This is a genomic window from Pseudomonas sp. D1-36, from assembly GCF_051132205.1.
Taxonomy (GTDB): domain Bacteria; phylum Pseudomonadota; class Gammaproteobacteria; order Pseudomonadales; family Pseudomonadaceae; genus Aquipseudomonas.
Genome location: NZ_CP071674.1, coordinates 4,247,146 through 4,361,498 on the forward strand (window position 1 = coordinate 4,247,146; position 114,353 = coordinate 4,361,498).

Below are 114,353 nucleotides of genomic sequence, written 5' to 3' on the forward strand. Positions count from 1 at the left end.
CGCCAACAAGTGAGCATTCTTGAACGAAGTCGGCAACAGCGTGGCGATGGCATCCACGCCTTCGGCCAGCGAAAAATTCTTGGTGATGTCGCGGGTCTTGTAGCGATAGACAAAGGACAGGCACGGCTGGTCCTTGACGGTCAGTTGCTTGATGATCAGCCGCTGCAGATCGCTTTCGTCACCGACGTACTTGGCCAGCACCAGCTTGATGAACGCGTTTTGTTCGAGACTGGTTTGCAAAAGCTCGATGAACTGAGCGTGGTGATCCGGCCCGGGACGGGTGGGAGTTGCGGTGACGGACATGGAAAAGCGGCCTCGGGGCGGGCGGATCGGGAATGACGGGTATTTTAGGGGGGATCGGATGCGGGGGCACGGGGAATTTCCCCAACGGTGCGAAATGCGCAGCGCAATCTAGGTGGCAGCGCGCTTTTGTGGCGAGGGAGCTTGCTCCCGCTCGGCTGCGAAGCAGTCGTCGATGTGCGAGCCCGTTGCCTGACCCTGGAATCGATGGGGACCGCTTCGCGGTCCAGCGGGAGCAAGCTCCCTTCCCACAAAGGCGCCTTCGCCATGGTGGCCGGCAGCCAATCAGCCCAACACCACCAACCGATTCGGCAGCTCATTACGCGCATGGGTCACCGGCACGTGCTCCTTGAGCAATTCGCCGCAAGCCTCGATGCACGCCACAAAACCTTGCAACGTCTGGCCCTGGCGAACCTGCTGGGTGAACGTACCGACAATGGCATCCCAATGGCTGTTGTCGAGTCGCTTGGAAATACCCTCGTCCACCAGGATTTCCACATACCGCTCGGCCTCGCAGACGAAAATGAGCATGCCGGTGCTGCCTACGGTGTGATGCAGGTTCTGTTCGAGGAATTGCCGGCGCGCCAGGTTGGAAGCCCGCCAGTGGCGTACCGAGCGAGGAATGAGGTGCGTGGTGACGGCAGGAATGCGAAACATCAGGCACAGCACGATGAAACCACCCCATTGCACCCACAACAGGCTATGCACGCTCAGCCATCCCGTCACGTAATGCAGGATGCCCGGCACCACCAGCGCCAGCAGGCTGGCCCAGAGCAAGGGGATATAGGCGTAGTCATCGGCGCGGGCGGCGAGCACCGTGACCAGTTCGGCGTCGGTGTCGCGCTCGACCCGAGCGATCGCCTCGGCCACTTTGCGCTGTTCGTGTTCAGTCAGTAATGCCATGTTTGAAAATGCCCGCTCATTGTTATTGTCACCAGCCGCCGGACGAACCGCCGCCGCCGAAACTGCCGCCACCACCGCTGAAGCCACCGCCACCACCGCCGCCGAAGCCGCCTCCTCCGCCTCTATAACTTGCGCCGGAGCCCCCTCCGCTGGGCAGGATACCGAGCACTTGGCAAACGAAAATCGTCAGGATGAAAAGCATCGCGAGGAAGATGAACAAGCCTGGGTGGCGCTCGACGAAATCGCCCTCGTCCGCACTGCCCGCGCTGTATGCCGCAGCCGGTTCATCGAGGGGGTTGCCACCCAACACCACGAGCATCGCCGCCACACCGTCACTGATGCCCTTGTTGAAGTTGCCCGTCTTGAACGCCGGGGTGATCACCTGGTTGATGATCACCGAACTCTGGGCGTCGGTCAGGCGATCTTCCAGCCCGTAACCCACTTCGATGCGCAGTTTACGGTCATCGCGGGCGACGATCAGCAGCGCGCCGTTGTTTTTATCCTTTTGCCCGATGCCCCAATGGCGCCCCAATTGATAACCGAAGTCTTCGATGCTGGCGCCTTGAAGGTTCGCCAGCGTAACGACAACCACCTGCTCGCCGGTGGCCTGTTCATGGGCCTTGAGTTGCGCATCGAGTTGCGTGCGCACCGATGGGTCGAGCAACTGGGCGGTGTCCACCACCCGCCCGGTCAGCGCCGGGAAGCTCAATTCTGCCTGGGCCGTGGCTGCAAAAGCCCAGAGCAACAGCACGAACAGCTTCAAGCTTCGAGCAGCAAGCCTCAAGCCGAAAGCCGTACGCGTTACCTGAGCTTGCAGCTTGCCGCTCAGAACTTGAGGCTGCTCCATCAGAACTTCACTTCAGGCGCTTTTTCGGCATTCGGGCTGGTGGCCTCGAAAGTCTCGCGAACTGGCAGATCGCTGTACATCACGCTGTGCCACAGGCGACCCGGGAAGGTACGAATCTCTGTGTTGTATTTCTGCACGGCCAGGATGAAATCACGACGCGCCACGGCGATGCGGTTCTCGGTGCCTTCGAGTTGCGATTGCAAGGCCAGGAAGTTCTGGTTGGCCTTCAGGTCCGGGTAGCGCTCGGATACCACCATCAGGCGGCTCAATGCGCCGCTCAACTGGTCCTGGGCCTGCTGGAACTGCTTGAGTTTTTCCGGGTTGTCCAGGGTGCTGGCATCGACCTGAATGGACGTAGCCTTGGCCCGGGCTTCGATCACCGCCGTCAAGGTTTCCTGCTCATGCTGGGCATAACCCTTGACGGTCTCCACCAGGTTGGGAATCAGGTCGGCGCGGCGCTGGTATTGGTTCTGCACCTGGCCCCAGGCCGCCTTTGCCTGCTCGTCCAGGGTCGGGATGTTGTTGATGCCGCAACCGGCCAGCAGCGTGGTGAACAGCATCAGGGCCAGCATTTGCAGCGCGCTGCGGTGGTTCAGTCGTCGAATCATCGGGTGAAGCTCTCCCTTGCATTGCATTAAGAAAACACCGCCACCTATCTTACCGGCGTCTGGGGCATAATCGCCGCCGCACTGGATCGAATCGGGTCTATGGGCTAAAAGATGCGCAGTGCGAAACTAAGTTCATCGGCACAGGTTCGAAAGTGTGCTGCATTTAACTGGATAACACCCGAACAACAATAGCCGTTCCTCACATTTAGGCTGACCGGCGTGTCCTGATCACCGCCCTTTAGGCTTGCGAGAAAACTATTCATGAAGAAGCTGTGTTTGCTGGGCCTGTTTGTCAGTCTGGCCAGTCAATCCGTATTAGCCGACAACCTGCCAGCCCCCATAGAGAACAAGGACGCTTTCATCAGCAGCCTGATGAAGCAAATGACCCTCGAGGAAAAGATCGGCCAGCTGCGCCTGATCAGCATCGGCCCGGAGATGCCCCGGGAGATGATCCGCAAGGAAATCGCCGCCGGCAACATCGGAGGCACATTCAACTCCATTACCCGCGATGAGAACCGTCCGATGCAGGACGCGGCCATGCGCAGCCGGCTGAAGATCCCGATGTTCTTCGCCTATGACGTGATTCATGGCCATCGCACCATTTTCCCGATTCCCCTGGCCCTGGCCTCGAGCTGGGACATGGACGCCATCTACCGCTCCGGCCGCATCGCGGCCAAGGAAGCAGCGGCCGACAGCATCGACATCACCTTCGCGCCCATGGTCGATATCTCCCGCGATCCACGCTGGGGCCGGACCTCCGAAGGCTTCGGCGAAGACACTTATCTGGTGTCGCGCATTGCCGGGGTGATGGTCAAGGCGTTCCAGGGCACCGGCGCCAACGCCGCCGACAGCATCATGGCCAGCGTCAAGCACTTCGCCCTTTACGGCGCCGTGGAAGGCGGCCGGGACTACAACACCGTGGACATGAGCCCGGTGAAAATGTACCAGGACTACCTGCCGCCCTATCGCGCCGCCATCGACGCCGGCGCGGGCGGGGTGATGGTCGCGCTGAATTCCATCAACGGCGTACCGGCCACCGCGAACACATGGCTGATGCACGACCTGCTGCGCAAGGAATGGGGCTTCAAGGGCCTGGCCGTCAGTGACCATGGCGCGATTTTCGAGCTGATCAAGCATGGCGTCGCTCGGGACGGTCGCGAAGCGGCCAGGCTAGCGATCAAGGCCGGCATCGACATGAGCATGAACGACTCGCTCTATGGCAAGGAGCTGCCAGGGCTGCTCAAGGCGGGCGAGATCGAGCAGAGCGACCTCGACAACGCGGTGCGTGAAGTGCTGGCCGCCAAGTACGACATGGGCTTGTTCAAGGATCCGTACCTGCGTATCGGCAAGGCCGAGGACGACCCGGCCGATGTCTATGCCGACAACCGCATGCACCGCGCCGATGCCCGTGACGTGGCGCGCCGCAGCCTGGTGCTGCTGGAAAACCGCAACCAGATCCTGCCCCTGAAGAAAACCGCGAAGATCGCCCTGGTCGGCCCGCTGGCCAAGGCGCCGATCGACATGATGGGCAGTTGGGCCGCCGCCGGGCGCCCGGCGTTGTCGGTCACGGTGTATGACGGCATGGCCCGCGCATTGGGCGGTGAGTCGAAGCTGATCTATGCCCGTGGCGCCAACATCACGGGCGACAAGAAGGTGCTCGACTACCTGAACTTCCTCAACTTCGATGCCCCGGAAGTGGTGGACGATCCGCGTCCGGCCCAAGTGCTGATCGATGAAGCGGTGAAAGCCGCGAAAGAAGCGGACGTAGTCGTCGCCGCCGTGGGCGAGTCCCGTGGCATGTCCCATGAATCGTCGAGCCGTACCGAACTGAACATCCCCGCCAGCCAGCGCGAGCTGATCAAGGCCCTGAAGGCCACCGGCAAGCCGTTGGTGCTGGTGTTGATGAATGGCCGCCCGCTGTCGTTGCTGGAAGAAAAACAGCAGGCCGATGCGATCCTGGAAACCTGGTTCAGCGGTACCGAAGGCGGCAACGCCATCGCGGACGTGCTGTTCGGCGACTACAACCCGTCGGGCAAGCTGCCGATCACGTTCCCACGCTCGGTCGGGCAGATTCCGACCTACTACAACCACCTGAGCATTGGTCGGCCGTTCACGCCGGGCAAGCCAGGCAACTACACCTCGCAGTACTTCGACGACACCACCGGCCCGCTCTACCCGTTCGGCTATGGGCTGAGCTACACGACGTTCAGCCTGTCGGACATGGCCCTGTCGTCCACCACGCTGAACAAGACCGGCAAGCTCGACGCCAGCATCACTCTGGAAAACACCGGCGATCGTGACGGCGAAACCGTGGTGCAGCTGTACATCCAGGACGTTACCGGCTCGATCATCCGTCCGGTGAAGGAGCTGAAAAACTTCCGCAAGGTCATGCTCAAGGCCGGCGAGAAGAAGGTCATCCACTTCGACATCACCGAAGACGACCTGAAGTTCTTCAACGCGCAGCTCAAGTACGCGGCAGAGCCAGGCAAGTTCAACGTGCAGATCGGCCTGGATTCCCAGGACGTGAAGCAGCAGAGTTTTGAGTTGCTCTGATCCAACGACACTGCAATACCTTTGTGGGAGCGAGCTTGCTCGCGAAGGCGATCTTTCAGTCATTGCATCATTGACTGTCAGGCCGCTTTCGCGAGCAGGCTCGCTCCCACAGTTGTATCCAAGGTGTTTGAACTAACCCCGCCGATCCAGCAGATTCACCACCACCCGATCCACCAACCCCCACACCCTTTGCTTGAAGCGCTTCCAAAATGGCCGGCGCTGCCAGGTGTCGAGGCTCACTTGCAGGCTCTGCTCGAAGTCCCGTTCAAAACTGGCGGCCACGGCCTTGCTCAGCCCAGAGTCCAGTGCTTCCAGGTTGGCTTCGAGGTTGAAGCGCAGGTTCCAGTGATCGAAATTGCATGAGCCAATGCTGACCCAATCGTCCACCAGCACCATTTTCAAGTGCAGGAAGCAGGGCTGGTATTCGTAGATTTTCACCCCTGCCTTGAGCAAGCGTGGGTAATAGCGATGGCCTGCGTATCGCACCGATGGATGATCCGTGCGCGGGCCCGTCAGCAGCAGCCGCACGTCGATGCCTCGCGCCGCGGCCTTGCGCAAGGAGCGGCGCACGTTCCAGGTCGGCAAAAAGTATGGCGTGGCCATCCAGATGCGTTTCTGGCCGCTGTTCAATGCCCGGGATAGCGACTGCAGGATGTCGCGGTGCTGGCGGGCGTCGGCATAGGCGACCCGGCCCATGCCTTCGCCCACCGGCGGGACGCGAGGCAGACGGGGCAGGCCGAAATTGGACGCCGGTTTCCAAGCCCGTCGATGGCGGTTGGCAAGCCATTGGCGATCGAACAACAATTGCCAGTCCAGTACCAACGGGCCGACGATTTCCACCATCACCTCATGCCAATCGCTTCGGTCGTCCGAAGGGTTCCAGAATTCGTCGGTGACGCCGGTACCGCCCACCACCGCCAAGCGTTGGTCGACCAACAGCAACTTGCGGTGATCGCGGTAGAGATTGCGCACCCAACGCCGCCAACTCAGGCGATTATAGAACCGCAGCTCCACGCCCGCCTGGATGAGGCGATTGCGCAGGCCCAAGGTAAATGCCAGGCTGCCATAGTCATCGAACAGACAGCGCACGCGCACCCCGCGCTCGGCCGCCTGGACAAGGGCCTGGACCATCGCCTCGGCGCAAGCGCCCGCTTCCACCAGGTACAACTCCAGTTCGACCTGTTCCTGGGCGCGGGCGATTTCCACCAGCATGCGCGGGAAAAATTGCGGGCCGTCGATCAACAGCTCGAAGCGATTGCCTTCACGCCAGGGAAAGACCGGGCCGCTCATGTCAGCGCGCCGTGAAAATCAGCACCGCACTCACCGGCACCGACAGGCTGATGGTCGACAATCCGGCCAGGTCGCGCAGCTTCTCCAACCCCGGCGCCAGGTCGAAATCCGCCGCGTTGAGCACCACCGGTTCCAGAGTCACGACCTGAAAACGCCGCTCATCCAGGCGAGTCGCCAGCAGTTGGACGTTGTACTCATGCTGCTTGCCATGCAGGTCCACGGTCACCGGCAGGCGCAGTTCCAGTTGCGCGCCGTTGGCCAGGTCCTGGATCGGCATCAGGTCGAGCTGCGCGGTGATGGTGGCTTCGGCGAATTGCTTGATATCGAACAACTCGGCGCGCATGCGCTCGTCCCGCAGGGGGATACCGCTGTTGATGGATTCGAGTTCGACCTCCAGCCGTGCCTGGCCCTTGGGCTGGACCTGCCCATGAAGCACCAGGAAACGTTGGACTTCGGAGACATTGCCGTTTTTGCTGCTGATAAAGGACAGTCGCGATGACTCACCATCCAGGTACCAGTCGGCCTGGGCCGGCAGCGTGGCGCAGGCCAGGAGCAAGGTGGTGACAGCGCGAGAAAATAACCGCTTGAACATACAGACTCGGGGGGCAGATAAACCTGTGGCGAACCTTAACCGGGCCGAGGGCGCTTGCAAACTGTCAGTTTCACAACATCGCTGCTGCCAACATAACCCAGTGGTGAGGGAGCTTGCTCCCGCTGGGCTGTGAAGCAGCCCCAAGTCGCGATTGACTGAAGGATTTGCGAGCGCTGCGCACTCGAGCGGGAGCAAGCCCCCTCGCCACAAAAGGCATCGCTGAAACAGCATTCAGGGTTCTAACCGACAGCCTTCCCGCTCCCCCATCCACCGCGCACTGTGGCTACGCCCCAAGCCGCTGACTGTGATGCGTTTTGCTTCGACGGTCTCGAGGAAATCGCTGATCGGCACCGACTGCTTCACATAGCCGCGGCAATAGTCGGCCGGTTGCCGCATTACATAGCGGCACGAGCAGTATTCCTTCGCGGTATAGGCGCTGATGATGTCGGGAAACGCCCGCAAGGCCACCCGCTCCTGCCAGCCCCAACCGAACAGGCCAACAAGCAACATCGACAAAAGAATGAACACTACCCTGCGCTTCATGGCTGCACCGTCCCGGCGAAGGCCGCCATGGCACGCTTGAGCAGCTCGTTGTGGCGATAGGTGCCGTCGCGGTCATCGCCGTAGCGCACGATCACCAGCCTGGCGCTGGGGATGACATACAGCGCCTGGCCCCAATGGCCCAGGGCGGCGAACGTATCCGGCGGCGCGTCGGGCCACGGTCGGATCGACGGGTCGGCGCCGCGATTGAGCCACCAGTGTCCGCCAGGCACGGCTTCGTCCTGGCCCGCCTGAAACCGAGCGAAAGGCTCGCGGTTGAAGGCAATCCAATCCTTGGGAATCAATTGCCGATCGCCCCAACGGCCATCGCGTTGCATCAGCAGGCCGACACGCGCCAGGTCCCGGGCGGTGAGATAGGCATAGGACGAACCGACAAACGTGCCGCTGGCGTCGGTTTCCCAGGTCGCATGGCGGATGCCCAGCGGCTCGAACAAGGCTGTCCAGGGGTAATCGGCATAACGCGCCGGGCCGACGATATTTTTCAGGGCTGCCGCCAGCAGATTGCTGTCGCCGCTGGAATAACGGAACACCTGCCCGGGTGGGCTGAAGCTTTCGTGCCTGGCGGTGAACGCGGCCATGTCGTGGCGCCCACGGGTATAGAGCATCGCCACGACCGAGGAATTGAGTGGCGCGTATTCATAGTCTTCTTGCCAGTCCAGGCCAGACGCCCAATGAAAAAGATCGGCCAGGGTCATGTCCGGATGTCGCTTGAGCGGCGGGTAGTACTGGGCGGCTGGATCATCCAGGGCAAAGCGTTTTTCACCGTAGGCGACGCCGAACACCGTCGCCAGCAGGCTTTTACTGATGGACCAGGTCAGGTGCGGGGTCTGTGCGTCAGTCGGTCCGGCGTAGCGTTCGTAGACCAGTCGACCGTCCTGGATAACCACCAGCGCGTCGGTGCGGATGCCTTGGCGGGTGGCGTCGTCCCTGGGTGCAAAAGCGTAATGCGCCAAGGCTTCGATGGCCGGCCCACTCGAGGCCTGGCCGGTCGGCCATTGTTCGCCAGGCCAGACTTCGGCGCGGGCCGTCAGGGTCAGCAGCAGGAGCGAAAGCAACAACCAGCCTTTGGGCATGCGCGGGGCTCGCAGAGGTGAACTTGCAGAGCCTATTCAGACTTGATGACAGTTTAAGTTTTGGTGTTCGAAAGGACGCCATCGCGAGCAAGCTCGCTCCCACAGCGACCTTATGCGCGACGCAAAGCCCCGAAAGAGCGAGCTTGCTCGCGATGAGGCCCTTCAAATCTACGAAGACCCCAACGCCTTGTCCAACCGCTTGGCCCGCGCCCCCGCCGCGATGTCCATCACCGCCTTGTCACGCCCCCACATCTCACGCCACGCCGCCGGCCCATCGGCCAAGGCATCGTCCAACTCAGCATCGAGCCCTTTGAATTGAGCGAACAGCCCACCCAGCAACACATGCGCGACAGCACTCGAAGGGTTGTGGCGACTCGTCTGCGCGCAACCGGCGAGCAACGCCAACAGACGCAGTTGCAACGGCCGGGGCCAGCCGCATTCTTGCCCTAAGCCGTACAACCAGGCGGTGATCGCACTGAGCACGTAGACATCTTCCAAGGTGCGAAACGGTTTGACGTAGACGTCCCAGCCGTCGCCGGGGAGCAATTGGCACAGCGCACCGTCCAGCAACATCCGGCCATGGCTGATATCCGGCATGAACGGCAACGTCGGCAACTTTTCCAGCGTCACGCCCGGTTCGCCCGCACGCACCACCGCCAGGTTCAATCGCGGCGCCTCGCCGGGCGCCTCGCTTCGGGCCGCGACCAGCAACCACTCGGCGGCATCGCCCGCGGTGACGAAATCCTTGCGCCCGCTCAGCCGCAAGTCGGCGAGTCGGGTCTGCATGTCCGCCGGGCGCAAGCTGCGCTGCTCGGTGGCGCACAACGCACCGAGGCTTTGGGGCGCGCTCGGCCAAAGCGCCCGCAACGCCGCTTGGTAACCCACCAGAAACGCCAACCCGGGCGTGGCCATCGACCGACCGCCGACCACGGCCAACTCGAACGGCGTCACCGACCCCAAGCGATGCAGCAACGCGGCATAACCTTCGGCCAGATCCGCACAGGCGGGCAGCCGCTCGCCGCGTTCGATCAGGGTTTGCCAAGGCATCTGGGCCTCCTTGTGGGCTGTCATATAAGCATCACCAAAGCTTCATGGCGATGACACCGGGGCTACATAGCCTGACTTTGCACAACATGGCTGCATAAAGAAAGTCGACAGGCTGCAACTGAACAGCCCGCACGGAGATTCGCTATGACCCAGATCGCCCGCATCAGCGACACCGGCAATGAACGCCGCCTGCAAGCCGAACGCCTGATCGGCGCCCAGGCCTTGCAAGAAGCACAGGCCCTGCGCTTCAACGTCTTCAGCGGCGAATTCAACGCCAAGCTCAAGGGCGCGGAGATGGGTCTGGACATGGATGACTATGATGTTCACTGCGCTCACATTGGCGTACGCGACCTGAACACTGGCCGCCTCGTGGCCACCACTCGCCTGCTCGACCACCAGGCCGCCAGCAGCCTGGGCCGGTTCTACAGCGAAGAAGAATTCGCCCTACACGGCCTGATTCATCTCCAAGGCCCGATTCTGGAAATAGGCCGTACCTGCGTGGACCCGGCCTACCGCAACGGCGGCACCATCGCGGTGCTCTGGGGCGAGTTGGCCGAAGTCCTCAATCAAGGCGGCTACAGCTACTTGATGGGTTGCGCAAGCATCCCGATGCAGGACGGCGGCATCCAGGCCCAGGCAATCATGCAGCGTCTGCGCGAACGCTACCTGTGCACCGAACACCTGCAAGCGGTGCCGAAAAAGCCGTTGCCGGCCTTGGACGTCCCGTCCAACGTCATCGCCGAAATGCCCCCGCTGCTCAAGGCCTACATGCGCCTGGGGGCGAAAATCTGCGGCGAGCCCTGCTGGGATGAAGACTTCCAGGTGGCCGACGTGTTTATCCTGCTCAAGCGCGACGAGCTCTGCCCGCGTTATGCCCGTCACTTCAAGGCGGCGGTCTGATGAGCCGGTTGCGGGTGTACGCGCGAGTCGCACGAGTATTGCTGGTCGTCACCCTGGGCCTGGCCATGGCCAGTGTGTTCGGGATGCTGGAACGTCTGGGACTCGCTCATTCGATGGTGCGCCGCCAGCGCTGGTCGCGTTTCTTCATGGCGCGGCTGACCAATGCCCTGCCCTTTCGCGTCACCGTCCATGGGCAACTGCCGAAACAGCCGATGCTGTGGGTCAGCAACCACGTGTCCTGGACCGATATCCCACTGCTGGGCATGCTCACGCCCCTGTCGTTCCTGTCCAAGGCCGAAGTGCGTACCTGGCCGGTCGCCGGATGGCTGGCAGCCAAGGCCGGCAGCCTGTTCATCCGTCGTGGTTCGGGCGACAGTCAGTTGATTCGCAAGCAGATGAGCCGTCACCTGGAGCAGGCCTATCCGCTGCTCATGTTCCCCGAAGGCACCACCACCGACGGCCGCACGCTGCGCACTTTCCACGGCCGCCTGTTGTCGGCGGCCATCGATGCCGACGTGGCCTTGCAACCGGTGGCGATCCGTTACCTGCGCAAGGGCGAACCCGATTTGCTGGCGCCGTTCATTGGCGATGACGATCTGCTGTCGCACCTGATGCGATTGTTCGCCAATGATCTTGGCGATGTGGAAATCCATCTCTTGGAACCGATTGCTTGCCACGGCCAGGAACGCGCGGCCCTGGCTTTCCAGGCCCAACAAGCAGTACACAAAGCATTGTTCGGCGAAATGCCCGAGAAGCAGACAATTCCGGTTCGGCCGGCGGCGATTGCGGCTTGATCCAGGATATTGTGCAGTTCCCCCTGTGGGAGCGAGCCTGCTCGCGAAGACGGCGCATCAGTCGATAAATATATTAGCTGACACACCGCTTTCGCGAGCAGGCTCGCTCCCACAGTTAGTTTTGTGGCGTGACTTGGCCCAGCGCAAAATCCTGCAACTGCGGATAGAACAACCGAAAGTCTTCGCTCAACGGCTCATAGAGCCTGACCAGTTCTGACATCGCACCCGCCAGTTCCTCCGGCCGCGATAGCCGCCGGGAAATGCCGCGCAGCACCTGGCCCAGCACCTCGAATTGCGTATACGACCCCAGCCAGTCGTCCGCCGCCATATAAGGTGCGATCTGCGCCAGCCGCCCCGGCAGTTGCGGTTCAGCAGCGAGGACCTGATAGACCCGGGAGGTGAAGTCCATCAGCGGTCCTTCGCTGTACAGCGTCCAATCCCGGGCCAGGCAATGGTCGAAGAATACATCCAGCACGATCCCGGCATAACGCCGCCGCACCGTGGAGAAACGCGACAAGGCGATATCCACCAGCGGATGGCGATCGGTGTACATGTCGATGCGTCGATGCAGGGCTATCGCCGCTTCGATCCGCGGGTTGAATTGGCCCTGCAGCGGCCCTTTGACGAAGTCGCCATAAAGGCTGCCGAGCAGTTGTTCCCGGCCAGGGCCGCCGAGGTGCAGGTGTGCGAGATAGTTCATGGCCCGCAGCTTAGCACCCAGACGCCTATATCGTTATAACCCGATATAGCGATTTGAAAGATCTTCAGATCAAATACATATTGGTATATCGCGAAGCAACGATTTAAGGTTCGCCTCATCGCGATATAGCGTTATTCATGTGAGCTGCCCCAATGACTCTCGACCTCGACGAAATAATAAAAGCCCTGGCACACCCAGTACGGCGAGACATCCTCAACTGGCTCAAGGACCCCAAGGCCCAGTTTCCCGAACAGTTGCACAACCACGAATTCGGCATCTGCGCGGGCCAGATCGACCAGCGCTGCGGCCTGTCGCAGTCCACGGTTTCGGCGCATCTGGCGGTGTTGCAACGGGCCGGGTTGATCACCAGCCAGAAGGTCGGCCAATGGCACTTCTTCAAACGCAACGAGGAAGCGATCCAGCAGTTCCTCAAGCAAATGAGCCAAGAGCTCTAAACCGACAAGGATTCGAAATGCCCCTTTCACTCTTGATTCTGGCGCTTAGCGCCTTCGCCATCGGTACGACGGAATTCGTCATCATGGGCCTGTTGCCCGATGTGGCGGCGGACCTGGGCGTATCGATTCCCGGCGCCGGCTGGTTGGTGACCGGCTACGCCCTGGGCGTGGCCATCGGTGCGCCGTTCATGGCCCTGGCCACCGCGCGACTGCCGCGCAAGGCTGCGTTGGTGGCATTGATGGGGATTTTCATTGTCGGCAACCTGCTCTGCGCAGTAGCCAGCGACTACAACGTGCTGATGTTTGCCCGAGTCGTCACCGCCCTCTGCCACGGTGCGTTCTTTGGCATAGGCTCGGTCGTCGCCGCCGGCCTGGTGGCGCCCAACAAGCGTGCCTCGGCCGTGGCCCTGATGTTCACCGGCCTGACCCTGGCCAATGTGCTTGGCGTACCGCTGGGCACTGCATTGGGCCAGCAAGCCGGCTGGCGCTCGACCTTCTGGGCCGTGACGATCATCGGCGTGATTGCCCTGATCGGCCTGATCCGCTTCCTGCCGGCCAAGCGCGACGAGGAAAAACTCGACATGCGTTCAGAGCTGGTGGCGCTCAAGGGCGCCGGCTTGTGGCTGTCGTTGAGCATGACCGCGCTGTTCTCCGCCTCGGTATTCACCCTGTTCACCTACGTCGCCCCGCTGCTCGGCGAAGTGACCGGCGTGTCGCCCCGTGGCGTGACCTGGACCCTGGTACTGATCGGCCTCGGCCTGACCCTGGGCAACATCATTGGCGGCAAGCTGGCGGACAAGAGCCTGGCGAACACGCTGATGGGCGTATTCCTGACCATGGCCGTCGTGTCCACCGTCCTGAGCTGGACCAGCGTGGCGCTGATCCCGACCGAGATAACGCTGTTCCTGTGGGCCACCGCCTGCTTCGCCGCCGTGCCGGCCCTGCAGGTCAACGTGGTGACCTTCGGCAAAGACGCGCCCAACCTGGTGTCCACCTTGAATATCGGCGCCTTCAATATTGGCAATGCCTTGGGCGCCTGGGTCGGCGGCACTGTCATCGACCATGGCCTGGGCCTGACCACCGTGCCCCTCGCCGCCGGCGCGCTGGCCGTGCTGGCGCTGCTGGTGACCCTGATCACTTTCCGTCAGGGCGGCCATGCCGACCTGGCACCTGCCACTCACTGACTTCTGATCCTTCACTTTGCGAGGTTGTATTTCATGGCAACAATTTTCGACCCCATCAAACTCGGCGATATCGAGCTGAAGAACCGCATCATCATGGCCCCGCTTACCCGCTGCCGCGCCGACGCAGGCCGCGTACCCAACGCCTTGATGGCCGAATACTACGTGCAACGCGCTTCCGCCGGCCTGATCCTCAGCGAAGCCACGTCGGTCACGCCAATGGGCGTGGGTTATCCGGACACCCCTGGCATCTGGTCCAACGACCAGGTACGCGGCTGGGCCAACGTGACCAAAGCCATCCACGGCGCCGGCGGCAAGATCTTCCTGCAGCTCTGGCACGTGGGCCGGATCTCCCACCCTTCCTACCTGGACGGCGAACTTCCAGTGGCACCGAGCGCCATCCAGCCCAAGGGCCACGTAAGCTTGGTTCGCCCGTTGGCTGACTACCCGACACCGCGAGCACTGGAAACCGCTGAAATCGCCGACATCGTCGATGCCTACCGCGTCGGTGCCGAAAACGCCAAGGCCGCCGGTTTCGACGGGGTGGAAATCCATGGTGCCAACGGCTACCTGCTCGACCAGTTCCTGCAAAGCAGCACCAACCAGCGCACCGATCACTACGGCGGCTCCCTGGAAAACCGCGCTCGCCTGCTGCTGGAAGTCACCGATGCGGCCATCGAAGTCTGGGGCGCCGGCCGCGTGGGCGTACACCTGGCGCCGCGCGCCGACTCCCATGACATGGGCGACGAGAACCGTCTGGAAACCTTCAGCTATGTCGCCCGCGAGCTGGGCAAGCGTGGCATCGCCTTTATCTGCTCCCGCGAGAAAGAAGGCGACGACAGCATCGGCCCACAACTCAAGCAAGCCTTCGGCGGCCCGTACATTGCCAACGAGCGCTTCACCAAGGAAAGCGCCAACGCCTGGCTGGCAGCAGGCAAGGCGGACGCCGTGGCGTTTGGCGTGCCATTCATTGCCAACCCGGACCTGCCGGCACGCTTGAAAGCCGACGCGCCATTGAACGAGCCGCATCCGGAAACCTTCTACGGGAAAGGCCCGGTGGGTTATATCGATTACCCTGTACTTTAATCTCCACCTCTATAAAAGCCCTGCCTCGAAAGAGCCAGGGCTTTTTTAATTTCCAATATTCGGTCAAACATAAGAACTTTGTAATCAAGGCAAAGCCGCTCATTATCGGGAACAGTGAGCGCATACGGCGTTCCCCTCTGCCATTGAAAGGCAACATTGAAAAAAGGAATTTGAGAATGAATGACGCGACGGACAGCACGCCACCGGCCAATAACGACCTTATCGAGAGACTCCTTTCACAGTTCCGCTTTTTGCCCTTGTCAGTCTTGTACGAGCAATTCAAGTCACTCGACACGACAGAGTACGCCGAGGCACTTAACGCCTTGATAGAAAAGAATAAAAAGAACGATGAGGTCGACCGGAAGATTCAAGCCTGGGAGCAAGAAAAGATTCGCCAGGATAAAACCCGATTGCTGGTCAAGATATTCAACCACACCGACCAGGCTTTTCAATTTCGCGAAAATAACCTCAACCTGAACGCCATTGATCATGACTTCTTCAATATCCGTCGCGGGGATATCCAGGCGTTGAAATTCGACTTCTCGTACGTCAGGACATTGCGCAGCCGTAGCAAGGATATGTTCCAACACTTCATTGTGTTTGGCGACAAACAATGTGGATTCCGCTTCGATTTCGGCTTACGCGTGGAGACTTCTTTTGGCGTTTTCACCCCCACCCTGACACCGGTACGGACCCTTAACGTGACCTCTATTGGCGCAACGCCCGTCAATTGCACAACTCGCATCACGCACGCGGCGGAGGGAGAACCCTACGGCTTTACCGTAGAAATCGTAATTAGCTGAAGATACTGCCCCGTCAGGCCAACCCGATGGGGCACATATTTCCACTTTGTAAGCGCACCGGGCCACTGCGCTTACAACCGCGAAACAATTTTCCTACAAAATTCGCCACCGATTTTATATACCCTTGGCCGACGTCAGTTTATAAAGCCTTTCTCACGCGCCCGTATTGACACAAACCGATTCAATTACGCATTTTGTTTCATTTGCGCAGGCTAGGGCTCAGGTGCAGCATATCCAGCCCGATGTCCACCCAGCGTTCGGCTTCATTCGCCAGGGCGAAACTGTCTGGAGCCAGCAACCACTGGTAAAGAATGCCGTCGATATAGGCATGGATGGCAACCGCCGCCCTTTCGGGATTGAGGTCATCCGGCAACTGGCCGCGTTTCATTGCATTGCGCAACGACAAGGCGATACGCACGTTGCAGTCGAGGCTGACTTCACGTCGCTGCTGGCGCAAATCGCACATTTCATCGGTGAACTCGCACTTATGGAACAGAATCTCATTGATGCGCCGGGTTTTCGGGTCCAGGGCCACCTGCTGGAACAACCGTACCAACAACTTGCGCACGCACCCCAGGGGATCAAGCTCTTCCTCGTTTTCGCTCGCGCGGGCCAATTCATCGAGCGGTTCATGCAGCGTATCGAGCATGGCCTGGAGCAGATCCGCCTTGTTGCTGAAATGCCAATAGATGGCGCCCCGTGTCACACCGGCGAGCGTCGCGATATCGGCCAGCGTGGTACGCGCAACGCCTCGCTCGAAGAAGGCTTTTTCGGCCGCTTCGAGTATCTGGCTGCGAGTCTCCAAGGCTTCCTCTTTGGTACGACGGACCATGGCAGTAAACACCTCAATCAGGATGCGTAAGCAATGCGTAAGGATCAGCAGGACAATCTATAGGCAACGTCTGCCTGCACGCGTCCCCGGTCCGCATTGGCCTTTGTCAGGCTTTTGTAAATCCGGATGGTACGCAATTTGGCTGTTTACAAACAACCGTGTACGTAAGTATATTTCTTAGCATCCTACTAATTGCTTATCTGGCTCTTTTTTCACCTTTCACTTTCGAGCGCGCCTGTTACGCGCCTGGACCCGAGGATTTCCATGCAATTCAAGCCAGCTGTTACCGCTCTGGTCACTGCCATCGCCCTGGCATCGCTGCTCAGCGGATGCAAAAAGGAAGAGGCTGCACCCGCGCCTCCCCCTCCTCAGGTCGGCGTCGTAACCCTCAAGACCCAGCCTTTTACCCTGACCTCTGAACTGCCGGGCCGCACCAGTGCGTTCCGCGTTGCCGAAGTGCGTCCTCAGGTCAATGGCATCATCCTCAAGCGCCTGTTCAAGGAAGGCGCCGACGTCAAGGCCGGCCAGCAGCTGTACCAGATCGACCCCGCCGTTTACGAAGCGAACCTCAAGAGCGCCGAGGCCAACCTGCGTTCCACCAAGTCGATCGCTGATCGCTACAAGCAATTGGTTGATGAACAAGCCGTGAGCCGCCAGGAATACGACACTGCCGTGGCCAATCGCCTGGAGTCGGAAGCCAGCCTGCAGACCGCGCAGATCAATGTGCGGTACACCAAGGTCTATGCGCCGATTTCAGGTCGCATCGGACGTTCCTCGGTGACCGAAGGCGCGCTGGTCAGCAACGGGCAGACCGATGCCCTGGCGACCATCCAGCAACTCGACCCGATCTATGTCGACGTGACGCAAAGCTCCGTCGAACTCCTGCAACTGCGCCGCGAGCTGGAAAGCGGCCGCCTGCAGAAGGCCGGCGACAACGCCGCCATGGTCAAGCTGACCCTGGAAGACGGCAGCCAGTACCCCCATGAAGGCAAGCTCGAATTCTCCGAAGTCTCGGTCGACCAGACCACCGGCTCCGTGACCTTGCGCGCCGTGTTCCCCAACCCCGACCACACGTTGCTGCCGGGCATGTTTGTCCACGCGCAACTGCAGGCTGGCGTGAACAGCGCGGCGATCCTGGCACCGCAGCAAGGCGTGACCCGCGACCTCAAGGGTACGCCGACCGCCATGGTCGTGGGCGCCGATAACAAGGTCGAACTGCGTCAGCTCAAGGCCAGCCGCACCGTTGGCAACCAATGGCTGATCGAAGACGGCCTCAAGGCCGGTGATCGCCTGATCACCGAAGGGTTGCAGTACGTACGGCCAGGGGTAGAAGTCAAAGCCACCGAAGCCACCAACGTTGGCGCTAAGAACCCGGCCCCCGCTCAGGCAGCTGACAAAGCCGCCGGCGGCAAAGGGGAGTAAACCATGTCGAAATTCTTTATCGACCGTCCGATCTTCGCCTGGGTGATCGCCCTGGTGATCATGCTGGTCGGCGCTTTGTCGATCCTCAAGTTGCCGATCAACCAGTACCCGAGCATCGCGCCGCCGGCCATTGCGATCCAGGTGACCTACCCAGGTGCTTCCGCACAAACCGTGCAAGACACTGTGGTGCAGGTCATCGAGCAGCAGCTCAACGGCATCGACAACCTGCGTTATGTGTCCTCGGAAAGTAACTCCGACGGCAGCATGACCATCACCGCGACCTTCGAGCAGGGCACCAGCTCCGATACCGCCCAGGTCCAGGTCCAGAACAAGCTGAACCTGGCCACCCCGCTGTTGCCGCAAGAAGTGCAGCAGCAAGGCATCCGCGTGACCAAGTCGGTGAAAAACTTCCTGATGGTGATCGGGGTGGTGTCGCGCGACGGCAGCATGACCAAGGACGATCTGTCCAACTACATCGTGTCCAACATGCAGGATCCGATCTCGCGCACTGCCGGTGTCGGCGACTTCCAGGTCTTCGGGGCCCAGTATGCGATGCGGATCTGGCTCGACCCGGCCAAGTTGAACAATTTCAGCCTGACCCCGGTGGACGTCAAAAACGCTATCGCCGCGCAAAACGTCCAGGTCTCGTCCGGCCAACTCGGCGGCTTGCCTGCCCTGCCCGGCCAGCAACTGAACGCGACCATTATCGGCAAGACCCGCTTGCAGACCGCCGAGCAATTCAAGGCGATCCTGCTGAAGGTCAACCCGGACGGCTCCCAAGTGCGCGTTGGCGATGTGGCCGACGTTGGCCTGGGCGGCGAGAACTACAGCATCAGCGCCCAGTTCAATGGCGCACCAGCGTCGGGCCTGGCGGTAAAACTGGCCAACGGTGCCAACGCACTCGACACGGCCAAAGCCCTGCGCAAGACCATTGACGACCTCAAGCCGTTCTTCCCCCAGGGCGTAGAAGTGGTGTTCCCATACGACACCACGCCGGTGGTGAGCGAGTCGATCAAGGGTGTGGTTGAAACCCTGGTCGAGGCGGTCGTGCTGGTGTTCCTGGTGATGTTCCTGTTCCTGCAGAACTTCCGAGCCACCATCATCACCACGATGACGGTGCCGGTGGTGTTGCTGGGTACCTTCGGGATTCTCGCGGCGGCCGGCTTCAGCATCAACACCCTGACCATGTTCGGCATGGTGCTGGCCATCGGCTTGCTGGTGGACGACGCCATCGTCGTGGTGGAAAACGTCGAACGGGTGATGAGCGAAGAAGGCCTGTCGCCCAAGGAAGCCACCAAGAAGTCCATGGGCCAGATCCAGGGCGCCCTGGTGGGTATCGCCCTGGTGCTTTCGGCGGTGCTGCTGCCGATGGCGTTCTTCAGCGGCTCTACCGGCGTGATCTACAAACAGTTCTCCATCACGATCGTCTCCGCGATGGCGCTGTCGGTGTTGGTCGCCCTGATCTTCACCCCGGCCCTGTGCGCCACCATGCTCAAGCCCATTCCGAAAGGCGAGCACGGCACGCCGAAACGCGGTTTCTTCGGCTGGTTCAACCGCACTTTCGACCGTGGCGTCAGGAGCTACGAGCGTGGTGTGGGCAACATGCTCCAGCGCAAGGCTCCGTATCTGCTCGCTTACGTGATCATTGTGGTCGGCATGGTCTGGCTGTTCACCCGCATCCCTACCGCGTTCCTGCCCGAAGAAGACCAGGGCGTGTTGTTTGCCCAAGTACAGACACCGGCCGGCTCCAGTGCCGAGCGCACCCAGGTGGTGGTCGACAAGATGCGCGAGTTCCTGCTGCGTCCAAGCAAGGACGGTGGTGAAGGCGATGCCGTGGCCTCGGTGTTTACCGTGACCGGCTTCAACTTCGCCGGTCGTGGCCAGAGCTCGGGCATGGCGTTCATCATGCTGAAACCGTGGGAGGAGCGTAACGCCGACAACAGCGTGTTCAAGCTCGCCGCTCGCGCCCAGCAGCATTTCTTTACCTTCCGTGACGCAATGGTGTTCGCCTTCGCCCCGCCAGCAGTACTGGAATTGGGTAACGCCACCGGTTTCGACGTGTTCCTGCAGGACCGCGCCGGCATCGGCCACGACAAGCTGATGGAAGCTCGTAACCAGTTCCTGGGCATGGCGTCCCAGAGCAAGGTCTTGACCCAGGTCCGTCCGAACGGCCTGAACGACGAGCCGCAATACCAGCTCGAGATCGACGACGAGAAGGCCAGCGCGCTGGGCATCACCTTGGCCGATATCAACAACACCCTGTCGATCGCCCTGGGCAGTAGCTACGTGAACGACTTCATCGACCGTGGCCGGGTTAAAAAGGTCTACGTGCAAGGCCAGCCGGGCGCTCGCATGAGTCCGGAAGACCTGAAGAAGTGGTACGTGCGCAACAGCGCCGGGACCATGGTACCGTTCAGCGCCTTTGCCAAAGGCGAGTGGACCTATGGTTCGCCGAAACTCGCGCGCTACAACGGCGTGGAAGCGATGGAAGTCTTGGGTGCTCCGGCGCCGGGCTATTCCACCGGTGAAGCCATGGCCGAGGTCGAAGCCATCGCCAAGAAGTTGCCGGCCGGCGTCGGCATCTCCTGGACAGGCCTGTCGTACGAGGAACGCCTGTCGGGTTCCCAGGCCCCAGCCCTGTACGCGCTCTCGCTGCTGATGGTATTCCTCTGTCTGGCGGCACTGTATGAAAGCTGGTCGATTCCGATCGCCGTCATGCTCGTGGTGCCGTTGGGGATTATCGGTGCCCTGCTGGCCACCAGCCTGCGCGGTCTGTCCAATGACGTGTACTTCCAGGTGGGCTTGTTGACAACGATCGGCCTGGCGGCGAAAAACGCCATCCTGATCGTCGAGTTCGCCAAGGAACTCCACGAACAAGGCCGGACCCTGGTGGAAGCCGCCATCGAAGCCTGTAGGATGCGTCTGCGGCCCATCATCATGACGTCCCTGGCGTTCGTCCTCGGCGTCGTCCCGCTGGCGATTTCCACCGGCGCCGGTTCGGGCAGCCAGCACGCCATCGGTACCGGCGTGATCGGCGGTATGCTCACGGCCACCATCCTGGCAATCTTCTGGGTGCCATTGTTCTTCGTGACAGTGTCGTCGTTAGGTCGTCGCAAAAATGCCGACCAGGACAACACTCCTGAAACTTCTAAAGAGGCTGGCCAATGAGCAAGTCGCTACTCTCCCTGACCATCGCCGCGGTCGTGCTCAGCGGTTGCTCGCTGATCCCGGACTATCAGCGGCCCGAAGCTCCGGTCGCGGCGCAGTACCCGCAAGGCCCGGCCTACGAACCGGCCAACGCCCCCGGCCAGGCAGCCGCCGAGCAGGGCTGGAAGCAGTTTTTCCATGACCCTGCGCTGCAACAGCTGATCCAGGTTGCCCTGGAAAACAACCGCGACCTACGGGTCGCTGCGTTGAACATCGACGCCTACGCCGCGCAATACCGCATCCAGCGGGCGGACCTGCTCCCGGCGGTCTCGGCAACCGGCTCCGGCAGCCGCCAGCGCGTGCCGGCACGGGCTTCGCAGACCGGCGAAGCGGCCATCAGCAGTTCCTACTCCGCAACGCTGGGGATCAGCGCCTACGAGTTGGACCTGTTCGGTCGCGTCCGCAGCCTGAGCGAGCAAGCGTTGCAAAGCTACTTCGCCACCGAAGAAGCCCGTCGCAGCACCCAGATCAGCCTGGTGGCCAACGTCGCCAACGCCTATCTGACCTGGCAGGCGGACAAGGAACTGCTCAAGCTGACCCAGGACACCCTGGGCACCTACGAACAGAGCCTGAAGCTGACCTCGCGCAGCGCCGAAGTCGGCGTGGCCTCGGCCCTGGACCTGAGCCAGGCGCGCACCGCAGTGGAAAACGCCCGCGTGCAACTGGCTCGCTACACCCGCCAAGTGGCCCAGGATGAAAACAGCCTGACCCTGCTGCTGGGCACCGGCCTGCCGGCCAACCTGCGCACTCAACCGTTGAGCGATGACCTGCTCAGCGAAGTGCCGGCCGGGCTGCCGTCGGACCTGCTGCAACGTCGTCCGGACATTCTCCAGGCCGAACGCAACCTGCTCGCCGCCAATGCCAACATCGGCGCCGCACGGGCCGCGTTCTTCCCAAGCATCAGCCTTACGGCCAACGCCGGTACCCTGAGCCCTGACCTGTCCGGTCTGTTCAAGGGCGGTTCGGGCACCTGGACCTTCGCGCCGCAGATCAACCTGCCGATCTTCAACGCCGGCAGCCTGCGGGCGAGCCTGGATTACGCCAAGATCCAGAAAGACATCAACGTCGCGCAGTATGAGAAGTCGATTCAGACAGCGTTCCAGGAAGTCTCCGACGGCCTGGCCGCGCGCCAGACCTACAACGAACAGCTGCAGGCCCAGACCGACTTCGTCGCCGCCAACCAGGACTACTACCGCCTGGCCGAGCGTCGCTACCGCATCGGCGTCGACAGCAACCTGACCTTCCTCGACGCCCAACGCCAGTTGTTCAGCGCACAACAATCGCTGATCACCGACCGCCTTGCGCAACTGACCAGCGAGGTCAATTTGTACAAGGCTCTGGGTGGTGGCTGGAATGCCGAGACGGGCAAGCACGAACCGCTGGCGGAAAAAGCGCCGGAGACGAAGTTGTTCTGATTGATGTACTGAAAACAAAAAGCCCACCGAAAGGTGGGCTTTTTGTTGGGGCCTGTTTTTACAACGACAGGGTTAACGCGGGTCGACGATATCCAGCGCTCGACTGGCCAGCAACTCGCTCAAGTCAATCATCTGCGCAACGCCTAGCGCGACATGCCGTCGCGAGCCTCCCAGATCGAACGCCAGGTCGTTGAGCATGGCATTGGCCGAGGCCAGGGTTTCGCTGAGATTTGCCAGTAGACACTCGGTGTCGAGGGTATCGATGACGGTGAACACTTGGGTGGTTGAGGTCTTGGGCTTGGGGTCGGGAGTGGTGCCCAGATGGTAATTGAGTGCTCGGTCTGCGGCTTCTTGGAGTTTTTGTGGATCGGGGTCGTTGTAGGGGAAGGTGGATTCAGGCGTTGGGGGATTTGGTGTTTCTTTGATCATGATGGTGCTCCTAACGAAAATGAGAGCCGCCAGCATCACTTGCAGATGATAGGTGGCAGCTGTATGCGGGTCTGCAAGACCGAGTCGTTAGGCAACCTCGGCAGACTCGAAGGTCTCCCGCACACAGCCACCATAAAACGATGGCACCAAAGCGCCATGGATTATAGGGGCGCGGCTAGGCGCCTAACAAATTCGGCGGGCTTGCAGTCCCGATCGCTGAATTGGCAGCGACACGAAGAACCTAGAGATATCGCTTCCGAGCAGCAACCTTAAAATCTCGTCGGAAAAATCGTTGCGTCTGTCAGACCGGAACAAATCGTGTGGGAACGAGCTTGCTCGCGGGTGGCGGCCTGACGGTCGGCCCTGCTTTTGTTGGCTGGGTACATATCTATTTCTGCGGTAACGGCCGCTGGCGGTTCCGCCAGCGGCCGTTACCGCAGAAATAGATATGTACCTAGACAACAAAATCCCGACCGGCTGTCAGGCCGCCTTCGCGAGCAGGCTCGCTCCCACAGGCCCCTCATCCAGCCAACTAGTGCTTTTGCCGTTCGTTAATCGCCCAAAACCCGCCAATCGCAATTGAATCAATCCCAGCCAGCCCGTCACCATCGCCCACACAAAACCAATAACAACAGGTTCGACGCCATGTTCATGCGCCCCGCTTCTTCCGGCTGATACCCGGGCAATTCCCACAATCCGAACGCACCGTCCCGCCGCAGCCCAAAGGTTGCGGCAACAATTCGCTTCGTCCACAAAAAATAAGAGACAACGCCCATGAAGCCCACACAGCACTTGTTCCCCAGCCTCATTGCCGTCGCCCTGACCAGCACCGCCCTCCCCGTCCTGGCGGCGGAATCGGGGTTCGTCGAAGATGCCAAAGCCACGCTGAACCTGCGCAACTTCTATATCAACCGCAACTTCACCAACCCGGACAATGCCCAGGGCAAAGCCGAGGAATGGACCCAGAGTTTCATCCTCGACGCCAAGTCCGGCTTCACCCAGGGCACCGTCGGTTTCGGCGTTGACGTGCTGGGCCTGTACTCGGTCAAGCTCGACGGCGGTCGTGGCACGGCCGGCACCCAGCTGCTGCCGGTGCACGACGACGGCCGCCCGGCCGATGACTTCGGTCGCCTGGGCGTCGCCCTGAAGGCCAAGGTCTCGAAGACCGAATTGAAAGTCGGCGAGTGGATGCCAGTGTTGCCGATCCTGCGTTCCGACGATGGCCGTTCCCTGCCGCAAACCTTCCGTGGCGGCCAGGTGACCTCCACCGAAATCAACGGCCTGAGTCTCTACGGCGGCCAGTTCCGCGCCAACAGCCCGCGTAACGACGCGAGCATGGAAGACATGTCGATGAACGGCCGCGGTGCATTCACCTCCGACCGTTTCAATTTCGGTGGCGGCGAATACGCCTTCAACGAAAAACGCACCCAGGTCGGCGTCTGGTACGCGGAACTGTCCGACATCTACCACCAGCAGTATTTCAACCTGACCCACAGCCAGCCCATCGGCGACTGGACCCTGGGCGCCAACCTCGGTTACTTCACCGGCAAGGAAGACGGCAGCGCATTGGCCGGCGACCTTGACAACAAAACCGCCTTCGCCATGCTTTCCGCCAAATACGGCGGCAACACCTTCTACGTCGGCCTGCAGAAAGTCGGCGGCGACGATGCCTGGATGCGCGTCAACGGCACCAGCGGCGGCACCCTGGCGAACGACAGCTACAACTCCAGCTACGACAACGCCAGGGAAAAATCCTGGCAACTGCGCCACGACTTCAACTTCGCCGCCGTCGGCGTGCCGGGCCTGACCCTGATGAACCGCTACATCAGCGGTGACAACGTTCACACCGCCACGGTCGACGACGGCAAGGAATGGGGCCGGGAAAGTGAGCTGGCCTACACGGTGCAGAGCGGCGTGTTCAAGAGCCTCAACGTGAAATGGCGTAATTCGACGATGCGTAGGGACTTCAGTACCAATGAGTTCGATGAGAACCGGTTGATTGTCAGCTATCCGATCAGCCTGCTGTAAAAACCAAAGATGGATGGAGGCTGTACCACCGTCATCGCGAGCAGGCTCGCTCCCACAGGGGATTGGCGGTGGACGTAGATTCAATGGCCGCTGGAGATCATTGTGAAAGCGAGCTTGCTCGCGATGGCGTCATCACATCCAACATCGATGCAAGCTGACCCACCGCTTTCGCGAGCAGGCTCGCTCCCACAGGAATCGAGGTATGCCCTAACCCCGCGATTCGACACCCAGTTCATCCCAGACCGATTCGGCCAGATGGAAGGTGGCATTGGCCGCCGGAATGCCGCAATAAATCGCACTTTGCATGATCACTTCCTTGATCTCACTACGGCTGACGCCATTGTTGGCGGCGGCGCGCAGGTGCAGCTTGAGTTCTTCGTTGCGGTTCATGCCGATCAGCATGGCAATGGTGATCAGGCTGCGGGTATGGCGCGGCAGTCCCGGGCGGGTCCAGATGTCGCCCCAGGCGTGACGGGTGATCATCTCCTGGAATTCGCTGTTGAATTCGGTCAGGGCGTTGAGGCTGCGATCCACGTGGGCATCGCCCAGCACGGCGCGGCGCACTTGCATGCCTTCGTCGTAACGTTGTTTCTCGTCCACAAAAAACTCCTCAGGCCCGGCCAGAATCAAGCAGGAAATCCAGCACCCGCGCGCTGAACGCAGCGCCGGCCTGGACGTTGGACAAATGCGCGGCGCGGAACTCGGCATATTCGGCCCCATTGACCCGCTCTTGTATAAAATGCCCACCGGACGGCGGTGTCACCGCATCCTCGGTGCCCGCCACAACCAACAACGGCACGCGGATCGACGCCAACTGCTCGCGGAAATCGGCGTCCCGCACCGCCGCGCAGTTTGCCGCATAACCCTGGGGCGAGGTGGCAGCCAGCATGTCGGTGATTTTCTTTACCGTCGCGGGGTGCGCCTCGGCGAAGTCCGGTGTAAACCAGCGGCCAATCGACGCGTCACGCAAGGCCACCATCGCCGCCTGGCCGTCACGCAGCACGGTTTCGATGCGCGGGTTCCACACCGACGGGTCGCCAATCTTGGCCGCCGTGTTGCAGATGACCAGTTTGAACAACCGCTCGCCCGCGTTGATTCCCAGCCATTGGCCGATCAGCCCGCCCATGGACAATCCGCAGAAATGCACCTTGTCGATGCTCAAGGCATCAAGCATGGCCAGCACATCGCGCCCCAGCTGTTCAATGCTGTAGGGGCCTTCGGTCACCAACGACTGACCATGACCACGCGTGTCGAAACGCAGCACGCGAAAGTGTTCGCTGAAAGCTTGGATCTGCTCGTCCCACATGTGCAGGTCGGTGCCCAGGGAGTTGGAAAGCACCAGAACCGGCGCGTCTTCCGGCCCGTCCAATCGATAATTCAGATCGCCCTCGGCGAGTTTGACGAGTCCCACAACAATCTCCTTTCAGGCTTTCAAGGCAAGGTGTTCGGCCACGGCTCGGGCGACCCAGGTCTGGGCCTGTCCAAGGTAGTGGGCCGGGTCGAGCAGATGATCGAGCTCGGTCGTGGATAGCTGCGCGGTGACCTGAGGTTCGTCCCCCAGCACTTCGCGCAGGTGCCGTTGTTCGGCCACGGCGCGCTTGCAGCATTGTTCGAGCAAATGATGCGCGGTGTCGCGCCCCACACGCTGGGCCAGGACGATGCTCACGGCCTCCGCCAGCAGCAGCCCTTGGGTCAACTCCAGGTTACGGGCCATGCGCGACGGATCCACTTCCAGCCCGTCGACCAGCAGCCGCGCCTGTTGCAGCGCGCCGGATACCAGGCAGCAGATCTCCGGCAGGGTTTCCCATTCGGCGTGCCACAGCCCCAGGCTGCGCTCGTGTTCCTGGGGCATGGCGCTGAACAGCGTCGACAACAAGCCCGGCACGCGCGTCGCCGCGCCGATCAGCACGGCCGCGCCCACCGGGTTGCGTTTGTGGGGCATGGTGGACGAACCGCCCTTGCCCGGCGCCGAGGGTTCGAACGCTTCGCCGGCTTCGGTTTGCATCAACAGACTGATGTCACGCCCCAACTTGCCCAGGCTGCCGGCGATCAGGCCCAGCACCGAACCGAACTCCACCAGGCGATCGCGCTGGGTGTGCCACGGCTGCTCCGGCAGGTTCAATTGCAGCTCGGCGGCCAACGCCTCTGCGACTGGCAGCGCGTGCTCACCCAAGGCAGCGAGCGTCCCGGAAGCGCCGCCGAATTGCAGCACCAGCAGGCGCGGCTTGAGCTCGCGCAAGCGTTGGCGACTGCGGGTGATCGCCCCCAGCCAACCGGCGACCTTCATGCCCAGGGTCACCGGCGTGGCGTGTTGCAACCACGTACGCCCGGCCATTGGCGTCGCGGCGTAGCGTTCGGCTTGTCGGGCCAGGCTGTCGGCCAGTTGCGCCAGTTCGTTTTCGATCAGCCCAAGCGCCTGGCGCAGTTGCACCACCAGACCGCTGTCCATCACGTCCTGGCTGGTGGCACCCAAATGCACGTACCGCTCAGCTTCCAGGCTCTGGGTGGCGATGCGCTTGCCCAACGCCTTGACCAGCGGGATCGCCGAATTGCCGGCACTGGCGATCGCTTCGCTCAACGCGCCGAAATCGTACAGGTGGGCGTGGCAGGCGTTCTCGATCGGCGCCACCGCCTCGTGGGGGATCAGCCCCACTCGCGCCTCGGCCCGGGCCAGTGCCGCTTCGACGTCCAGCATGGCCTGCACCCGCCCCGCATCGCAGAACACGTCGCGCATGTCGCGGGCGGTGAAGTAGGCATCGAAGAGCTGATTGCCCGGTCGTTCGCTCATAAACATTCCTTGAGAAAATAGATGCAGTTATGGCGAGGGAGCTTGCTCCCGCTTGAGTGCGAAGCGCTCACAAGAGAGGGCTGCCGCGCAGCCCAGCGGGGATAAATCCCCTCGCCACAATGAATCAAGCAAGCCTTAAAGATCGTGATGCAAATACGCCGGCTGCTTGGGCAGGCGCAGGCTGAACAGGAACGCCACTACCATCATCACCGTGACATACCAATAAAAGGCGTTCTCCATGCCCTGGGCCTTCAGGCTCAAGGCGACGTATTCGGCCGAACCGCCAAAAATCGCATTCGCCACCGCATACGCCAACCCTACTCCCAGCGCGCGCACTTCCGGTGGAAACATTTCAGCCTTCACCAAACCGCTGATGGAGGTGTAGAAGCTGACGATCGCCAACGCCAACGTGATCAGGACAAATGCCAGGAACGGGCTGCTGATGCTTTTGAGTGTCAGCAGGATCGGCACCGTGCACAGCGCCCCAAGGCCACCGAACCAGAGCATGGAGTTACGCCGGCCAATCTTGTCCGCCAGCATGCCGAACAGCGGTTGCATGCACATGTAAAGGAACAGCGCGCCGGTCATGATGTAGCTGGCGGTCTTGGCGTGCAGCCCGGCGGTGTTCACCAGGTATTTCTGCATATACGTGGTGAAGGTGTAGAAAATCAGCGAACCACCGGCGGTGTAGCCCAGTACGGTAATGAAGGCGGCCTTGTGGCTGCGAAACAGTGCAGCGATGCTGCCGGCGTCCTTGTTTTCGCGCATTTCCTTGCTGCTGGTTTCCTTCAGTGAGCGGCGCAGGAACAGGGAAATCACTGCCGCCACCGCGCCGACCACGAACGGAATCCGCCAGCCCCAGGCGCGCAGTTCATCTTCGTTGAGAAACTGCTGCAGGATCACCACCAGCGACACCGCCAGCAGCTGCCCGCCGATCAGCGTCACGTACTGGAACGACGCAAAGAAGCCGCGCTGGCCTTTCAGGGCGACTTCGCTCATATAGGTGGCAGTGGTGCCGTACTCGCCGCCCACCGACAGGCCTTGCAGCAGACGGGCGAGCAACAGCAGCACCGGCGCCCACACGCCGATGTCCTTGTAGGTTGGCAGGCAGGCGATGAGCAACGAGCCGAAGCACATCATCAGCACCGAGATCATCATCGAATTCTTGCGCCCGTGACGGTCCGCCACCCGGCCGAAAATCCAACCGCCGATAGGTCGCATCAGGAACCCGGCGGCGAATACACCGGCGGTGTTGACCAGTTGCACGGTGGGGTTGTCCGACGGAAAGAATGCCGGCGCGAAGTAAATGGCGCAAAAGGCATAGACATAGAAGTCGAACCATTCGACCAGGTTGCCGGATGAGGCACCGACGATGGCAAAGATACGCTTGCTGCGCTCTTCACCGGTGTAGTGGCTGGTTGGGGTGGTCATGATTTTTCACTCGTTGGGGACTGACGACGTCTAGACACACTTCGTAACAGTCCCGTTCCACAAACAGTCTTTCATGCAGTAGCGCCTGTACCAACGCTATCGCGAGCAAGCTCGCTCCCACAGGGCTTGCATCACACCCGTGGCGAGCAAGCTCGCTCCCGCAGGGCTTGCATCACACCCGTGGCGAGCAAGCTCGCTCCCGCAGGGCTTGCATCACACCCGTGGCGAGGGAGCTTGCTCCCGCTCGGCTGCGAAGCAGTCGCAAACCAGGCAGCGCGATTGGTCTGAAGAAATGCGTCGCAAGCCAGCGGGAGCGAACTCCCTCGCCACCGAGATTTTCACTCAGTAATCGAAGAACACCGTTTCGGCATCCGTGCCCTGCAGGATCACGTTCCACTGGTACACACCTGACGCATCGGGCTTGGCCACGAGGGTGCCGCGTCGTTCCTGCGGCACGCAGGCCAGCAGCGGGTCGGCTTCGTTACCGGGTTCATCGTCAAAATAGATCCGCGTCAGCAGATGCTTGACCAGCCCACGGGCGAACACCAACACCACCAGGTGCGGGGCTTGGGTCGTGCCGCCCAGCCCCGGCACGGTGCCGGGCTTGATGGTGGTGAAACGAAAACGTCCCTCGGCATCCACCGGTACCCGACCAAAACCGTCGAAATGCGGGTCGAGGGGTTTGTCCTGGTCGTCTTCCGGGTGGGCGTACTTGCCGGCCGCGTTGGCCTGCCAGACTTCCAGCATCGCGTCGTTGACGAACTGACCATTGCCATCGACCACCTGCCCGGTGATCGCCACCCTTTGGCCGAGGGTCTGCTCGTCGGTCAGGTCTTCGCGGTTCAGCCAGGTCAGGCCGATGTGGTAGTAAGGCCCGACGGTGTGGGACGTAGTGGCGTTGAGCGTCATCTTATTTCTCCATCGGCGTGGCATCGCGGCCGCGCAAGACGATGTCCCAGCGATAACCGAGGGCGTAGTGAGGGACGGTTTTTTCCAGGTCGAACCGGGCGATCAAGCGTTCCTTGGCACTGGTGTCCGGCACGCAGTTATAGATCGGGTCGTATTCCAGCAACGGGTCGCCGGGGAAATACATCTGCGTCACTAGGCGCGTCAGGATGCTCGGCCCGAACAGTGAGAAGTGGATATGCGCCGGGCGCCAGGCGTTGTGGTGATTGCCCCACGGGTAAGCGCCGGGCTTGATGGTCTGGAATTGATACCAACCGTCGGCGTCGGTGACGGTGCGACCGGTGCCGGTGAAGTTCGGGTCCAGCGGCGCGTCATGGTTGTCACGGTCGTGGTTGTAGCGTCCGGCGGCGTTGGCCTGCCAGATCTCCACGAGAACGCCCGGCACCGGCTCGCCGTGCTCATCCAGCACGCGCCCATGAATGATGATCCGCTCGCCGAGCGGCTCGCCAGTGTGCTGGGCGGTCAGGTCGTGGTCCTTCTCCTGGATGCGATCTGCGCCCACAGTCGGGCCGGTGATTTCCGACAGCGAATGAGGCAGATACACCAAAGGTTTCGACGGCGAACGCAGGTTGGTGGACTGGTACGACGGGTGCAGGTATTCCGGCTGGGTGCCCACTTGAGGGCGGCGGTAACCAGGCTTGTCAGTCATGAAGCATTCCTCGGTTTCTTATTAGTGAAACGACCGTCAGACGCGTTCGATCGCCAGCGCCAGACCTTGGCCGACCCCAACACACATGGTCGCCAGGCCTTTCTTGCCGCCGGTCTTTTCCAGATGATGCAACGCGGTCAGCACCAACCGTGCCCCGCTCATGCCCAGCGGGTGGCCCAGGGCGATGGCGCCACCGTTCGGGTTGACTTGCGGCGCATCGTCCGCCAGCCCCAAGTCCCGCAGTACCGCCAAGCCTTGGCTGGCAAAGGCTTCGTTAAGCTCGATCACGTCAAAATCGGCGACGGCCATTCCCAGGCGCTCGGTGAGCTTGCGCACCGCTGGCACCGGGCCGATGCCCATTACCCGGGGCGCCACCCCGGCACTGGCCATGCCCAGCACTTTGCCCCGAGGCGTCAGGCCATGTTTTTTAACCGCCTCTGCAGACGCCAGGATCATCGCGGCCGCGCCGTCATTCACACCCGAGGCGTTGCCGGCGGTGACGGTTTTGTCCGCGCCGTTGACCGGCTTGAGCTTGCTCAGGGTCTCCAGCGTGGTGTCAGCCCGTGGATGCTCGTCCTGCTCGACCACGGTTTCACCTTTTTTGTGGGCGATGCGCACCGGCACGATTTCCTCGGCAAAAAAACCGGCCGCCTGGGCCGCTGCCGCCCGCTGCTGGCTGCGCACGGCGAAGGCGTCCTGGTCGGCGCGGGACACAACATGGTCGTCGGCCACGTTATCCGCCGTCTGCGGCATCGCGTCCACGCCGTACTGGGCTTTCATCAAAGGGTTGATGAAGCGCCAGCCGATGGTGGTGTCTTCCAGTTTCATGTTGCGGGAAAACGCCGCGTCGGCCTTGCCCATCACGAACGGCGCACGGGACATCGACTCCACGCCGCCAGCAATCGCCAGTTCCATCTCGCCGCTGGCGATGGCGCGGAACGCGGTCCCGATAGCATCCATGCCCGAAGCGCAGAGGCGGTTGAGGGTCACGCCAGGAACACTTTCAGGGAGGCCCGCCAACAGCAGCGCCATGCGCGCGACGTTGCGGTTGTCCTCGCCGGCCTGGTTGGCGCAGCCGAGGAATACCTCGTCCACTGCATTCCAGTCCACGGATGGGTTGCGCTCCATCAATGCCTTGATCGGCACGGCGGCCAGATCATCGGCACGCACGGCGGCCAGGCTGCCGCCGAACCGGCCGATGGGGGTTCGAATCGCATCACAGATAAAAACGTCGCGCATCAGGCTTCTCCCGGTGTCTGCCCGTGGGCCGCCGCGGTGCGGGCCTCAAGGTCACGCAGTGCGCGCAGCTCCACCTCGGTCGGCTCGGCGGTGGTCTGCACCTGGTCGGCGAAGCGGATCGCCCACCCGGTGGCCGCGATCACTTGCTCGCGAGTCACGCCAGGGTGCAGCGAGGTGACCACGAATTCATGACTGCCGGCTTCCGGCTCCATGATGCACAGGTCAGTGATAATCCCCACCGGCCCGGCACCCGGCAAGCCAAGGCGCTTGCGCGAATCGCCACCTTCGCCGTGACCGACCGAGGTGATGAAATCCAGCTTGTCGACAAACGAACGGGCCGACTGCTTGAGGATGATCAGCACACTCTTGGCGGAACCGGCAATTTCCGGCGCGCCACCCGCGCCGGGCAGACGGACTTTCGGCTGATGGTAGTCACCCACCACCGTGGTGTTGATGTTGCCGAAACGGTCGACCTGGGCCGCACCGAGGAAACCGACGTCGATACGCCCCCCTTGCAGCCAGTAGCGGAAAATCTCACCGGTCGGTACGACAGTGTCCGCGGTTTCCGCCAGCTCACCGTCGCCGATGGACAGCGGCAATACGCTGGGCTTGGCACCGATCGGACCGGACTCGTAGATCAGCACTACATCGGGTGACGAAGTCAGCCGTGCCAGATTGGCCGCTTTCGACGGCAAACCGATGCCCACGAAGCACACGGCATTGTTCTTCAACCGCCGCGCCGCCGCGACCGTCATCATCTCATTGGTGGAATAGGTCATGGTTTCACCTGCGAAGCGGCTGCGAGCCGGGCCTGGAATTCACTGAAATCCTGGGTGCCGCGAATGTATTCGTCGATCCAAGCGCTAAACGTATCGCGATCCCGGGCGATGGGGTCCCACGCTTGGTAGAAACGATTATCTCGCTCGGTATAACCGTGGGCGTAGGACGGATGGGCGCCGCCGGGCACATGGCACACGGCGCTCAACGCCCAGGTCGGCAGCACGCAGGCGTTCATCGGCGCATTCAGGTCATCGACGATTTCTTCCACGGTGACGATGCAGCGCTTGGCGGCCAGGGCGGCTTCTTTCTGCACGCCGAGGATGCCCCACAGCAGCACGTTTCCTTTGCGGTCGGCTTTCTGAGCGTGGATCACCGTGACGTCCGGGCGCACCGAAGGCACGGCGGCCAACACCTCACCGGTAAAGGGACAGGTCACGCTCTTGATCAGCGGGTTGACCTTCGGCAGGTCGGAACCCGCGTAGGCCCGCAGCACCGCGAACGGTAGGCCGGAGGCACCGGCAACGTAGGCATTGGCCAGGTCTGCGTGGCTGTGCTCCTCGATTTCCAGCGGATGCGGCCATTGCTTTTCCACTGCGTCACGCAACCGATGCAACGAGCCCACGCCTGGGTTGCCGCCCCAGGAAAAAATCAGCTTGCGGGCACAACCGGCTCCGATCAACTGGTCATAGATCAGGTCGGGCGTCATGCGCACCAGCGTCAGGTCTTTCTTGCCCTGACGGATGATTTCATGACCCGCCGCTGTCGGGATCAAGTGGGTGAAGCCTTCGAGCGCGACGGTATCGCCGTCGTTGACGAACTGCTTCACCGCATCGTGCAGCGAAAGGATTTCAGCCATGGGGCAGGCTCCCGTTTTCCAGTAGACCGACATGAATAAGGCGCGAGGTTAGGCGCCGGAATGACTGAAGATTAAGCTTCGGGATGAAGGCAAAACAATCCGATAATCGACAGAGCGTTCGTTTATCGAACAGATTGTTGCTTGGCTATCTATTTATCAGGACACAGCAAATTCCCTGTGGGAGCGAGCTTGCTCGCGATAGCGCCGTATCAACTTGCATCAATGTTGACTGACCCACCGCCATCGCGAGCAAGCGCGCTCCCACAGGTCTTTTACAGGCTCAAACTCTATGGCTCAGGTTGCGTCCGCATGGCTGACCATGCCCTTGATCACCACCGCCACGGTCGCCAGGGCCGCCGGGATCACCAACGCGGTCAGGACCTGTTCAAAGTTCCAGCCCAGCCCCAGCAGGGTCGCGCCCATCCAGGCCCCGAGAATCGCCCCGAAGCGACCTATGCCCAGCATCCAGGAAACACCGGTGGCCCGGCCCTGGGTCGGGTAGAAGCGCGCCGCCAGGGACGGCATCGCCGATTGGGCGCCGTTGACGCACATGCCCGCCACCAGCACCAAGGTGGCAAGCAGGGTGATGTTGCCCAGACTCTGCCCTACCGCATAGGCAAACAGCCCTGCCAACAGATAGAAAATGCCGATAACCTTGTGCGGATTGAACCGATCCATCGCCCAGCCCACGCCAACGGCGCTCAATACCCCACCGAACTGGAACAGCGCGCCGATGAACGCCGCCTGCTCCATGCTCGCGCCGCTGTCACGCATCAGGGTCGGCAACCAACTGGTCAGGAGATAAACGATCACCAGGCCCATGAAATACGTGAGCCACAGCAACAAAGTGCCGGCGCTGTAAGTGCCCGAGAAAATCACCGCCAGCACGTTGCGCGCCTTCACGGTTGTCTGCTCCGGCACGCTGAAGCTGGACGCCTGGGCGATAGTCGTTGGGTCAATCGGCGCCAGGGTCTTGCGCACTTTGTCGGTGCCACGGTTACGCACAACCAGGTAACGCGCGGACTCCGGCAACCAGAACACCAGCACGACCGCGAGTATCAGCGGCAGAACGCCGCCAATCAGCAGGAGGCTGTGCCAGCCAAATGCCGGGATCAACTTGGCCGAGATGAACCCGCCGCCGGCCATGCCGAGGTTGAAGCCACAGAACATGCTGGTCACCAGCAGGGATTTCTTGCGCTCCGGGGTGTATTCCGACAGCAGAGTGGTGGCGTTCGGCATGCCGGCGCCCAATCCCAGGCCGGTCAGGAAGCGCAGCACCAGCAATTGATCGACATTGGTACAGAACGCCGAGGCCAGGCTGAACGCGCCAAACAACACGACCGCGCCGACCAATACGAGTTTTCGTCCAAAGCGATCGGCCAACGGGCCGGAGCCCAGGGCGCCGAAGACCATGCCGATCAGTGCGGCACTCATGACCGGGCCAAGGCTGGCCCGGTCGATGCCCCAATCCTGGGACAACGCCGGCGCGATGAAACCCATGGCCGCGGTATCGAGGCCATCGAGGAAGACGATCAGGAAACAGAGAATGACCACGCGCCACTGATAGCGTGAGATCGGTTGAGCGTTGATGAAGGACTGCACATCGAGGCAGGTGCCTACGGAAGTCTGGGGCTGATTCATTTTATTTTTATTCCACGCAAGAGACGCCAGATGACGCTGCGCGACATTAATGAGGCCGGGCAAATACCGTCAATTCATCGCAGCCGAGTGTGTGCGTTTATCGAACAGCTTAAGAAAACAACTGTGCGCTCAAGTCGCGGCTGGCCCCCAGCAGACCTGGCAGGAAACGTTGCTCCAACTCATTGCGGCTGACCCGCCCGGCATGCGTGCTGACATTCAGGGCCGCGACTACTTGACCCGACGCGTCATAGACCGGCACGGCAATTGAGCGCAGCCCCTGCTCCAACTCCTGATCGACGATGCACCACCCTTGCTGCCGGACCTGATGCAAGCATTCAAGCAGCGCCTCGGGCGTATGCAGGGTCCTGCTGGTCTTGGCCTGAAGGTCGGCATGGTCGAGGTAATCTCGCAGCGAAGCGTCGTCCAGGGCCGCCAGCAGGATCCTGCCCATGGACGTGCAATACGCCGGCAGGCGGCCGCCGACGGACAGGTCCACGGAAATCAGCCGCTGGGTGGTCGCCGACCGGGCGATGTAGAGGATATCGTCGCCTTCGAGCGTGGCCATGTTGCAGGCCTCGTGCAGCTGTTCGCTCATGCGGTCCAGATAAGGCTGGGCGGACACGGCCAGCGGCGTCGATGACAAATAGGCGTGGCCCAGCGTCAGCACTTTGGGCAGCAACGAATAGGTACGCCCATCGGTGGTCGCATAGCCGAGCTTGATCAAGGTATACAGGCAACGGCGGACGGCGGCGCGGGGGATTTCCGTGCGATGGCTGATCTGCGCGATGGTCAGGTGCCGCTTGCGCTCCTGGAAAGCCTGGACCACGGCAAGGCCCCGGGCCAGCGAGGTCATGAAATCCGGGTCACCCGTCATGGCCTGGATCCGCTTGGCCGGCGAGGCGACGATCGGTGGCGCGACTGACGTAAAGGCATTGCGCAATTGGTCGTTCATGTCAGGTCCTCGGAAATTGACGACTATTACAAGCGGCTGCCCGGCCGACAGACAAGCACCTGGCGATCAAGACCGTTCGATTATCGAACTGGCGACCGATAATCGCAATCCATGCATCAGCTCTTCATCTGGCCATGCTCCTGATATCGCCCACTCGGGTATGGAAATAACAAAGATGGGCCGTGACGGGTTGCAACAAACGAGGCTCAATATTGAACTTGTGGTACGTCTTGAAACTCTGTTGACACAACTTGCACATACAAACATTGGTTCACACAAGGCAACCGAACGTTTTAACTTTAGCGATAGTGTTATTCAGATGGACCGCTATAATGCGCTCAGTGACGGCGCGGCCAATCGGCCAGTCCCCGTCCGCGGGCACGACAGTTCTAACTGTCATGTCGGCAACCGGTGCGTGAAGCATCGATGACCGCTTCCTCTGTGTCGGCAATAACCCGAAGCCCTGATGCTACGTCAGCTGTCAGCTCTGGTGCCGTGGCCGTCTGCATGACTGCATGCAGTGCGTATCACCAGATTAATTTTCAATTCATTAGGTAATACTGTGACGAAAGAAGAACTGCGCGCGGAACTTGAGCGCCAGGAACAACGTTACAAGGAAGTCTACGGCGGGGAAATCACCACCTACGCCGCGCAACCCGAACCGGAACGCAAACCTTGGCGCAAACGCGCCACCGTCCAGGACCAGGCTTTCAGCCAGGAACTTCAAAAGATGGAAAAAGAGCTCAAGTCCGAAGAAGGATGACGTCGCGCACTTGATGTTGTTACGGGCCGTGTCCGGTCGCCACCCAGGCCGGACACGGCAGCGGACGCCCGCCAAAAGTGGGCCGCTTCAACTCACCAGCCATCGGTCGGGTAACCGTAACGACTGCTCGTCCTTCAGATTTTTTCTTCCGACGATCCCGGCGCGAGGCGAACACGCCAACAGAGCTTTCATCCTTGTAAACAAAGGCTTGCAGCCTCGTGGCGCCCCTCGAAAAAGACAGCCTGCACCCCGGTCGCTTAGCAGAAGATTGTTACCGATGAGCAGGCAATGCATCGATTTGCGAGGTTTTCTGGCATAATCGCGCCCCCTTATGACCGGGTCAGAAAACCTTCATGATCGATTTATTCAGCGGACTGGATGCTTGGGTGCTCGTGAGCCTCTTGCTCGCCCTGGCTTTTGTCCTCGCCTTCGAGTTCATCAACGGCTTTCATGACACCGCTAACGCGGTTGCCACTGTTATCTACACCAAAGCCATGCCGCCTCACCTGGCGGTGTTCTTTTCCGGTGTGTTCAATTTCCTCGGCGTGTTGCTGGGCGGTGTGGGGGTGGCGTATGCCATCGTGCACTTGCTGCCCGTGGAACTGTTGATCAACGTGAACACCGGCCACGGGTTGGCCATGGTGTTCTCACTGCTTGCGGCGGCCATCACCTGGAACCTGGGCACGTGGTACTTCGGTATCCCGGCCTCCAGCTCCCACACCCTGATCGGCTCGATCCTTGGCGTCGGCCTGGCCAACGCATTGATCAATGACATTGCGCTGCGCGATGGCGTGAATTGGCAGAAGGCAATCGACATCGGTGCTTCCCTGGTGTTCTCGCCCATGGCCGGCTTCCTGATCGCCGCCCTGGTGTTGATCGGCCTGAAATGGTGGCGTCCGTTGTCGAAAATGCACAAGACGCCGGAACAGCGCCGCAAGATCGACGACAAGAAACACCCGCCATTCTGGAACCGCCTGGTGCTGGTGATTTCGGCCATGGCCGTCAGCTTCGTCCACGGTTCCAACGACGGCCAGAAAGGCATCGGCCTGATCATGCTGGTGCTGATCGGGATCGTCCCCGCGCAGTTCGTACTCGACCTGAACAGCACGACCTACCAGATCGAGCGTACCCGCGACGCGACCCTGCACTTGAGCCAGTTCTACAAGCGCAACAGTGAATCCCTCGGCGAATTCCTGGCCTTGGGCAAGAGTGTCGAAGGCGATCTGCCGGAGAAATTCCGTTGCAACCCGCAACAGACCGAACCGACCATCAACGCGCTGCTCGATACGCTCAAAGGCGTGGCGGACTACCACTCGCTGCCTTCGGAAAGCCGTATCGAAGTGCGTCGCTACCTGCTCTGCCTGGACGACACGGCGAAAAAGGTCGGCAAGCTGCCGGGTTTGGCGGCTCGTGAGAAAGACGACCTGAACAAGCTGCGCAAGGACCTGACCGCGACCACCGAATACGCGCCGTTCTGGGTGATCCTGGCGGTTGCCCTGGCGCTGGGCCTGGGCACCATGGTCGGCTGGAAGCGCGTGGTACTGACCATCGGCGAGAAGATCGGCAAGCAAGGCATGACCTACGCCCAAGGCATGTCGGCCCAGATCACCACCGCTTGCATGATTGGCGCGGCGAACGTCTTCAGCCTGCCGGTTTCCACCACCCATGTACTGTCTTCCGGCGTGGCGGGCACCATGGTCGCCAACAAGAGCGGCCTGCAAGGCGGTACGGTGAAGACCATCCTGCTGGCCTGGGTGCTGACCTTGCCGGCAACGGTGGCCCTGTCGGCGGCGCTGTTCTGGCTGGCGTCCAAGGCCATCAGCGGCTGAGTCTCTGGCAGTTATGAAAAAAGGTGCGTTCCTTGCGGTTCGCACCTTTTTTCATGCCCAGCCACCTGTGGGAGCGAGCAAGTTCGCCCCCACAATGGTTTTATGGGAAACCGGAACATTTGCCAAAAAAAAGGGCGACCGAAGTCGCCCAAAATGCCTTGCGTGCTCGCTGTCGCTGAAAAGGCCTACGGCTTCTTGCGCTTGTGCGCATCTTTCCAGATGAATAATCCAAAACCTGCGAAAAACACGAACATGAGGCCGACCGTCAACACACCGGCAAACACCACATTATCGATAAACATGACTGGCCTCCTGGTCTTGCCCCTGTTTCGTTGGAGCCAAGTTAACCAATCGGGCCCGGATGAAAATTGACCGGAATCAATACCGCTCGCGACGGAGCGAAATGAAGAGGGAATAATTGATTTGGATCAATGAATCGAGGGGCGCTCAGCGCTTTTTCGGTTTGTTTTTCGGTTTTTTCTTTGGCTTGCCCAGCGGCATGGCCTGCTCGAAAGCCTGGCGAACTTCATTGAGGCGTTTTTCGTTGAGGTCGTGAACGCGCTTGGCGCGCTCAGCGCCCAGGTCAATCAGCTTGTCTTCTTGGCTCATGGTGTGTCGGCATCATACGGTGAGTTCGGATGCGCCCATGATGCGGGCTGCTTCCTGCGTTGACCAGCCCGGCCGTCTCGGCGGGCTTGGATCAGATCTGGATATCGACCCACAGGCCTTGGCGCGACTCCCCTTCCACCAGCGGTACGACCGGTACGGTGTTGTCGGCGTTCAGCTCGGTGCCCGGCACCGCCAAATGTTCGTCGGGGTCTTCATCGGCTTCACGGCGACGCCTTTCACGCTCCTGCTGGCGGCGCTGTTCCTCGCGCAGCAACAACGCGGTTTCTTCAGGATCGCGCTTTTGCAGGTCGATGGTGCTTTCGCTGGAGCTTTCCTGAACAGGGACCACGGGCGGAATATCCGGTCGCGGCCGGATAGGATCCTGCTGCGCGGTAACGGGTACGGCGCTCAAGGGAAGCATGGGTGGCAACATAAAGGTCTCCTGTCTTCAGGTTGTCGGCTGTGGCGGGGACAGCTTGAACCGCTGGTCCGAAACTTGTGACCTGGTTGGCATTGCGCCCTGCCAGCCCACAAGCTTGTTTGATCGCGCAACCCGTTTAAGTTCCCTTGGCCAGGTTGACGGGGAACGCCCACGCGAGGCCTGGCAGATGTGCGTAAATCCTTTGGTCTGGCGGCTCATTCCGTTAAGATAGCCGGCTTTTTCACGGCGGGAGTCAGGCAGCATGGCGCAGCAGTATCAACCGGGGCAACGCTGGATCAGTGACAGCGAAGCCGAGCTGGGTTTAGGCACCGTTCTGGCACAGGACGGCCGCTTGTTGACCGTGCTCTATCCGGCCACTGGCGACACTCGCCAGTACGCGCTACGGAATGCGCCCTTGACCCGCGTACGGTTTTCGCCGGGCGACGTGATCACTCACTTCGAAGGCTGGAAAATGACCGTGCGCGAAGTCGACGACGTCGATGGACTGTTGGTCTACCACGGCCTTGACGGCCAGAACGAAGTCGTCACGCTGCCCGAAACCCAGCTGTCGAACTTCATCCAGTTCCGCTTGGCCAGCGACCGCCTGTTCGCCGGCCAGATCGACCCACTGGCCTGGTTTTCCCTGCGCTACCACACGCTGGAACATACCAGCCGCCAATTGCAGTCCCCGCTTTGGGGCCTGGGTGGCGTCCGCGCCCAACCGATCGCCCACCAACTGCACATCGCCCGCGAAGTGGCTGACCGCATTGCGCCACGGGTACTGCTGGCAGACGAAGTGGGCCTGGGCAAGACCATCGAAGCCGGCCTCATCATCCACCGCCAACTGCTTTCCGGGCGCGCCAGCCGCATCCTGATCCTGGTCCCGGAAAACCTCCAGCACCAATGGCTGGTGGAAATGCGCCGGCGCTTCAACCTGCAGGTGGCGCTGTTCGACGAAGAACGCTTCATTGAAAGCGATGCCAGCAACCCCTTCGAAGACACCCAACTGGCGCTGGTGGCGCTGGAATGGCTGGTAGACGACGAGAAGGCCCAGGACGCGCTGTTTGCCGCCGGATGGGACCTGATGGTTGTCGACGAAGCCCATCACCTGGTGTGGCACGAAGACCATGTCAGCCCTCAATACGCACTGGTGGAGCAACTTGCCGAAACCATTCCCGGCGTACTGCTGCTGACCGCGACACCTGAGCAACTGGGACAGGACAGCCACTTCGCCCGTCTGCGCCTGCTGGACCCGAACCGTTTCCATGACCTGCAGGCCTTCCGTGCCGAAAGCGAGAACTATCGCCCGGTCGCCGAAGCCGTCCAGGAGTTGTTGGACAAAGGGCGCCTGTCGCCCGAAGCCCACCAGACCATCCACGGTTTCCTGGGTAACGAGGGCGAAGCGCTGCTGACGGCTGTCAACGATGGCGACATCGAAGCCAGCGCCCGCCTGGTTCGTGAATTGCTCGACCGACATGGCACTGGCCGCGTGCTGTTCCGCAATACCCGCGCCGCCGTGCAAGGCTTCCCGGAGCGCAAGCTGCACGCTTATCCTTTGCCATGCCCGGACGAATACCTGGAACTGCCGCTGGGCGATCATGCCGAGCTGTACCCGGAAGTCAGCTTCCAGGCCCAGCCGGACGCCAGCGAAGAAGAGCGCTGGTGGAAATTCGACCCGCGCGTCGAATGGCTGATCGACCAGTTGAAAATGCTCAAGCGCACCAAGGTCCTGGTGATCTGCGCCCACGCGGAAACCGCCATGGACCTGGAAGACGCCCTGCGCGTGCGCTCTGGCATCCCTGCCACGGTGTTCCACGAAGGCATGAACATTCTGGAGCGCGACCGCGCGGCCGCTTACTTCGCTGATGAAGAGTTTGGCGCCCAGGTGCTGATCTGCTCGGAAATCGGCAGCGAAGGTCGTAACTTCCAGTTTGCCCATCACCTGGTGCTGTTCGACCTGCCATCGCACCCGGACCTGCTGGAACAACGGATCGGCCGCCTGGACCGGATCGGCCAGAAACACACCATCGAGCTGCACGTGCCCTACCTGGAAACCAGCCCGCAGGCCCGGCTGTTCCAGTGGTATCACGAAGCCCTGAACGCGTTTCTCAACACCTGCCCGACCGGCAACGCCTTGCAGCATCAATTCGGCCCGCGCCTGCTGCCATTGCTCGAAGAAGCCGACGATGGCGACTGGCAAGCGCTGATCGACGAGGCCCGCGTGGAGCGCGAGCGCCTGGAAGCCGAGCTGCATACCGGCCGCGATCGCCTGCTGGAGCTCAATTCCGGCGGCGCGGGTGAAGGTGATGCGCTGGTGGAGGCCATTCTCGAACAGGATGACCAGTTTGCCCTGCCGATCTACATGGAGACCTTGTTCGACGCCTTCGGTATCGACAGCGAGGACCATTCAGACAACGCGCTGATCCTCAAGCCGAGCGAGAAAATGCTCGACGCCAGTTTCCCCTTGGGCGACGACGAAGGCGTGACCATCACCTACGACCGCAACCAGGCGCTGTCTCGCGAGGACATGCAATTCATCACCTGGGAGCACCCGATGGTGCAAGGCGGCATGGACCTGGTGCTGTCGGGCTCCATGGGCAACACGGCCGTGGCGCTGATCAAGAACAAGGCACTCAAACCCGGCACCGTGCTGCTGGAACTGCTCTATGTCAGCGAAGTGGTCGCCCCGCGTTCGCTGCAGCTGGGCCGCTACCTGCCACCAGCGGCCCTGCGCTGCCTGCTGGACGCCAACGGCAACGACCTGGCGGCTCGGGTCTCTTTCGAAACCCTGAACGACCAGCTCGAAAGCGTGCCACGCGCCAGCGCCAACAAATTCATCCAGGCCCAGCGCGACCAACTCGCGCCGCGGATCAATGCCGGCGAACAGAAAATCATCCCACGCCATGCCGAGCGCGTGGCCGAGGCCCAACGTCGCCTGGCGGCTGATACCGAAGAAGAGCTGGCACGCTTGACCGCGTTGCAAGCGGTCAACCCAACCGTGCGGGACAGCGAGCTGGAGGCTTTGCGCCAGCAGCGTGAGCAAGGGTTGGCGATGTTGGAGAAGGCTGCGTTGCGGTTGGAGGCAATTCGGGTGCTGGTGGCGGGGTAATTTCGGCTGGGCTTTCGTTTCCGTGTGGGGGCGAGCACGCTCGCTCCCACAGGGTTCGTTACTGAGATCGGTTGCTCAGTTGCTGTTGCAGGTACTGGATCTGCGATTGCAACGTGTTGATGTTGCGGGTGACCTGGCCGCGGAAGGCATCGAATTCGGCGGTGTTGCCGGAACGGTTTTCCTGTTGGCTCTTGAGCACGACCATGTCCTGCTCCAAACGCTCGATGGCCGAGTTGGAAGTGGCTCGTTTCAAAGCCGTGATGTCCGCACCGATGCTTTTGAGCTGGGCATCCAGGGCACCACCCTCGCCTTGGTTCTTCAAGGCCGACACTTCCGCCGCCAACGCCTTGACCTGAGCCTGGAGTTCCTTGTTGGCCGCTTGCAGCTGGGTGTTGGTGTTTTCCTGCTGCGAAGCCTGGGTGATCATCTTGGCCAGTTGCGTGTCCAGGTCGGCGGACGGGCCGAAGGCGCCTTGCAGCGCTTTATATTGTTCCTGCAGCTTGCCGTCGAATTGGCGGCCCTGCTCTTGCATCTTGTTTTCCAACTGTCTGATCTGCAGTTTCAAGGCTTCACTGTCGCTCATGACATTGGACTGTCCGGCGACCACCTTGCCGGAAATGTCCTGCAAGCGCCCGGCCGCATCCTCACTGATGCGGGCGAAGCTTTCCTGGGTGGCCACCAATTGCTGTTCCATCAGGGAAATCTGCTGGAAACTCCACCACGCCAGGAAGGCCAGCGCGCACAGCAAGGCTCCGACCAAGGCCCACAGCGGCCCGGTGCTCGGTGCCTTGACCTTCGCCGCCGCAACGGACGCCGGACGCGCCTGCACGTGGGGCGGGCGATTGCTCAGGAAGTCATCGTCATCGGGGATGTCCGCCCGCATCCGCAGGCTCGGTACATCGTCGAAGTCGTCGTTGGCATCGTTACGCGTGGGCATGGGTTCAACCTTTGGGAAATCGGTGGTGACTCGATGCGGCGAGTATAACCCCCTCGCCCGCCGCACCCATTGACCCCGAACCGGGCACTCGGTTCATGACGGGGCGATCAGCGGCCATGCTGGACGCGCCACCAGGCGCAGAATTCATCGAGGGCGGCCCAGAGGCTGACCTTCGGATCATAATCCAGACAGTGCCGTGCCCGGTCGATATCCAGGGTGAAATTCCTGCTCATCACCTGCATGCCCAGGCGTGACAGCGTCGGTTCGGGCCGTCCGGGCCAGATTGCGCAAAGACCTTCGTTCATGGCCGCAACGCTGTAGGCCAGTCCATAGGAGCGGTAACGCCTGACCTGCGGGACTTCCATCTGCCGCATCACATAATTGACCACATCCCACAGCGGGACAGGCACGCCATTGCTGATGTTATAAGCCTTGCCCAAGGCCGAATCGGTGGCCAGCAGGCTGCTGAGCAGCGCTTCGTTGAGGTTCTGTACGCTGGTGAAATCCACTTTGTTCAAGCCGTTGCCAACAATCGCCAGGCGTCCCTTGCGCTGCATTTTAAGCAGCCGCGGGAAAATGCTCATGTCGCCGGCACCGGTGACGAATCGCGGGCGCAGGGCCAGCACTTCCAAACCGAACTCCTGAGCACCGAAGACTTTCTGTTCGGCCAGGTACTTGGTGGCAGCGTAGGGATGCTTGAAACGTTTAGGCACCTGTTCTTCGGTCAATCCCAAGTGGTCACGACCATCGAAGTAGATCGAGGGCGAAGAAAGGTGAACCAGTCGCCGGACCTTTTGCTTCAGACAAGCCTCGACGATGTTCTCGGTGAGCTGGACATTGCCTTGGTGAAAGTCCTGGTAGCGTCCCCATAACCCCACCGAGCCGGCGCAATGCACCACGGCGTCGACATCGCGACACAGGTCCCGGGCCAACATCGGGTCGCCCAGATCGCCCTCGATGAACTCGGCGCCGCGCGTCACCAGGTGCTGGACGTTTTCAGGCCGGCGGCCATTGACCCGAACATCCAGGCCTTGCTCCAGGGCGAAACGCGCAAAGCGTCCGCCAATGAAGCCGCTTACGCCGGTGACCAGAATTTTCATGAAATGCTCCTAAATCAGTTTCGTGCCACAAGCCAGCTGCATCAGTTCACCCCATGCAGCGTGCTGCCTGCCGCTGCGACCAGCTGCTCGGTCAACAAACCGAGCAGCTGCCCGCCATTGCGCCAATGATGCCAGTACAGCGGCACGTCAATCGGCTTATCTGCGAGTAATTCCACCAGTTCGCCTCTGCCCAGTGCATCGCGAACTTGCAGCTCGGGCACTAGCCCCCAGCCAAGCCCCGCCTCGATAAGGCGAAGGAAACCTTCGGATGATGGGCATAAATGGTGTTCGAATCCGCCTTCGACGCCGAGGGAAGCCAGATACCGGTGTTGCAGGAAATCATCCGGGCCGAACACCAGGGCAGGTGTGCGAGCCAGCAGATCGGCGCGCACCCCGCCGGGGAAATGCCGGGCAATGAAGGCGGGACTGGCGAGCGCCCGGTAGCGCATGGCCCCCAGCAACACGCTGCGGGCGCCGGCCACCGGGCGTTCACTGGCGCAAAGACAAGCGGCGACCTCTCCGGCGCGCATGCGCTTGAGGCCTACGGTCTGGTCCTCCACCACTAAATCGAGCAACACATGCTGCTCGGCACAGAATGTCCCCACCGCGCTGGCCCACCATGTGGCCAGGCTGTCGGCGTTCAGCGCAATGCGCAGGCGCTCCGGCAGGCCCTCTTCGTCCAGCGCCGGTACCAGGCTTTGCAGGTCGCGCTCCAGCAAACGCACCTGTTGTACATGGTTGAGCAGGCGACGGCCGATTTCCGTGGGCGTCGGAGGCGTGGCGCGCACCAGCACGGGCTGGCCGACCCGCGCTTCGAGTAGCTTTATCCGCTGGGAGATGGCCGATTGCGACAATCCCAGCACCTGCGCGGCTCGCTCGAAGCCAGCTTGCTCGACAACGCTCGCCAGGGCGGAAAGCAGTTTGTAATCGAACATCAGTTTTCCTTATGGCCGATCAGCATGATTTGTTTTTCTTATACCCCCGCACCCCGGAGAATGGCCAGCAATTTGCGAACTCCTGGAGTGACAACGTTATGTGGCAAAGCTATGTAAACGGGCTGCTGGTGGCCCTTGGGTTGATCATGGCGATCGGCGCGCAGAACGCGTTCGTGCTGGCCCAGAGCCTGCGCCGCGAGCATCACCTGCCGGTGGCTGCGCTGTGCATCGCCTGTGATGCGCTGTTGGTCGCCGCCGGGGTGTTCGGCCTGGCAACGCTGCTGGCCCAGAGCCCATTGTTGCTTTCGATCGCTCGCTGGGGCGGCGCTGCGTTCTTGCTTTGGTACGGCAGCCAGGCGCTGCGTCGGGCCTGTTCGAGGCAAAGTCTGGAGCGGGATGAAAAGCAGGTCGCGCGGTCTCTGCGAACCGTGCTGCTGAGCGCGCTGGCGGTCACGCTGCTCAACCCTCACGTCTACCTCGACACCGTGTTGCTGATCGGCTCTCTCGGTGCCCAGCAGAGCGTGCCTGGCGCCTACGTCGTGGGCGCGGCCAGTGCTTCGCTGCTGTGGTTTTCCACGTTGGCCCTGGGTGCCGCGTGGCTCGCTCCCTGGCTGGCCCGCCCTGCGACCTGGCGCGTCCTGGACCTGCTGGTGGCCGTGATGATGTTCACGGTAGCAGCGCAACTGATCGTGTCGGGCTGATATTCCAAACCGCTCTGGAACCTCTATTCCACACAGTTGTTGCGTGGTTATGCCGCACCCCCGGTGCTATGATCCGACTCCTGCGCCGCAAAGAGTACAAACTCCCCGGCGCTAGTCTGGCCGCCCGTGATCGGCCTTGCGCTCACCGCAACTGACCTGATTAGGAGAATCACCATGGCTTTCGAATTGCCGCCGCTGCCGTACCCACACGACGCACTGGCGCCACACATCTCCAAAGAAACGCTGGAATACCACCACGACAAGCACCACAACACCTATGTCGTGAACCTGAACAACCTGGTGCCTGGCACCGAGTTCGAAGGCAAGACCCTGGAAGAAATCGTCAAGACTTCCTCGGGCGGTATCTTCAACAACGCCGCTCAGGTCTGGAACCACACCTTCTACTGGAACTGCCTGACGCCTAACGGCGGCGGCCAACCTACCGGCGCGCTGGCTGAAGCCATCAATGCTGCCTTCGGTTCGTTCGACAAGTTCAAGGAAGAATTCAGCAAGACGTCCATCGGCACCTTCGGTTCCGGTTGGGGCTGGCTGGTGAAAAAGGCTGACGGTTCCCTGGCCCTGGCCAGCACCATCGGCGCCGGCAACCCGCTGACCAGCGGCGACACCCCGCTGCTGACCTGCGACGTCTGGGAGCACGCCTACTACATCGACTACCGTAACGTGCGTCCAAAATACGTCGAGGCGTTCTGGAACCTGGTGAACTGGGAGTTCGTGGCTCAGCAGTTCGAAGGCAAGACCTTTACTGCCTAAGCTGTGATGTCTTGAAAAACGGCGCTTTTCCGACGGGAAAGCGCCGTTTTTTTTAGACTTGGATTGCTCTGCGCGAGCGAGCTTGCCCCTCGGCAAGCTTCGCGGTGATCAAGCAATATCGCCCCAGGTAAATGACCTCGCGTCCGAAAAACCAATAAAAATCCCGCCTAGCCTCAAGTTGCAGGCCCTTCCAACCGAAACAATGGTCGTAGAGTCATCACTCTGCAAACACCGTATAACGGCCAGGTTTCAGGCGAAATCCCTTGTGTTTGATTGTCCCTTTGACTGACATCACAGGATTGCCAATACTCATGGCATCTTGACGCTACCCGCACGGAACAAGGAATCCCTCTTTGAAGCTGGAACTCAAAAACAGCTTGTCTGTGAAGTTGCTCCGGGTCGTGCTCCTCTCGGCGTTGATCGTTGGCATGGTTTTAAGCTGCGCCCAGATCGTATTCGACGCCTACAAAACCAACCGGGCCGTCGCCGACGACGCCCAGCGCATCCTCGATATGTTCCGCGATCCGTCCACCCAGGCGGTCTATAGCCTGGACCGCGAGATGGGCATGCAGGTGATCGAAGGCCTGTTCCAGGATGAAGCCGTGCGCATGGCGTCCATCGGGCATCCGCGCGAAACCATGCTGGCCGAAAAAACCCGGCCTCTGCAGAAGTATGAAAGCCGCTGGCTGACCGACCTGATACTGGGCCAGGAGCGGACCTTCACCACGCAACTGGTGGGCCGCGGCCCCTACAGTGAATATTATGGCGACCTGAGCATCACGCTCGACACCGCCACCTATGGCCAGGGCTTTATCGTCAGTTCGGTCATCATCTTCATTTCCGGAATGCTGCGGGCTCTGGCCATGGGCCTGGTGCTGTATCTGGTCTACCACTGGCTGTTGACCAAGCCGCTGTCGCGAATCATCCAGCACCTGACCGAAATTAACCCGGACCGCCCCAGTGCCCACAAGATCCCGCAGCTAAGGGGTCACGAGCACAACGAACTGGGCCTGTGGATCAACACCGCCAATCAATTGCTGGCCTCCATCGAGCGCAACACCCACCTGCGCCACGAGGCTGAAAACAGCCTGCTGCGCATGGCCCAGTACGATTTCCTGACCGGCCTGCCCAATCGCCAGCAACTGCAACAGCAACTGGACAAGATCCTCGTGGATGCCGGACGTCTGCAACGTCGCGTCGCGGTGCTGTGCGTGGGGCTGGATGATTTCAAGAGCATCAACGAACAGTTCAGCTACCAGACCGGTGACCAGCTGCTGCTTGCCCTGGCCGATCGGCTGCGCGCCCACAGCGGACGCCTCGGCGCATTGGCGCGACTGGGCGGCGACCAGTTTGCGCTGGTCCAGGCCGATATCGAGCAACCCTATGAAGCCGCCGAACTGGCCCAGAGCATTCTTGACGACCTGGAAGCGCCGTTCGCGCTGGACGACCAGGAGATCCGCCTGAGGGCGACCATTGGCATCACCTTGTTTCCTGAAGACGGCGACAGCACCGAAAAGCTGCTGCAAAAAGCCGAGCAGACCATGACCCTGGCCAAGACCCGCTCGCGCAATCGTTATCAGTTCTACATTGCCAGCGTCGACAGCGAGATGCGCCGCCGTCGCGAATTGGAAAAGGACCTGCGCGAAGCCCTGTCGCGGGAGCAGTTCACCCTGGTGTACCAGCCGCAGATCAGCTATCGCGACCTGCGCGTGGTGGGCACCGAAGCGCTGATTCGCTGGAACCATCCCGAACACGGTTTCGTGCCGCCAGACCTGTTCATTCCTCTGGCCGAGCAGAACGGCACGATCATCGCGATCGGCGAATGGGTCCTGGACCAGGCTTGCAAGCAGCTGCGGGACTGGCATGACCAGGGCTTCGTCGACCTGCGCATGGCGGTCAACCTGTCCACCGTGCAGCTGCACCACGCCGAGCTGCCCAGGGTGGTGAACAACTTCCTGCAGATGTACCGCCTGCCGCCGCGCAGCCTGGAGCTGGAAGTCACCGAGACCGGCCTGATGGAGGACATCACCACCGCTGCCCAGCATTTGCTGAGCCTGCGCCGTTCCGGCGCGCTGATCGCCATTGACGATTTCGGCACTGGCTACTCATCGCTGAGTTATCTCAAGAGCCTGCCGCTGGACAAGATCAAGATCGACAAGAGCTTCGTCCAGGACCTGCTCGATGACGAAGACGATGCAACAATCGTTCGCGCCATCATCCAACTGGGCAAGAGCCTGGGTATGCAGGTCATTGCCGAAGGTGTCGAGACTATCGAGCAGGAGGCGTACATCATTTCCGAGGGCTGCCATGAAGGCCAGGGTTACTACTACAGCAAACCCCTGCCCGCGCGGGAGTTGGGCCTTTACCTGAAGCAGGCGGAGCGCATCAAGGCTTCCATCGTCTGATCCTCGCCGGCCCCGTCATCGGAAATTTCTTACGGACGTCGTCGAAAGACAGCGATCCGCTCGAGTGAATAAGAAATATTTACAGGCACAACCCTTTACACATAATGCAAATCTTTCGCATTATGTCGCAGTTTTGCGCGCCCTCGCGCCTGTCCCATTCATCACCGAAGCAGGATGTTCGCCATGATTCGTATGCCTCTGGCTACCGCCAGTCTGTTGGCCATTGCTATTTCCCTCGCCGGTTGCGGCGAAGGCAAAGACAAGGCCGCCGCGCCGCAAGCGCCAACGCCGGCCGCCAGCACCGCTGCACCGGCTGCCCCCGCTGCCGCTGGCAAGATCGATGAAGCCGCCGCCAAGGCTGTTGTCGCGCACTACGCCGACATCGTCTACGCCGTCTACAGCGATGCCGAATCCACCGCGAAAAACCTGCAGACCGCCGTCGATGCCTTCCTGGCCAAGCCGAACGCCGACACCCTGAAAGCCGCCAAGGCTGCCTGGGTCGCCGCACGCGTGCCATACCTGCAGAGCGAAGTGTTCCGCTTCGGCAACACCATCATCGACGACTGGGAAGGTCAGTTGAACGCATGGCCCCTGGACGAGGGCTTGATCGACTACGTCGACAAATCCTACGAGCATGCCTTGGGTAACCCGGGCGCCACCGCCAATATCATTGGCAACACCGAGGTCCAGGTCGGCGAAGACAAGGTCGACGTCAAGGACATCACCCCGGAAAAACTCGCCAGCCTGAACGAGCTGGGCGGTTCCGAGGCCAACGTCGCCACCGGCTACCACGCCATCGAATTCCTGCTGTGGGGCCAGGACCTCAACGGCACCGGCCCTGGCGCTGGCAATCGCCCGGCCTCGGATTACCTGGAAGGCGCCGGCGCCACGGGCGGCCACAACGATCGTCGTCGCGCCTACCTGAAGTCCGTCACCCAGCTGCTGGTCAACGACCTGCAGGAAATGGTCGGCAACTGGAAGCCGAACGTAGCCGACAACTATCGCGCCACCCTGGAAGCCGAGCCTGCCGAAACCGGCCTGCGCAAGATGCTGTTCGGCATGGGCAGCCTGTCCCTGGGTGAACTGGCGGGCGAGCGCATGAAAGTCTCCCTGGAAGCCAACTCCCCGGAAGACGAACAGGATTGCTTCAGCGACAACACCCACAACTCGCATTTCTACGATGCCAAGGGCGTGCGTAACGTTTACTTGGGTGAATACACACGCGTAGACGGCACCAAGATGACCGGTGCCAGCCTGTCGTCCCTGGTGGCGAAGGCCGACCCGGCCGCCGACACCGCGCTCAAGGCCGACCTGGCCGATACCGAAGCGAAGATCCAGGTCATGGTGGATCACGCCAACAAGGGTGAGCACTACGACCAACTGATCGCCGCTGGCAACACCGCGGGCAACCAGGTCGTGCGCGACGCCATTGCCGCCCTGGTCAAGCAGACCGGTTCGATCGAACAGGCCGCAGGCAAGCTGGGCATCAGCGACCTGAACCCGGACAGCGCTGATCACGAGTTCTGATCAACGCCGGTTCGGTCACCGATAAACCCGTGGGAGCGAGCTTGCTCGCGATGGGGTCTACCAGCCAACCATGATGTTGGCTGGGCCACCCCCATCGCGAGCAAGCTCGCTCCCACGTTGGTTTCTGGATACATGAATTCCATGCGTGCGATAACCTCCCTTGTGGGAGCGAGCCTGCTCGCGAAGGCGGTGGGTCAAGCGCAGTGATGCAGGATTTGCCGACGCAGCAGCTCCTTCATATAGCCGACACATCGCAGGGGGCCGCTTCGCGCCCCAGCGGGAGCAAGCTCCCTCGCCACGGGCCTGCTCGTGCCATCAGTGCAAGCCGGCAAGCCTGGCTTCGATAAACCGCCGCTCCGGCAACTGCTGCGTCAACGCCAGCGCACGACGGTACGCCGCCCTCGCCTCCTCCACCCGTCCCAACTGCCGACAAAACTCCGCCCGCGCCGAATGGGCCAGGTGATAGTCGGTCAATTCACCCCTACCCAGTATTCCATCGATCAGGCTCAGCCCAGCCTGCGGCCCGTCGCGCTTGGCCAAGGCGGCCGCGCGGTTGAGTTCGATGACCGGCGATGGCACGGCACGCAGCAGCACATCGTAGAGGCCGACGATCTGCGGCCAGTCGGTTTGCTGCGCTGTCGGCGCTTCGGCGTGCACCGCAGCGATCGCCGCTTGCAGGCAATACGGTCCGAACCGCCGGGTATTGAGCGCCGCCTCGATCATGGCGCAGCCTTCGGCAATCATTGCCTGGTCCCACAGCGATCGGTCCTGTTCATCCAGCAAGACCAGCTCACCGGTCATGGAAGTCCGCGCCGGCCGCCGCGATTCGTGCAACAGCATCAATGCCAGCAACCCCATGACTTCGGCTTCGGGCAACAGCTCCATCAACAGGCGTGCCAGGCGTATGGCTTCGCGGGTCAGGTCTTCCCGGGTCAACTCGGCGCCCATCGACGCCGAGTACCCTTCGTTGAACACCAGGTAGATCACGCGCAGGACGCTGTCGAGGCGTTCAGGCAATTCGGTGCGGGACGGCACCTGGTAAGGAATTCGTGCATCACGGATCTTCGCCTTGGCCCGCACGATGCGCTGGGCGATGGTCGCCGGCGCCGCGAGAAATGCGTGGGCGATCTCCTCGGTCGTCAGGTCGCACACTTCTCGCAGGGTCAACGGCACTTGGGCGTCAGCCGCCAGCGCGGGGTGGCAGCAGGTGAAAATCAGCCGCAGGCGATCGTCTTCCACGTCCTCGTCACTCCAATCGGCCTGCTCCAGTTCCTCGAGCTGCGCAATCAGCATCGATTGAGATGCCGCGAAGCGCGCCCGCCGGCGCAGGCCGTCAATCGCCTTGAACCGCCCCGCCGATACAAGCCAGGCTCGCGGATTGTCCGGCACTCCGTCGCGCTGCCAGCGCTCCACCGCGATGAAAAAGGCCTCGTGCATAGCCTCTTCAGCGAGGTCGAAGTCTCCCAGCAGGCGAATCAGGGTCGCCAGGATCCGCCGCGAGTCCTGCCGGTAGACCTGCTCGACCCGCGCCTTGACCACTTCGGCCGACATCAGCCGGACAGCCCCCTGGTCACTGGGCTGATGGATCGCATGGAAGAAACAAGCTCAAGGTTCATGGAAGCAATCCTGTTGATCATCGTTTTCAAGGATTCAATTGACGTACCGGTCGAACCTCGACACAGCCGACCCGGGCCGCCGGTATGTGGCCGGCGACCTGGATGGCTTCATTCAGGTCCTTGGCGTCGATCAGGTAGAAGCCCGCCAATTGCTCCTTGGTTTCGGCGAACGGGCCATCGGTGATGGACAGCTTGCCGCCGCGCATGCGCACCGTGGTGGCGGTCTGCACCGACTCCAGGGCTTCGGCCGCGACCATCCGGCCACTGCCCTGGACTGATTCGGCGTAGGCCATGCATTCGGCGTCCTCGGGACTGTCCGGCGAGTTGTGCAGGACCTCTTCGTTGCTATACACCAGGCATAAATACTTCATGGAGAGCTCCGTGATCGGCTGATCGACAAGGATGGCAGAAGCGAACCGCAGCCGCTCAGGGCTGCAAATCGAAAATCGCCGTCCCGGCCATGGGATCGAACGGCGCGGACCAATGCTCGTGGACGATTTTCCACTGCCCGGCCGAACGTTTGTAGCAGGCCGTCACGCGCATCCAGCAGGCCTGCTCCTCGCCCTTATCGTTGGTGCCACCGCAATAAGCCAGCCAGTGGGCAAACGCAATGTCATCGGCTGCGTTGATCTGCACCTGGTGAAAATCGAACTTGTGCGGGCCGGGGCACATTTCCATGCAAGCCTCCCAGTGCGCCCGGTAGGCGACCTTGCCCTTGAATTGCAAGGCCTGGATGGCGTCGAACGAAACGATGCCATCGTCATAAAGTGCCATGACCTTTTCTACATCCTTGGCCATGACCGCTTGGCGATAAGTATCGATCAGGGTCTGGATCTCGGTATCGGCAGCTTGGGTATTCATGGTGATTCTCCGCAGGTTTTTGTTAGAGACACCCTTTGTCGTTTGGAGAAACGGCAAATCGACAGCTAAACAAAAATAATCCATAGAAAAAATTTCGCTAGAATCCAAGGTCCATTCTGTCGACAAACAACGGACGTTTTCGTGACTGCTCAGCTCGTACCCTATGAAGACCTGACCCCACTGCAACGGCAACAGGTCGAATCCATCGAGATTTACCCCGACCAAATCAAGTTCTCTGGCGACATCCACGGCGCGCTGCACACACTGCTGTCCAAGCCCGGCCCAGGGGTCAAGGGCTTCGCCTTGTTGGACGACGAGGTGCCCGTGGCGTTCCTGCTGCTCAAGCGCCCGCCCGTGCTGCCGGCCTGGGCCAACGAACACAGCGCGACCCTGCACGCGTTGCAAGTTGACCACCGCGCCCAGGGCAAAGGCTATGGCAAGGCGTGCCTGCAAGCGCTACCCGCCGCGGCCCGCGCGGCCTGGCCGGAAATCAGGGGATTGGAGCTCTCCGTCGATGCTGACAACCACTCGGCCATCGGCCTCTACACCCGACTGGGCTGGGTCGACAGTGGCGAAGCCTACAAAGGCCGCATCGGTTATGAGCGGCGGATGGGGTTGGTGTTTTGACAAACAGGGCCAACGATCAATAGCTGCAAAGTCTGGCGGCGAGCTTGCTCGCGATGAGGGCATATCGGTCGTCGTCGACGTTGGCTGATCCGCCGCTATCGCGAGCAAGCTCGCTTCCACAGGGACCCGAGGCGATCAACTCGGCTTGAGCGGTATCCAGATTTCCAGGTGGCCTTCGCCGGTCCGGGGATTGAAATCTTCACTGTAGCGCTCAAACTCCGGTTCATCCGCCGCCTGATGGCCGGATTGGGGCAGCCATTCTTTCCAGATGTATTGGAACGTATCCGGCAGATCCTTGAGCGGCCCTTTGTGCTCGAAGACCGCGTAGGACCCGGGCTGGATCTCGATCCAGCGATATTGTTCGGGTAGGTCGTCGAGCCGGCTGATTTCCACGCCAGCGATGTACTCGAAGCCGCCCTGGCCGTCCGGGTTGCAGCACACCCCGTACGTCACCTCGTCTTTCTGTCCGGGCACCTTGCCGAGCCAAGGCAGGAATTTTTCCCAGAGCTGCGGGATGTCCTGGGCGGTTTCCTGGGTAAAACGCGCGCCGAAACCGGCGATGAGCTGAAAGCGTCCCTGCTCGAAGCGCGGCTCGGTTGCGTTAGCGCGTTTTTGCGTTTCCATTGCTCATCACTCCGAAAACTTGAAGTCGGGTTTGGCAGTATAGAAGCCAAACCGTAATTGCCAGGCCGTTTCGCTTGTTAAAGTCCCGGCAAGCTGGGGGCGTTTACCGTTCCTACAAACTCGTTATAACCAGAAACGATCACGTAGACCGCGAAATAACAGAAGATCGCCGCCGATGCCCAATAGGAGTACCGCAGCAACTTATCGCCTAGCATTTTCCCGCCCTGGGTCGCTGCCAGGCACAGGCCAGCGCTCCAAAGCAGCCCGGCGCTGAGGAATCCGCCCAGGAACAAGGCCGAGCTGAGCACGGTGCCGCCACCCGAGCGGGCGATGAGCGTTCCGCCCACTGCGGCGAACCAGAGAATGGCGCTGGGCGATGACATGGCGAGGAAAATCCCGCGAAAAAATTCCTGGCGCGGCGAGTTGGCCCGAGTCTCGCCCGCCTCAGCCAGCACCGCGTTGTGATAGATCGCCGAATGAACCATTTTCGCCGCGAAATACAAGAGCAGCACCGAGCCGCCAATCCACAGCGCCCAACGCACCGGTTCGTATTGCAGCAAAACGGTCATCCCGGCCAGCGCCAGGACTGCATAGACCAGGTCGCCCACGCACGTGCCCAGGCCCAAGGCGAAGCCTTGGAAATAGCCGCGTTGCATCGCCAGCGTGATCATCGCGATGTTGGCCACGCCAATGTCCAGGCACAGCGAAAGACTCAGCAGGAAGCCGCTGGAAAATTCCATGATTCGTTCCATCAGGATTGGATAGGCGTGTTCAGCCGCCTGCGGGGCCTTTCGGGGGCGCCGCAGCCAGGGCGACAGTGTCGTCGAAAATAGTTCGGCGCGGCTACTGGACAATTCGACATCCGCCCGATTATCTTGCGCCGCAGGCCACCGCAGTGGCCAACGTCGCTCGGACGGTTCCGGGCGCTCACGTATCTCGAGGCAACAATGGCCGAACAAGGTTCGCCGCGCCGCTTTGCGCGCATCGATCGACTCCCCCCGTACGTATTCAATATCACTGCCGAGCTGAAGATGGCTGCGCGTCGGCGCGGCGAAGACATCATCGACTTGAGCATGGGTAACCCCGATGGCGCCACGCCCCCACATATCGTGGAGAAGTTGGTCACCGTCGCCCAGCGTGAAGACACTCACGGCTACTCCACGTCCAAAGGCATCCCGCGCCTGCGCCGCGCCATTTCGCGTTGGTACAAGGACCGCTACGAGGTGGACATCGACCCGGAAAGCGAAGCCATCGTCACCATCGGTTCCAAGGAAGGCCTCGCGCACCTGATGCTGGCGACCCTGGACCAGGGCGACACGGTGCTGGTGCCCAACCCCAGCTATCCGATCCACATCTACGGCGCGGTGATCGCCGGCGCCCAGGTGCGTTCGGTGCCGCTGGTGCCCGGCGTGGATTTCTTCGATGAGCTGGAGCGGGCCATTCGCGGTTCGATCCCCAAGCCGAAGATGATGATCCTCGGCTTCCCGTCCAACCCGACCGCGCAATGCGTGGAGCTCGATTTTTTCGAACGGGTCATCGCCCTCGCCAAGCAATACGACGTGCTGGTGATCCACGACCTGGCGTACGCCGACATCGTGTATGACGGCTGGAAAGCGCCGTCGATCATGCAAGTGCCAGGGGCCAAAGACATCGCGGTGGAGTTCTTCACCCTGTCCAAGAGCTACAACATGGCCGGCTGGCGCATCGGTTTCATGGTCGGCAACCCGGAACTGGTCAGCGCCCTGGCGCGGATCAAGAGCTACCACGACTACGGCACCTTCACCCCGCTGCAAGTGGCCGCCATCGCCGCCCTCGAAGGCGACCAGCAATGCGTGCGCGACATCGCCGAGCAGTACCGCCAGCGCCGCAATGTGCTGGTCAAGGGCCTGCACGAGCTGGGCTGGATGGTGGAAAACCCGAAGGCGTCGATGTACGTCTGGGCCAAGATCCCCGAAGCCTATGCGCACCTGGGCTCACTGGAGTTTGCCAAGAAGCTGCTGGCCGAAGCCAAGGTCTGCGTCTCGCCGGGGGTGGGGTTCGGGGAATATGGGGATGATCACGTGCGCTTTGCGCTGATCGAGAACCAGGACCGGATTCGCCAGGCGGTGCGGGGGATCCGTGGGATGTTCCGGGCGGATGGGTTGGCTGGCAAACAAGCCTGACGGCCAACCACAACTTCTATGTGGCGAGGGAGCTTGCTCCCGCTCGACTGCGAAGCAGTCGCAAACCGGTCGCCTCACTCCATGAGACGGAGTTGACTGGATTGGGGCCGCTTCGCGGCCCAGCGGAGCAAGCTCCCTTGCCACAGTTAGTCCAAGGTGTTCTTAGATCACCAGCGACAGCAGCAGGATGAAGATCAAGCCCACCACGGACAGAATGGTTTCCATCGCGGTCCAGGTCTTGAAAGTCTCGGCCACGGTCATGTTGAAGTACTGCTTGACCAGCCAGAAACCCGCATCGTTGACGTGGGACAGGATCAGCGAACCGGCGCCGGTCGCCAGCACCAGCAGCTCACGGTTCACGCCCGGCATCATCCCCACGACAGGCACCACGATCCCCGCACCGGTAATGGTCGCCACGGTCGCTGAGCCTGTGGCGATACGGATCACCGCCGCCACCAGCCACGCCAGCAGGATCGGCGAAATCTGTGCACTCACCGCCATGTGACCGATCACATCGCCCACACCGCTGGTCACCAGCATCTGCTTGAAGCCACCACCAGCACCGATGATCAGGATGATCGCGGCGGTCGGGGCCAGGCTCGCGTCGAGCCATTTCAACATCTGGCTGGAACCGATCCCCTGTTTGTAGCCGAAGGTGTAAAGCGATAGCAGCAACGCCAACAACAGCGCCGAGATCGGGTGGCCGATCATGTCCATCCAGACGCGGAAGAGGTTGCCATCCGGCAGCGCCACATCAGCGAACGTCTTGAGCAGCATCAGGAACACCGGCGAGAGCACGGTGATCAGGGTGATGCTGAAGCTTGGCAGCTCGGCGGCGTTCGTCTCACGGGCCAGTTGGTCCACCAGTTCCTGATTTGGATGCCCGGGGATGTGCTTGGCGATGAAGGTACCGAAGATCGGGCCGGCAATGATAGCGGTCGGCAGCGCGACGATCAGGCCATAAAGAATGGTCTTGCCGATGTCGGCGCCGAAGATGCCGATCGCCAGCAGCGGCCCCGGGTGCGGCGGCACCAGGCCGTGGACCGCGGAGAGGCCGGCCAGCAGCGGGATACCAATCTTGATGATCGACACGCCGGTGCGGCGCGCCACGATGAACACCAACGGAATCAGCAACACGAAGCCGATTTCGAAGAACAGCGGGATGCCCACCAGGAACGCGGCGAACATCATCGCCCACTGCACCTTTTCCTTGCCGAAGGCACGGATCAGCGTCTGGGCGATCTGATCGGCCCCGCCCGATTCAGCCATCATTTTTCCGAGCATCGTGCCCAGCGCCAGGATGATGCCGACAAAACCGAGCACGCCACCGAAGCCGTCCTGGAACGCCTTGATGATGGTGCCGGTCGGCATGCCCGACGTCAGGCCGAGGAACGCGGCGGCGATGGTCAGCGCAATGAACGGGTGGAATTTGAACTTGGTGATAAGGACGATGAGTCCGATCACCGTGACCACTGCATCAAGCAGTAGAAACGTCTCGTGGGACATGCCGAACATGGGAGGTGTCTCCTGATTTGTTGTTGTTATTGAAGCAGTTATTTATGGGCCGTCGGGACAGCGCTATCTTTCTGACGCATATTTTTCGAAACTCAGCCGGCGAGTTTCAAACCGTGGGCCAGCCACCAGACGTAGGCCTGGCGGGCCAATTCATCGATGCTGTGGCTGGACGCGTCCAGAGCCAGGGTCAGGGGCTCGCCGACAGGGGATTCGAGGGTGGCAAACTGGCTGTCGATCAGGGTCGACGGCATGAAATGGCCCGGACGGTGGGAGACACGATCGGCAGCCACTTCGGGGGTCAATTCAAGGAATACGAAGCCCAGGCCCGGCAGGGCGCTGCGTAGGCGCTCGCGGTAGCTGTGCTTGAGGGCCGAGCAGGTCAGCACCGGGCGCTCGCCCGTGCCGTCGACACGACGCAACTCGTCGCACAGGCTGTCGAGCCAGCCGGCACGGTCGTCGTCAGTCAAGGGAATACCGGCGCTCATCTTCTGAATGTTGGCCGCGGGGTGGAACGTGTCGCCTTCGATGGCGGTGGCGCCGCTCAGTTGGCACAGGGCCTGGCTGACGCAAGTTTTGCCGCAACCGGCAACGCCCATGATGACCAGGGCGGTGATTGGATTATTCATGTAACACCTCAGCGCGCAGACAGCGCTACCTTTGCCAGTTATGACACCGCAGCAAAAGCAGAAGTTGCCGACGCCTTCTTGTCATTTTTGTGGTTGCAGCATGTTCGTCCACGACACCCACGGGACAGGGATCAGGCAAACCCTGTCAACGCATTTGCAGCCGCGCCGAGACAGCGCTACCTTAGTGCCTTGATTTTTGTTTGGCAAGCCGCCCTGATGACCGCCCCTAAAAACGATAAGAATACTCGCACCACCGGTCGCCCCACGCTCAATGAAGTCGCCCGCCTGGCCGGGGTCAGCCCGATCACCGCCTCCCGTGCCCTGCGCGGCGTCAGCACCGTGGCCGTCGAACTGGTGGACAAGGTCCGCCAGGCCGCCCTGGAACTCAATTACGTCGTCAATCCCGCGGCCCGGGCCTTGGCTTCGGCCCAGAGCCATTCAGTGGTGGTACTGGTGCCGTCACTGTCCAACCTGTTGTTCATCGACACCCTGGAAGCCATCCATCGCGTCTTGCGGCCCAAGGGATTCGAAGTGGTGATCGGCAACTACCATTATTCCCGGGACGAAGAAGAAGACCTGCTGCGCAATTACATGGCCTATCAGCCGCGCGGTCTGTTGCTGACCGGATTCGACCGGACCGAAAGCGCCCGGCGCATGATCGAGGCCAGCAATATCCCCTGCGTGTACATGATGGAACTGGATCCGGGCGCCGGCCTCAACTGCGTGGGATTCTCCCAGCTCCAGGCCGGCGAGACCGCCGCCGAGCATTTGATCTCCCGAGGCCGCAAGCGCCTGGCCTACATCGGCGCGCAACTGGACCAACGCACGTTGCTGCGCGGCGAAGGCTTTCGTCGCGCCCTCCAGAAGGCCGGGCTCTACGACCCTGACCTGGAAGTGCTGACCCCTCGCCCGTCGTCGGTGGGCCTGGGCGGCGAATTGTTCCTGCAATTGCTGGCCAGCCATCCAGACGTCGACGCGATTTTCTTCGGCAACGACGACCTGGCCCACGGCGCCCTGCTCGAAGCGTTGCGCTGCGGCATCAGGATTCCCGAACAGGTTTCGATACTGGGCTTCAACGACCTGCCCGCTTCGGCCCACATGGTCCCGCGCTTGAGCAGCATCAGCACCCCGCGAGAAGAAATCGGCCGGCGCGCCGCCGAACAGATGCTCACGTTGATGGCCGGCAACCGCATCGCCCAGCCGGTCGTCGACCTGGGTTTCGAACTCAAGATTCGCGAAAGCACCTGAGCGCCCCGCCACCCTGCGGTCGATCCATGCCGACGAACGGCAAGGATTGGCCGCACCGCGCTGTGCGTTTCGCCTGTAGCCCTTGAAAAACGGGGCCTTGCGCGACGGCATGGTAATTGCTCCCACCATCGCTCAGCCATTACCTACGGGTACACATCATGTTGGTCAGCGTAAAACAACAAGCGATAAACCTGCCCCTCAAACGCCCCGGCGAAGACCCGACCGCCGAAGCCGCCAGCGGCTTGCAAAGCGCCGCCCTGCAATCGCTGCGTGACAACGTCCAGGCCCAGGCCAACCAGGGCAGCACCCAGGTCCAGGAATCCATCACCCGGCAAGCCACGCAGCAGGTCAACGCCGCCACCGCCATCAGCGACAACGTCGACGAGGCCTTCGCCAAGACCCGCGTGCAACTGCAGACCGTCGCTTCGTCAGCCGCCGACGAGGCGAAGAAAGCACGCAGCTCTGCCATGACGGAGTTCAAGGAATACATGAGCAAGACGCCTGAAGAACGCTTGCGTGACAGCATTCTTGAGGAAATGGGCATCACTGAAGAAGAGTACGCGCAGATGCCGCCCGAGAAGCAACGGGCGGTCGGCGAGGAAATTGCCCAGCGCATGCAGGACAAGGCCGCGATGGCGCAGGTGGAAAAAGCCCAGGAAAGCCGGACGGATGAGAAGAATCCGGCCACGGACATGTTCCTCGCCTCGCTGTAGACCTTGCAGACAGGCGCCGGAGATGTCCCGGCGCATTGTTTGTTCCCTTATAATCGCCCATCTCCCCTGCCCTCTCCGCCCTCGCCATGCCCGACTTCCACTACACACGTCTCGACGAGCCTCTGTGGCCGTTGATGAACAAGTTCTACCGCGCCCACCAATCCTCGATGAAAGCCGTGCGCGACGCCCAGCTGTGGGTAGCACGGCGCGAAGACATCGTCGCGGCGCTGTGCCTTCGACCGGTTTCGGGCGGGCATTGGTTGACGGGATTGTTCGTCGACCCGGCGCACCGCGTACAAGGCGTCGCCGCGCGACTGATCGCAGAAGCGGTGAAGGGGCTGGATGAACCGGTGTGGCTGTTCTGTCACCCGGACTTGCGCGGGTTTTATGAACGACGGGGCTTCAGCTTCGACCCCGAACTGCCCTATGCGATGGCTGAAAGGCTGAGCCGGTATGCGCGCAGCAAGCCGATGATTGCGATGGGGTTGGAGCCCAACATACTCTCCTGACGCCGAACACAGTTCATTGTGGGAGTGAGTCTGCTCGCGATCGCGGACTGAATTCAACAGGTGAGTTGACTGAAATACCGCAATCGCGAGCAAGCTCGCTCCCACAATTTTTTTGTGTCGGTTTTAGCTAGTCGTCAGCCATAGGGTCCAGATCCGGAAACATCACTTCGGTAAACCCGAACTTACTGAAATCAGTGATGCGCGACGGATACAAGCGGCCGATCAAGTGATCGCACTCATGCTGGACCACCCGGGCATGAAAGCCCGAGGCGGTGCGCATGATCGGCTCGCCCTTGGGGTCGAAACCTTCGTAACGAATATGCTGGTAACGATCCACCGCGCCGCGCAAGCCTGGCACCGACAGGCAACCTTCGAAGCCTTCTTCCATCAACGGACTCAGCGGCGTGATCAAAGGATTGATCAGGATCGTCTGCGGCACCGCTTCGGCATCGGGATAGCGCTCGCTGTGCTCGAAGCCAAAGATCACCAGTTGCAGGTCCACGCCGATCTGCGGCGCCGCCAGGCCGACGCCGCCGACGCTTTCCATGGTCTGGAACATGTCGTCGATCAGTTGCCACAACTCGGCGCTGTCGAACATTTCCGGCGGCAACGGCGGGGCGATGCGCAGCAGGCGTTCGTCGCCCATCTTCAGGATTTCGCGGATCATGGTCGGGCTTCGTCTGTAGGGGTATGAGCAACGGAATGGTCGCGCCCCAAGCCCGACACATGCTGTTTCTCGTGCTCGCCCGGGGTCTTTTCACCGGTGTCCTTGCCTTCGGCGGACATGTGTTCGATGACCGCATTCATCTCGGCGCCGAGTAGCAACACCGCCGCAGAGATATAGAAATACAGCAACAACACGATGATCGCGCCGATACTGCCATACATGGCGTTGTAGTCGGCGAAAGTCTTCACATAGAACGCAAAACCCAGGGACGCGATGATCCACACCACCACCGCCAATACCGAGCCCGGCGTGATGAAGCGGAACTCCTGTTTGACGTCAGGCATCACGTAATAGATCAGCGCCACAGCCACCATCAGCAAAAACACGATGACCGGCCAGCGCGCCAGGGTCCAGACGGTGACGATGAACTCCTCCAGCCCGATCTGCGAGGCAATCCAACCCATCACTTGCGGGCCCAGTACCATCAAGGCCGCGGCGACCAACAGCATGCCGGCGATACCGACCGTATAAAGAATCGACAGCGGAAAGCGCTTCCAGGCCGGGCGCCCCTCGACCACGTCGTACGCCGCGTTCATGGCGCTCATCATCAGCCGCACGCCGGCCGACGCGGTCCACAGCGCAATGACGATACCCACCGAGAGCAAGCCGCCCTTGGATTGCTGGAGCTGGTCGATCACCGGGTTGACCTGCTCCAGCGCTTGGGGCGGCAGCACCAGTTCCGATTGCAGGCGCAGCCAGGAAAAGAAATCCGGCAGGTGCAGGAAGCCGATCAGCGCGATGAGGAAAAGAATGAAGGGAAACAGCGAAAACAGCATCTGGTAAGCCAGTGCGGAGGCGTAGGTCGACATCTCGTCGTCGAGAAACTCGGTCACCGTGCGCATCATCACGCGATGCAGGGGCAAGCCTTTCAAGGCCGGGAACATCATGTGCGTCTCCTTTCGCCGCAAAAGAGGAAGGTCGCCTGGCGACTCACGGGGCTGCTATCCGTGACAAAAGTAACCTGTTTGGCGACTTTGGAACAATTTCCCCGGTGCAAGTTCGAGCCGACATGATAACGGCCACCCGCGGATGGCCGTTCCAATCGCTTTTTTACAGGCCGGTTATGCCTCGTCCACGCCTTTCTTGACTGCATCCTTGGCCTTGCCCGCGGTTTGCTGGGCCTCACCTTTTTTCTCCTGGACCACGCCCTCGGCGCGCATGCGGTCATTGTCGGTGGCCTTGCCGACACCTTGCTTGATATTGCCGACAGCTTCGTTGGCAACGCCCTTCACTTTATCGTTCGTGCTTCCCATGATGTTTCTCCTGTGAACAACTGTAAGAAAAGTCATTACATAGGGGTTGACCGGCGCCGTTTGCAGGGAGTTTCATTTTTTCAGCGGCGCATTTCATCGTCAGATGCAGGTTGCGCTTTATGTTTGCCGACCCACACCCGAGAATGCTCCACGTATTCAGGCTGCGCCTGAAGCTCCAATTCCCGTAGGAACGTTATGAAACTCGATAAAAAGCAGGCCATCGCCCGCAGGAACCAGGAACTGGGCGGTGCCGTCCTGGGTGTCAACAACTGCCATTTCAGCGAACTGAACCGCAACCGCAACATCTTCTGGTTCGACATCCCGGTGGCCCGCCTGGCCATTGGGCAGTACGAATGGATTCACCTGCTGCTGCACACGCCTGCCACCGACGAACTCTTGCACCTGAAAGTGCCCACCGTGTTCCTGCGGGAAAAAATGGAAGGCCTGGAAGTACGCAACCAGGGCAAACGCAAGGCAGCCCTGAGCCTGGAGCTCAGCGCAGACAAGGATTCGTACCTGCAAGACATGCGGCCCGGCGGCACCAATCTGGATTTTGCGCAGTTTCGGTTGTAACGCTCCACTCGATCAACAAAAAGCCCCGCATCAGCGGGGCTTTTCATTGGTGGGGTTGTTACTTTTTCAGCCCCAGCTTCCTGAGCTCTTCATCCCGCAACTCACGCCGCAGGATCTTGCCGACGTTGGTGGTCGGCAGTGCATCGCGGAACTCCACGGACTTGGGCACCTTGTAGCCGGTGACGTTGGCGCGCATGTGCTCCATCACCTGTTCCTTTGTGAGCGTGACACCCGGACGCGCGACGATGAATATCTTGATCGCCTCGCCGGATTTCTCGTCAGGTACACCGATGGCCGCGCATTGCAGCACGCCCGGCAAGGCCGCCAGCACGTCTTCCAGCTCGTTGGGGTACACGTTGAAACCGGAGATCAGGATCATGTCTTTCTTGCGATCGACGATGCGCATGTAGCCATCCGGCTGGATCACGGCGATGTCACCGGTCTTGAGCCAGCCTTCGCTGTCGAGGATCTCGTCGGTGGCGTCCTGGCGCTGCCAGTAGCCCTTCATGACCTGCGGGCCTTTGACGCACAATTCGCCGATTTCCCCCAAAGGCAACTCTTCGCCCGCGTCATTGATGACCTTGCACAAGGTCGACGGAACCGGAATGCCGATGGTGCCGACCTGGATGTTCTGGATCGGGTTGACCGTGGCAACCGGGCTCGTCTCGGTCATGCCGTAGCCTTCGCAGATCGGGCAACCGGTGACCGCTTTCCAACGCTCCGCCGCCGCCAACTGCAAAGCCATGCCGCCAGACAGGGTAACCTTCAGCGCCGAGAAATCCAGCTTGCGGAAGGCTTCGTTGTTGCACAGCGCCACGAACAACGTGTTGAGCCCTACGAAGCCGCTGAACTTCCATTTCGACAGCTCCTTGACCATCGCCGACAAATCGCGCGGGTTACTGATCAGGATGTTGTGGTTGCCGATCAGCATCATCGCCATGCAATGGAAGGTAAACGCGTAGATGTGGTACAGCGGCAGCGGCGTGATCAGTACTTCACAGCCCTCATTGAGGTTGGAACCCATCAGCGCCTTGCATTGCAGCATGTTCGCCACCAGGTTGCGGTGGGTCAGCATGGCGCCCTTGGCCACGCCCGTGGTGCCGCCGGTGTATTGCAACACCGCCACATCATCACTGGTGGGGCTCGCTTCGTTCACAGGCTGGCCGTGGCCCTTGCTCAGGACGTCGTTGAACTTGATGGCCTTGGGCAAATGATAGGCCGGGACCATCTTCTTGACGTACTTGATCACGCTGTTGATCAATAGGCGCTTGAGCGGCGGCAGCAAGTCGGCCACTTCGGTGACGATGACGTGCTTGACGCCAGTCTTGGGCACCACGCTTTCGGCAAGGTGCGCCATGTTAGCCAGGCAGACCAGTGCCTTGGCACCGGAATCGTTGAATTGATGCTCCATTTCCCGCGCGGTGTAGAGCGGGTTGGTATTGACCACGATCAGGCCGGCGCGGATCGCGCCAAACACAGCCACTGGGTACTGGAGGACGTTGGGCAGTTGCACGGCGATTCGATCGCCCGGCTGCAAATCGGTATGCTGTTGCAGGTACGCGGCAAAGGCACCGGACAATTCGTAGAGCTCACCGTAGGTGATGGTCTTGCCGAGGTTGCTGAATGCCGGCTTGTCGGCGAAGCGTTGGCAGGAATGCTTCAACACCGCCTGAATATTCGGATACTCATCTGGATTGATGTCGGCAGCAATCCCAGCTGGGTACTTATCCTTCCAAAAGTTTTCAATCATGGAAGCCCCACTCCTCAGCAACGCGAATTCTCACCGCATTTGATGCGATTATTATTGGTGTATGTCTATTGGTGAATCTGGCTTGGATAACGGCCGAGAAGTCACAAAAGCGCGCCGAGAGTAGCAGCTTTGCCAAGGGTCGCCTAGAGCCAAAAGCGGCCCCTACAGTCACAAATATGACTCAAGAACATTCAATGGTCATTTTTAGAGTAAAAATTCTAAGCCTTATTTAATTGTCCCGAATCCATAAAACCTGTGGGAGCGAGCTTGCTCGCGATAACGATGTATCAGCCAATCTTTCTGGCACCGATACACCGCCATCGCGAGCAAGCTCGCTCCCACTAAGGGTCTGTCGCGCCGGCCTCAGGCGATATCGCGCAACTCCCGGCGCAGGATCTTGCCCACCGGTGTCATCGGCAGCGATTCCCGCAACACGATGTGCTTGGGCACCTTGTAGCCGGTGAAATTCTCCTTGCAGTACGCCTTGAGCTCTTCGAGGCTGACGCCCGCCTCACGGGCCACGACGAACAGTTTCACCGCCTCGCCCGAACGTTCGTCCGGCACGCCGATGACCGCGCAGCTGGCGACTTTCGGGTGGGCCATCACCACATCCTCGATTTCGTTCGGGTACACGTTGAAGCCCGAGACAATGATCATGTCTTTCTTGCGATCAACGATGCGCACGAACCCGTCGGGGTCGATCACAGCGATATCTCCGGACTTGAACCAGCCCTCCCTGTCGAGCACTTCGGCGGTCGCTTCGGGCTTGTTCCAGTAGCCCTTCATGATCTGCGGCCCCTTGATGCACAGCTCGCCGCGTTCGCCCAAGGGCAGCTCGACACCGTCGTCACTGATGACTTTCATCAGCGTACCCGGCACCGGCAGCCCCACCGTGCCCAGGCGCGACTTGCCACCGTAAGGGTTGGCGCTGGCCACTGGCGAGGTTTCCGTCAGGCCGTAGCCCTCGGTGATGCCGCAACCGGTCAACTGCTTCCAACGTTCGGCGGTGGCCTTGACCAACGCGGTGCCGCCTGAGTTGGTGACCTTGAGGTTGGAGAAATCCAGCGTCTTGAAATCCGGATGGTCCATCAGCGCGACGAACAGCGTGTTGAGCCCCAGCAGCAAGGAAAACCGCCAGTTCTTCAGCTCCTTGATGAAACCGCCGATGTCCCTTGGATTGGTGATCAGCACGTTGTGGTTGCCCGTGACCATCATGCACATGCAGTTCGCCGTGAAGGCGTAGATGTGATACAGCGGCAGCGGTGCGATCATCACCTCCTGGCCCTCGCGCAACAAAGGCTTGCCGTCGTCGCCGATCTGCCCCAGGCAGGCGCGGGCCTGCTGCATGTTGGCCACCAGGTTGCCGTGGGTCAGCATGGCGCCCTTGGCCAAGCCGGTGGTGCCGCCGGTGTATTGCAGCACGGCAATGTCCCCGAGGCTGACATTGAGCGGCTTGATGGCCTGGCCCCGTCCCAAACGCAAGGCGCTCTTGAAGGAAATGGCCTGGGGCAGCGAATAGGCCGGGACCATTTTCTTGACCTTGCTCACGACTGTATTGACCAGCCAGCCCTTGGCGGTGGGCATCAGGTCGCCCATCTTCGCCTCGATCAGGTATTGCAGGTCGGTGTCGGGCAGCACTTCCTGCACTTTCTGCCCGAACAGGTTCATGTACACCAGCGCCCGGGCGCCGGAGTCCTTGAATTGGTGACGCATTTCCCGGGGGGTGTACAGCGGATTGGTGTTGACCACCACCAGCCCGGCGCGCAGGGCACCAAAAACCGCGATCGGGTATTGCAGGACATTGGGCATCTGCACGGCGATACGATCGCCGGGCGCCAGGTCGGTATTGGCTTGCAGGTAACCGGCGAAGGCCGCGCTGTAACGCTCCAACTCGGCGTAGGTGATCGTCACCCCCATGTTGCTGTACGCCGGACGGTCGGCAAATTTCTTGCAGGAACGCTCGAACACCTCGACGACTGACTTGTAGGCACTCAGGTCGATGTCCGAGGGCACGCCGGCCGGGCGTTTGTCATTCCAGAAATCAGGCTGCATTGTTTTTGTCCTCTTTACCTGAACATATCCGGTAACCGCTTGCGTATCGCTTGCACAGGCGGAGCTCATGGGACACTAGCAGCTATGGCCAATCAGGCAAATATGGCAACTTGCGTCATAGATTGTGTGAATCTTGCTGAATCGCCTGGCGCAACGGATGCGCTATACAATGCAGCGACGCTGCGTCTGACTTTGTGCAAGGAACCGCCATGATCCACCAAACGTTCTGGCTGACCGCGACCGATCACAGCCGCTTGCTCGTCAACCAATGGCTACCCGAAACCGCCCCGCTGGCGGTGATCATGCTGGCTCACGGCATGGCGGAACACAGTGACCGCTATGGGCGCCTGGCCCAGGCGTTGTGCGATGAAGGCTACGGCGTCTACGCGCCGGACCAACGTGGCCACGGCAAGACCGGCGAAGAAGCGATCCTGGGTCATTTTGCCGACCAGGACGGCTGGGCCAAAGTTGTGGGCGACCTGGCAAGCCTGAACCATCACATCGGCCAGCAACATCCAGAAACACCAATCCTGCTGCTGGGGCACAGCATGGGCAGCTATATCGCCCAGGGCTATTTGTTGCACCACAGCGCCAGCCTGCACGGGGCCATCCTCAGCGGTTCGAACTTCCAACCCGTGGCGCTTTACCGCGCGGCGCGGCTAATCGCCCGTTTCGAACGCAGGCGGCAGGGCGCCACTGGGCGTAGCGCCCTGATCGAATGGCTCTCATTTGGCAGCTTCAATAAAAAGTTCAAACCGACCCGCACGCCCTTCGACTGGCTCAGCCGCGACCCCGGCGAAGTCGACAAATACATTCGCGACCCGCTGTGCGGCTTTCGTTGCACCAATCAACTGTGGATCGACCTGCTCGGCGGGTTGCAGCAGATCAGCAAAGCGTCCAATCTCGCGCAGATTGATCCAGGGCTGCCGCTGCTGGTGATTGGCGGTGAATGTGATCCGGTGAGCGAAGGCAAGCGTCTGAGAGATCTGGCCGATGCCCTGCGCGACGCCGGCAACCAACGTTTGCAACTGAAGATCTATCCGCAGGCTCGGCACGAACTGTTCAACGAAACCAACCGCGATGAGGTGACCGCCGATGTGCTGGCCTGGATTGCCCAGACGCTAAGCCACCAGCGACCACCACGCAGCGAGTAGGTTTGCAGCGTTTTTTCTCTACACGTCACAGGATCCAGACATGACCCAGGTTACCAACATCCCTTACGAAGCCCTCGAAGTCGGCCAGACCGCCAGCTACAGCAAGACCGTCGAAGAGCGCGACATCCAGCTGTTCGCCGCCATGTCCGGCGATCACAACCCGGTACACCTGGACGCCGAATTCGCCGCCGCCAGCATGTTCAAGGAACGCATCGCCCACGGCATGTTCAGCGGTGCGCTGATCAGCGCGGCAGTGGCCTGTGAGTTGCCTGGGCCGGGGACCATCTATATCGGCCAGCAGATGAGTTTCCAGAAGCCGGTGAAGATTGGCGATACCCTGACCGTGCGCCTGGAGATCCTGGAAAAGCTGCCGAAATTCCGCGTGCGTATCGCCACGCGCGTGTTCAACCAGCGCGATGAGCTGGTGGTGGACGGCGAAGCGGAGATCCTGGCGCCGCGCAAGCAGCAGACCGTGACCTTGCCCGAGTTGCCGGCAATCAGCATCGGCTGATGCGACTCGACACTCCCGTGGCGAGGGAGCTTGCTCCCGCTGGGGTGCGAAGCGCCCCTTGGAAAAGGCTTGCGCGTCCAACCTGAACAACGCAACGTTCGTTTTGCGACTGCTTCGCAGCCGAGCGGGAGCAAGCTCCCTCGCCACGGGGTGCGCGGCGCAGCGGCTATCGCTGTTCGTCCTGCACCTGCACACTCGCTGTCATCCCGGCACTCAGGCTCACCCCTTCCGGCACCTTGTCCAGCTTGATCCGCACCGGGATCCGCTGGGCCAGGCGCACCCAGTTGAAGGTCGGCTCGACCTCTGCCAGCAGTTGCGCATCGGGGTTGGTGTTGCGGTCGGTGATGCCTCGACTGATGCTTTCCACATGGCCGTCCAGCGCATGGCCGGCGCTCATCAACCAGACCTTGACCGGATCGCCGACGCGAATGCGCGGCAACTTGGTTTCCTCGAAGTAAGCTTGCACGTAGAACGTCGAATCATCGACCAACGCCATGACCGGTTGCCCGGCGTTCACATAGTTGCCTTCGGCCAGGCGCAGGTTGGTGACGTGGCCGCTGCGTGGGGCCAGGACCTGGCTGCGAGCCAGGTTCAGCTCCGCGACTTTGGCCTCGGCCTGGGCCTCGCGTAGCTCGCCACGGGCGATGCCGGCATTGATCTGGGCGTTCTCGCGCAATTCGGCGCTGATGGCCTGGGGTCCCAGGGCCGCTCGACGGCTGGCTTCGTGTTCGCGCAGGCTCAACTGCTGCTGGCGGGTCTGCACTACCGCGCGGGCCTTCTCCACCGCGGCCTCGAAACGCTCGCGATCGATACTCAGCAACAAATCCCCCGCCTTGACGTGCTGGTTGTCCACGGCCCTGAGCTCGCGCACCCAACCCGAGACGTCTGGGGCGATCACCACCACGTCGGCACGGATTCGCGCGTCCCGGGTCCAGGGCGTGAGCATGTAGTACTGCCACAAATGAAAACCGGCGAAGATCGCCAGGGCCACCACGCTCAACGTGACGGCGACACGTACGGAAGTACGCATGTTCAACTCCTCATGACGGTCCGAGGACCAGGGTAATGACAGTCAAAACACAGACATACAGAGCGCAGTCGAACAGCGCTTCATGCCAGATCCAGCGCCCTGCCGGCACGAGACTGAGCAGCAGTCGCAAGGCTCCGGTGACCAACAAGGCCAGCACGACATAAATCAAAAACGGGCTGAGCAGCACCCCGCCGATCGACCATTCATGCAAGCCCATGGCTATGTTTCCCTTCTGAAGATTCGTGCTGGCGGCACCAGGCGCGCCAGCTGTTCTGCAATTGCACCACCGCGCCCTGGGCCAGCTTCAGCGCGTCGCTTGGCGGTTGCTTTGAAAGCGCTGCCAGATAATCGTCGCTCGCCTGGGCCAGTGCGTCGGCCTGCCCGCCCGCCGGGCCGTGCTCCAGTACCTGCTCCAACGTTTCGAAATATCGGCGTTGGGCTGGACTGTCCGGGACTTGGGCGACGGCCAGGCTCAAGCGCAGATGGAGCAATTCGTCCCCGACGTCCAGGCCCAGCAAACCATCGTCCCAACGACTGCGCGCCGGCACCGGCAGCTCCGGATAGTGCCGCGCCAGTTGCAGCAAACGATCGGCCATGCGCCCGCCGAACCAGCTCTCGGCGCCGCGCAGATTGCGATGGGTCAAGCGCACCAGGTCATCGAGCGTTGCCGCCAGCAACCGACGGCTGTGCCAGGCCGGGTTGCGCAGAATCAACAAGTTGAATGCCAGCACGGCCGCGCCGACACCGATCATCATGGCCTGGGCATTGTTGAAAAATGTCGCAACGTCGTACTTCATGGCGTTAAGCGGCGATACCAACACCACGAAGTGCAGGCAGAACGAGGTGGCGGTCGCGTAGAGCGGCGGCTTGGCCATGCCCAGCGCCCCCAGGAACAGAGGTACGCCCATGGCCATGCAGAGCATCGCAAAGCTGCTCCATTGGGGCAGCAGGATTTCACCGATCACAAACGCGGTCGGTACCGCCAGGAGAATGCCTCGCAAGAAACTCATGCCGATCTGCGCGCCATTTTCGCGGCTGGCGAACAGGCTGCACACCACACACGTCAGCAACAGCGCGCCCGACGCGGCAGGCCAGGCAGTGGCCAGCCAGAAACACGCCACTGCCAGGAACGCCAGGGCGCTGCGGGCTCCAAACACCATCGCCAGGGACAAGTCCCGATGGGGCGCCAGGGTGCGTGGCGGATCGGCCGCCGCCCTGCCCTCTTGCACCGCCGACAGCGCAGCGCAGGCCGCCAGGGCGGTGTCGAGCAACAAAGCGAAACGTGCCAGGCAATAACTTTGCGCCGAGCTGAACCGTGCTTCGTGAGACGCATCCCATACCCGCGGCCGCAGTGCCTGCAATGTCGTGCTGTCGGCGTCGAGGGCTTGCTGCACCTCGCTCATCCACGGCTGCAGCGCTTGGGCTTCTTGAGGGTCGAGCTGGTTCCATTGTCGGCGTACCGAGCGCGAAATGCGCAGCAGCATCAACAGTTTCTGGCTCAAGCCACTGATGGCCCGGGCACGCTGGCGGCCCAGGCGGCCTTCGAACCAGGCATGTTCGCGCTGGGCGTCTACCGCGACGATTTTGCCGAGGATTTCCAACAGACCTTTGCGCGCCTGGGCATCGCCGGCCAATGTGGCGCGCGCCGCCTGCATGCCACTTTGCCAGGCGGCACGTGCCTGATCCGCCAATTGCCGTTCAACCCGCAACGGCCAGAGCAAGGCGCTGGTCACGGTGGCGCAGGTGATGCCCAGGCTGATCTCGGTGCAACGCGCCACCGCCTGGTCGAACACTCCAAGCGGATGGGCGATGGCCGGCAAGGCAATGATCGCCACGGTGTAGCCAGCCAGCACGAACGAATACGACCACGCGCTGCGCAAGAGCGTCGAACAGGCCGTGCACACGCCCAGCCACAACGCCAGCGCCAGCAGGAACAACCAGGGCGCCTGGGCGAACAGGCCCATGAACACCACCGACATGATTGTCCCCACCAGAGTCCCGACCAAGCGTGCCAGGCCCTTCTGCACCACCATCCCAGACAACGGCTGGGCAACGATAAACGCGGTCATCAGCGCCCACGACGGCTGCTCCAATCCCCAGCGCAACGCCAGCCACAACGCCAGGCCGCCACCGAGCACAGTCTTGATGGCGAACTGCACAGCGAGACGATCAGGGGCGAACAGAGCCTGAAAGGTGATGGGCACGCGCAAAACTCTTCTTGAGATGATGTAACGATAGATCGTGAGAGGGGCGGCGCAATTATTAGGGAGCTATCTATTCACGTCCAGAGTTGATTGTTGAGCGTTCTGACAAACACTCTTGCGAATTGGTGCCGAAAAGTCTTACTGCCCAGATCGCTCCCATAAAAAAACGCCAGGCAAGCTGGCGTTTTTTCTTCACACGCGGATGTTAGCTGGCACGCGCCTGGTTGCGCAGAGCCTTGACCTGGTCATGGTTGCGTTGCACGCCGTGGTACTGACGCTCCACGAGGTCACGAATGCCCACCAGGTTGTGTTTGTTGATCTTCTCGATGGCTTCCTTATAAGCCTTCAGCGCATGGTCTTCGCCGCGCTCGGCTTCGTTCAGCACAGCCTCTTCGTCCTTGCCGGTGAACATGGATTTTACGTCGACCCAACGGCGGTGCAGGTCACCGGCAACGCTGGTAGAAGTTTCCGGATCGCCACCCAGGGAACGCACGGCGGCTTGCAGCTCAGCCGCAGCGGTGGCGCAATCGGCGGCGCGCTTGACAAACAGCGCCTTGAGCTCAGGGTGCTTGATGTCTTCAGCGCAGGTCTTGAATCCTTCCTGGCCATCCTTGCTGGTCTCGATCAGGTCGTTCAAGACAGAGATGGATTCTTTGTTGATGTCAGTCATTTTTCAGTTCCTTTGCTTGGTGAATAAAAACCTGCAAGGGATATTGCATCGGCCATGCCAGCCATCATCACAACTTAAAATCCATTTAAATCAATAAGTTATGAACACATGAGAAATCTGTATCCGCGTTATTTGCATGATCTGTCATTTGGCCTGCATGCAGAATGCCTGTATTTTCCCTAGGACTTTCAATAAGACAGCCGCCCTATGAATCCAGAAAAGCTTGAGCTGCTGGTCACCCGCCAGATGCCCTTCGGCAAGTACAAGGGCAGAATTCTTGCCGACCTGCCAGGCCAATACCTGAATTGGTTCGCGCGGGAGGGCTTCCCTCACGGCGAATTGGGCGGGTTGCTGGCATTGATGCAGGAAATCGACCACAACGGTCTGTCTGACCTGCTGGATCCGCTGCGGGCTAAACATGGCTTGCCCAAACCTCGCCATTGACCCCTGCCATTGACTGACTGAGCTCTGCGATGCCCGAAAATACGCTGCGTGCCCACGACGAAGCCTTCTGGGAAACCTTTGTCGGTCGTTACGATGTCGACGTCAATGGTCCGCTCAACCTGGAAAACGGCTACTTTGGCCGGATGTCCCGTACGGTGGTCGCGGAGTACCAACGCAATATCGACTGGGTGAACCGCGGCAATTCGGTCTACGTGCGCCAACAGTTCGACCTGGAGCATTGCGAAGTGATTCGCCGAGAGGTGGCGCAGCTCATCCACGCCCCAGCGTCCACCGTGGCGCTGGCCACCAACGCGGTTGACGCCTTGCAGACGCTGATCCGCAATTACAACCAGCTCAAGCCTGGCGACCAGGTTCTGATCAGCGACGTGGAGTACGAGTCGGTCAAAAGCGCGATGCGCTGGCTCGCCCGCCAGCGTGGCGCCGAGGTCATCGAGCTGGTCCATCCGCACCCCGCCAGTTTCGACAGCCTGGTGGGCACGTATCGAGAAGCCTTCATTCGTTATCCGCGCCTGAAGCTGATGGCGCTGACCTACGTTAACCACCTGACCGGCCTGGTGATGCCGGTCCAGGCGATAGCCGAGACGGCACGGGAGTTCGACGTCGATATCATTCTCGACGGCGCCCACGCCCTGGGGCAGATCGATTTCAATCTCAATAAGCTCGGCATTCAATTTGCCGGGTTCAACTTGCAGAAATGGCTTGGCGGCCCTCTGGCCCTGGGCTTTCTCTATATCGCTCCACACCGGCTGGCCGACATCGACCCGGACATGGACGAAGGCCACTACCCCACCACCGATATACGCTCGCGCACGCCCCACAGCACGCCCAACATCCCGGCCCTGCTGACGCTGCCCCTGGTATTCGAAGAGCACCGTGCCCTGGGCGGAGCACCGGCCAAGGGTGCTCGGCTCTGTTATCTACGGGACCTGTGGGTGAGCGCGGTGCGCGATGTGCCCGGCATCGAGGTCATGACCCCAGACGACCGGCGCCTCTATTGCGGTATCACGTCCATGCGATTCACCAACCAGCCTGATCAACAGGTGATGGCCGACCGACTGCTCAAGGAATATGGGATCTTTACCGTGGTGCGCAAGACCAGCGTCGGCCTCTGCATCCGCATTACGCCGGGGTTGATTACCTTGGCGCGGGATATGGAGCGGTTGACTGCGGCACTGATCAACCTGAACAGTACGTAACCCGTGGCGAGGGCGCTTGGTCCCTGGCCACGGGGATCTGCAGCCAAATAACAGGCAAAAAAAAACGGTGCGCCGACCAAGCGCACCGTAAAGCCGTAGAACACACAACGAAGTTCGGTAGGACGATCAGTCCAGCAGCGCCAATGCCTCGGCGGTGCATTCCTGGATGCGGGCCCAGTCGCCGTTCTTGATCCACTCCGGATCGAGCATCCAGCTCCCGCCTACGCACATCACGTTTTTCAACGCCATGTAACTTTTGATATTGGCCGGGCTCACGCCGCCGGTCGGACAGAATTTCACTTCGCCGAACGGCCCGCCCAATGCCTTGATGGCAGCAACGCCACCGCTGACTTCCGCCGGGAACAACTTGAAGCGGCGATAGCCCAGGCCATAACCTTCCATGATGCCCGAGGCATTGCTGATCCCCGGCAGCAACGGAATCGGACTCTGGACGCTGGCTTCCAACAGATCCCGAGTGATACCCGGCGTCACGATGAATTGCGAACCGGCAGCCTCGGCGGCGGCCAGCATGTGGCGATCGAGCACCGTGCCGGCACCGGTCACCAGCTCTGGGCGCTGCTCGCGAAGGACCTGAATGGCCTTGAGCCCGTATTGCGAGCGCAAGGTCACTTCCAGTGCCGTCAGGCCACCGGCGGCCAGGGCATCGGCCAGCGGCAGGATGTCCTGTTCACGCGCGATGGTAATCACCGGCAGGATCCGCGCCTTGGCGCAGAGGCTGTCGATCAGCGTCACTTTGTCCGCCATGGAAACGGTCGGGGATGGGTTTGTCATAGCGGCTGATCCTTGGTTCATGGGCACCAGTAAATCTCTAACGTAGGTTGCAGAAATGCGCGGATCGGCATCTCGGCGACATCGTCACCAGACACCGCGGCATTCAGGGTGGTCAGTTTCGATTGACCGGAAATAGACAGCACTTTGTGCCTGGCCGACGCCAGCAAGGCGCGGCTCATGGTCAGGCGTTGGTGTGGGACCGTCGGCGCGAGCATCGGCCAGCAGCGGCGAGCACCATTCTTATCCAGGGCCTCGGCCAGATTCGGGCTGTCGGGAAACAGCGACGCGGTATGCCCGTCATCGCCCATGCCCAGTATCAGCACGTCGATCGGCGGCAGCTCGGCGAGCAGGCGATCCGCCTGCTCGGCGGCGGCTTCCAGATTGGCGCTGGCGCTGTAGAGGCTTAGGAACTGGGCCTTGGCCGCAGCCCCTTGAAGCAGATAACGCTTGAGCAGGCCGGCGTTGCTGTCGGCATGTTCAACCGGCACCCAGCGCTCATCGGCCAGGCTCACCACCACGTTCGACCAGTCCAGCGCCTGCTTGGCCAGATGCTGGAAAAACGCCACCGGGCTACGACCGCCGGACACCACCAAGGTCGCCGCGCCTTTGGCATCGATCGCGGCGCGCAATTGCTCCGCCACGTTCACCGCCAATTTTTCCGCAAGCACCACTGGGCTCTTGAACTCCAGGGCAGTGACACCCTGGGGCAGTTTCAATTCAGATATCGCCATACCATGACCTCCCATCCCGCGTGATCAGTGCAATGGAGCTCATCGGCCCCCATGACCCAGCGGCATAAGGCTTGGGCGCATCGCCAGACTTCTTCCAGCCGGCGATCAACTGGTCACACCACGTCCACGCGGCTTCGATTTCATCTTTACGAACAAACAGGTTCTGATTGCCGTTCATGACTTCCAGCAACAACCGCTCGTAGGCATCGGGAATCCGTGCGCTGCGGTAGGTGTCGGAAAAGTTGAGTTGCAGCGGACCGCTGCGCAACTGCATGCCCTTGTCCAGGCCCTGCTCCTTGGTCATTACCCGCAAGGAAATCCCTTCGTCCGGTTGCAGGCGGATGATCAGTTTGTTGCTGATCTGCAAGCGCTGCTCGGGGGCGAAGATGTAGTGGGACGGTTCCTTGAAGTGAATCACGATCTGCGACAGCTTCTGCGGCATGCGCTTGCCGGTGCGCAGGTAGAACGGCACCCCGGCCCAGCGCCAGTTGCGGATATCGGCGCGCAGGGCAACGAAGGTCTCGGTGTCGCTCTGGGTATTGGAATTCGGCTCTTCGAGGTAGCCGGGCACCGCCTTGCCTTCGCTGTGGCCGGCGATGTACTGGCCACGCACCACCTGGGTGGTCAGGCCTTCCGGACTGATCGGCGCCAAGGCCTTGAGCACCTTGACCTTCTCGTCACGGATGCTGTCGGCGGAAAGGTCCGCCGGGGGGTCCATGGCGATCAGGCACAACAGCTGCAGCAGGTGGTTCTGGATCATGTCCCGCAGTTGGCCGGCCTTGTCGAAATAGCCCCAGCGCCCTTCGATCCCGACCTTCTCGGCCACGGTGATTTCCACGTGGGAAATGTAATTCTGGTTCCACTGGGTTTCGAACAGGCTGTTGGCGAACCGCAGCGCGATCAGGTTCTGTACCGTTTCCTTGCCCAGATAATGGTCGATGCGGTAAGTGCGGTTCTCCGGAAAGAACTGCGCCACGGCGTCGTTCACCTTGCGCGACGATTCGAGGTCCGAACCGATGGGCTTTTCCAGCACCACACGGGTGTTTTCGCTGAGGCCGACTTTCGCCAGGTTCTCGCAAATCGCGCCGTAGACCGCCGCCGGCGTGGCGAAATAGGCAATGACTTGTTGCTGCGTCAGCCCGACCTGCTCGGCAAGCGCGACGTAATCGTCCGCCTTGAGAAAATCCACGTGCAGGTACGTCAGCCGCGCCAGGAAGCGTTCGATCACGGATTCGTCGAGGTCTTTATCACCGACGTAACGCCGCAGTTCGGTGGTGATGAACGCCAGATGCTGTTGTTCGCTGCCCGGTTCACGGGCCAGCGCCAGGATCCGCGTGTCTTCGTGCAACAAGCCGGCGCCATCGAGCTGGTAAAGGGCAGGAAACAGCTTGCGTAGCGCCAGGTCGCCCAACGCGCCGAACAAGGCAAAAGTACACGGTTCAACCGTAATCGAATGCATGATGTTTGTTCTTTTATCAAGTTAAGCTACAAATACCTTTTTTCAAGGCATCACTCAAGGAAAAATGTAGTAATAACTACAACATTTTCCGAAAATACCGATTCCGAGTGGTGGTCCGTCGGAGCCATCAGTAGGATAGGCCACCGCAAAGGGTCGTATCAAAGACCCGTCTCTCTAGGAATCCTGTATGGACCGCGTGCGAAATCTACTGGAGCAGATCCAGAGTCGCCTGGAAGACCTGAACAAGGCCGAACGCAAGGTGGCCGAGGTGATCCTGCTCAACCCACAGCAGGCTACCCGCTTCAGCATTGCCGCCCTCGCCCAGGCGGCCTCGGTCAGCGAACCGACCGTCAACCGCTTTTGCCGCTCGTTCGGCGTGAGCGGTTACCCGGAACTCAAGCTGCAACTAGCCCAAAGCCTGGCCAGCGGCGCGGCTTATGTCAGCCGCGCAGTGGAAGCCGACGACAACCCTGAAGCCTACACCCAGAAAATCTTTGGCAGCGCCATTGCCTCATTGGACAGTGCCTGCCAGGCCCTTGATCCAAATTTGATCAGCCGCGCGGTCGACCTGCTGATCCAGGCCCGGCAGATCCACTTCTTCGGCCTCGGCGCCTCGGCTCCGGTGGCGCTGGATGCCCAGCACAAGTTTTTCCGGTTCAACCTGGCAGTGACCGCCCACGCCGACGTGCTGATGCAACGCATGATCGCCTCGGTGGCCCATACCGGTGAGTTGTTCGTGATCATTTCCTACACCGGTCGTACCCGCGAACTGGTGGAAGTAGCGCGTATCGCCCGGGAAAACGGCGCATCGGTACTCGGCCTGACCGCCGAGGGCTCGCCACTGGCCAAGGCCAGCACCTTGAGCCTCAATATTCCGCTGCCCGAAGACACCGATATCTACATGCCGATGACTTCGCGAATCATCCAGCTCACCGTACTGGACGTGCTCGCCACCGGCATGACCCTGCGCCGCGGGGTGGACTTCCAGCCGCACCTGCGCAAGATCAAGGAAAGCCTCAATGCCAGCCGGTATCCGGTTGGGGATGAGTTCAACTGATTCGATCCGGAACACTTGGTGCATGACAGGTCGTCATCGCGAGCAAGCTCGCTCCCACAGGGGTTTTGTGAACGCCAGAGAACCAGTGTGGGAGCGAGCTCGCTCGCGATGACGGCAGCCGCCACACCGTAGATCCAGAGCTAAGCCCCTACCCGCGCCTGCAAACTCAAATGCGCCCGCTCCCCGGGCGCCAGGCTCAGGCTGTCGGTGCCGCCACTGGCCGCTTCGACGCAAACGAACTCGTTGACCTCATCCCAGCTCACGCCCAGCAACGGCCGTGTACCGGGATGCCACACCACCGTGTCGGCGCTTTCACCGGTGTCGATGCACAATTCCCGCTGCCAGGCGTGATCCTTGAGCTGCAACTCTCCTTCATGCTGGAACACTCGCTGACAGCCGCCCTCGACCCGCAACTCGCCTTCCTGCCGGCAAACCGCACGGTTCAATTGGTCGTAACCTTGCGCGCCTTCGAGTCCAGACAGCGCTACCTCGCCAACGTCACCAATGCGCCAATAGGCATGCAAGGCCTGGCTCAATTGGCAAGGCAGGCTGTCTTGATGCTCGGTGCTCAAGCGCAATTCCATGCGGTCGCCCAAGTCGGCATGCAGGTCCACTTGCCAGTCGCACAGCTGCAATTGCCAATGCAGATGCACGCCAACGTCATCGCTGGCGCTGTCGAGCAACTTCCAATCGATCAGCCGCGCCCAACCATGAGACGGCCAGGCATTTTCACTCGGATGGCGGCCATACCAAGGCCAACACACCGGTACCCCGCCGCGTATCGCGCCGACCTGGGGCCACTTGGCCGCGCACCACAGCCAAGGTTTCTGGCCTCGCGGCTGGAAGTGCAACAACTGCGCACCCTGGCGGCTGAAAACCGCTTGGCACAACGGATGGTCAATAACCAAGACGTCGCGCTGCTGATAGCGCTCCCACGCAAACACCGGACGCTCGCGCAAGGATCTGAAAAAGCGTTGTAGCGGATGCTCATGCATGGGCTGTAGTCCTGGGAATCACTGAACTCTCAATTGATGCGACAGTTTTGGTGGCGAGGGGATTTATCCCCGCTGGGGTGCGGAGCAGCCCCAAAACAGGTTGCAGATAATCTGCCTGACGCACCGAGTTGGCCAGCTGAGGACTGCTCCGCAGCCCAGCGGGGATAAATCCCCTCGCCACAGGTTCGGCCCCCAACCAAACAATTGATCGCTCCGCAAAAAAAAGCGGACAGCCTTGGCCGTCCGCAAATATGCGCACATAGAGGAGAGCTTATCGCAACAGCGTCAGAACACCGACTGGATTTTCAGGCCGGCCACCAGCGCGTTGTCCACCTCGTCAACACCGCCCGGGTGAGTGACGTATTGCAGGTTCGGACGCACGGTCAGCCAGTTGGTGACGTGGAAGCCGTAGTTGATTTCGTAGTTGTACTCGGTGCTGCGCAACGGCGAAAACAGCGGATCGTCGTAATCGGTCACGCCATTGGCTACGTTGGTCAGATCGGCGTTCTTCTTCACGTCTTCGTTGACATGGATACGGGCGAAGCCGATACCCACGTCATCCTTTGGACGCGCATCGAATGGGCCCTTGTACACGAACATCAGCGACTGGTAGTTGTCGACGATGTTGGTGTCCTTGTCGTGGAAGGTGGCGTTGGCCGCGATGTTCAAGCCGCGCGAAGCGTCACCATTGTGGGTGGTGAGCTGCTGTTGCATGACGAACCAGTAGCCGTCCTTGCTGCTGTGGCTGCGATAGGCGCTGCCGGTGGTTGCGGCGTCGTTGCCGTTGTCGTCCTCACGGACGTCATCGGCCTTGGCCGTGCTCTTGTAGTAACCGACACGGTATTCGCCAGGCAGGTTGTTGAGCTTGGGCGACCAGACCAACTCGACCGGAATCAGCGTACCCTCGGTCCCGCTGCCGCTGAGCTTGTAACGGTTGTTGTTTTCCAGTTGCGAAGGGTTCTGGTTGTACGCACCGATTTGCGCGTAGAGCTCAGGGGTGATGTTGTACTTGAACCGAATCGCTGCCTGCATGATTGGCCAGTTGTACCAGATGCCGGTGGCCCAGTTACCCGCTTGGGAACCGCAGAAGGCCAGGTTCTGGAAGTCGCAAGGGAAAGTGTTGAAATCCTCGCCCACGCCGTAGTAACCGGCCTTGACGTCCAGCTTGCTGTCAAAGTACTTCTGCTTGATCCACAACTGCGTCAGACGCGTGGTTTGGCCGCGGCCCCAGACTTCCTGGGACGAACTGAGCGTGCCGGCACGCGGGTCACCGATACGGTCGTTGGAAATGTTGCGACCATCCCGGCGAGTGAACTGGATCTTGGCTTCGGTATCGTTCCAGCCCGCCAGTTTTTCCAGGTCGAGCGCGACACCCAGGCCAAACTGCTGGGACCAACGCGCAGTCTTGTCATCGTTGTAGCCGCCGTGGAGGTTGGCACCCATCTCACCGACGAAATCGGCCTTGATGTCGATACCCTGCTCGATCAGCTTGGTCCGTTCACCGCCCCAGTCGCCCGTCATCCACTGCGAATCGGCGCTGAACGCGTCGGCAGCGTGCGCGCTACCGGCCAGCATCATCGCCGCAACGGCTGACAACTGGCAGATAAGCTGGGCATTGTTCTTCTTCTTCATCCCTACATCCTCGTCTTTATTGTTATTAACTGTTTTTATCTAACGCGGTTTACAACGATTGCGACGGATGTCCCCACCCGTCGCATACTCCTTCCTGTGGGAGCGGGCTTGCTCCCCCCACACTTGTTCATCACCGGCCTTTGAACTGCGCCACGTTGGCAGGTCGGTCTTCGGCCTGCGGCTGCGCAGCCACGCCCAGGCGTTCGCCGGACTTGGCGTCGAACAGCAGCACTTTCGCTGGGTCGAATTGCAACGTCAGGGTCTCTCCCGGCTGCGGCGCCACGTCTGGCGCCAGGCGGCAGCAGACCTTGGTGTCGTTGAGATTGACGAACACCAGCGTGTCTGGCCCGGTGGGTTCGGTGACCTGCACTTCGGCGCGAATGGCTGGCATGCCGTTCGGCTCGTTGCCGGCCAGCACGATCTGCTCCGGGCGCAAGCCAAGGATCACTTCGCGATCTTCCAGGCCGGCGTCCTGCATGCCCAGCGGCAACTCGCAACGGGCCTGGCCGCTGTCGAGCAAGGCCAGCAGGCGGCCGTCCTTGCGTTGCAGGCGCAGCGGGATGAAGTTCATCGGCGGCGAACCGATGAAGCTTGCCACGAACAGGTTCGCCGGGTTGTTGTAGATGTCCTTCGGCGTGCCGAACTGTTGGATGATCCCGTCCTTCATCACCGCCACTTTGTCGCCCAGGGTCATGGCTTCGATCTGGTCGTGGGTCACGTAGACCGTGGTGGTCTTCAGGCGCTGGTGCATCAGTTTCATTTCGGTGCGCATCTCGACCCGCAGCTTGGCGTCGAGGTTGGACAACGGTTCGTCGAACAGGTAGATCTTCGGCCGCCGCGCCAGGGCCCGCCCCATCGCAACGCGCTGTTGCTGACCACCGGAGAGCTGGCCAGGCTTGCGGTTGAGCAGGTGTTCGATCTGCAACAGCTTGGCGACCCGCGCCACTTCCTCATTGATGTCGGCCTGTTTCATCTTGCGAATCTTCAGGCCGAACTCGATGTTCTCGCGCACGCTCATGGTCGGGTACAGCGCGTAGGACTGGAACACCATGGCGATGTCGCGATCCTTCGGGCTCATGCCGCTGACATCCTGGTCGCCGATCATGATCGCGCCGCCGGTGATGGTCTCGAGGCCGGCGATGCAATTCATCAGGGTCGATTTGCCGCAGCCCGAAGGACCGACCAGGATCAGGAATTCGCCTTCTTTGATCGACAGCTGGATGTCTTTCAAGGTGTCGGGCAGGCCCGCGCCGTAGGTCTTGTTTACATTGCGAAGTTCAAGCGTAGCCATGATTACCCCTTGACCGCGCCAGCCGTGAGGCCGCGCACGAAATACTTGCCTGCGATCACATAGACCAGCAGGGTCGGCAGCCCGGCGATCATCGCCGCCGCCATGTCCACGTTATATTCCTTGGCCCCGGTGCTGGTGTTGACCAGGTTGTTCAGCGCCACCGTGATGGGCTGGGAGTCACCGCTGGAGAACACCACGCCGAACAGGAAGTCATTCCAGATCTGCGTGAACTGCCAGATGAGGCAGACCATGATGATCGGCGTCGACATCGGCAGGATGATCCGCCGGAAGATGGTGAAGAACCCGGCGCCATCGAGGCGCGCCGCCTTCACCAGCGCGTCGGGAATACTCACGTAGTAGTTACGGAAGAACAGCGTGGTGAACGCCAGGCCGTAGACGACGTGGACAAACACCAGGCCAGTGGTGGTGCTGGCCAGGCCCATCTTGCCGAGGGTGAACGAGGCCGGCAGCAGCACGGTTTGGAACGGCAGGAAGCAACCGAACAGCAGCAGGCCGAAGAACAACTGCGAGCCACGGAAGCGCCACATCGACAGCACATAACCGTTCAGCGCACCGATGGCCGTGGAAATCAGTACGGCCGGCACGGTGATCTTGATCGAGTTCCAGAAATAACCGTTGACCGTCGCCCAGGCCTTGACCCAGCCGATGCCGCTGACCACGGTCGGCCAGCTCAACAGGTTGCCGGTGCTGATGTCTTCCGGCGTCTTGAAGCTGGTCAACAGCATGACCACCAACGGCACCAGGTAAAGCAGTACCGCAACAATCAGCACCGCATAGATCGCGATGCGGCTGATGGAAGGTTTCGCAGCGAGACTAGTCATGACGCTTGGCCCTCAGCTCGGAATACAAGTAAGGCACGATGATCGCGAGGATCGCACCGAGCATCAGGATTGCACTGGCCGAGCCCATGCCCATCTGGCCGCGACTGAAGGTGAACGAATACATGAACATGGCAGGCAGGTCGGAGGAATAGCCCGGACCACCGGCCGTCATGGCCGCCACCAAATCGAAGCTCTTGATCGCAATGTGCGCCAGGATCATCACGGCGCTGAAGAACACTGGGCGCAGGCTCGGCAGTACGACTTTCCAGTAGATGCGCGGCATGCTCGCGCCATCGATCTGCGCGGCGCGGATGATCGACTGGTCCACGCCTCGCAGGCCGGCCAGGAACATCGCCATGATGAAGCCCGAGGCCTGCCAAACGGCAGCGATCACCAGGCAATACACCACGCGATCGGGGTCGATCAGCCAGTCCAGGCGGAAGCCTTCCCAACCCCAGTCACGCAACAATTTGTCCAGGCCCATGCCCGGGTTGAGCAGCCACTTCCAAGCGGTACCGGTGACGATCATCGAGAGCGCCATTGGGTACAGGTAAATGGTGCGGATGAAACCTTCGCGGCGAATACGTTGGTCGAGAAACACCGCCAGCAGCACGCCGATGACCAGGGTGATGCCGATGAACATCCCGCCGAACACCGCGAGGTTCTTGCTGGCCACCCACCAGCGGTCGTTGTCCCACAGCCGCGCATACTGAGCCAGGCCCGCCCATTTATAGGTAGGCAGGAAAGTCGACGTCGTGAACGACAGGACGAACGTCCACAGGATGTAGCCATAGAAGCCCACCAGGACGATGAACATGCTCGGCGCCAGCACCAGTTTTGGTAGCCAGCGCTGCAATGCATCGAAAGGCGAGGCCTTGCTGAACACAGCAACAGAACTCATGGGGAAATCCAGTACCAGGAAAAACTACAAGTTTGTTCCTTGTGGGAGCGAGCCTGCTCGCGATGGCGTCGTATCAGCTCATGCACTGCTGCCTGACACTATGCTTTCGCGAGCAGGCTCGCTTCCACAGGGGTTAGCGGTTACTTCGCAGACTGAACCGCTGCGCCAAGTTTCTTGGCTGCGTCGGCCGGGTCGGCTTTCGGGTCGTTGATGTAGTTGGTCACGACGTCAAAGAACGCGCCTTGCACGGCCAGCGTGGTCGCCATGTTGTGCGCCATGCTCGGTTGCAGGCCGCCGTTCTTGGCGTCCGCCAGGAAGTCCTTGGCGGCGGTCTGGGCGCAGGAGTCGAAACCGTACTTGCCCATGTCGGCCAGCATGTCGTTACGCACCGGGATCGAACCCTTGTTGATGCTGAAGACTTTCTGGAAGTTCTCACCCAGCACGACCTTGGCGATGTCCTGCTGGCCCGCCGCAGTGCCTGCATCCTTCTGCTTGAACACCGCCAGGGAGTCGATGTTGTAGGTGAAGGCCTTCTCGGTACCCGGGAACGCTACGCACTCGTAGTCCTTGCCGGCGACTTTCTTCGCGGCAGTCCACTCGCTCTTGGCCCAGTCACCCATGATCTGCATGCCGGCCTTGCCATTGATGACCTTGGCCGCTTCCAGGTTCCAGTCCTGGCCCTTGCCATCGGCGTCCATGTAGGTCGCGACTTTCTTCAGCTCGGTCAGCGCCTTGACCATTTCCGGGCCGGTCAACGCTTTGTTGTCCAGGTCGACCAGTGCTTTCTTGTAGCCATCAGCGCCCATGACCGAGAGCACCACCGCTTCGAACACGGTGCTGTCCTGCCAAGGCTGGCCACCGTGGGCCAGGGGGATGAAGCCCGCGGCCTTGAGCTTGTCGCCGGCGGCGTAGAATTCTTCGAGGGTGGTTGGATTCTTGGTGATACCGGCTTTCTTGAAGACTTCAGGGTTGATCCACAGCCAGTTGACGCGGTGGATGTTCACCGGCACGGCGACGTAGTCACCTTCGTACTTCACGGTATCGGAGACTTTCTTGTCGAGCAGGCTGTCCCACTTTTCTGCCTTGGAAACGTCCTTGAGGACGTCGGTGTCGAGCAGGCCGGTGGTCGCCCATTCCTGGATGTCCGGGCCCTTGATCTGGGCAACGCCCGGTGGGTTGCCGGCCACGGCGCGGCTCTTGAGCACGGTCATGGCGGTAGAACCGCCACCGCCGGCGACGGCGCCGTCCTTCCAGGTAAAACCGTCTTTTTCTACTTGAGCCTTGAGCACATCGACCGCGGCTTTTTCACCGCCCGACGTCCACCAGTGGACGACTTCCACGGAACCTTTCGATTCGGCGGCCAGGGCGCTGACAGGGAATGCTGCGACGGGAAGCAAGGAAGCAAGAGAAATGACAGTAGCGAGGCGAGAAATCGCATTCATCTAGAAGTACCTTCTTGTTGTTATGCATGCAAGTCTGGTGCTTGCGCTGCATGGATTCTAATCAGGGGTTATCCCTTCGCAGGTAACGAAGGGACGTGGATATGTCACGACATGGTTACACAGGTGCAGGATCGGACAACCGCGCCAAGGCTGACGCCATGCTCGGGGCCAACGGCAGACGAGGGATCAACACCGCTTGCCAGGCATGATAAAGGTCCGGCTTGCCCGGCCAGATGTCGGCGCTGGGGCGGTTCTGCGGGTCGAGCTCGTGATGCCAGCTGCCGTTGCAGCGATCGATGAAATGTTTGTCACAAAATTCCCAGAAGCGTCGGTACCACGCTTCGTATCGAGCCTCGTCGGTACGTTTGAGCAAGGCACTGGCCGCCGCTGCCGCTTCGGCATGCACCCAGTGCAGGCGATGGCGAACCACGGCGCGATTGTCCCAGTCCAGCGTGTAAACGATGCCCGGGGCGCCGTCGACGTTCCAGCCATGGCGGCAGTTCTGGTCGAACAGTTTCTGAGCGTCCTGGGCCAGCCAGCCCGGCGTCAGCATGCCGATCTGCACGCGCGCGGCCTCGAGGTGCAACAACAGCCGCGCCCATTCGAAACCATGGCCAGGGGTGGTGCCGTAGGGACGAAACCCATCTGCCGGGTTGTCGTGGTTGTACTCGCGCAGCGGCTGCCAGTCGCGGTCGAAATGCTCGACGACCATGTAGTCGTTGGCGGCCGCGTGACCATGGATCACCCGCTCGACGATACGCAACGCGCGAGCCAGCCAGCGCGGATCGTCCGTGGCATCGGCGAGGGCGAGGAAGGCTTCGGTGCCGTGCATGTTGCTGTTGGCGCCGCGATAGGCCTCTTCTTCTGACCAGTCGCGGTTGAAGGATTCACGCAGGGCACCCTCCTCCTCGCACCAGAAATGTTCGTCGATGACCCGCACCGCCTCCTTGAGCAGTGCCTCGGCGTCAGGGCGCTGGGCCACGACCGCAGAGCTGGCTGCCAGGGCAACGAAAGCATGCAGGTAAGCGGCTTTTCCAGTCTCGTTTTCAGCCGGATCGGTCTTGGCGAACCAACCGCCATGCTCGGCATCGCGCAGCGGCCCCATGAGCGCCTGTACGCCATGGTCAACCAGCTCGGCGAACCCCGGCAGGCCTTGGATGTGGGCCATGGCGAAGCTGTGGGTCATGCGCGCGGTATTCATGGTTTCGGCCCGGGCATCGGCCGGCAGGCGGCCCAATTCGTCCAGGTTGCCAAAGCCGTCCGGCAGCTTGGAGGCCTTGGCGAACGTCAGCAGACGCAAGCCTTCTGCGGCAAGCCATTGCTGGTGGGCGGGCGCATTCAGCCAACTGCTGAACGCCGGTTGGAAGGTGTCCATCGAGATACCTTTTTTGTTGTTTTGACGCAGGGAGTCTAAACAAGGGAGGGTTGACGGCAGGTAACGAAAGGGGCGAGTTATGTCACCGAGTTGTGACATTGGCATGGATATGTGTTGAAGCGATGGGCGCCTCCGTCGGAACGCCGCCCGGAGCAGGCTCGCTCCCACATTGGACTTCATTGACGCGCATATCCTGTTTGACGCAGATCCCTGTGGTAGCGAGCCTGCTCGCGACGAACGATAACGCGGTCTAATCAATCCACGCTGCGAGGCAACTGCAACGTCACCCGCAACCCACCCTCGCGCAGGTTCTGCAAACTCACCTCACCGCCATGGCTGTGGGCAATGTTGCGTGCGATACCCAGCCCCAGGCCGTACCCCTGCTGCTGCCCGGCCAGGCGAAAGTGCGGCTCGAAGACTTGTTCGAGGCGTTGTTCCGGTACGCCCGGGCCTTCGTCATCGACGTGCAGAATGAACGCCGACTCATCATCATCGATGTGCAAATGGGCTCTCTGGCCGTATTTCAAGGCGTTGTCGATCAGGTTGCCGATGCACCGCTTGAGGGCCAGCGGCTTGCCGGGATACGGCGCCAGCGCCCGGCCATCCTGGGTCACTCGGCCGTTGCCGTTGGGCGCCAGATAAGGCTCTACCAGGCAATCCAGCACATGGTTGAGGTCCACCGGCTCGATGTTTTCGTGGATGTCGGTGTCCTTCACACATTGCAGCGCCCCCTTGACCAACAGCTCCAGCTCATCCAGGTCTCGGCCGAACTTGGCTTGCAGGTTTTCATCCTCCAGCAGCTCGACCCGCAACCGCAGCCGGGTAATCGGCGTGCGCAGATCGTGGGAGATGGCGCTGAACAACTGGCTGCGCTCGGTCAAATAGCGGCTGATGCGCTCGCGCATGGCATTGAAAGCCCGGCCCACCTCCACCACTTCGCTGCCGCCACCCTCGGCCACCGGTTCCACTTCGGCACCGAGGGACATGTCCCGCGCCGCTCGGGCCAGGCGTTTCAATGGTCGGCTCTGCCAATGCACCAACAAGCCGATGAACAACAGCAACAGGCTGCTGGTGAGCACGATGAAGCCCACCTGCTGCTTGGGCAGATCCTGCTCTTCGAGGCTGGTATAGGGTTCGGGCAGCAGCGAGGCGATGTAAAGCCATTCACCCGGCGCCATCTGGATTTGCGTGACCAAGACCGGCGGATTCACCGGCTCAAGCGTCAAGGCGTAATGGGCCCATGATCGCGGCAGCTCGTCGAGCTTGAGCCCGCCGTTGAAAATCCGCAGGTCTTCAGGGCTGACGAATTTGACCGAGATGTCGGCGCTGCTGCCCAGGGAGCGCCGCAGCACGTCATCCACGGCCTGGAGCACCGCCAGCTTTCGCGGCGTCACGGGCAGCACGTCCATGCCCAGCGGCTTGTCATTGAGGGTGACGACAAAGCGTGTGCCGCCCATGCTGCGCAACTGGTCCAGCACCAGGGGCCGGTACGCCACCGGCAGCGAGCGCAGATAACTGACAGTGGCGGTCATCGAATGGGCAAGGCTGCGCGCGCTGGTGACCAGGCCTTCAAGCTGGGTGGCGCGCAATTGGGAGACCCAGATCAGACTGGACAGCGTCTGGGCGAACAGCACCACCAGTAGCGTCAGCAGCAGCATCCGCCCCAGCAACGAGCGTGGCACGGGCACCCGGCGCACGACTTTCCTGATCGCTTCAGTGACCATTGCTGGCAACCACACTGGCCGCCAGTTGATAACCACTGCCGCGCACCGTGCGGATCAACCGCGGCGGCTTTTCCGTGTCGCGCAGGCGCTGGCGCAGGCGACTGACCGCCATGTCGACGATCCGGTCCAAGGGCATCAGTTCGCGCCCACGCGTGGCGTTGCCGATGGTGTCACGGTCGAGGATTTCCTGAGGGTGGTCGAGGAACAACTTGAGCAGGGCAAAATCAGCACCGGAGAGAATCACCTCTTCACCGTCGGCGTGGAACAGCCGATGGCTGACCATGTCCAGCCGCCATTCGTCGAAGGCCAGCACGTCGCCGCCCGTCCGCTCCTGGCCGAACTGCGCCCGGCGCAGCAGCGCCTTGATGCGCGCCTGCAATTCACGCGGGCTGAACGGCTTGCCCAGGTAATCATCGGCACCCAATTCCAGGCCAATGACCCGGTCGGCTTCGTCGGAGCTGGCGGTGAGCATGATGATCGGCACATGGGCCTGGCGTGGATGTTCGCGAACCCAGCGGCACAGGCTGAAACCGTCCTCATCGGGCAGCATCACATCGAGGATCACCAGGTCGCTTGGCGCCTCGTTCAAGGCCTGGCGAAACCCGGCGCCATCAGGCGTGGTGCGCACCTGGAAACCCGCACGGCTGAGGTAAGTGTCCAGCAGTTCGCGAATCTCCTGGTCATCGTCGACCAACAAAATCGATTTGTTCACTGCACTCACGGGGCCTCGTCCTTGTTGTGTGGATTGGGGGCGATTATGCCTGATGGCCGGGTTTTACAAACACTACAGAGCCCCTTGTGGGAGCGAGCTTGCTCGCAATAGCGGTGTATCAGTCAATCTCAATGGCGACTGACACTCCATCATCGCGAGCAAGCTCGCTCCCACAGGAGCGGTTTCCAATTTCAAATCGTGGAGGATTGCTCCAACGCCACGCCCGCGCCCATCAGGCCGGAGTATGGCGCCGTCACCAGCCAGACCGGAATACCCTTGAAATAATCGCTCATGCAGCCCTTGTCGGCGAAGGATTTGGCGAAACCGCTTTCGACGAAGAAATCGGCAAACCGCGGGACCACGCCGCCAACGATGTACACGCCGCCACGCCCGCCCACCGTGAGTACGTTGTTGCCGGCCACGCGGCCCAGCCATCGGCAGAACTGCTCGAGCACTTCCAGGGCGATAGGGTCGCCGGCCAGCCCGGCGGCAGTGATCGACTCGGGGGTATCGAGCACCGGGTCATGACCGTCCACCGCGCAAATCGCCCGGTAGACACGGGGCAGGCCGCTGCCGCTCAGGGCGGTTTCGGCGCTGACGTGGCCGATCTCGTTGTAGATGTGCTGCCAGAGCTGGGTCTCGCGCGGACTGCTCATCGGCAGGTCGACATGGCCGCCCTCCCCTGGCAACGCCGCAAAACGGCCCTCGCCCAAGTCCAGCAGCGTACCGACGCCCAGCCCGGTGCCCGGGCCGATCACCACCGCCGGGCGCATCGGCTCCGGCGTGCCCTGGCAGACAACCCGGTACTCATCCGGACGCAAGCAGGTCATGCCCAGGGCCATGGCGGAGAAGTCGTTGACCAGCAACAGTTTCTCCACCTGCAACCTCTGGCAGAACGCCAGGTTGCTCAGGCGCCAGTGATTGTTGGTAAAACGAAACTCATCGCCGCTCACGGGGCCGGCCACCGACAGGCACACCGAACCGATGGCGCCCGGTTTCATTCCCATGCCATTCAAGTAAACCTCGATGGCATCTTCCGGGCAGGCGTAATCCGCTGTCGCCAGCACCTGGATATTCTCCAGGTTGTGGTTCTTCCACAGGGCGAAACGCGCGTTGGTCCCACCGATGTCACCGACCAAAGCCAGTTTCAATTAAGCGTCTCCAAGGCAGAAGTGAAGGCGCTGGCGCCCTGCTCTGCCGAGCTGAAGGCCATGCGCATGAAACCGAACAGCTCGCGACCAGTGCCGATGTTGTTGCCCAACAAGCCCTTGGCCGGTTCGCGCGCGGCGAATTCCTCGGCGTCGACCTTCAGCTCCAAGGTGCCTTTGACGCCATCGACGCGGATGATATCGCCCTCCTGCACCCGCGCCAACGCGCCGCCGACATAAGCTTCAGGGCTGACATGAATGGCCGCCGGGATTTTCCCGGATGCCCCGGACATGCGTCCATCAGTGACCAGCGCCACCTTGAAGCCACGGTCCTGCAGCACGCCGAGGAACGGCGTCATCTTGTGCAGCTCCGGCATGCCGTTGGAGCGCGGGCCCTGGAAGCGCATCACCGCGACAAAATCCTTCTCCAGCAGACCCGCCTTGAACGCATCCGCCAGGTCCTGCTGATCCTGGAAGACCATGGCCGGCGCTTCGACGATCTGGTTTTCCAAGGCCACGGCCGAAACCTTCATGACCCCACGCCCGAGGTTGCCTTCCATCACCCGCAACCCGCCTTCTGGGGAGAAGGCACGGGCCACCGGACGCAGGATGGTTTCGTCGAGGCTTTCGGTCGGGCCGTCGCGCCACACCAGCTCGCCATCCTCCAGGAACGGCTCCTGGGTGTAGCGACTCAGGCCATGGCCGAGCACGGTGTTGACGTTGTCGTGGAGCAGGCCGGCTTCCAGCAATTCGCGGATCAGAAAGGACATGCCGCCCGCCGCCTGGAAGTGGTTGATGTCGGCCTTGCCGTTCGGGTAGACGTGGCTGAGGGTCGGCACCACTTCGGAGAGGTCGGCCATGTCCTGCCAGGTCAGCTGGATGCCCGCCGCCATGGCGATGGCCGGCATGTGCAGGGTGTGGTTGGTGGAACCGCCGGTGGCGTGCAGTGCAACGATGGAGTTGACCAGTGAGCGTTCGTCGACGATTTCGCCGATGGGCATGAAGTTGCCGCTCTGCTTGGTCAGGCGCGTCACCTGGAACGCGGCCTCACGGGTCAACGCATCGCGCAGCGGCGTGTTCGGGTTGACGAACGAAGCGCCCGGCAAATGCAAGCCCATCACTTCCATCAGCAACTGATTGGTGTTGGCGGTGCCGTAGAACGTGCAGGTGCCCGGACTGTGGTAGGACTTCATTTCCGATTCCAGCAGCTCTTCACGGCTGGCCTTGCCCTCGGCGTAGCGCTGGCGTACGTCGGCTTTTTCCTTGTTGGAAATGCCCGAGACCATCGGCCCGCCGGGCACGAAGATCGTCGGCAGATGACCGAAGCGCAGCGCGCCCATCATCAGGCCAGGGACGATTTTGTCGCAGATGCCGAGCATCAGCGCGCCGTCGAACATGTTGTGGGACAACGCCACCGCCGTGGACAGTGCGATCACTTCACGGCTCGGCAAGCTCAGTTCCATCCCCGCCTCACCCTGGGTCACGCCGTCGCACATGGCGGGCGTGCCGCCGGCGAACTGGCCAACCGAGCCGATCTCGCGCAGGGCTTTCTTGATTTGTTCTGGAAATGTTTCGTAGGGCTGGTGGGCCGAGAGCATGTCGTTGTAGGACGACACGATGGCGATGTTGGCGGCGTTCATCATCCGCAGGTGGTGCTTGTCTTCAGTGCCGCAACCGGCCACGCCATGGGCGAAGTTGGCGCACTGCAGCTTGCCGCGCATCGGCCCGTCGCTGGCTGCACCGCGGATCAGTGCAAGGTAAGCCTCGCGCGTAGCGCGACTGCGGGCGATAAGCCGTTCGGTGACCTCAAGTACGCGGGGATGCATGTGTAGAACTCCAGGCTAGCGGGTGTGGCGACCTGATTGTCTATGCTGGTTAAAAGCCCGTTGCACACCCGGTGAAAGACAAGGCGACAAACGGTTTTTGACCAATCGGACCAGTTGATTCAGGTCACTCGTTGTAGATAAAACAAAATATTGCCACTAAAAAGGCTTGTTTTCTATTTTTATGCGAATAATCTTGTAATTCCAACAACAAATCGATGGCGGCGCAGTTAATGACTCTTCGAATCGCAATCAATGGTTTTGGCCGCATCGGCCGCAACGTCCTCCGCGCACTGTATACCCAAGGCTATCGTCGCGACCTGCAGATCGTCGCCATCAACGACCTGGGCGACAGTGCGATCAACGCTCATCTGCTCAAGTTCGACACCGTGCATGGCACTTTCGATGCCGACGTGCAGCACGATCACGAAAGCCTGACGGTCAATGGCGACCGCATTTCGGTCAGTGCCATCCGCAACCCGGCCGAGCTGCCCTGGGCCGCCGAGAAAATCGATGTGGTGTTTGAATGCACCGGTCTGTTTACCGACCGCGCCAAGGCTGCCGCCCACATCAGTGCCGGCGCTCGCAAAGTGATTATCTCGGCCCCGGCCAAGGGCGCCGATGCCACTGTGGTGTACGGCGTCAACCATGACATCTTGCGCCAGTCCCACCAGATCATTTCCAACGCGTCGTGCACCACCAACTGTTTGGCCCCGGTGGCCCAGGTGCTGCACCGCGAGCTCGGCATCGAAAGCGGCCTGATGACCACCATCCATGCCTACACCAACGACCAGAACCTGACCGACGTCTATCACAGCGACCCGTACCGCGCCCGCTCGGCCACCCAGAACATGATCCCGAGCAAGACCGGCGCCGCCGAAGCCGTGGGCCTGGTGCTGCCGGAACTGGCGGGCAAGTTGACCGGCATGGCCGTGCGCGTGCCGGTGATCAACGTCTCCCTGGTGGACCTCACCGTGCAACTCAAGCGCGAAGCGTCGGCCGATGAAGTCAACGCACTGCTCAAGCAGGCCAGCCAGCACTCCAAGATCCTCGGCTACAACACCCTGCCGTTGGTCTCCAGCGATTTCAACCACAACCCGTTGTCGTCGATCTTCGATGCCAACCACACCAAAGCCAGCGGCAAGCTGCTCAAGGTGCTGGCCTGGTATGACAACGAATGGGGCTTCTCCAACCGCATGCTGGATAACTGCCTGGCGTTGTGTAACGCGGAGTAACTGCCACGGTAGTTCTTGAGCTTTTCTGTGGGCGCTTTTCTGTGGGAGCGAGCTTGCTCGCAAAAGCGGCGTATCAGCCAACATCAATGGCAACTGACACTCCGTCATCGCGAGCAAGCTCGCTCCCACAGGGTTACAATCGATGAAATGAAGGCTTGACCCGTCACGCGGATGATAAGCATTATCATCCGCTCGAACCGGACCGGGCCCTACCGTGAGTCAATCGCGCTTTCATCATGTCTTTCTCGCCCAGCGCACGCCCCTGCTGCGCACCCTGGAGCGGATGGTCAACAACCCGAGCACCGCCGAAGACTTGCTGCAGGAAACCTACCTGCGTGTCACCCGCGCCTTGAGCGAACGCACCGTCGATCATCTCGAACCCTTTGTTTTCCAGACCGCCCGCAATCTGGCGCTGGATCATCTGCGCGCGCGGCGGATCCAGTCGCGGGCCCTGGTCGACGACGTGCCGCTGGACATCGTGAACAACGTCGTCGCCCCTCAAAGCAGCGCCGAAGATGCCGCCCACGCCGCGCAAATGCTCGAGCGCCTCAACGTCAGCCTGCAATCCCTCAGCCCCCGTCAACAGCGGATCTTCATTCTCAGCCGGCTGCATGGCCACAGCTACCAGGACATCGCGCAACGATTAGGCGTGTCCCTGAGCACGGTGCAAAAAGAACTGAAACTGATCATGGCCATCTGCGTGGGCGTGGCCGAACGCAACCCGTGAATACAGGCGGCAAGCCACAAGCTTCGAGCCGCAAGCGGATGTGGGCTTGCCAGCTACCGCTTGCGGCTTGTAGCGTGTGCTTGCCGCCAATAATGAGAATCCACCGTGACGGACAACCATCGCCCACCTGAAGCCGCCGAGGCGCAGGACACCGCTCACGCCATGGACCAGGCGCTGGACTGGTTGATCCTGCTCGACAGCCCCAGCGAGGAGCAGCGCCGACACTTCCAGGCCTGGCTGGCGGCCGATCCACGCCATGGCGAAGCGTTCGTCAGGGCCCAGGCGATCTGGAACGGTCCGCAGATAATCGAAAGCGCCCGGCAATTGAGGGACCGGCCAAAGATCACCTCGCTGTCGCGCATGCGTGCCCATTGGAAACCCCTGGCCACCGCCGCCGTGCTGTTGCTGGGACTGTTCAATTTCAGCGACCTGCCCATGCGCTTCCAGGCCGACCACCTGACCGTGGTCGGTGAACGCCAGCGCCTGCAGTTGGAAGACGGCTCCAAGGTGCTGCTCAATACCGATTCGGCCTTCTCCAGCTCATTCGACAACCAACGGCAGGTGGCCCGGCTCTACAAGGGCGAAGCTTTCTTCGAGGTGCCAGCCAACCGTCATTTGCCGTTGGAGCTGGACGCAGGCCCGGTCACCGCCAGCGTCAGCGACACCTCGTTCGCCGTGCGCTACGTGGATGGCGTCGCGCAAGTCCAGGTGCAGCGCGGCGACGTCGACCTGCGGGCCACCCGCTACGACACCCACGTGCGGCTGTCGGCTGGCGAAAGCATCCGCATCGGCCCCAATGGCTTCGACCGCCCGGCACGGCTCGATGCCGGCACCGACCTTGCCTGGGTGCAGGGCCGACTGGTGTTCGAGAACCGTCCGCTGAGCCAGGTCTTGGCGGAGTTGCGACGCTACTACCCAGGCTGGATCATCAACACCAACGAACGGCTGGCCAACGTCGCGGTGACGGGCAACTACCGCCTCGACCAGCCCCTGGACGTGGTCCGCTCCCTGGCCCAGATCACCTCCGCGCGCCTGCAGGAATTGCCGGCGCTGGTGATTTTGAACTAAATGAGAATTATTTTTACTCGATAGCCTCCGCTGGTTCGTCTCGTTATAGCCAATGCAATTGATTCGCATCTCCACGATGCCGATCTGCACCTATAACAGATGCGACACGGAGCGCTATCGATGTCCTCTCGCCTTACTTGCCGGTTACTCGCCCCTTCCCGCGCACTTTCATTGCTGACCGCCGCCATCCTGATGGCCGGTGCCGCGCCGGCCGCCCTTGCCGCCGCTGGCCAACCGCCCGCGCACAACATGGGCGACTACAGCTTCAACATCGCCCGGCAGCCCTTGGTCTCCGCGCTCAACGCGTTCACTGCCGTCACAGGCTGGCAGGTGGGGCTGCCGGCTGAACTGGCCGAAGGCATCGCCTCGCCGGGCGTCAACGGCTCGCTGTCGCCGGAGAAAGCCTTGGAGCGCCTGTTGGTGGGGACCGACTTGCGTTACCGCAAACTGGGCAGCAACAACATCGTTCTGGAAAAACGCAGCGCGGGCAACGTGCTGGACTTGCAGCAGGTGACCATCAGCGCCACCCGTCAAGAACAGGACATCACCCGCGTACCGAGCACCGTTTCCGTTCATGATCGCCAGCAACTGGACCGTAACAACGTAAACACCATCAAGGACTTGGTGCGCTACGAGCCCGGCGTATCGGTGGGCGGCGCGGGCGAGCGCGGCGGCATCAGCGGCTACAACATCCGCGGGATCGACGGCAACCGCATCCTGACCCAGGTCGACGGCGTGGAAGTGCCCGGCGGTTTCTTCAACGGCCCCTACGCCAAGACCCAGCGCAACTATGTCGACCCGGAGATCATCAAGCGCGTGGAGATCCTGCGCGGACCGGCCTCGGTGCTGTACGGCAGCAACGCCATTGGTGGCGTCGTGAGTTATTTCACCCTCGATGCGGATGACATCATCAAACCGGGCAAGGATGTCGGCGCGCGCCTGAAGACTGGCTACAGCTCCGTAGACGAGAGCTGGCTCAAGTCCGCCACCGTCGCCGGTCGCAGCGGGCCCTTCGACGGCCTGCTGCACTACAGCCAGCGCGACGGCCATGAAACCGAATCCTACGGCAGCAACAATGGCACCGGCCTGGACCGCACCGCGGCCAACCCGCAGGACGTGCGCGCCAAAAACGTGCTGGCCAAACTCGGCTGGAACTACAACGATGACGCACGCCTGAGCCTGGTCTACGAGAAGTACAAGGACGACCGTGACACCGATCTGAAAAGCGCCTACGGCGGTCCTTACGCCAACGGCCAACCGGCCATTCCCGCCTCCATCCTGCCGGGCGGCATGTACCAGTGGCGCACCGGCAACGACACCATCACCCGCGAACGTTTCGGCCTGGAGCACAGCTTCGCGCTCGACAGCCTGCTGGCCGATAACATCAAGTGGAGCCTGAACCACCAGGTCGCCAAGACCGACCAGAGCACCGCCGAATTCTACTTCCCGATCACCCGTAGGGTCCTTCGCACGCGAGAGACCCTGTATGAAGAAAAACAGTGGGTGCTTGATGCGCAAGTCGACAAGTCATTCAGCATTGCCGACACCGATCACACGCTGACCTACGGCACCACGCTCAAACAGCAGAAAGTCACCGGTTCGCGCAGCGGCAATGGCGTGTGCCTGGCGGTCGGCGTGGGCTGTGCCGCCGTCGGCGCCATCAGCACGCGGGACGTACTGGCAAAAGCCAGTGACTTCCCGGACCCGACCATCAACACCTACAGCCTGTTCGCCCAGGACCAGATCAGCTGGGAAAAATGGACCTTCACACCGGCGCTGCGTTACGACTACACCCAGCTCAAGCCACACCTGACCGAAGAATTCCTCAGCACCGTTGACCCTACCGCCGGCGGTAAAGTCAGTGATGAGAACAAGACCTGGCACCGCGTCTCGCCCAAGTTCGGGCTGACTTACGCCCTGACCGACCAATACACCTGGTTTGGCCAATACGCCGAGGGTTTCCGCACCCCGACCGCCAAGGCTCTGTACGGGCGCTTCGATAACCCGGACGCGGGCTACAGCGTGGAACCCAATCCCGACCTGGAGCCGGAAAAAAGCAAGAGCTACGAAACCGGCCTGCGCGGTCGTTTCGACTCCGGTTCGTTCGACGTGGCGGTGTTCTACAACAAGTACCGCGATTTCATCAACGAGGACGCCATTACCCCTGGCGCGGACCAGTTGACCTTCCAGAGCAACAACATCAAGCACGCCACCATCAAGGGCATCGAGGCCAAGGGGCGCCTGGACCTGGACGTGTTCGGCGCGCCACGGGGCCTCTATACCCAAGGTTCGGTGGCTTACCTCCAAGGCCGCAACGACGACACCGGCGAACCGCTCAACAGCATCAACCCGATGACCGGCGTATTCGGCCTGGGCTATGACCAGGAGCAGTTCGGCACTTTGCTCAGCTGGACCCTGGTGAAGAAGAAAAACCGCGTCGACGACAGCAACTTCAACTCTCCTGACGGCGTCAGCAGCCAGTTCAAGACGCCGGGCTTCGGCATCCTCGACCTGAGCGGGTACTACAAGGTCACCGACGATGTCACCGTCAGCGGCGGCCTCTACAACCTCACCGACAAGAAATACTGGCTGTGGGACGACGTGCGCGGCTACGACAGCGTCGGCGAAGCGGCAGTGCTGAGCCCGGCCAACCTCGACCGCCTGACCGCCCCTGGGCGCAACTTCGCGGTCAACCTGATCTGGGATATCTGATCCGATTCTTCACGCAAGACAGTTACCTGTGGCGAGGGAGCAGGCTCGCGCTGGGACGGTCCGACGCTTCGGGCGAAGCGCCCCCAGATCTAACGCTCGCTGCGCAACCGAGCGGGAGCAAGCTCCCTCGCCACGATGTATTCCACTCGAAGGAATTGCTATGAGCACACAACGCACCCTTTCCCGCTCCCAACGCCTGAACCAGATCACCCACGAGCCCCACGGCAAGCTCGACGCGCTGGTCAAGGCTCACGCCCCATTCGAAACCCAGGCCAGCTACGCCCGCTTCGTCGTCGCCCAGTACCAATTCCAGTCGGAACTGGTGGCGCTGTACAACGACGCGCAACTGACCGCGCTGATTGCCGACCTGCCCGCGCGCTGCCGCGCCGAAGCGGCCAAGGCCGACCTGGCGGACCTGCACACCGAAGTGCCGCCGCCAGTGGCCGGCGCAGTGAAAAACCCAACCCAGGCCGAAGCCCTCGGCTGGCTGTTCGTGTCCGAGGGTTCCAAGCTTGGCGCCGCGTTCCTGATCAAGCGCGCCGTGGGGCTGGGGCTGAGCGAAACCTTTGGTGCCCGACACTTGGCAGAACCGGCGGGCGGGCGTGCCGAAGGCTGGAAAACCTTCACCCGGATCCTCGACGCGCTGCCCCTCACCGAACAGCAGGAAGCCGAGGCGGACAAAGGAGCGCTGGCGGCCTTCAACCGCTTTACCGTGTTACTGGAGCAAGCCTACGCGACCGAGTTGGCCTGAAGCCTTCACAGTTTCCCTTGCGCGAGCGAGCCTGCTCGCGATGACACTGGCTCAGTCGCCACAGAAGTCGCCTGACCCACCGCCATCGCGAGCCGGCTCGTTCCCACAGGGAATGTGCATGAAAGAAGAACACTGATGAAACGCCCTTCCAGATTCACTCGCCTGCTCTTCGCCCTCCTCGCCTACACCAGCCTGGCCATCGGCCTGGTGGCCATCGTCGTGCCGGGCTTGCCCACCACCGAATTCATCCTGCTTGCCGCCTGGGCCGCGACCCGCAGTTCGCCGCGCCTGAGCGCTTGGCTGGAGGGCCATCGGTTGTTCGGGCCGATGCTGCGCAACTGGCGCAACGGCAAGGTTATCCCGCGCCGGGCCAAGATCGCTGCAACGGTCAGCATGCTGTGCTGTGCAGGGTTTATGCTGCTGATGCTCGATCACCGCTGGCCGGTATACCTGGCACTCGCAGGCATGGGCCTGGGCAATCTCTGGATCTGGTCCAGACCGGAGAATCGTGGCGAGGGAGCTGGCTCCCGCTGGGCCGGTCCGACGCCTCGGGCGTAGCGGCCCCCGACGTTTGTTTGATCTATGCTCGCTCTCTGGTTCAGGAGGGTTTCCAAATGTCAGACCTACTCACACCCATGCAAACCGCCATGGGCTTGCCCACGACACCCATCCCCTTCACCAGCGAAGGCGCCCTGCCCTCCGCCTTCGCCGTCACCGAGCTGGCCTGCGCGAGCATCGCCACGGCCGGTCAAGCGGTCGCCGAACTGATCCGCCAGCAAACCGGTCGCCTGCCGTCGATGGAAGTCGACCGGCGCCTGGCCTCATTCTGGTTTTCCACCTCCCTGCGGCCCATCGGCTGGGGCGTGCCGCCCCTGTGGGATCCGGTGGCGGGCGACTACGCCACCGCCGACGGCTGGATCCGCCTGCACACCAACGCGCCGCATCATCGCCAGGCGGCGCAAAAGGTGCTCGGCGCCTGCACCGACCGCGCCGACATGGCCAGCAGAGTGGTCCGGTGGAACAAGGCCGAACTGGAACAGGCCGTGATCGATGCCGGCGGTTGCGCCGCGCAGATGCGTTCATGGCTGGCATGGCAGGCGCATCCCCAGGGCATCGCTGTCAATGCCGAGCCCCTCGTTCATTTGGATAGCGGAGCGCAAGGCGCGCCTGGCCCCTGGCTCGGCTCCGTCGCCCAGCCCTTGGCGGGCCTCAAGGTGCTGGACCTGACCCGCGTGCTGGCCGGCCCGGTTGCCAGTCGCTTTCTCGCCGGGCTGGGGGCCGACGTGCTGCGCATCGACCCGCCGACCTGGAACGAACCCGGCGTGGTGCCTGAAGTCACCCTCGGCAAACGTTGCGCCCGCCTCGACTTGCGCCAGCCCACCGATCGAGCAGCGTTCGAGGCGCTGCTCCAGGAGGCGGACATCCTGTTGCACGGCTACCGCGCCGACGCGCTCGAACGCCTGGGCTACGGCGCTACACAACGTCGGCAGTTGGCGCCCGGCCTGATCGACGTCTGCCTCAACGCCTACGGCTGGAGCGGCCCCTGGCAACACCGCCGCGGCTTCGACAGCCTGGTGCAGATGAGCTGCGGTATCGCCGAGGCCGGCATGGCCTGGAAACACACGGACAAACCGACGCCTCTGCCGGTCCAGGCGCTGGACCACGGCACCGGTTACCTGATGGCCGCCAGCGCAATCGTGTTGCTGAATCGACGCTTGGCCAACGGCCGTGGGGGCTCGGCACGCTTGTCACTGGCGCGCACGGCGAAGCTGTTGATCGAGGGCGGCGCCGGCAGTGAGGTTGCATTGCGCCCCGAAGACGAGGCTGACCAGGGGTTGCTGGTGGAACAGACGCCCTGGGGTCCGGCGCATCGCTTGCAGGTACCGCTGAAAATGCCCGGCACGCCGCTGCAATGGAAGTTGCCGGCCGCTGACCTGGGCGCCCACCGCGCGCAATGGTGACGGTTCAATAGACCGCACCCGTCGCCCGACATGTTTATCGATAACGGGAAAACTTATGGGGCAGGCGCGGTGTCTGCCGTTCTCCACGCCTTCGAAGGAGAGACGCTGATGGCCACGTTCCAACCCGGACACCTGCACATGGAGCGCCATGCGCTGAACAAGGATGATTTCAGCTACAACCTGTGCATCGATTACGAAATAGCCCAGGATCCCGACGAGGGAAAGGGCATGTCATTTCGCCTGCACGGCACGGTAGAAGACAAGAACGTAGACGAGACGTTTTTCCTGGCCAAGGACCAAGCCTTCGACTTCGCCCGCCACGCCACCCGCATTGCCCAATACTACGGCCTGCCCAAGAGCACGAACATCGGCGCGATGCACAAGTACTACGACGAAATGTTCGAAGACGTGCGCCACCAGTTGGATGTCAAGCCGGGGGATCCGATGAAACCTGAGCATTTGGAATAGAACGCTCGAAAGAACAACCCTAATCCCTGTGGGAGCAAGCTTGCTCCCATAGGGAACATCAGCGAGCTGAATATCTGCTTACATACACAAACCGCCTGGCTGGCAACCCGCCATGGCTGACCTATGCTGAAAACAGTACCCCCGGGTATTCGTTCAGAGGTCATCGCCATGAACATCAAAACAAGAAGACGCCTCGCCATATTTGTCACCTGCACCGCCACGCTGGCGCTGTATGGCACCGCGGCTTATCGGGTCGAGCAGGCCAGGCAGCTGCCCCGTGAATACGCCAGCTGCAACTTCGAACGCTGCATACCGCACAACGCAACCTTGAACGCGCTGCGCTGAGACGGTTTCAGTCGTCCTGCTGATCGGTCTTGAGCCGGTCTCGGAAGGCTTTGGGCGAGATACCGACGCGCCGACGGAACAGTCGGGTGAAGTTGGTCGGGTCGGAGAAGCCAAGCATCTCGGAGATCTCATAGATCGTCATGCCTGTATAGGTCAGCAGCCGCTTGGCTTCCAGCAACTGGCGCTCGTGCATGATTTGCAGTGCCGGCTGTCCCGCGAGTTCGCGACAGGTGCCATTGAGGTGCGACACCGAGATGCCCAGGCGATGGGCCAGGTCCTCGACCTTGACGTGCTGGCGATAGGTCTCTTCCACCAATTGGATGAACCCGTTGAGGTATTCCCGGGCCCGCTGCGGGCGCTGGGTGGAGATACGCCGGTTCATCACCTGGCGGCTCACCCAGACCATGATCACGCTGACCAAGGCATGCATGAGCATTTCCCGGGCCGGTTGATGGCCCACGTACTCCGCCTGCATGGCACTGAACAAACTATTGAGGTAATCAGCGTTCTCTCCGGCCGGATAGGCTTCCGCCTGGGCCAGGACATTGACCGAATGGCCTAGCTGGGCTTGCAGGTGCGTGACCAGCGGCGCCGCCAGGGTCACGACGTAACCCTGCACATCCTCCGAAAAACGGAAACCATGGACCGACAGCGGCGGCAGGATCTGCACGGCCGGCTCGTCGAGCCGCGTACGCTGGCCTTCGATTTCCAGTTCCGCTTGACCCTTGAACACAAAAAGCAGCTGGCACAGATCGGCATGCCGATGGGGTTTTATTTCCCATTGGTGCTCGCTACTGCGGCTGGAAATGGTTTCGCAGTGCAGTAGGTCCGGCGTGGGCCAATCCTGGCTCTCGCCGTAGAGCTTGAACACGGGAATCGAAGGCAGCTCAGTTTTCTTCATAACGAGGATCGGCCTTGGGTTACGGGCGGTAATCGCACCGATTGGCAGAATGTGCAGGTTTCAGCTCAGTTTTCCCCTTCAATTGACAGGTCCGCAAGCGAAAAATGCACGCCAGGATTACTAAAAATAAACGCCGACCCTGGTCGCGTGCCTCTTGCGAGCCATAACAACAATGAAAACCCTCAAGACCCAAGTCGCCATTATCGGCGCCGGCCCCTCTGGGCTGCTGCTCGGCCAGTTATTGCACAACGCAGGGATCGACACGGTGATCCTCGAGCGCCAGACTCCCGATTACGTCCTCGGCCGGATCCGCGCCGGTGTACTCGAGCAGGGCATGGTCCATCTGCTGCGCCAGGCCGGAGTTGGCCAACGCATGGACGCCGAGGGCTTGTCCCATGATGGCTTCGAGCTGGTCCTCAACGGTCGGCGCGTCCACATCGATCTCAAAGGGCTGACCGGTGGCCAGAACGTCATGATTTACGGTCAGACCGAAGTCACTCGCGACTTGATGGCCGCCCGGCAGGCATCCGGCGCCCAGACGCTGTATCAGGTCGACAACGCCCAGCCCCACGACCTGAAGACCGAGCACCCCTTCGTGACCTTTGAACACGCCGGCGAAACCTGGCGCCTGGACTGCGATTACGTGGCCGGCTGCGATGGTTTCCATGGCGCGGCAAGGCAATCGATCCCGGCGCAAAAGCTCAAGGTCTTCGAACGCGTCTACCCGTTCGGCTGGCTCGGCATCCTCGCCGACACCCCGCCCGTCCACGAAGAACTCGTCTACGCTCGCCACGAGCGCGGCTTTGCCCTGTGCAGCATGCGCTCGCGGACCCGCACCCGTTATTACCTGCAAGTGCCCGCCGAGGAACAAGTGGCCGACTGGCCGGACGAGCGTTTCTGGGATGAACTGAAAATACGCCTGCCCACCGACCTGGCCGAAACCCTGGTGACCGGTCCCTCCATAGAAAAAAGCATCGCACCACTGCGCAGCTTCGTCGTGGAACCGATGCAGTACGGGCGGATGTTTTTGGTGGGCGACGCCGCCCACATCGTCCCGCCGACCGGGGCCAAGGGGCTGAACCTGGCTGCCAGCGATGTCAGCACGCTATTCAATATTTTGCTTAAGGTCTATCGCGACGGTCGCGCGGATCTGCTGGAACGCTATTCCGACATCTGCCTGCGACGGGTCTGGAAAGCCGAGCGCTTCTCCTGGTGGATGACGTCGATGCTGCACCGCTTCGATGACGACGCGTTCAACCAGCGCATCAGCGAGGCGGAGCTGGAGTATTTCGTCGACTCCGAGGCGGGGCGCAAAACCATCGCGGAAAATTACGTCGGCCTTCCTTATGAGGCTATCGAATAGGCGGCTACCGAATTAAACTGCGGGCTTCGTCCCCTCGCCGCCAGGCGCGATGCCCGCAGGTCCTGCCTTGACTCAGCTCGATACGCCTCAAGCTATGCAACCCGCTATCCGCAGCGTGCTGGTGGCGCTGATGCTGGCGATTTTCCTCGGTGCGCTGGACCAGACCATTGTCGCGGTCTCGATGCCGGCCATTTCCGCGCAATTCAAGGATGTCAGCCTGCTGGCCTGGGTGATCTCCGGCTACATGGTCGCCATGACCGTAGCGGTGCCGATCTACGGCAAGCTGGGCGACTTGTATGGCCGGCGCCCGCTGATGCTGTTCGGCATGGGCCTGTTCACCCTCGCTTCGCTGTTTTGCGGGTTGGCACAGAACATGGAGCAACTGGTGCTGGCGCGGATTTTCCAGGGCATCGGCGCCGGCGGCATGATTTCTGTGAGCCAGGCGATCATCGGCGACATCATCCCGCCCCGCGAGCGTGGGCGCTACCAGGGTTATTTCAGCAGCATGTATGCGGTGGCCAGCGTGGCCGGACCGGTGCTGGGCGGCTACATGACCGAGTACCTGTCGTGGCGCTGGGTCTTCTGGATCAACCTGCCATTGGGCCTGGGCGCCTGGCTGGTGGCCCGGCGCGCCCTGGTGGGGCTGCCGGTGCCACAACGCACACCAATCATCGATTACCTGGGCACCGTGTTGCTGATCATCGGTCTGACCTCGCTGCTGCTGGGCATTACCCAGATCGGCCAAGGCCATGCCTGGCACAGCCGCGAAGTGCTCGGGCTGCTGGGTGGCGCAGTACTCGTGCTGGGTCTCTTCGCCTGGCATGAACGCCGCGCACGGGAGCCGTTGCTGCCTATGCACCTATTCGTCAACCGCAGCGCGGTGCTGTGCTGGTGCACGGTTTTTTTCACCAGCTTCCAGGCGATTTCCCTGACAGTGCTGGTGCCGTTGCGCTTCCAGAGCGTGACCGGCGCCGGCGCCGACAGCGCCGCGCTGCACTTGCTGCCGCTGGCGATGGGTTTGCCGATGGGCGCCTATTTTGCCGGGCGGCGCACCTCGATCACCGGGCGCTACAAACCGATGATCCTCAGTGGCGCCCTGCTCTTCCCGTTCGCCATTCTTGGCATGGCTTTCACGCCGCCCGCCGTGTTCTGGCTGAGCAGCCTGTTCATGTTGCTCAGCGGCATCGCTTCGGGCATGCAATTTCCCACTTCGCTGGTGGGCTCGCAGAATTCGGTGCAGCAACGGGACATCGGTGTCGCTACCAGCACCACTAACCTGTTTCGCTCATTGGGCGGCGCGGTGGGTGTGGCGCTGATGTCGGCGTTGCTGCTGGCCTTGCTGCAGGATTCCGGTTTTGCCCAGCTCGCCGGTTCGTCGATGATCGGCGAGGGGCATTCCGGCAACGTCCTGCTCGATGGTTTGAACGCCGCTCCCGGAGAGGCACGGGACGCCTTGCGTGAGGAGTTGCAAGCGACGTTCCGGCACTTGCTGATGATCAGCGCGGCGGTGTCATTGCTGGGGCTGGCGGCTGCGGTGGCCATGCCCGATCGCCTGTTGCGCGGGCGAGAGGAAAAGGCTCGTTAGTGCAGATGGCGCTGAACCCTGTGGCGAGGGGATTTATCCCCGCTGGGCTGCGCAGCAGCCCTAAAACCGACGCCGCACTGTGTCAGGTTAGCTGAGTGTTTTTCGAGGGCTGCTCTGCAGCCCAGCGGGGATAAATCCCCTCGCCACAAAAGCTGTTTCGCCAGCAGTTTGATCTCAAGCTGTCGCCGCCACGCCCGCCGGCTCCACCACGACGCTCATCCCGTCCTTCATCCGCTTGGCATCGCGCACGAAGCAGCGAGACGCCAGGAACAGGAACACCATGGTCAGCAACAGCGCCACCGGGATCAGATACATCGCGTCATGCAGGCCGATGGCCTTGAAGGCTTCGGTCATTTGCGGGGCACCTGCTACAGCCATCGCCGTGTGGGCGAAGTAGTCGGACAAGCCGCCCACCACCACCGGCCCGAGGCCGCCGCCGAGCAGATACAGCCCGGCAAAATACAAGGCCATCGCCGTAGCACGCAGTCGCGGCTCCACCACGTCCTGGATCGCGGTATAGACGCAGGTGTAGAAGTTATAGGCAAACAACCAACCAACGCTGAACACGGCCACGAAAACACCGATCTCGATGCGCCCGGCATGGAGGGCCCACGCCGTGGTCACTGTCGAAATGGCCAGGCTGAACGCTGCAAACAACAGACGGCCGTTGGGCACGCGCTGGTGGATCTTGTCTGCGACCCAGCCGCCAAGGGTCAGCCCGAACAATCCGGTCACGCCCACCATGATGCCGGTCGCCACGGCCGCCTCGTGCAGCGGCATCCCGAAATACCGTTGCAGCATTGGCACCAGGAATGAGTTGCAGGCGTAGGTGGCGAAGTTGAAGCACAGCCCCGCCAGCACCAACCAGAGAAAGGTCGGAATCGCCAGCACCCGGCGAACCGGTTTATCAACCTTCTCTTGGGACACCTGCACGGTTTCCGCCGCGCCGCGCTTGGGTTCCTTGATGAAGAACATGAACACCGCCAGCACCAGCCCCGGCACCGCCGCGATGAAGAAAGGCGCACGCCAGCTGTCGAAGGCCTTGACCATCGCGCCGATGGTGAAGAACGCCAACAACAGGCCCAGCGGCAGCCCCAACATGAAGATGCCCATTGCCCGAGCCCGGCGGTGAGCCGGGAACAGATCGCCAATCAACGAATTGGCGGCCGGCGCATAGCTGGCCTCACCGATGCCCACGCCCATGCGCACCACCAGGAACGCCCAGAAACTGCCCACCAGGCCATTCACCGCGGTCAATCCGCTCCAGGCGGCCAGGCCCCAGCCCATCAACTTGCTGCGCGAACCGGTATCGGCCATGCGCCCCAGCGGCAAGCCCGCAATGGCGTAGACGATTGTGAACGCGGTGCCGATGATGCCGATCTGGAAGTCGCTGAGGCTCCACTCCATGCGGATCGGCTCGATGATGATCGCCGGGATGGTGCGATCGAAGAAGTTGAACAGGTTGGCCAGGAACAACAGGAACAGAATGCGCCAGGCATTCGCCGCTTGGGTCGAGTTCTGCATGGGTCCGTCTCTTTTTATTGTTGGGCGAGGCATCCGAGCCCGGAGTCTGCAATCTAGACAGCGGGACGCGAGCTGTCTCCAATCATTCGCATGGCTGATACCAAACCATGGCGCAGGGCGTGTTTCATTGCTTTGGTCAATTTGCTGCAACAACTGCCATCATTTTGCCTGCTCTTGATTAAAGAACCTCGCGCGATGGCCGATCCAACATGATCAGGAATAGATTCTCCCGAGCGCTGCTCAGGCTGCAGCCCTGAACGCTTGGGCCGACATTCGCGTTGCCATCAAAGGACGCGAGTTCCCATTCGCGATGGTTCGATGACATGTCGTCGATCCGACCAGTCCAGGCATACGGCGCACAATGACTTCCAAAAAAACAGCCACTGCGGTTTCCGATCTGACCTTGAGCCCAGCCGCCAACGGCCCTGAAACCTCGACGCTGTCGAGCAGCTCGCGATCCCTGGCTACCCAGCAATACCTGTATTTCACCGAGACCAACACCGACCGCATCCTCGACAACCTCGACGGCCTGCGCGATGCCGTGTTCCCCCGTCCGCCGCACCTGGTGGACGACGAGAGCGAACGTGGCCAGCAGGAGTTCCCATCGGTTTGCCTGATCGGCCTAGGTCGCTGCGGTTCCAACATCGCCCTGGACGTCGCGGAGCTGGTCTACAACGCCCGCAAGTTCTACCTCAACGAATTCAATGCCGAGGATAAAAACTACGGCGACAAAAGTTATCGCCCGGCGCAGTGGATGCGCAACCTGCGCCTGGGCAACAGCAAGGCAAGCAAACCGGTGTTCCTGGTGGAACCACTGGTCATGCTGGGAGACTTGGACAAGGACATCGCCGGGCGCATCCGTTTCTCGCGCAAAGGCGAGAAAAGCGGCTTCTTGCGCGACTACAGCAAGATGAAAATCATGGACCTGTCGGAAGTCCATGCTGGTGGCGCCGGCAACGCGCCGATCCTCGGCCAGTATCTGGCGAAGATCATCCTGAACAAGGACACCCAGCGTTTCTCCAGCCCCGACTGGAAGATGATTCACTCGTACCTGATCGACAGCTGCGGCATCAAGGCCAACCAGTCGCGCCTGTATTTTTCGATCTTCAGCGCCGGCGGCGGTACCGGTTCGGGCATGGCCTCGGAGTTTGGCCTGGCCCAGCAGTACTCCTACATGAACAAGACGTTCGACACCAAGCCGATGGACGAACACGATAGCAAGAGCGGTCACTCCTTCGTCTTCGAGCCGATTTTCACCAGCGGCATCTGTGTGCTGCCGAATATCTCCGACCACCGCAGCGAAATGTCCGAGGCTCTGCACATCAACGCCGGTCGGCTGTTGTGCAAATACCTCTCGGAAGAATGGGACTTCTCGTACAACTTCGCCAACGAAGACAGCAGCGAAGCCAGCGTCATGGGCCGCATCCGTCCGTGGAACGCGATGATGTTGATCTCCAACGACATCATGCGCTACGCCGAAGAGAGTGATGACGGCAACATCCAGAACATTGATGTCAATGCCATGGAAAAGCACGCCAACCAGTACATTTCCCAGCAGATATTCAACATCCTGACGGCCCAGGCCGTGACCACCGACTACGACCAGAACTACTTCCGTCGCGCCGGCATCGACATTGGTGAAACCATTCGCCTGGACGCCAACGACCTGTTCATGAGCCTGGCCGGCCCGGTGGCGATTGCCTACGCCGAGTCCGTGGTCCCGGAAACCCCGGCGCCGAGCGGCGACAAGTTCAAGGTGTTCGAGAAAGAGCCACCGCGCTTGAACATCGATGACCTGTTTTTCCGTTCCATCGACTTGCCGCACTTCAACAAAGTCACCCAGGCCATCGAAGGCATCAGCCTGTTGCCCATCGAGTCCAAGCGCTACCGCGCCTCGCTGGAGCAGTACAAGAACTCCGGCTACGACGCCGCTGCGCTGCATGACCTGCACTTCTTCAAGAACTGCTCGTCGGTGGTATCGATCGTCTCGTTGCCCAAGGATTACAAGCTGTCCTACATGGACTTGAACCGGCTCAAGACCCACCTCAACAGCCTGTTCCCCAACACCACGCTCAAGCGCTACGCGTTGGTGATCGGCGCCTCGGCGAACCTGTCGCTGACCACGCTGATCGCCAAGAGCCCGTGCCTTTCGGACGACTTCCTGACCCTGATCGTGGCGTTTATCAAACGCTGCTTCGCCCGTACGCCGTACCGCTTCGATGAGACCTTGGACAACTCGATCCTGGACTTCATCATCAACGAAGAATTCGACGAGGCACGCATCGACGACCTGCTCAATGAATTCGAGAACCCGGCGAAAATCCTCGACACCAACTGGTACGCGATCAAGCCGATGTATGAAAAGAAATACCGCGAGCTGATCAGCGACAAGGAAAAATTCGTCTCGATCAACGACATCCGCCTGTCCCGCGACTGCGTGAAGAAGTCCATCAAGTACCTGCGCGAGATCTACCGTCATCGGATCGGCAAGACCAAGGTTATTTCGCTTAATAACCATACTGGCCGTACTTACTGAGGCTGGCTTGAACCGAGTCGCCCAAATCGCGAGCAAGCTCGCTCCCACAATGGGCCTGCGCTCAGAAATCCCCTTGTGGGAGCGAGCCTGCTCGCGAAGACGGCCTTGAATACAACACTGAAACAACATCCAGAAACAATTAAGCAGCCAAAAGGCTGCCCAATAAACTGTTCCCGTTACGTATACGTCACCCTGCCCTGTGGCGTTTCGCCACGGCAGGCTGTCATCTCGCTACTCACCTACACACTTTCAATCGAGCCGGGGAGCGAACCAAGTTGGTGCATCGATCAATTCGATGCCCTTTCCTGGATCATGATCCAAGGCGAAACCACCACCGCCCAGAGCTGCGGATCGCGCTCCAGAAAATCCAGCGCCCGCGTTTCAGACAGCTTGGCGACCTGCCCGGCGCCCAGCCAGGCGGCGACTTTGGTACCTTCGTCCTGGGCCACGGCCTCGGCGGCAGCGATCAGATCCAGTGCCGGATCGACCCACAATAGGGCACCCTTGGCAAAGAACGGCTCCAGCTCTTTCCAGGTGATGGATGCGGTTTCACCGAGCAATTTGGCATAGAGGGTGCTAGGTTCTTGATTCATGGGAGCTGTCCGGAAAAGAAATCGGCGCGAATGATAACGTCGGTGGTCTGGCAGAAAAACCCAGTTGCAATTGCAGCACCGATTGAAAAGCGCAGCAAAGCCAAGGATTGCCGATTTGACCGGACAACCCCCGCCGCGAATCTGTCTTTTTCTTTCAATAAAGCGACACCCTCAGGTTTTGCCCCCAAGCGCCAGCTTCCCTTGCCAACAATCGGCGCTCTACACTGTACCGGTACAGTTGCCGGGGGCATTTTCCGCGAGGATATCCAAGATATCTGACCCGGTTCTGCTGCTACGGCGCCAGGACTATAAAAACTACAACAGCATGAGTGGAGCACTATGACTAAGGCTACTAAGCAGATTTCCAAACTGTTTGCCGCTATGGTTCTGGCCGGGGTTGCCAGCCATTCGTTTGCCGCCGATACCATCAAGATCGGCATCGCCGGCCCGAAAACCGGCCCTGTAGCCCAATACGGCGACATGCAGTTCAGCGGCTCCAAGATGGCGATCGAGCAAATCAACGCCAAGGGCGGCGTCGACGGCAAGAAACTCGAAGCCGTTGAATACGACGACGCCTGCGATCCAAAACAAGCGGTCGCCGTCGCGAACAAGGTCGTCAACGACGGCGTCAAGTTCGTGATCGGCCACCTGTGCTCCAGCTCCACCCAGCCGGCTTCGGACATCTACGAAGACGAAGGCGTGATCATGATCACCCCAGCGGCCACCAGCCCGGACATCACCGCCCGTGGCTACAAGATGATCTTCCGCACCATCGGTCTGGACAGTGCCCAAGGCCCAGCGGCCGGCAACTACATCGCCGATCACGTCAAGCCGAAAATCGTTGCGGTCCTGCACGACAAGCAGCAGTACGGTGAAGGCATCGCCAGCGCGGTGAAAGCCACCCTCGAGAAGAAAGGCACCAAGATTGCCGTGTTCGAAGGCGTCAACGCCGGCGACAAGGACTTCTCCGCGATCATCGCCAAGCTCAAGCAAGCCGGTGTCGACTTCGTTTACTACGGCGGTTACCACCCGGAGCTGGGCCTGATCCTGCGCCAGGCCCAGGAAAAGGGCCTGAAAGCCCGCTTCATGGGTCCGGAAGGCGTGGGCAACGATTCGATCACCCAGATCGCCAAGGATGCTTCCGAAGGCCTGCTGGTGACCCTGCCGAAGTCCTTCGACCAGGATCCGGCCAACGTTGCATTGGCTGACGCGTTCAAAGCGAAGAAGGAAGACCCGAGCGGCCCGTTCGTGTTCCCGTCCTACTCCGCAGTGACCGTGATTGCCGAAGGCATCAAGGCGGCCAAGTCCGAAGACGCGACCAAAGTGGCTGAAGCCATCCACGCCGGCACTTTCAAGACGCCGACCGGTGACCTGAGCTTCGATGAAAAGGGCGACCTGAAAGACTTCAAATTCGTGGTTTACGAGTGGCACAACGGCAAACCTAAAACTGAAGTTTCGCCTCAGTAAGGCGCTGCCTCACTGACTGCCAATAAAGCCCACGGCGTGCCGTGGGCTTTGTTTTACGAATGTATGGGCCGCGCTGGCGTGATCCGCCAGTCTCCCCACCTGAAAATCTCAAAACCGTCATCAGCGGTTCGCTGGCAAAACCCGGATTCGAAGTGGATAGAGATCCACGGGGCCGGGCGGGAAAATGACTCCACCAGTGAAATGCGTATCAGGTTTTTAGGAGCGCTGTAATGCCTGACATCTATCACTTCTTCCAACAGCTGGTTAACGGCCTTAACGTTGGCAGCATGTATGCCCTGATCGCCATCGGCTACACGATGGTTTACGGCATCATTGGAATGATCAACTTCGCCCACGGCGAGGTGTACATGATCGGCTCCTACGTGGCGTTCATCGCCATTGCCGGGCTGACCATGATGGGACTCGACAGTGTCCCGCTGTTGATGACCGCGGCTTTTATCGCGAGCATCGTGGTCACCAGTTCCTATGGCTACAGCATCGAACGGATCGCCTATCGCCCCTTGCGCGGCAGCAACCGTCTTATCCCGCTGATTTCCGCCATTGGTATGTCGATTTTCCTGCAGAACACCGTTCTGCTGGCGCAAGACTCCAAGGACAAAGCAATCCCCAACCTGATCCCTGGCAACTTCGCCTTCGGTCCGGGTGGCGCACAAGAAGTGCTGATTTCCTACATGCAGATCGTGGTGTTCGTCGTCACTGTGATCGCCATGCTCGGCCTGACCCTGTTCATCTCCCGTTCTCGCCTGGGCCGCGCCTGCCGCGCCTGTGCCGAGGACATCAAGATGGCCAACCTGCTCGGCATCAACACCAACAACATCATCGCCCTGACTTTTGTCATTGGTGCTGCGCTGGCAGCCGTTGCGGCTGTTCTGCTGAGCATGCAATACGGCGTGATCAACCCGAACGCTGGTTTCCTCGTCGGCCTCAAGGCCTTCACCGCTGCGGTATTGGGCGGCATCGGCAGCATTCCCGGAGCCATGCTCGGTGGATTGGTGCTGGGGGTGGCGGAAGCCTTTGGCGCCGATATCTTCGGCGACCAGTACAAGGACGTCGTTGCATTCGGCTTGTTGGTTCTGGTGCTGTTGTTCCGTCCGACCGGCATTCTGGGCCGTCCGGAGGTTGAGAAAGTATGACTAGGAATCTTAAACAGGCACTGTTCAGTGCCTTGCTGGTCTGGGCCGTGGCCTACCCGGTACTCGGTCTGAAACTGACCATCGTCGGTATCAACCTGGAGGTGCACAACACCAGCCCTGCGGTGCTTGCGACCATCGCGATCTGCTCGGTGCTGATGTTCCTGCGCGTGCTGTTCAACCAGCAAATCAGCAAGGCCTGGCGCTCCTCCCCGGGCCTGCCGCTGATCCCGGCCAAGGCCAGCAACTTCCTGACCCTGCCAACGACTCAGCGCTATTTCATCATCGCCCTCATCATCGTCGCGCTGGTATGGCCGTTCTTCGGCTCGCGCGGCGCGGTGGACATCGCTACGCTGATCCTGATCTACGTGATGCTCGGCCTGGGCCTGAACATCGTGGTAGGCCTGGCCGGCCTGCTGGACCTGGGTTACGTCGGCTTCTATGCCGTCGGCGCCTACAGCTACGCGCTGCTGTCCCACTACTTCGGCCTGAGCTTCTGGATCTGCCTGCCGATCGCCGGG

The 114,353-nt window shown here is 61.2% G+C and carries 108 protein-coding genes (2 of these 108 only partly in view); 46 read left to right on the forward strand and 62 right to left on the reverse strand.

Translation table 11 applies throughout. The features are described 5' to 3' along the window. From J3P76_RS18820 to J3P76_RS18835, 4 genes are all read right to left on the reverse strand, one after another. Positions 1–303: the start of a class I SAM-dependent methyltransferase gene (locus tag J3P76_RS18820; protein WP_434701119.1), read on the reverse strand. It extends 915 nt beyond the left edge of the window; only the first 303 of its 1,218 coding nucleotides appear in the window; the start codon lies at positions 301–303; its stop codon lies beyond the left edge, outside the window. Positions 304–585: 282 nt separating this feature from the next. After that, the gene (locus J3P76_RS18825; protein WP_420766745.1) at positions 586–1,203 is read right to left on the reverse strand and encodes a TPM domain-containing protein; all 618 of its coding nucleotides are present in this window, start codon (positions 1,201–1,203) and stop codon (positions 586–588) included. A 28-nt stretch (positions 1,204–1,231) separates the two neighbouring features. Further along, on the reverse strand, positions 1,232–2,050 hold the full coding sequence (locus tag J3P76_RS18830; RefSeq protein WP_434562750.1) for a TPM domain-containing protein: 819 nt from the start codon (positions 2,048–2,050) through the stop codon (positions 1,232–1,234). Next, positions 2,050–2,658: a LemA family protein gene (locus tag J3P76_RS18835; protein WP_420766747.1), complete on the reverse strand. Its 609-nt coding sequence runs from the start codon at positions 2,656–2,658 to the stop codon at positions 2,050–2,052. Before J3P76_RS18835 ends, J3P76_RS18830 begins: the two co-directional genes overlap by 1 nt. Before the next feature lie 261 nt (positions 2,659–2,919). Here J3P76_RS18835 and bglX point away from each other — a divergent pair, with 261 nt between their 5' ends. Next, a complete protein-coding gene (bglX, locus tag J3P76_RS18840; RefSeq protein ID WP_434701120.1) occupies positions 2,920–5,211 on the forward strand; it encodes a beta-glucosidase BglX in 2,292 nt (763 codons plus the stop codon). A 132-nt stretch (positions 5,212–5,343) separates the two neighbouring features. Here the strand turns inward: bglX and J3P76_RS18845 are convergent, their stop codons facing one another. The 5 genes from J3P76_RS18845 to J3P76_RS18865 all read right to left on the reverse strand — a co-directional run bounded on the left by J3P76_RS18845 (position 5,344) and on the right by J3P76_RS18865 (position 9,774). Next, positions 5,344–6,501, reverse strand: coding sequence for a phospholipase D-like domain-containing protein (locus tag J3P76_RS18845; RefSeq protein WP_434701121.1), 1,158 nt, complete (start codon positions 6,499–6,501; stop codon positions 5,344–5,346). Between the two features lies 1 nt (position 6,502). Continuing rightward, positions 6,503–7,093 carry a YceI family protein gene (locus J3P76_RS18850; RefSeq protein WP_420766750.1) on the reverse strand — a complete coding sequence of 197 codons (591 nt, stop codon included), beginning with the start codon at positions 7,091–7,093 and terminating at the stop codon, positions 6,503–6,505. A 231-nt stretch (positions 7,094–7,324) separates the two neighbouring features. Next, positions 7,325–7,636 carry an amidase gene (locus J3P76_RS18855; protein WP_434701122.1) on the reverse strand — a complete coding sequence of 104 codons (312 nt, stop codon included), beginning with the start codon at positions 7,634–7,636 and terminating at the stop codon, positions 7,325–7,327. Next, positions 7,633–8,727 carry a serine hydrolase domain-containing protein gene (locus J3P76_RS18860; RefSeq protein WP_434562742.1) on the reverse strand — a complete coding sequence of 365 codons (1,095 nt, stop codon included), beginning with the start codon at positions 8,725–8,727 and terminating at the stop codon, positions 7,633–7,635. Before J3P76_RS18860 ends, J3P76_RS18855 begins: the two co-directional genes overlap by 4 nt. Positions 8,728–8,895: 168 nt before the next feature. Beyond that, complete coding sequence (locus J3P76_RS18865; RefSeq protein ID WP_434701123.1) at positions 8,896–9,774, reverse strand: acyl-CoA dehydrogenase; 879 nt, start codon at positions 9,772–9,774, stop codon at positions 8,896–8,898. A 144-nt stretch (positions 9,775–9,918) separates the two neighbouring features. Between J3P76_RS18865 and olsB the strand changes: the two genes are divergently transcribed. Together olsB and J3P76_RS18875 are read left to right on the forward strand one after the other, a co-directional pair. Next, complete coding sequence (gene olsB, locus J3P76_RS18870) at positions 9,919–10,674, forward strand: L-ornithine N(alpha)-acyltransferase (RefSeq protein ID WP_434562738.1); 756 nt, start codon at positions 9,919–9,921, stop codon at positions 10,672–10,674. Then, positions 10,674–11,468: a lysophospholipid acyltransferase family protein gene (locus J3P76_RS18875; RefSeq protein WP_434701124.1), complete on the forward strand. Its 795-nt coding sequence runs from the start codon at positions 10,674–10,676 to the stop codon at positions 11,466–11,468. Before olsB ends, J3P76_RS18875 begins: the two co-directional genes overlap by 1 nt. A gap of 115 nt (positions 11,469–11,583) precedes the next feature. Here the strand turns inward: J3P76_RS18875 and J3P76_RS18880 are convergent, their stop codons facing one another. Next, on the reverse strand, positions 11,584–12,168 hold the full coding sequence (locus J3P76_RS18880; RefSeq protein ID WP_434701125.1) for an ACP phosphodiesterase: 585 nt from the start codon (positions 12,166–12,168) through the stop codon (positions 11,584–11,586). Between the two features lie 152 nt (positions 12,169–12,320). Between J3P76_RS18880 and J3P76_RS18885 the strand changes: the two genes are divergently transcribed. The 4 genes from J3P76_RS18885 (at position 12,321) to J3P76_RS18900 (ending at position 15,693) form a co-directional block, all read left to right on the forward strand. Further along, complete coding sequence (locus tag J3P76_RS18885; RefSeq protein WP_434610033.1) at positions 12,321–12,623, forward strand: ArsR/SmtB family transcription factor; 303 nt, start codon at positions 12,321–12,323, stop codon at positions 12,621–12,623. Between the two features lie 17 nt (positions 12,624–12,640). Then, positions 12,641–13,807, forward strand: a complete 1,167-nt coding sequence (locus J3P76_RS18890; protein WP_420766757.1) for an MFS transporter — start codon at positions 12,641–12,643, stop codon at positions 13,805–13,807. 33 nt (positions 13,808–13,840) lie between these two features. Beyond that, positions 13,841–14,890, forward strand: coding sequence for an alkene reductase (locus tag J3P76_RS18895; protein ID WP_434562730.1), 1,050 nt, complete (start codon positions 13,841–13,843; stop codon positions 14,888–14,890). 176 nt (positions 14,891–15,066) lie between these two features. Further along, positions 15,067–15,693 (forward strand): hypothetical protein, encoded by a 627-nt coding sequence (locus tag J3P76_RS18900; RefSeq protein WP_434701126.1) that lies wholly within the window; start codon positions 15,067–15,069, stop codon positions 15,691–15,693. Positions 15,694–15,892: 199 nt separating this feature from the next. Here J3P76_RS18900 and J3P76_RS18905 read toward each other — a convergent pair whose 3' ends face one another. After that, positions 15,893–16,525, reverse strand: coding sequence for a TetR family transcriptional regulator (locus J3P76_RS18905; RefSeq protein WP_420766760.1), 633 nt, complete (start codon positions 16,523–16,525; stop codon positions 15,893–15,895). 264 nt (positions 16,526–16,789) lie between these two features. On the opposite strand from J3P76_RS18905, the gene J3P76_RS18910 reads away from it, so the two are divergent. Genes J3P76_RS18910 through adeC form a run of 3 tightly spaced genes read left to right on the forward strand, consistent with a single transcriptional unit; the run spans position 16,790 to position 22,569 of the window. Next, positions 16,790–17,947, forward strand: coding sequence for an efflux RND transporter periplasmic adaptor subunit (locus tag J3P76_RS18910; RefSeq protein WP_434701127.1), 1,158 nt, complete (start codon positions 16,790–16,792; stop codon positions 17,945–17,947). Positions 17,948–17,950: 3 nt separating this feature from the next. Beyond that, a complete protein-coding gene (gene emhB, locus J3P76_RS18915; protein WP_434562726.1) occupies positions 17,951–21,115 on the forward strand; it encodes an efflux RND transporter permease subunit EmhB in 3,165 nt (1,054 codons plus the stop codon). Continuing rightward, on the forward strand, positions 21,112–22,569 hold the full coding sequence (gene adeC / locus J3P76_RS18920) for an AdeC/AdeK/OprM family multidrug efflux complex outer membrane factor (protein WP_420766763.1): 1,458 nt from the start codon (positions 21,112–21,114) through the stop codon (positions 22,567–22,569). The genes emhB and adeC overlap by 4 nt, the downstream gene beginning before the upstream one ends. A 72-nt stretch (positions 22,570–22,641) precedes the next feature. Here the strand turns inward: adeC and J3P76_RS18925 are convergent, their stop codons facing one another. Beyond that, positions 22,642–22,998 carry a DUF6124 family protein gene (locus J3P76_RS18925; protein WP_434562724.1) on the reverse strand — a complete coding sequence of 119 codons (357 nt, stop codon included), beginning with the start codon at positions 22,996–22,998 and terminating at the stop codon, positions 22,642–22,644. 774 nt (positions 22,999–23,772) lie between these two features. Here J3P76_RS18925 and J3P76_RS18930 point away from each other — a divergent pair. Continuing rightward, a complete protein-coding gene (locus J3P76_RS18930; protein ID WP_434610025.1) occupies positions 23,773–25,026 on the forward strand; it encodes an OprD family porin in 1,254 nt (417 codons plus the stop codon). Between the two features lie 207 nt (positions 25,027–25,233). Here J3P76_RS18930 and pcaC read toward each other — a convergent pair whose 3' ends face one another. From pcaC to pcaR, 11 genes are all read right to left on the reverse strand, one after another. After that, positions 25,234–25,626, reverse strand: coding sequence for a 4-carboxymuconolactone decarboxylase (pcaC, locus tag J3P76_RS18935; RefSeq protein ID WP_030142291.1), 393 nt, complete (start codon positions 25,624–25,626; stop codon positions 25,234–25,236). A 10-nt stretch (positions 25,627–25,636) separates the two neighbouring features. Continuing rightward, positions 25,637–26,437 (reverse strand): 3-oxoadipate enol-lactonase, encoded by an 801-nt coding sequence (gene pcaD, locus J3P76_RS18940; RefSeq protein WP_434701128.1) that lies wholly within the window; start codon positions 26,435–26,437, stop codon positions 25,637–25,639. A gap of 12 nt (positions 26,438–26,449) precedes the next feature. Continuing rightward, the gene (locus tag J3P76_RS18945; protein WP_434701129.1) at positions 26,450–27,814 is read right to left on the reverse strand and encodes a 3-carboxy-cis,cis-muconate cycloisomerase; all 1,365 of its coding nucleotides are present in this window, start codon (positions 27,812–27,814) and stop codon (positions 26,450–26,452) included. Between the two features lie 135 nt (positions 27,815–27,949). Then, positions 27,950–29,245, reverse strand: a complete 1,296-nt coding sequence (locus J3P76_RS18950) for an MFS family transporter (RefSeq protein ID WP_420764458.1) — start codon at positions 29,243–29,245, stop codon at positions 27,950–27,952. A 342-nt stretch (positions 29,246–29,587) separates the two neighbouring features. Further along, on the reverse strand, positions 29,588–30,154 hold the full coding sequence (gene pcaG / locus J3P76_RS18955; protein ID WP_420764443.1) for a protocatechuate 3,4-dioxygenase subunit alpha: 567 nt from the start codon (positions 30,152–30,154) through the stop codon (positions 29,588–29,590). 1 nt (position 30,155) lies between these two features. Further along, positions 30,156–30,860 (reverse strand): protocatechuate 3,4-dioxygenase subunit beta, encoded by a 705-nt coding sequence (gene pcaH, locus J3P76_RS18960; RefSeq protein ID WP_420764442.1) that lies wholly within the window; start codon positions 30,858–30,860, stop codon positions 30,156–30,158. A gap of 36 nt (positions 30,861–30,896) precedes the next feature. Beyond that, entirely contained in the window at positions 30,897–32,102 is a 1,206-nt protein-coding gene (pcaF, locus tag J3P76_RS18965; protein WP_434611535.1) for a 3-oxoadipyl-CoA thiolase, read from the reverse strand. Then, positions 32,099–32,878, reverse strand: a complete 780-nt coding sequence (locus J3P76_RS18970) for a CoA-transferase subunit beta (RefSeq protein WP_420764441.1) — start codon at positions 32,876–32,878, stop codon at positions 32,099–32,101. The genes pcaF and J3P76_RS18970 overlap by 4 nt, the downstream gene beginning before the upstream one ends. Next, positions 32,875–33,735: a CoA transferase subunit A gene (locus J3P76_RS18975; protein ID WP_420764440.1), complete on the reverse strand. Its 861-nt coding sequence runs from the start codon at positions 33,733–33,735 to the stop codon at positions 32,875–32,877. Before J3P76_RS18975 ends, J3P76_RS18970 begins: the two co-directional genes overlap by 4 nt. Positions 33,736–34,029: 294 nt before the next feature. Next, entirely contained in the window at positions 34,030–35,376 is a 1,347-nt protein-coding gene (locus J3P76_RS18980) for an MFS transporter (protein WP_434562714.1), read from the reverse strand. Between the two features lie 109 nt (positions 35,377–35,485). Further along, complete coding sequence (pcaR, locus tag J3P76_RS18985; protein WP_420764438.1) at positions 35,486–36,328, reverse strand: pca regulon transcriptional regulator PcaR; 843 nt, start codon at positions 36,326–36,328, stop codon at positions 35,486–35,488. Positions 36,329–36,344: 16 nt separating this feature from the next. Here pcaR and J3P76_RS18990 point away from each other — a divergent pair, with 16 nt between their 5' ends. The 3 genes from J3P76_RS18990 (at position 36,345) to J3P76_RS19000 (ending at position 38,920) form a co-directional block, all read left to right on the forward strand. Further along, complete coding sequence (locus tag J3P76_RS18990) at positions 36,345–36,758, forward strand: hypothetical protein (RefSeq protein ID WP_434610013.1); 414 nt, start codon at positions 36,345–36,347, stop codon at positions 36,756–36,758. Positions 36,759–36,890: 132 nt separating this feature from the next. Further along, a complete protein-coding gene (locus tag J3P76_RS18995; protein WP_420764436.1) occupies positions 36,891–37,091 on the forward strand; it encodes a hypothetical protein in 201 nt (66 codons plus the stop codon). A gap of 353 nt (positions 37,092–37,444) precedes the next feature. Beyond that, positions 37,445–38,920, forward strand: coding sequence for an inorganic phosphate transporter (locus J3P76_RS19000; RefSeq protein WP_420764435.1), 1,476 nt, complete (start codon positions 37,445–37,447; stop codon positions 38,918–38,920). 185 nt (positions 38,921–39,105) lie between these two features. Here the strand turns inward: J3P76_RS19000 and ccoM are convergent, their stop codons facing one another. From ccoM to J3P76_RS19015, 3 genes are all read right to left on the reverse strand, one after another. After that, positions 39,106–39,222 (reverse strand): cytochrome c oxidase subunit CcoM, encoded by a 117-nt coding sequence (ccoM, locus tag J3P76_RS19005; protein WP_030139315.1) that lies wholly within the window; start codon positions 39,220–39,222, stop codon positions 39,106–39,108. Between the two features lie 145 nt (positions 39,223–39,367). Continuing rightward, on the reverse strand, positions 39,368–39,529 hold the full coding sequence (locus tag J3P76_RS19010; protein ID WP_305496283.1) for a hypothetical protein: 162 nt from the start codon (positions 39,527–39,529) through the stop codon (positions 39,368–39,370). A 91-nt stretch (positions 39,530–39,620) separates the two neighbouring features. After that, complete coding sequence (locus J3P76_RS19015) at positions 39,621–39,962, reverse strand: aspartate-semialdehyde dehydrogenase (protein WP_420764433.1); 342 nt, start codon at positions 39,960–39,962, stop codon at positions 39,621–39,623. Positions 39,963–40,212: 250 nt separating this feature from the next. On the opposite strand from J3P76_RS19015, the gene rapA reads away from it, so the two are divergent. After that, entirely contained in the window at positions 40,213–43,059 is a 2,847-nt protein-coding gene (gene rapA / locus J3P76_RS19020) for an RNA polymerase-associated protein RapA (RefSeq protein WP_420764432.1), read from the forward strand. 58 nt (positions 43,060–43,117) lie between these two features. Here rapA and J3P76_RS19025 read toward each other — a convergent pair whose 3' ends face one another. From J3P76_RS19025 to J3P76_RS19035, 3 genes are all read right to left on the reverse strand, one after another. Then, positions 43,118–43,996 (reverse strand): ATPase, encoded by an 879-nt coding sequence (locus tag J3P76_RS19025; protein WP_420764431.1) that lies wholly within the window; start codon positions 43,994–43,996, stop codon positions 43,118–43,120. 107 nt (positions 43,997–44,103) lie between these two features. Next, entirely contained in the window at positions 44,104–45,096 is a 993-nt protein-coding gene (locus tag J3P76_RS19030; protein ID WP_434701131.1) for an NAD-dependent epimerase/dehydratase family protein, read from the reverse strand. A 41-nt stretch (positions 45,097–45,137) separates the two neighbouring features. Continuing rightward, the gene (locus J3P76_RS19035) at positions 45,138–46,031 is read right to left on the reverse strand and encodes a LysR family transcriptional regulator ArgP (RefSeq protein WP_434562706.1); all 894 of its coding nucleotides are present in this window, start codon (positions 46,029–46,031) and stop codon (positions 45,138–45,140) included. Positions 46,032–46,129: 98 nt separating this feature from the next. Between J3P76_RS19035 and J3P76_RS19040 the strand changes: the two genes are divergently transcribed. From J3P76_RS19040 to J3P76_RS19055, 4 genes are all read left to right on the forward strand, one after another. After that, positions 46,130–46,732 carry a LysE/ArgO family amino acid transporter gene (locus J3P76_RS19040; protein WP_434562704.1) on the forward strand — a complete coding sequence of 201 codons (603 nt, stop codon included), beginning with the start codon at positions 46,130–46,132 and terminating at the stop codon, positions 46,730–46,732. Between the two features lie 174 nt (positions 46,733–46,906). Further along, a complete protein-coding gene (locus tag J3P76_RS19045; RefSeq protein WP_420764427.1) occupies positions 46,907–47,503 on the forward strand; it encodes a superoxide dismutase in 597 nt (198 codons plus the stop codon). 353 nt (positions 47,504–47,856) lie between these two features. Beyond that, the gene (locus J3P76_RS19050; RefSeq protein WP_434610005.1) at positions 47,857–49,908 is read left to right on the forward strand and encodes a putative bifunctional diguanylate cyclase/phosphodiesterase; all 2,052 of its coding nucleotides are present in this window, start codon (positions 47,857–47,859) and stop codon (positions 49,906–49,908) included. A 183-nt stretch (positions 49,909–50,091) separates the two neighbouring features. Beyond that, a complete protein-coding gene (locus J3P76_RS19055; protein WP_420764425.1) occupies positions 50,092–51,435 on the forward strand; it encodes an imelysin family protein in 1,344 nt (447 codons plus the stop codon). A 315-nt stretch (positions 51,436–51,750) separates the two neighbouring features. Here the strand turns inward: J3P76_RS19055 and J3P76_RS19060 are convergent, their stop codons facing one another. The 3 genes from J3P76_RS19060 to J3P76_RS19070 all read right to left on the reverse strand — a co-directional run bounded on the left by J3P76_RS19060 (position 51,751) and on the right by J3P76_RS19070 (position 53,912). Continuing rightward, positions 51,751–52,986 carry an RNA polymerase sigma factor gene (locus J3P76_RS19060; protein ID WP_434701132.1) on the reverse strand — a complete coding sequence of 412 codons (1,236 nt, stop codon included), beginning with the start codon at positions 52,984–52,986 and terminating at the stop codon, positions 51,751–51,753. A gap of 91 nt (positions 52,987–53,077) precedes the next feature. After that, entirely contained in the window at positions 53,078–53,422 is a 345-nt protein-coding gene (locus J3P76_RS19065) for a YciI family protein (RefSeq protein WP_434562700.1), read from the reverse strand. Positions 53,423–53,477: 55 nt separating this feature from the next. Further along, positions 53,478–53,912 carry a YybH family protein gene (locus J3P76_RS19070; protein WP_420764422.1) on the reverse strand — a complete coding sequence of 145 codons (435 nt, stop codon included), beginning with the start codon at positions 53,910–53,912 and terminating at the stop codon, positions 53,478–53,480. 141 nt (positions 53,913–54,053) lie between these two features. Here J3P76_RS19070 and J3P76_RS19075 point away from each other — a divergent pair, with 141 nt between their 5' ends. Continuing rightward, on the forward strand, positions 54,054–54,539 hold the full coding sequence (locus tag J3P76_RS19075) for a GNAT family N-acetyltransferase (protein ID WP_434562698.1): 486 nt from the start codon (positions 54,054–54,056) through the stop codon (positions 54,537–54,539). A gap of 135 nt (positions 54,540–54,674) precedes the next feature. Here J3P76_RS19075 and J3P76_RS19080 read toward each other — a convergent pair whose 3' ends face one another. Both J3P76_RS19080 and J3P76_RS19085 read right to left on the reverse strand, forming a co-directional pair. After that, positions 54,675–55,163 carry a GyrI-like domain-containing protein gene (locus J3P76_RS19080; protein ID WP_434562696.1) on the reverse strand — a complete coding sequence of 163 codons (489 nt, stop codon included), beginning with the start codon at positions 55,161–55,163 and terminating at the stop codon, positions 54,675–54,677. A 77-nt stretch (positions 55,164–55,240) separates the two neighbouring features. Further along, positions 55,241–55,903, reverse strand: coding sequence for a LysE family translocator (locus tag J3P76_RS19085; RefSeq protein WP_434675259.1), 663 nt, complete (start codon positions 55,901–55,903; stop codon positions 55,241–55,243). Between the two features lie 207 nt (positions 55,904–56,110). Here J3P76_RS19085 and alaC point away from each other — a divergent pair, with 207 nt between their 5' ends. Further along, the gene (gene alaC, locus J3P76_RS19090) at positions 56,111–57,325 is read left to right on the forward strand and encodes an alanine transaminase (protein WP_305496304.1); all 1,215 of its coding nucleotides are present in this window, start codon (positions 56,111–56,113) and stop codon (positions 57,323–57,325) included. A 162-nt stretch (positions 57,326–57,487) separates the two neighbouring features. On the opposite strand, the gene J3P76_RS19095 is transcribed toward alaC, so the two are convergent. Continuing rightward, positions 57,488–58,840, reverse strand: coding sequence for a GntP family permease (locus J3P76_RS19095; protein WP_305496305.1), 1,353 nt, complete (start codon positions 58,838–58,840; stop codon positions 57,488–57,490). Positions 58,841–58,932: 92 nt separating this feature from the next. Next, positions 58,933–59,466 (reverse strand): gluconokinase, encoded by a 534-nt coding sequence (locus J3P76_RS19100; protein WP_420764418.1) that lies wholly within the window; start codon positions 59,464–59,466, stop codon positions 58,933–58,935. A gap of 216 nt (positions 59,467–59,682) precedes the next feature. Here J3P76_RS19100 and J3P76_RS19105 point away from each other — a divergent pair, with 216 nt between their 5' ends. The 3 genes from J3P76_RS19105 to J3P76_RS19115 all read left to right on the forward strand — a co-directional run bounded on the left by J3P76_RS19105 (position 59,683) and on the right by J3P76_RS19115 (position 61,936). After that, positions 59,683–60,714 carry a LacI family DNA-binding transcriptional regulator gene (locus J3P76_RS19105; protein ID WP_420764417.1) on the forward strand — a complete coding sequence of 344 codons (1,032 nt, stop codon included), beginning with the start codon at positions 59,683–59,685 and terminating at the stop codon, positions 60,712–60,714. 158 nt (positions 60,715–60,872) lie between these two features. After that, positions 60,873–61,427 carry a hypothetical protein gene (locus J3P76_RS19110; RefSeq protein WP_434562688.1) on the forward strand — a complete coding sequence of 185 codons (555 nt, stop codon included), beginning with the start codon at positions 60,873–60,875 and terminating at the stop codon, positions 61,425–61,427. An 86-nt stretch (positions 61,428–61,513) separates the two neighbouring features. Next, the gene (locus J3P76_RS19115) at positions 61,514–61,936 is read left to right on the forward strand and encodes a GNAT family N-acetyltransferase (RefSeq protein WP_434609992.1); all 423 of its coding nucleotides are present in this window, start codon (positions 61,514–61,516) and stop codon (positions 61,934–61,936) included. A gap of 127 nt (positions 61,937–62,063) precedes the next feature. On the opposite strand, the gene def is transcribed toward J3P76_RS19115, so the two are convergent. The 3 genes from def to J3P76_RS19130 all read right to left on the reverse strand — a co-directional run bounded on the left by def (position 62,064) and on the right by J3P76_RS19130 (position 63,916). Further along, the gene (gene def, locus J3P76_RS19120; protein WP_434562684.1) at positions 62,064–62,603 is read right to left on the reverse strand and encodes a peptide deformylase; all 540 of its coding nucleotides are present in this window, start codon (positions 62,601–62,603) and stop codon (positions 62,064–62,066) included. Continuing rightward, a complete protein-coding gene (locus J3P76_RS19125) occupies positions 62,600–63,550 on the reverse strand; it encodes a YihY/virulence factor BrkB family protein (RefSeq protein WP_420764413.1) in 951 nt (316 codons plus the stop codon). Before J3P76_RS19125 ends, def begins: the two co-directional genes overlap by 4 nt. Positions 63,551–63,724: 174 nt before the next feature. Continuing rightward, positions 63,725–63,916: a CsbD family protein gene (locus J3P76_RS19130; protein ID WP_420764412.1), complete on the reverse strand. Its 192-nt coding sequence runs from the start codon at positions 63,914–63,916 to the stop codon at positions 63,725–63,727. A gap of 195 nt (positions 63,917–64,111) precedes the next feature. On the opposite strand from J3P76_RS19130, the gene J3P76_RS19135 reads away from it, so the two are divergent. After that, positions 64,112–64,489, forward strand: coding sequence for a hypothetical protein (locus J3P76_RS19135; protein WP_030139341.1), 378 nt, complete (start codon positions 64,112–64,114; stop codon positions 64,487–64,489). 58 nt (positions 64,490–64,547) lie between these two features. On the opposite strand, the gene fadD1 is transcribed toward J3P76_RS19135, so the two are convergent. Then, positions 64,548–66,239, reverse strand: a complete 1,692-nt coding sequence (fadD1, locus tag J3P76_RS19140; RefSeq protein ID WP_420764411.1) for a long-chain-fatty-acid--CoA ligase FadD1 — start codon at positions 66,237–66,239, stop codon at positions 64,548–64,550. A 363-nt stretch (positions 66,240–66,602) separates the two neighbouring features. Then, positions 66,603–68,291, reverse strand: coding sequence for a long-chain-fatty-acid--CoA ligase FadD2 (gene fadD2, locus J3P76_RS19145; RefSeq protein WP_434675261.1), 1,689 nt, complete (start codon positions 68,289–68,291; stop codon positions 66,603–66,605). 209 nt (positions 68,292–68,500) lie between these two features. Here fadD2 and J3P76_RS19150 point away from each other — a divergent pair, with 209 nt between their 5' ends. Together J3P76_RS19150 and J3P76_RS19155 are read left to right on the forward strand one after the other, a co-directional pair. Next, positions 68,501–69,445 carry a lysophospholipase gene (locus J3P76_RS19150; protein ID WP_434701133.1) on the forward strand — a complete coding sequence of 315 codons (945 nt, stop codon included), beginning with the start codon at positions 68,501–68,503 and terminating at the stop codon, positions 69,443–69,445. Between the two features lie 40 nt (positions 69,446–69,485). Next, the gene (locus tag J3P76_RS19155) at positions 69,486–69,956 is read left to right on the forward strand and encodes a MaoC family dehydratase (protein ID WP_420764408.1); all 471 of its coding nucleotides are present in this window, start codon (positions 69,486–69,488) and stop codon (positions 69,954–69,956) included. Positions 69,957–70,122: 166 nt separating this feature from the next. On the opposite strand, the gene J3P76_RS19160 is transcribed toward J3P76_RS19155, so the two are convergent. From J3P76_RS19160 to J3P76_RS19175, 4 genes are all read right to left on the reverse strand, one after another. After that, the gene (locus J3P76_RS19160) at positions 70,123–70,986 is read right to left on the reverse strand and encodes an efflux RND transporter periplasmic adaptor subunit (RefSeq protein WP_420764407.1); all 864 of its coding nucleotides are present in this window, start codon (positions 70,984–70,986) and stop codon (positions 70,123–70,125) included. Positions 70,987–70,996: 10 nt separating this feature from the next. After that, complete coding sequence (locus J3P76_RS19165; protein ID WP_420764406.1) at positions 70,997–71,203, reverse strand: DUF1656 domain-containing protein; 207 nt, start codon at positions 71,201–71,203, stop codon at positions 70,997–70,999. Beyond that, the gene (locus J3P76_RS19170) at positions 71,190–73,190 is read right to left on the reverse strand and encodes an FUSC family protein (protein ID WP_434650154.1); all 2,001 of its coding nucleotides are present in this window, start codon (positions 73,188–73,190) and stop codon (positions 71,190–71,192) included. Before J3P76_RS19170 ends, J3P76_RS19165 begins: the two co-directional genes overlap by 14 nt. A 205-nt stretch (positions 73,191–73,395) precedes the next feature. Then, positions 73,396–73,860, reverse strand: a complete 465-nt coding sequence (locus J3P76_RS19175) for a PA2169 family four-helix-bundle protein (RefSeq protein ID WP_186709209.1) — start codon at positions 73,858–73,860, stop codon at positions 73,396–73,398. A gap of 207 nt (positions 73,861–74,067) precedes the next feature. Here J3P76_RS19175 and J3P76_RS19180 point away from each other — a divergent pair, with 207 nt between their 5' ends. Further along, positions 74,068–74,304, forward strand: coding sequence for a DUF3820 family protein (locus tag J3P76_RS19180; RefSeq protein ID WP_060738861.1), 237 nt, complete (start codon positions 74,068–74,070; stop codon positions 74,302–74,304). A 29-nt stretch (positions 74,305–74,333) separates the two neighbouring features. Beyond that, positions 74,334–75,521 carry an aminotransferase class V-fold PLP-dependent enzyme gene (locus tag J3P76_RS19185; protein WP_420764404.1) on the forward strand — a complete coding sequence of 396 codons (1,188 nt, stop codon included), beginning with the start codon at positions 74,334–74,336 and terminating at the stop codon, positions 75,519–75,521. Positions 75,522–75,647: 126 nt separating this feature from the next. Here the strand turns inward: J3P76_RS19185 and J3P76_RS19190 are convergent, their stop codons facing one another. The 3 genes from J3P76_RS19190 to zwf are packed head-to-tail and all read right to left on the reverse strand — an operon-like array spanning position 75,648 to position 78,503. After that, positions 75,648–76,313, reverse strand: a complete 666-nt coding sequence (locus J3P76_RS19190; protein WP_283556083.1) for a bifunctional 4-hydroxy-2-oxoglutarate aldolase/2-dehydro-3-deoxy-phosphogluconate aldolase — start codon at positions 76,311–76,313, stop codon at positions 75,648–75,650. A gap of 17 nt (positions 76,314–76,330) precedes the next feature. After that, positions 76,331–77,044: a 6-phosphogluconolactonase gene (pgl, locus tag J3P76_RS19195; protein ID WP_434609978.1), complete on the reverse strand. Its 714-nt coding sequence runs from the start codon at positions 77,042–77,044 to the stop codon at positions 76,331–76,333. Next, the gene (zwf, locus tag J3P76_RS19200) at positions 77,031–78,503 is read right to left on the reverse strand and encodes a glucose-6-phosphate dehydrogenase (protein WP_434562672.1); all 1,473 of its coding nucleotides are present in this window, start codon (positions 78,501–78,503) and stop codon (positions 77,031–77,033) included. Before zwf ends, pgl begins: the two co-directional genes overlap by 14 nt. A 196-nt stretch (positions 78,504–78,699) precedes the next feature. Here zwf and J3P76_RS19205 point away from each other — a divergent pair, with 196 nt between their 5' ends. Further along, the gene (locus J3P76_RS19205; protein ID WP_181289374.1) at positions 78,700–79,560 is read left to right on the forward strand and encodes a MurR/RpiR family transcriptional regulator; all 861 of its coding nucleotides are present in this window, start codon (positions 78,700–78,702) and stop codon (positions 79,558–79,560) included. A 140-nt stretch (positions 79,561–79,700) separates the two neighbouring features. Here J3P76_RS19205 and J3P76_RS19210 read toward each other — a convergent pair whose 3' ends face one another. The 11 genes from J3P76_RS19210 to edd all read right to left on the reverse strand — a co-directional run bounded on the left by J3P76_RS19210 (position 79,701) and on the right by edd (position 93,448). Next, complete coding sequence (locus J3P76_RS19210) at positions 79,701–80,555, reverse strand: D-hexose-6-phosphate mutarotase (protein WP_434701134.1); 855 nt, start codon at positions 80,553–80,555, stop codon at positions 79,701–79,703. A gap of 285 nt (positions 80,556–80,840) precedes the next feature. Further along, positions 80,841–82,187, reverse strand: a complete 1,347-nt coding sequence (locus J3P76_RS19215) for a carbohydrate porin (RefSeq protein ID WP_420764400.1) — start codon at positions 82,185–82,187, stop codon at positions 80,841–80,843. 130 nt (positions 82,188–82,317) lie between these two features. Continuing rightward, positions 82,318–83,478, reverse strand: a complete 1,161-nt coding sequence (locus J3P76_RS19220; RefSeq protein WP_434650153.1) for an ABC transporter ATP-binding protein — start codon at positions 83,476–83,478, stop codon at positions 82,318–82,320. 2 nt (positions 83,479–83,480) lie between these two features. Further along, a complete protein-coding gene (locus J3P76_RS19225) occupies positions 83,481–84,320 on the reverse strand; it encodes a carbohydrate ABC transporter permease (RefSeq protein WP_420764398.1) in 840 nt (279 codons plus the stop codon). Next, positions 84,313–85,221, reverse strand: a complete 909-nt coding sequence (locus tag J3P76_RS19230; protein ID WP_030139360.1) for a carbohydrate ABC transporter permease — start codon at positions 85,219–85,221, stop codon at positions 84,313–84,315. Before J3P76_RS19230 ends, J3P76_RS19225 begins: the two co-directional genes overlap by 8 nt. A 140-nt stretch (positions 85,222–85,361) precedes the next feature. Next, positions 85,362–86,663 carry an ABC transporter substrate-binding protein gene (locus tag J3P76_RS19235; RefSeq protein ID WP_420764397.1) on the reverse strand — a complete coding sequence of 434 codons (1,302 nt, stop codon included), beginning with the start codon at positions 86,661–86,663 and terminating at the stop codon, positions 85,362–85,364. Between the two features lie 115 nt (positions 86,664–86,778). Next, positions 86,779–88,038: an AGE family epimerase/isomerase gene (locus tag J3P76_RS19240; RefSeq protein WP_434628334.1), complete on the reverse strand. Its 1,260-nt coding sequence runs from the start codon at positions 88,036–88,038 to the stop codon at positions 86,779–86,781. 254 nt (positions 88,039–88,292) lie between these two features. Next, a complete protein-coding gene (locus tag J3P76_RS19245) occupies positions 88,293–89,762 on the reverse strand; it encodes an ATP-binding protein (protein WP_420764395.1) in 1,470 nt (489 codons plus the stop codon). Further along, positions 89,752–90,483 (reverse strand): response regulator, encoded by a 732-nt coding sequence (locus tag J3P76_RS19250; RefSeq protein ID WP_420764394.1) that lies wholly within the window; start codon positions 90,481–90,483, stop codon positions 89,752–89,754. The genes J3P76_RS19245 and J3P76_RS19250 overlap by 11 nt, the downstream gene beginning before the upstream one ends. 182 nt (positions 90,484–90,665) lie before the next feature. Continuing rightward, entirely contained in the window at positions 90,666–91,625 is a 960-nt protein-coding gene (locus J3P76_RS19255; protein ID WP_420764393.1) for a glucokinase, read from the reverse strand. Next, positions 91,622–93,448: a phosphogluconate dehydratase gene (gene edd / locus J3P76_RS19260; RefSeq protein WP_434650150.1), complete on the reverse strand. Its 1,827-nt coding sequence runs from the start codon at positions 93,446–93,448 to the stop codon at positions 91,622–91,624. Before edd ends, J3P76_RS19255 begins: the two co-directional genes overlap by 4 nt. A gap of 230 nt (positions 93,449–93,678) precedes the next feature. Here edd and gap point away from each other — a divergent pair, with 230 nt between their 5' ends. The 9 genes from gap (at position 93,679) to J3P76_RS19305 (ending at position 102,712) form a co-directional block, all read left to right on the forward strand. Further along, positions 93,679–94,680: a type I glyceraldehyde-3-phosphate dehydrogenase gene (gap, locus tag J3P76_RS19265; protein ID WP_039593774.1), complete on the forward strand. Its 1,002-nt coding sequence runs from the start codon at positions 93,679–93,681 to the stop codon at positions 94,678–94,680. Positions 94,681–94,894: 214 nt separating this feature from the next. Continuing rightward, on the forward strand, positions 94,895–95,407 hold the full coding sequence (locus J3P76_RS19270) for an RNA polymerase sigma factor (protein WP_434701135.1): 513 nt from the start codon (positions 94,895–94,897) through the stop codon (positions 95,405–95,407). 105 nt (positions 95,408–95,512) lie between these two features. Then, a complete protein-coding gene (locus J3P76_RS19275) occupies positions 95,513–96,475 on the forward strand; it encodes a FecR family protein (RefSeq protein WP_434701136.1) in 963 nt (320 codons plus the stop codon). A gap of 120 nt (positions 96,476–96,595) precedes the next feature. Further along, positions 96,596–99,187 (forward strand): TonB-dependent receptor, encoded by a 2,592-nt coding sequence (locus tag J3P76_RS19280; protein WP_434701137.1) that lies wholly within the window; start codon positions 96,596–96,598, stop codon positions 99,185–99,187. Positions 99,188–99,347: 160 nt separating this feature from the next. Then, positions 99,348–99,938: a biliverdin-producing heme oxygenase gene (locus J3P76_RS19285; protein WP_434609959.1), complete on the forward strand. Its 591-nt coding sequence runs from the start codon at positions 99,348–99,350 to the stop codon at positions 99,936–99,938. Positions 99,939–100,073: 135 nt separating this feature from the next. After that, the gene (locus J3P76_RS19290) at positions 100,074–100,496 is read left to right on the forward strand and encodes a YbaN family protein (RefSeq protein WP_434609957.1); all 423 of its coding nucleotides are present in this window, start codon (positions 100,074–100,076) and stop codon (positions 100,494–100,496) included. A 56-nt stretch (positions 100,497–100,552) separates the two neighbouring features. Next, positions 100,553–101,899, forward strand: a complete 1,347-nt coding sequence (locus tag J3P76_RS19295) for a CoA transferase (RefSeq protein WP_434609955.1) — start codon at positions 100,553–100,555, stop codon at positions 101,897–101,899. Between the two features lie 108 nt (positions 101,900–102,007). Further along, the gene (locus tag J3P76_RS19300) at positions 102,008–102,367 is read left to right on the forward strand and encodes a DUF5064 family protein (RefSeq protein ID WP_434609953.1); all 360 of its coding nucleotides are present in this window, start codon (positions 102,008–102,010) and stop codon (positions 102,365–102,367) included. A gap of 168 nt (positions 102,368–102,535) precedes the next feature. Continuing rightward, positions 102,536–102,712, forward strand: a complete 177-nt coding sequence (locus J3P76_RS19305; RefSeq protein ID WP_420764340.1) for a hypothetical protein — start codon at positions 102,536–102,538, stop codon at positions 102,710–102,712. A gap of 7 nt (positions 102,713–102,719) precedes the next feature. On the opposite strand, the gene J3P76_RS19310 is transcribed toward J3P76_RS19305, so the two are convergent. Next, positions 102,720–103,613, reverse strand: a complete 894-nt coding sequence (locus J3P76_RS19310) for a helix-turn-helix domain-containing protein (protein ID WP_420764339.1) — start codon at positions 103,611–103,613, stop codon at positions 102,720–102,722. A 172-nt stretch (positions 103,614–103,785) separates the two neighbouring features. Here J3P76_RS19310 and pobA point away from each other — a divergent pair, with 172 nt between their 5' ends. Beyond that, the gene (pobA, locus tag J3P76_RS19315; RefSeq protein WP_434650145.1) at positions 103,786–104,976 is read left to right on the forward strand and encodes a 4-hydroxybenzoate 3-monooxygenase; all 1,191 of its coding nucleotides are present in this window, start codon (positions 103,786–103,788) and stop codon (positions 104,974–104,976) included. Positions 104,977–105,025: 49 nt separating this feature from the next. Then, on the forward strand, positions 105,026–106,561 hold the full coding sequence (locus tag J3P76_RS19320; protein WP_434674608.1) for an MDR family MFS transporter: 1,536 nt from the start codon (positions 105,026–105,028) through the stop codon (positions 106,559–106,561). 174 nt (positions 106,562–106,735) lie between these two features. On the opposite strand, the gene J3P76_RS19325 is transcribed toward J3P76_RS19320, so the two are convergent. Continuing rightward, entirely contained in the window at positions 106,736–108,085 is a 1,350-nt protein-coding gene (locus J3P76_RS19325; protein WP_434562648.1) for a spinster family MFS transporter, read from the reverse strand. A gap of 361 nt (positions 108,086–108,446) precedes the next feature. Between J3P76_RS19325 and J3P76_RS19330 the strand changes: the two genes are divergently transcribed. Further along, positions 108,447–110,621, forward strand: a complete 2,175-nt coding sequence (locus J3P76_RS19330; RefSeq protein WP_420764335.1) for a hypothetical protein — start codon at positions 108,447–108,449, stop codon at positions 110,619–110,621. 287 nt (positions 110,622–110,908) lie between these two features. Here J3P76_RS19330 and J3P76_RS19335 read toward each other — a convergent pair whose 3' ends face one another. Beyond that, a complete protein-coding gene (locus tag J3P76_RS19335) occupies positions 110,909–111,214 on the reverse strand; it encodes a DUF2288 domain-containing protein (protein WP_264428324.1) in 306 nt (101 codons plus the stop codon). Between the two features lie 42 nt (positions 111,215–111,256). Here J3P76_RS19335 and J3P76_RS19340 point away from each other — a divergent pair, with 42 nt between their 5' ends. From J3P76_RS19340 to J3P76_RS19355, 4 genes are all read left to right on the forward strand, one after another. Beyond that, positions 111,257–111,493 (forward strand): hypothetical protein, encoded by a 237-nt coding sequence (locus J3P76_RS19340; RefSeq protein ID WP_434562644.1) that lies wholly within the window; start codon positions 111,257–111,259, stop codon positions 111,491–111,493. Positions 111,494–111,553: 60 nt separating this feature from the next. Next, positions 111,554–112,681: a branched-chain amino acid ABC transporter substrate-binding protein gene (locus J3P76_RS19345; RefSeq protein ID WP_434701138.1), complete on the forward strand. Its 1,128-nt coding sequence runs from the start codon at positions 111,554–111,556 to the stop codon at positions 112,679–112,681. A gap of 230 nt (positions 112,682–112,911) precedes the next feature. Further along, positions 112,912–113,835: a high-affinity branched-chain amino acid ABC transporter permease LivH gene (gene livH, locus J3P76_RS19350; protein WP_434609939.1), complete on the forward strand. Its 924-nt coding sequence runs from the start codon at positions 112,912–112,914 to the stop codon at positions 113,833–113,835. After that, positions 113,832–114,353: the beginning of a high-affinity branched-chain amino acid ABC transporter permease LivM gene (locus J3P76_RS19355; RefSeq protein WP_420764331.1), read on the forward strand. The gene runs 735 nt beyond the window's last position; the window shows 522 of its 1,257 coding nt (coding positions 1–522); it begins with the start codon at positions 113,832–113,834; its stop codon lies off the right edge, out of view. The genes livH and J3P76_RS19355 overlap by 4 nt, the downstream gene beginning before the upstream one ends.

Excerpts from the sequence above, each read along its gene's own strand:
- J3P76_RS18825 (WP_420766745.1), bottom strand. The coding sequence starts at position 1,203 with ATGGCATTACTGACTGAACACGAACAGCGCAAAGTGGCCGAGGCGATC.
- J3P76_RS18830 (WP_434562750.1), bottom strand. The coding sequence starts at position 2,050 with ATGGAGCAGCCTCAAGTTCTGAGCGGCAAGCTGCAAGCTCAGGTAACG.
- J3P76_RS18835 (WP_420766747.1), bottom strand. The coding sequence starts at position 2,658 with ATGATTCGACGACTGAACCACCGCAGCGCGCTGCAAATGCTGGCCCTG.
- bglX (WP_434701120.1), top strand. The coding sequence starts at position 2,920 with ATGAAGAAGCTGTGTTTGCTGGGCCTGTTTGTCAGTCTGGCCAGTCAA.
- J3P76_RS18845 (WP_434701121.1), bottom strand. The coding sequence starts at position 6,501 with ATGAGCGGCCCGGTCTTTCCCTGGCGTGAAGGCAATCGCTTCGAGCTG.
- J3P76_RS18850 (WP_420766750.1), bottom strand. The coding sequence starts at position 7,093 with ATGTTCAAGCGGTTATTTTCTCGCGCTGTCACCACCTTGCTCCTGGCC.
- J3P76_RS18855 (WP_434701122.1), bottom strand. The coding sequence starts at position 7,636 with ATGAAGCGCAGGGTAGTGTTCATTCTTTTGTCGATGTTGCTTGTTGGC.
- J3P76_RS18860 (WP_434562742.1), bottom strand. The coding sequence starts at position 8,727 with ATGCCCAAAGGCTGGTTGTTGCTTTCGCTCCTGCTGCTGACCCTGACG.
- J3P76_RS18865 (WP_434701123.1), bottom strand. The coding sequence starts at position 9,774 with ATGCCTTGGCAAACCCTGATCGAACGCGGCGAGCGGCTGCCCGCCTGT.
- olsB (WP_434562738.1), top strand. The coding sequence starts at position 9,919 with ATGACCCAGATCGCCCGCATCAGCGACACCGGCAATGAACGCCGCCTG.
- J3P76_RS18875 (WP_434701124.1), top strand. The coding sequence starts at position 10,674 with ATGAGCCGGTTGCGGGTGTACGCGCGAGTCGCACGAGTATTGCTGGTC.
- J3P76_RS18880 (WP_434701125.1), bottom strand. The coding sequence starts at position 12,168 with ATGAACTATCTCGCACACCTGCACCTCGGCGGCCCTGGCCGGGAACAA.
- J3P76_RS18885 (WP_434610033.1), top strand. The coding sequence starts at position 12,321 with ATGACTCTCGACCTCGACGAAATAATAAAAGCCCTGGCACACCCAGTA.
- J3P76_RS18890 (WP_420766757.1), top strand. The coding sequence starts at position 12,641 with ATGCCCCTTTCACTCTTGATTCTGGCGCTTAGCGCCTTCGCCATCGGT.
- J3P76_RS18895 (WP_434562730.1), top strand. The coding sequence starts at position 13,841 with ATGGCAACAATTTTCGACCCCATCAAACTCGGCGATATCGAGCTGAAG.
- J3P76_RS18900 (WP_434701126.1), top strand. The coding sequence starts at position 15,067 with ATGAATGACGCGACGGACAGCACGCCACCGGCCAATAACGACCTTATC.
- J3P76_RS18905 (WP_420766760.1), bottom strand. The coding sequence starts at position 16,525 with ATGGTCCGTCGTACCAAAGAGGAAGCCTTGGAGACTCGCAGCCAGATA.
- J3P76_RS18910 (WP_434701127.1), top strand. The coding sequence starts at position 16,790 with ATGCAATTCAAGCCAGCTGTTACCGCTCTGGTCACTGCCATCGCCCTG.
- emhB (WP_434562726.1), top strand. The coding sequence starts at position 17,951 with ATGTCGAAATTCTTTATCGACCGTCCGATCTTCGCCTGGGTGATCGCC.
- adeC (WP_420766763.1), top strand. The coding sequence starts at position 21,112 with ATGAGCAAGTCGCTACTCTCCCTGACCATCGCCGCGGTCGTGCTCAGC.
- J3P76_RS18925 (WP_434562724.1), bottom strand. The coding sequence starts at position 22,998 with ATGATCAAAGAAACACCAAATCCCCCAACGCCTGAATCCACCTTCCCC.
- J3P76_RS18930 (WP_434610025.1), top strand. The coding sequence starts at position 23,773 with ATGAAGCCCACACAGCACTTGTTCCCCAGCCTCATTGCCGTCGCCCTG.
- J3P76_RS18945 (WP_434701129.1), bottom strand. The coding sequence starts at position 27,814 with ATGAGCGAACGACCGGGCAATCAGCTCTTCGATGCCTACTTCACCGCC.
- J3P76_RS18950 (WP_420764458.1), bottom strand. The coding sequence starts at position 29,245 with ATGACCACCCCAACCAGCCACTACACCGGTGAAGAGCGCAGCAAGCGT.
- pcaG (WP_420764443.1), bottom strand. The coding sequence starts at position 30,154 with ATGACGCTCAACGCCACTACGTCCCACACCGTCGGGCCTTACTACCAC.
- pcaH (WP_420764442.1), bottom strand. The coding sequence starts at position 30,860 with ATGACTGACAAGCCTGGTTACCGCCGCCCTCAAGTGGGCACCCAGCCG.
- J3P76_RS18970 (WP_420764441.1), bottom strand. The coding sequence starts at position 32,878 with ATGACCTATTCCACCAATGAGATGATGACGGTCGCGGCGGCGCGGCGG.
- J3P76_RS18975 (WP_420764440.1), bottom strand. The coding sequence starts at position 33,735 with ATGGCTGAAATCCTTTCGCTGCACGATGCGGTGAAGCAGTTCGTCAAC.
- J3P76_RS18980 (WP_434562714.1), bottom strand. The coding sequence starts at position 35,376 with ATGAATCAGCCCCAGACTTCCGTAGGCACCTGCCTCGATGTGCAGTCC.
- pcaR (WP_420764438.1), bottom strand. The coding sequence starts at position 36,328 with ATGAACGACCAATTGCGCAATGCCTTTACGTCAGTCGCGCCACCGATC.
- J3P76_RS19000 (WP_420764435.1), top strand. The coding sequence starts at position 37,445 with ATGATCGATTTATTCAGCGGACTGGATGCTTGGGTGCTCGTGAGCCTC.
- ccoM (WP_030139315.1), bottom strand. The coding sequence starts at position 39,222 with ATGTTTATCGATAATGTGGTGTTTGCCGGTGTGTTGACGGTCGGCCTC.
- J3P76_RS19010 (WP_305496283.1), bottom strand. The coding sequence starts at position 39,529 with ATGAGCCAAGAAGACAAGCTGATTGACCTGGGCGCTGAGCGCGCCAAG.
- J3P76_RS19015 (WP_420764433.1), bottom strand. The coding sequence starts at position 39,962 with ATGTTGCCACCCATGCTTCCCTTGAGCGCCGTACCCGTTACCGCGCAG.
- rapA (WP_420764432.1), top strand. The coding sequence starts at position 40,213 with ATGGCGCAGCAGTATCAACCGGGGCAACGCTGGATCAGTGACAGCGAA.
- J3P76_RS19025 (WP_420764431.1), bottom strand. The coding sequence starts at position 43,996 with ATGCCCACGCGTAACGATGCCAACGACGACTTCGACGATGTACCGAGC.
- J3P76_RS19030 (WP_434701131.1), bottom strand. The coding sequence starts at position 45,096 with ATGAAAATTCTGGTCACCGGCGTAAGCGGCTTCATTGGCGGACGCTTT.
- J3P76_RS19035 (WP_434562706.1), bottom strand. The coding sequence starts at position 46,031 with ATGTTCGATTACAAACTGCTTTCCGCCCTGGCGAGCGTTGTCGAGCAA.
- J3P76_RS19040 (WP_434562704.1), top strand. The coding sequence starts at position 46,130 with ATGTGGCAAAGCTATGTAAACGGGCTGCTGGTGGCCCTTGGGTTGATC.
- J3P76_RS19045 (WP_420764427.1), top strand. The coding sequence starts at position 46,907 with ATGGCTTTCGAATTGCCGCCGCTGCCGTACCCACACGACGCACTGGCG.
- J3P76_RS19055 (WP_420764425.1), top strand. The coding sequence starts at position 50,092 with ATGATTCGTATGCCTCTGGCTACCGCCAGTCTGTTGGCCATTGCTATT.
- J3P76_RS19060 (WP_434701132.1), bottom strand. The coding sequence starts at position 52,986 with ATGTCGGCCGAAGTGGTCAAGGCGCGGGTCGAGCAGGTCTACCGGCAG.
- J3P76_RS19065 (WP_434562700.1), bottom strand. The coding sequence starts at position 53,422 with ATGAAGTATTTATGCCTGGTGTATAGCAACGAAGAGGTCCTGCACAAC.
- J3P76_RS19070 (WP_420764422.1), bottom strand. The coding sequence starts at position 53,912 with ATGAATACCCAAGCTGCCGATACCGAGATCCAGACCCTGATCGATACT.
- J3P76_RS19080 (WP_434562696.1), bottom strand. The coding sequence starts at position 55,163 with ATGGAAACGCAAAAACGCGCTAACGCAACCGAGCCGCGCTTCGAGCAG.
- J3P76_RS19085 (WP_434675259.1), bottom strand. The coding sequence starts at position 55,903 with ATGGAATTTTCCAGCGGCTTCCTGCTGAGTCTTTCGCTGTGCCTGGAC.
- alaC (WP_305496304.1), top strand. The coding sequence starts at position 56,111 with ATGGCCGAACAAGGTTCGCCGCGCCGCTTTGCGCGCATCGATCGACTC.
- J3P76_RS19095 (WP_305496305.1), bottom strand. The coding sequence starts at position 58,840 with ATGTTCGGCATGTCCCACGAGACGTTTCTACTGCTTGATGCAGTGGTC.
- J3P76_RS19100 (WP_420764418.1), bottom strand. The coding sequence starts at position 59,466 with ATGAATAATCCAATCACCGCCCTGGTCATCATGGGCGTTGCCGGTTGC.
- J3P76_RS19105 (WP_420764417.1), top strand. The coding sequence starts at position 59,683 with ATGACCGCCCCTAAAAACGATAAGAATACTCGCACCACCGGTCGCCCC.
- J3P76_RS19110 (WP_434562688.1), top strand. The coding sequence starts at position 60,873 with ATGTTGGTCAGCGTAAAACAACAAGCGATAAACCTGCCCCTCAAACGC.
- J3P76_RS19115 (WP_434609992.1), top strand. The coding sequence starts at position 61,514 with ATGCCCGACTTCCACTACACACGTCTCGACGAGCCTCTGTGGCCGTTG.
- def (WP_434562684.1), bottom strand. The coding sequence starts at position 62,603 with ATGATCCGCGAAATCCTGAAGATGGGCGACGAACGCCTGCTGCGCATC.
- J3P76_RS19125 (WP_420764413.1), bottom strand. The coding sequence starts at position 63,550 with ATGATGTTCCCGGCCTTGAAAGGCTTGCCCCTGCATCGCGTGATGATG.
- J3P76_RS19130 (WP_420764412.1), bottom strand. The coding sequence starts at position 63,916 with ATGGGAAGCACGAACGATAAAGTGAAGGGCGTTGCCAACGAAGCTGTC.
- J3P76_RS19135 (WP_030139341.1), top strand. The coding sequence starts at position 64,112 with ATGAAACTCGATAAAAAGCAGGCCATCGCCCGCAGGAACCAGGAACTG.
- fadD1 (WP_420764411.1), bottom strand. The coding sequence starts at position 66,239 with ATGATTGAAAACTTTTGGAAGGATAAGTACCCAGCTGGGATTGCTGCC.
- fadD2 (WP_434675261.1), bottom strand. The coding sequence starts at position 68,291 with ATGCAGCCTGATTTCTGGAATGACAAACGCCCGGCCGGCGTGCCCTCG.
- J3P76_RS19150 (WP_434701133.1), top strand. The coding sequence starts at position 68,501 with ATGATCCACCAAACGTTCTGGCTGACCGCGACCGATCACAGCCGCTTG.
- J3P76_RS19155 (WP_420764408.1), top strand. The coding sequence starts at position 69,486 with ATGACCCAGGTTACCAACATCCCTTACGAAGCCCTCGAAGTCGGCCAG.
- J3P76_RS19160 (WP_420764407.1), bottom strand. The coding sequence starts at position 70,986 with ATGCGTACTTCCGTACGTGTCGCCGTCACGTTGAGCGTGGTGGCCCTG.
- J3P76_RS19165 (WP_420764406.1), bottom strand. The coding sequence starts at position 71,203 with ATGGGCTTGCATGAATGGTCGATCGGCGGGGTGCTGCTCAGCCCGTTT.
- J3P76_RS19175 (WP_186709209.1), bottom strand. The coding sequence starts at position 73,860 with ATGACTGACATCAACAAAGAATCCATCTCTGTCTTGAACGACCTGATC.
- J3P76_RS19180 (WP_060738861.1), top strand. The coding sequence starts at position 74,068 with ATGAATCCAGAAAAGCTTGAGCTGCTGGTCACCCGCCAGATGCCCTTC.
- J3P76_RS19185 (WP_420764404.1), top strand. The coding sequence starts at position 74,334 with ATGCCCGAAAATACGCTGCGTGCCCACGACGAAGCCTTCTGGGAAACC.
- J3P76_RS19190 (WP_283556083.1), bottom strand. The coding sequence starts at position 76,313 with ATGACAAACCCATCCCCGACCGTTTCCATGGCGGACAAAGTGACGCTG.
- pgl (WP_434609978.1), bottom strand. The coding sequence starts at position 77,044 with ATGGCGATATCTGAATTGAAACTGCCCCAGGGTGTCACTGCCCTGGAG.
- zwf (WP_434562672.1), bottom strand. The coding sequence starts at position 78,503 with ATGCATTCGATTACGGTTGAACCGTGTACTTTTGCCTTGTTCGGCGCG.
- J3P76_RS19210 (WP_434701134.1), bottom strand. The coding sequence starts at position 80,555 with ATGCATGAGCATCCGCTACAACGCTTTTTCAGATCCTTGCGCGAGCGT.
- J3P76_RS19215 (WP_420764400.1), bottom strand. The coding sequence starts at position 82,187 with ATGAAGAAGAAGAACAATGCCCAGCTTATCTGCCAGTTGTCAGCCGTT.
- J3P76_RS19220 (WP_434650153.1), bottom strand. The coding sequence starts at position 83,478 with ATGGCTACGCTTGAACTTCGCAATGTAAACAAGACCTACGGCGCGGGC.
- J3P76_RS19225 (WP_420764398.1), bottom strand. The coding sequence starts at position 84,320 with ATGACTAGTCTCGCTGCGAAACCTTCCATCAGCCGCATCGCGATCTAT.
- J3P76_RS19230 (WP_030139360.1), bottom strand. The coding sequence starts at position 85,221 with ATGAGTTCTGTTGCTGTGTTCAGCAAGGCCTCGCCTTTCGATGCATTG.
- J3P76_RS19235 (WP_420764397.1), bottom strand. The coding sequence starts at position 86,663 with ATGAATGCGATTTCTCGCCTCGCTACTGTCATTTCTCTTGCTTCCTTG.
- J3P76_RS19240 (WP_434628334.1), bottom strand. The coding sequence starts at position 88,038 with ATGGACACCTTCCAACCGGCGTTCAGCAGTTGGCTGAATGCGCCCGCC.
- J3P76_RS19245 (WP_420764395.1), bottom strand. The coding sequence starts at position 89,762 with ATGGTCACTGAAGCGATCAGGAAAGTCGTGCGCCGGGTGCCCGTGCCA.
- edd (WP_434650150.1), bottom strand. The coding sequence starts at position 93,448 with ATGCATCCCCGCGTACTTGAGGTCACCGAACGGCTTATCGCCCGCAGT.
- gap (WP_039593774.1), top strand. The coding sequence starts at position 93,679 with ATGACTCTTCGAATCGCAATCAATGGTTTTGGCCGCATCGGCCGCAAC.
- J3P76_RS19280 (WP_434701137.1), top strand. The coding sequence starts at position 96,596 with ATGTCCTCTCGCCTTACTTGCCGGTTACTCGCCCCTTCCCGCGCACTT.
- J3P76_RS19285 (WP_434609959.1), top strand. The coding sequence starts at position 99,348 with ATGAGCACACAACGCACCCTTTCCCGCTCCCAACGCCTGAACCAGATC.
- J3P76_RS19290 (WP_434609957.1), top strand. The coding sequence starts at position 100,074 with ATGAAACGCCCTTCCAGATTCACTCGCCTGCTCTTCGCCCTCCTCGCC.
- J3P76_RS19295 (WP_434609955.1), top strand. The coding sequence starts at position 100,553 with ATGTCAGACCTACTCACACCCATGCAAACCGCCATGGGCTTGCCCACG.
- J3P76_RS19300 (WP_434609953.1), top strand. The coding sequence starts at position 102,008 with ATGGCCACGTTCCAACCCGGACACCTGCACATGGAGCGCCATGCGCTG.
- J3P76_RS19305 (WP_420764340.1), top strand. The coding sequence starts at position 102,536 with ATGAACATCAAAACAAGAAGACGCCTCGCCATATTTGTCACCTGCACC.
- J3P76_RS19310 (WP_420764339.1), bottom strand. The coding sequence starts at position 103,613 with ATGAAGAAAACTGAGCTGCCTTCGATTCCCGTGTTCAAGCTCTACGGC.
- pobA (WP_434650145.1), top strand. The coding sequence starts at position 103,786 with ATGAAAACCCTCAAGACCCAAGTCGCCATTATCGGCGCCGGCCCCTCT.
- J3P76_RS19320 (WP_434674608.1), top strand. The coding sequence starts at position 105,026 with ATGCCCGCAGGTCCTGCCTTGACTCAGCTCGATACGCCTCAAGCTATG.
- J3P76_RS19325 (WP_434562648.1), bottom strand. The coding sequence starts at position 108,085 with ATGCAGAACTCGACCCAAGCGGCGAATGCCTGGCGCATTCTGTTCCTG.
- J3P76_RS19330 (WP_420764335.1), top strand. The coding sequence starts at position 108,447 with ATGACTTCCAAAAAAACAGCCACTGCGGTTTCCGATCTGACCTTGAGC.
- J3P76_RS19335 (WP_264428324.1), bottom strand. The coding sequence starts at position 111,214 with ATGAATCAAGAACCTAGCACCCTCTATGCCAAATTGCTCGGTGAAACC.
- J3P76_RS19345 (WP_434701138.1), top strand. The coding sequence starts at position 111,554 with ATGACTAAGGCTACTAAGCAGATTTCCAAACTGTTTGCCGCTATGGTT.
- livH (WP_434609939.1), top strand. The coding sequence starts at position 112,912 with ATGCCTGACATCTATCACTTCTTCCAACAGCTGGTTAACGGCCTTAAC.